Raw genomic sequence first — 108,802 nt, forward strand, 5'->3', positions numbered from 1 at the left:
CCGGATCGAGAATATCCCCGCCAACAGCGACGGGCGCGTCGATCTCGAGGCCTTGAAGGCTCGCCTCGGCCCCGATGTGGCGGGGGTGATGATCACCAACCCCTCGACGCTCGGGCTGTTCGAGCGCGACCTGAAGGCGATCTCCGACGCGGTCCATGCGGCGGGCGGCTATGTCTATTGCGACGGTGCCAACTTCAACGCCATCGTCGGCAAGGTGCGCCCCGGCGACCTCGGCGTCGATGCCATGCACATCAACCTGCACAAGACCTTTTCCACCCCGCATGGCGGGGGCGGGCCGGGCTCGGGGCCGGTGGTGCTGTCGGAGGCGCTTAGCCCCTTCGCGCCGCTGCCCTATACCGCGCGCACCGAGGACGGCACCGTCCATCTCGTCGAGGAAGAGGATGCGCAAAGCTTCGCCGAGGCGCATTTCGGCGGACCGCTCGAGCATTTCGGGCGCATGACCGCCTTCCACGGGCAGATGGGGATGTTCACCCGCGCGCTCGCCTATATCCTCAGCCACGGCGCCGACGGCCTGCGCCAGGTCGCCGAGGATGCGGTCTTGAACGCCAACTACATCCTGCGCAGCCTCGAGGACGTGCTCGACGCGCCCTTCGCCCATTCGGGCCCGTGCATGCACGAGGCATTGTTCAGCGATAAGGGCTTCGGCGAGGGCATCTCGACGCTCGACCTCGCCAAGGCGCTGATCGACGAGGGTTACCACCCGATGACCATGTACTTCCCGCTGGTGGTGCATGGGGCGATGCTGGTCGAGCCGACCGAAGCCGAGAGTAAGGCGACGCTCGACCAGTTCATCACCGCGCTGCGCAGCGTGGCCGACCGCGCCAAGGCGGGCGACGAGGGCATGAAGGCCGCGCCTTATTACGCGCCGCGCCGCCGCCTCGACGAGACGCAGGCCGCGCGCAAGCCCGTGCTCGCCTACAAGGAAGCGGTGCCCGAGGCCTCCTCGACCGGGATGGCGGCCAGGTACGGCGGCGGCTGATGGACTGGGGCACGCTGTTCGCGCTCGCCAGCACCGCGGTGCTCGTCCCGTGGATCGCGCTGGTCGTGGGGCCGCGCGGTCCCAAGACGCACGCGCTGGTGTTCTATCTCGGCATCGGGCTGCTCAGCCTCGCCTATGCGGTCGGGCTGCTCGGCCTGCTGATCGGCAATGGCGGCTTGGGTGAGGGCGATTTCTCCTCGATCGAGGGGGTGCGCGCGCTGTTTGCCAGCGATGCCGGCGTCACCGTCGGCTGGCTCCACTATCTCGCCTTCGACCTGTTCGTCGGCCAGTGGATCGCCAAGGATGCCGATCACAAGATGGTGAGCCGGATCGCGCAGGCGCCGATCCTCGTCCTCACGCTGCTGGCCGGGCCGCTTGGGCTGTTCGTCTGGATGGTCGTGCGCGAGCGCCGCGCGCGGGCGATGGCCGGGCTCAAACTGCGCGGATGAGCGACCCGATCCCCCCCTACACGATGGCCGACCTCGGCCGCGAAGCGCGGCGCGAGGCGCCCGCCGCCGCGCGCAACGTGCGCCATATCATCGCCGTGCTCGAGGACTGGCTTCCCGCCACCGGGCTGGTGCTCGAAACCTCGAGCGGGACCGGCCAGCATGCGCGCGCCTTCGCCGAGCATTTCCCCGCGCTCACGTTCCAGCCGAGCGACCCCGATCCCGCCGCGCTCGTCTCGATCGCGGCCTGGCGCGAGGGGGGGCCCGCCAATTTGCTCCCCCCGCTCGACCTCGATACCGCCGCGCCGGGCTGGGGCATCGAGGCGGCCGATGCGGTCTTGTCGATCAACATGGCGCATATCGCGCCGTGGGCGGCCACGCTCGGGCTGCTCGAGGGGGCAGCGCGGCTGCTCCGGCCGGGGGCGCCGCTGATCTTCTACGGGCCGTGGCTGGCCGCCGATATCGAGACCGCGCCCTCCAACCTGGCGTTCGACGAGAGCCTGCGCGCGCGCGACCCGGCGTGGGGGCTGCGCACGCTCGAGGCGCTGTCCGCCGCCGCCGAGCCGCGCGGGTTCGCGCTGGCCGAGCGCCGCACGATGCCCGCCAACAACCTCATGCTGCGGCTGGTCCGGCGCGGCTGAGCGTTTTTTTTTAACTGGGCTTTTACCGTCCGCGGGCTAACCATGCCGGCATGGACCAGAGTCATTCGCCGCAGAATCGCAAGAGCCCGCGCTCGCACCTGTTCATGAAGGCGACCCTCGAGAGCGGGGGGCGCGAACAGGTCGTGCGGCTGCGCAACCTGTCGGCCGAAGGCGCGCTGGTCGAGGGCGACCAACTCCCCGTCGAAGGCACCGAACTGCTGTTCCGCCGCGACGGGCTGTCGGTCCCCGGGCGGATCGCCTGGACCGCCGAGGGGCGCGCCGGCATCGCCTTCGCGCAGGCGCTCGAGCCCGAGATCGTGCTGCGCCATGTCCCGCAGCCCAAGCCGCGCCCGCCGATGGCCAGCCGCCGTCCCCCGGTGCGCTCGAGCGAACTGAGCGAGGGCGAGCGCCGCTACGCGCAGGAATGGGTGTTTCGCAATCCCGGTGACCCGCCCGCGCGCGGGCGCTGAAGCCTGCCACCGTCTCGCCGGCCGCGCTGATCGCCCGCGGGACCGGCGCGCACGCTAGCTCGCGCGGGAGATCGGCGTGCGCTGCTGGTCGAGCCAGCGCACGAGGTCGTTGAGCGGCATCAGCGTGTTGAAGGTGATCCCCGCGCATTCGTCATCCTGCCAGCAGACCGAGGCGCGGATCGGCGCCAGCCCGGGCAGCCCCACCCCGAGATCCTTGCCGCGCGGCAGGACCTCGCGGACCGCGACCTTGACCCCGCCCTGGCTGATATCCTCGATCCGCGCGGGGATCGGGCGACAGTCGAGATAGAGCGTCGCGGCGCAATCGACCTCGATCCGCGGCATCCGCGGACGCGGACCCTCCATCGAGGTGTGGAGGATGTGGAGCACGTCGATCTTGTGGTCGAACTGCACCCCGACATTGTGCTCCTTGGTCCAGATCGCGCGCCCCGAGATCGGTTCGCCGCTCTTGAGTTCGACCGTCAGCCGGTCGCCCTCGCGGACCTTGCAATAGGCGCGGATCATCATGCCCCCCGCCGAGATGTTCTTGATGAGGCACAATTCGCGACGCTCGCCGAGCGTGATCGCCCCGACCCGGAACAGCGTGAGGTGCCGTTCGCCCGCGCGCTGCTCGGTGCGCTCGGGCGCGGGGGCCTCCTCGGCGAAGGAATAGAGCGTGGTCTGCATCGACTGGTCGCTCAACGCGGCCTCCTCTTGTTGCACCCGGTGCACCGCCCGATCGGCGGCAGCGCCCGGTCAGCGGCATCGCCCGGTCGGCGGCCGTCGCATCCTCCCAGATATGTCGACTGCCTTACCAACTGGTTAGACGCGCCACCGCAATTGTGCTGCCCGGGGCCGCAATCGGTCCGATCCGGTGCGAATTGGCCTCGGGTCGGCGCGCGCGGTTGCGGCTCGTCGCACCCCGCTTGACAGCGCGCGCGATTGACGTTTGGTCGCGAATTGGGCAGAGGGTTCAATGTCTTAGCATCCGGGGGCCGACCCATGACAAGTATCGCCGAGCGCGCCACGCCGCGCGCAGGGCGGCTGGCGCCGTCGCTGGCCACGGCGTTCGTGGCGCTGCTGGCCAGCCTGCCGCTGCTCGCGCTCGCCAGCCCGATCGACCATGACGAGACGCAATATCTCGCCGCGGCCGAGCTGTTCGCGGCCGGGCTCGCGCCCTTTCGCGACTTCCTCTACCTCCAGACCCCCTACCAGATCTACGTCCTCGCGCCGCTGCTCGCGCTCGAGCCGCACGCGCTGCTGGTCGCGCGCCTGGCCTCGGGGCTGGCCGGGGCGGGGGTGATCGGGCTGCTGTTCGCCGCGCTGCGCGAGGCGCGGGTGCCCGTGCGCGAGGCGATGCTCGCCGCCGGGGCGTTGTGGTTCTGCCATGCCTTCCTGTTCGGGGTCACGCTGGTGCGCAACGATGCGCTGCCCGCGCTGCTGCTCGCCGCCGCGCTGTTCCTCGCGATGAGCGCGCTACGACCGGGGCGCCCGGCGCGGCGCTACAAGTGGCTGCTCGTCGGGCTCGCGCTCGGCGCCGCGACGGGCACCAAGCTCAGCTATGCGGTGATGGCGGGCGCGCTGGTCGCCTTTCCCGCCGTCGCCTGGACGCTCGGGGCGATGCGCGCGCGCCGCGCGCTCGCCACGCTGCTGATCACCGGCTCGGGGGTGGTGCTCGCGCTCGTCCCGCTGCTGTGGATCCGCGCCGGCGCGCCCGCCGCCTTCGACTATGGCAATTTCGCCTATCACGCCGAGGCGCCCTTCCTGTGGTACGAGGCCAATGGACGCGGCCATCGCCTGACGTGGGGGATGAAGCTGGTCGACGCGCTGCTCACGCTCGCGCGCGGGCCCGCGCTGGTCGCGCTCCTCCTCTACGCGATCGCGCGGATCCGCCTGCTGCGCGCGCGCCGGCTGCAGCCGCCCGCGCTGATCCTGACCGACCTGTGCGTGCTCGCGGGGCTGGTCGCCACGCTCGCGCCGACGCCGATCCACCGCCAATATGCGATCCCGCTGCTGCCGCCGCTGTTCCTCGGGCTGGGGCTGCTCTGGGTGCGCCAGCGCGACCTCGTGCCCGCGGGGCGATGGGTGCGCGGCGCGCTCGCGCTCTCGCTGCTCGTCGGGCTGGTCCAGCCGCTCTACAACCTGGGCGGCGCGCTGGCCGACCGGCCCACGCCGCTGGTGGTGGCCGAAGAAGGCCGGCTGCTCGCCGAGCTGGTACGCGCCGAGGGGCTCGAGGGGAGCGTCGCCACGCTCAGCCCCGAGACGGTGGTCGGCAGCGGGCTCGCGCTCGACCCCGCCTTCGCCACCGGCCCCTTCGCCTATCGCACCGGCGACATGATCGCCGCGAGCGAGCGCGATGCGCTCGGCCTGCTCTCGCCCTCGACCGTGACCGCCTATCTCGAAGCCACCGCCCCGGCCGCGATCGTGACCGGTTACGAGGCGAGCCACACGCGCGACCGCGTCGGGCTCGAGGCGCCGATCGAGGCGTTCGCGCGCGCACACGGGTACCGCCGTGTCGACAGCCCGGTCGGCGGCGCGGTCTTCTGGTTGCGCCCGTCGCGCTGAGCGGCGCGATGTCGCGAGGCGTCGAGGGAGGGAAGGCTGGTGAGCCGAGCAGGGGTCGAACCGGCCTTTTGCTAACAACCTAGTTGACTACGAGGAATCAACAGGCGTGACAGGTTCGGGTCGGCACATTAGCGTCGGAGCGAAACAACCGGGGGGTATCCGAATGCAGTATGAAGTGATCCGGCCTGTCGTTATTGTGGCCTGCGCCGTCGGCCTTTCGGCCTGCGCGGCAAAACCCGTCAACATGACCGTCGGGCAGGTGGCGACGGTAGAAGCCCACCGGCTCGCGCCGCTTCACCAGACGATCACGCTGGTTGAGGTATCGGGTGGCAAGGAAACCAAACTTTCCTCGCAGGTGTCGGACGAGGCGTTCATGGAAGCGCTGCGCCAATCCCTCGCCAACAACAATCTTCTGGCGGCGGGCATGGGTGACTACGAGCTGGCGGCCGAGCTGGTGCGCATCAAGAAGCCTGCGCTGCTGGTCAGCAGTGGAGTCAGGTCGAAAGTGCGCTACAGGCTCAGTGATCGACAGACCGGCGAACTGCTCATGGATGAGATGGTGCGGACCAAATATGTTGAGCCTTTCGGCACCGCCTGGACGTCGGAGATGCGGATCAGGAAGTCGATCGAGGGATCGCTACGCCAAAATGTCGTCCTTTTCATGCAGCGGCTTGCCGAACAAATGGGCGATGCGCCGCCGCCGCGCCAAGGTGACGGCATCGAGATCAGCATCTTCCCGCCCGCCGAGACGGGCACGTTCGGCTATTGATCGATCGATAGGGCGCGCGGGCGACCGCTCGCGCGCCATCGGTTGCGGTAGTGTGGGGAGAGAAGGCTGGTGAGCCGTGCAGGGGTCGAACCTGCGACCTACTGATTAAAAGTCAGTTGCTCTACCAACTGAGCTAACGGCCCATCCAGCCGGGTGCCGACCTAGCGAGCCCTCGGCGCTTCATCAAGGCATGATTTCAGTTTTTGCGCCGCGCCCGCCGGAGCCGCGCCGCGAGGTGACGCAGCGCGAGCCCGCCGGTGATCCGCCAGTCGGGCGCGATCTGCGCGAGCGGGACGAGCGCGCTCGCACGTTCGCCCAGCGCGGCGTGGGGAATGGTCAGCGCGCGGCCGTGATAGTCGCCCCCGTCCCAGGCGAGGATGTCGAGGTCGAGCACGCGCGGGCCCCAGGCCTTGCCCGGGCGGCGGCCAAATTCGTGCTCGATGAATTTCAAGCTCGCGAGCATCGCCTCGGGCTCGAGGTCGCTCTCGACGATCGCGGCGGCGTTGGCGAAGTCGCGTCCGGCGCCGCCGAAGGCGGGGTTGAGGAGGATGGGGGAGGCGTCGAACAGCTCGTGGTCGCGCGCCAGCCGCGCGATCGCCGCCTCGACCACCGCGGCGGGGCGACCGTGGCGCGGGTGCACGCGATTCGAGCCGATGCCGATGCCGTAGACATGCTTGCTTGCGGTCATTTACGCTCGCTCCTCCAGCCGTGCCGCGCTCGCGCGCGCGCCCCGTCCTTAGAGCGGTCGCATGAAAAGGGAAGAGAGGCCTTTCCCAAGGTCCTCGCGGCGCGGTAGGGATCGGCGCATGTCGCATGTCTCGCCCGCCGATCTGTCCCCGCTCCCCACCGCCGAACCGCCCCGCGACTGCCCGCTATGCCCGCGGCTGGTCGACCTGCGGGTGCGGCTGCGCCGCGAGCATCCCGACTGGTACAACGCCCCGGTGCCCGCGTTCGGCGACCCCGGGGCGGGGGTGGCGATCATCGGGCTCGCGCCGGGCAAGCAGGGCGCGCATCGCACCGGGCGTCCCTTCACGGGCGATTATGCGGGCGACCTGTTGTTCGACACGCTGATGCGGGTCGGGCTGTCGGTCGGCCGGTATGACAGCCGGATCGACGACGGGGTCGAGCTGAAGGGCGCGATCATCCTCAACGCGGTCAAGTGCCTGCCGCCCGAGAACAAGCCGACGGGGCAGGAAATCCAGCACTGCCGCCCCTTCCTCGAGGAGATGCTCGGCCAGCTGCCCGGCGTCCACACGCTGTTCGCGCTCGGCAAGATCGCGCATGACGCGGCTTGCCGCGCGCTCGGCATGACGCTCAATCGCAACAAGTTCGGGCATGGCAACGTGCATCATGCCCCGAACGGGCTGCGGCTGGTCGATAGCTATCATTGCAGTCGCTACAACCAGAATACCGGGCGATTGTCCGACGAGATGTTCCTGATGGCGCTGCGCAAGGCGGTCAGCCCGGGGCTCAAGGGCGAGCCGGCGGAGGAATTGCGCACCGAGCGGCTGGTGCTGCGCCGCGCGCGGCCCGACGACGCCGAAGCGCTGCACCGGCTGTTCACCGACGAGGAGACGATGCGCAGCTGGTCGACCACCGTGCACGACACGATGTTCGAGACGCAGGAATGGCTGCGCGGCATGATCGAGGCGGCGGGGCCCCATTCGGACGATTTCATCGTCGAGAAGGACGGCGAGCTGATCGGCAAGTGCGGGCTGTGGGACGTGCCCGAGATCGGCATGATGATCCGCCGCGAGGACTGGGGGCAGGGGTACGCCACCGAGGCGCTCGCCGCCTATCGCGACTATATCCGCACCCGCGGGCTGCGCTACATGTTCGCCGACGTCGACCCCGCCAATGTCGGCTCGTTGAAGGCGCTCGAGAAGGTCGGGTTCACCCGCTCGGGCTACAAGGAAAAGGCGATGAGGCACGGCGACCGCTGGGTCGACAGCGTGTATTTGCGGATCGACCTCTAGTCGAGCGAGCGCATCGCCGCATAGTCGAGCGTGCGGAACAGCAGCAGCAGCATTGCCAGCGGCGCATCGACCGGCGCCCCGGGGGCGAGCGCGAGCTGGCCGCGCGGTGCCGGACCGCCGCGCAGCGCGGCGCGGATCGGCGCGAGCAACCCGGACAGGCGGCGCGGCGCCGGCTCGGGCCGCCGGGTCGAGCCCAGCACGCGATCGCCGTCGACGAGCAGGAGGTCGCTGTCCATCAGCGCCTCGAGCGCCCGCGCCGCGCCGGCGCGTCGCGACAGGCCGCTTGGTGGCACCAGCTCGAGCCAGGGGCGGCGCGCGCCGTCCTCGAGCACGAAGCCGCGGGTGCGCAGCGCCGAAGTGAGGCGCGGGACGACGATCGCCGCGCGCGGCGTGCCGCCGACGTCGAGCGCGATGCGCGTGCCGCGGCGCTCGATCCGCCCCACGTCGGCTCCGTCGCGATCGACCAGCGTGGCCGCGCGCAGGTAGCGCGCACGCGCCATCCGCGCGACGAGCAGCGGGACCCCCGCGGCGTCCTCGAGCCGGAAGTCGGTGCCCTCGCGCCAGAGGCGGTAGGCAGGATCCATCACAGGTCCTGCGCGAGCCGTCCGTAGAGTTCGGGGCGGCGGTCACGGAAGAAGCCGAATGCGGCGCGGTGCTGGCGCACCCTGGCGATGTCGAAGCTGGCGGTCAGCACGCCCGTCTCGGTCGCGCCGAATTCCTCGACGATGTCGCCGCGCTCGTCGCAGATGAAGCTGTGGCCGTAAAAATGCTGCCCGCATTCCTCGCCGATGCGGTTGGCGGCGACCACGGGAACCACGTTCGAGACCGCATGGCCGATCATCGCGCGGCGCCACATCCGACTGGTGTCGAGCGTGGGGTCGTGCGGCTCCGAACCGATCGCGGTCGGGTAGAAGAGGATCTCTGCCCCCAAGAGCATCATCGCGCGCGCGGTCTCGGGGTACCATTGGTCCCAGCAGATGCCGACCCCCATGTGGCGTTCGCCGGGGCCCTTCCAGACCTTGAAGCCGGTGTTGCCGGGGCGGAAATAGAACTTTTCCTCGTACCCGGGACCGTCGGGGATGTGACTCTTGCGATAGACGCCCGCGATCCGTCCCCCCGGTGCGATCCAGGCGAGCGAATTGTAATGATGCGGCCCGTCGGCCTCGAAGAAACTGGTCGGGATCCAGATCGACAGTTCCTCGGCGAGCGCCTGCATCGCGCGCACGCTCGGGTGATCGGCGGTCGGGCGCGCGCCCGCGAACAGCGCCTCGTCCTCCTCGCGGCAGAAATAGGGGCCCTCGAACAGTTCGGGAGGGAGCACCACCTCGGCGCCCTTGCCCGCCGCCTCGCGCACCAGCTCGGTGACGTTGGCGATATTCTCCTCGACCCCGCCGCCGAGCGCGAGCTGGAGGGCGGAGACGGTGATCTTGTCGGTCATTGCGGCACCTGTTGCGAAATGCAGTGGAACGACCCCCCACCGGTGAGGATGTGGTCGGCACGGATGCCGGTGACGCGATGGTCGGGGAAGAGCCCGCCGATCGCCTCGATCGCGGCGAGGTCGTTGGCAGCGCCGTAGAGCGGCACCACCACCGCGGCATTGCCGATGAGGAAGTTCATGTAGCTGGCGGGCACGAGCCGCTGCTCGCCCGTCTCTGGGTCGGGGCGCATCACCGCGCCGGGCGAGGGGATGGCCGTCACCTCGAGGTCGGCGTCGAGCAGCGCGGCGGCGGCATCGGCATAGGCATCCGCATTGGGATCGGCCTCGCCCGCGGGTTCGGGAATGGCGACCTTCCCGGGCGCGACGAAGCGCGCGAGGTTGTCCACATGCCCGTCGGTATGATCGTTTCGGAGCCCGTTGCCGAGCCAGACGATGCGGGTCGCGCCGAGATCGCGTTTGAGCTGTTCTTCGATCTGCTCGCGGCTGAGGCCCGGGTTGCGGTTGGGGTTGAGGAGGCATTCCTCGGTGGTGATGAAGGTGCCCGACCCGTCGCCGTCTATGGCGCCGCCCTCAAGGATCCAGTCGGCCTTTTGATAGGGCAGGTCGGCGGTGGCGGCGAGGCGCTCGCCCACGCTGTCGTCGCCTTCGAGCTCATATTTGCCGCCCCAGCCGTTGAAGCCGAACCCCTGCGCGCGGCGCGCGTCGCCCGTGCCGAGGATGATCGGCCCGGTATCGCGCAGCCAGATGTCGCCGAAGGGCTCGACGATGACGGTGGCGAAGGGGGCGAGGCGGCGCGCCTCGGCGGCGGCCTCCTCGGTGGCGGCGACAAGGCGGATCTCCTCGCCCTCGCCGCCTGCATGGAGCGCGGCGGCGAGCGCGGCGACCTCGGCCTGCGCGGGCGCCAGATCGTCTTCCCACAGGTCGGGATGGCTGGGAAAGCCGATCCACATCGCGTCGTGCGGGGCCCATTCGGGAGGGGGAGCATTGGTCATGAACGGGCCTTTGGCACGAAAAAGGGCGACCCGGAAGGGCCGCCCTCTTCGTCTGTCGCGATTTCGCTGGAGCTTAGCGCGAGTAGAATTCGACGACCAGGTTGGGTTCCATGCGCACCGGGTAGGGCACCTCGTCGAGCGTGGGCACGCGGGTGAAGGTGACCTGGTGGTCGCTGTCGACCGAGACATAGTCGGGGATGTCGCGTTCGGCGAGGCTCTGCGCCTCGAGGACGAGCGCCATTTCCTTGGCCTTCGGGCCGAGCGAGATTTCATCGCCGACGTCGCAGCGACGCGAGGCGATGTTGCACTTCACGCCGTTGACGCGGATGTGGCCGTGGCTGACGAGCTGGCGCGCGGCCCAGATGGTCGGCGCGAACTTGGCGCGGTAGACGATCATGTCGAGACGGCGCTCGAGCAGGCCGATGAGGTTCTGGCTGGCGTCGCCCTTCATGCGGCTGGCGTCCTGGAAGGTGCGCTTGAACTGCTTTTCGGTGACGTCGCCGTAATAGCCCTTAAGCTTCTGCTTGGCGCGCAGCTGCAGGCCGTAGTCCGACATCTTGCCCTTGCGGCGCTGGCCGTGCTGGCCGGGGCCATATTCGCGGCGATTGACCGGGCTCTTCGGGCGACCGAAGACGTTTTCGCCCATGCGGCGGTCGAGTTTGTACTTGGCGCTGGTGCGCTTCGACATGGTGTTTCTCCAACTAGCTTGTGTTCGTGTCCGGACCGCTCCGCCATCCCTGTCGGGCTGACGCGATCACCACTTCACCGGACCTGTGGGATCAATTGCGAAGGCGCGCCTAGCCGAGGCGGGCTGCAAGGTCAAGCGTTGCAGCCCCTTAGCGAGCCTGCCATGGCGGGCGCATGAACGAGATCCGCGATCCCGATGCCTGCGAGACCATGGCCCATGTGCGCGCCGGGGTCGACGAGGTCGACCGGCAGCTGGTCAAGCTGCTCGAGCGCCGTTTCGGCTACATGCGCGCCGCGGCGCGGATCAAGCCGTCGCGCGAGGCGGTCCGCGACCAGGACCGCAAGGACGATGTCCATGCCAAGGTCGCGGCGGCCGCGCGCGCGGCGGGGCTTCCCGCCGAGCGGCTGTGGCCGGTGTGGGAGGAGCTGATGGAGCAGTCGATCGCCTACGAGTTCGAACGCTTCGACGCGACGCGTAGCTGAGGAATCGGCGGCTAGGCTTTCACCAGTGCGCGGATGACGCCGTGGAGCGCCTTCAATTCGCGCTCCGACCAGCCCGGCTTGGTGAGGATCGAGCGCAGCGTCGCCTGCGTGGCCTCGGTGCGCTCGGGCGGGAAGAAATAGCCCTTTTCATCGAGCGCGCTGTTGAGGTGGCCGATGAGCGCGTCCAGCTCGGCCTTGGTGGCGGGCGGCTCCATGTCCTTGTCGGTCGGCTGGACGAGCGCCTCGCCCGCGCCGCGCGACCATTCGTAGGCGAGCAGGATCACCGCCTGCGCCAGGTTGAGGCTGCCGAACTCGGGGTTGATCGGCACGGTGACGATCTTGTCGGCGCGGCCGATGTCCTCGGTCTCGAGCCCCGAGCGCTCGGGGCCGAACAGGATGGCGGCGCGACTGGCTGGCGCAAGCGCGTGGATGTCCTTCGCCATCTGCTCGGGGCCGACCACCGGCATGACGAGGTCGCGGCGGCGCACGGTCGAGGCGAAGACGAGGCTGCAGTCGGCGAGCGCCTCGGCGGTGGTCTCGAAGACCTGCGCGCCGTCGAGCACCATGTCGGCGCCGCTCGCGGCGGGCCCCGCCTCGGGGTTGGGCCAGCCGTCGCGCGGCGCGACGAGCCGCATCTCGGTGAGCCCGAAGTTGAGCATGGCGCGTGCCGCCTTGCCGATATTCTGCCCCAGCTGGGGGTTCACGAGGACGATGACGGGCTTGTTCATTCGTCGCCCTCGTCCACGCTCTCGGCGAAATCGGCGAAGTCGCCGGCTTCCTTGAAGTCGCGATAGACGCTGGCGAAGCGGATGTAGGCGACGCTGTCGAGCGCCTTCAGTCCGTCCATCACCGCCTCGCCGATGAGGTCGGCGTTCACTTCATCGCCCTGCGTCTCGAGCTGGCGCTGGATCGAATGGGCGAGCCGTTCGATCTGGCCTTCGGAGATGTTGCGCTTCCTGCAGGCGTGGCGGATCGAGGCCTGCAGCTTGGGCTGTTCGAAGGGCTCGCGCTTGCCGTCCTTCTTGACCACGGTGAGGTCGCGCAGCTGCACGCGCTCGAAGGTGGTAAAGCGCGCGCCGCAGCCCTCGCACTGGCGCCGCCGCCGGATCGCCGCGCCGTCCTCGGACGGGCGGCTGTCCTTCACCTGGCTCTGTTCGTGGGTGCAAAAGGGGCAGCGCAACGGATCAGGACCCCTCGTAGATGGGGAAACGGTCGCATAGCGTCTCGACGCGGGCCTTGACGTCGGCCTCGACCGCGGGGTCGCCTTCGCCGCCCGTCCCGGCCACGCCGTGGAGCACGTCGGCGACCATGTCGCCGATGGCCTTGAACTCCTGTTCACCGAAGCCGCGGGTGGTGCCCGCGGGCGAGCCGACGCGGATGCCGCTCGTCTTCATCGGCGGCAGCGGGTCGTTGGGCACCCCGTTCTTGTTGCAGGTGATGCCCGCGCGCTCGAGCGCCTCGTCGGCATCCTTGCCCGAGATGCCGAGGGGCCTGAGGTCGATCAGCCCGACATGCGTGTCGGTACCCCCCGAGACGAGATCGGCGCCGCGACCCTTGAGCGTCTCGCACAGCACCTTGGCATTGGCGATGACCGCCTTCGAATAGGTCTTGAATTCGGGCTGGAGCGCTTCGCCGAAGGCGACCGCCTTGGCGGCGATGACGTGCATCAGCGGGCCGCCCTGGAGTCCCGGGAAGACCGCGCTGTTGAGCTTCTTCCCGAGCTTCTCGTCGTTCGACAGGATCATGCCGCCGCGGGGGCCGCGCAGCGTCTTGTGCGTGGTCGTGGTGACGACATGCGCGTGCGGGAGCGGCGAGGGGTGCTCGCCCGCCGCGACCAGCCCGGCGAAATGCGCCATGTCGACATGGAGATAGGCACCGACCTTGTCGGCGATCTCGCGGAAGCGCTTGAAGTCGATGACGCGCGGATAAGCCGAGCCGCCCGCGATGATGAGCTTGGGCTGATGCTCGACCGCGAGACGCTCGACTTCGTCATAGTCGATGAGGTGGGTGTCTTCGGTGACGCCGTACTGGATCGCGTTGAACCACTTGCCCGACTGCGCCGGACGCGCGCCATGGGTGAGGTGGCCGCCCGCATCCAAGCTCATGCCCAGGATGGTGTCGCCGGGGGTGAGCAGCGCGAGGTTGACCGCGCCATTGGCCTGCGCCCCCGAATGCGGCTGGACGTTGGCATAGGCGCAGTCGAACAGCCTCTTGGCCCGCTCGATCGCGAGGCGCTCGACCGCGTCGGAGGGCTCGCAGCCCTGGTAGTAGCGCTTGCCCGGATAGCCTTCGGCATATTTGTTGGTGAGCACGCTGCCCTGCGCCTCGAGCACCGCCCTGGAGACGATATTCTCGGAGGCGATCAGCTCGATCTGCTTCTGCTCGCGCTCGAGCTCGGCGTCGAGCGCGGCGGCGACCTCGGGGTCGGTGGAGGCAACGCCGTCGGTGAAGAAGCCGTCGGCGCGGATGTGGCTTGCGCTGGCCATCGGGGACTTTCTAGCTGAGCTTGTCGACGCGGCGCTGGTGGCGGCCGCCGTCGAAGGGGGTGGTGAGGAAGGCCTCGACGATCGCCTTGGCCATGTCGCTGCCGACCAGCCGTTCGCCGATGGCGACGACATTGGCGTCATTGTGCTGGCGCGCGAGCGCGGCCGAGAGCGGTTCGCACACGCGCGCGCAGCGGCAGGCGGGGTTGCGGTTGACCGCGATCGAGATGCCCAGCCCCGAGCCGCAGATGGCAATGCCGCGTTCGGCCTTGCCCGCGGCGATATGCTCGGCGAGCTTGCGGCCGAAATCGGGATAGTCGACGCTCTGCTTGTCGTCGGGGCCAAGGTCGGTGACCTCGTGGCCCGCCTCGCTCAGGTGGGAGACGAGCAGGGCCTTGAGGTCGAAGCCCGCATGATCGGAAGCCAGCGCGATTTTCATGCGCTCGTTGATAGCGCCGGCGCGCGGGCGCGTCACCCCGGATTACGGCCTTGCCAGCGTGAAAATCCGACCCCATGCTCGGCCCATGCGACCTTTCGGCCTGCCCCCGCTCGTCCTCATGCTCGGCGCGGCCGGATTGCTGCCCCCGGTCGCGCTGATCGCGCTGGTGCTGGTCGAGAACCCGGCGACCCACGACATCAGCTTCTGGGGGGTGATCTACGGCGCGCTGATCCTGACCTTCCTCGGCGGCTGCTGGTGGGCGTTCGCGAGCAATATGCGGCCAGTATCGAACGTGGTGCTTGTCCTCTCAGTGCTGCCAAGCCTCGGGACCTTCGTGATGCTGGTAGGCCTGTTCAGCTTCGCCGCCATGTCACCGCTGACCGCTGGGCTGGTCGTCGGCGGCGCGCTGTGGCTGTCGCCGCTGATCGATCGCTATCTCTCGCTGAAGCGCGTGACGCCGCGCTGGTGGATGACGCTGCGCGTGCCGCTGTCGGCAGCGCTGGGATTGCTGACCATCGTCAGTGGCTGGCTTGCGACGTGAAGGGGATGAGAGAATGAAGACTTGGCTTACGGTCCTGGCACTAATGGGGGCGCCTGCCACGGCGGCAATCCAAGATTCCGGCCCCGCCCCTGCCGAGCGGCTTATCGAACTTCAAAAAGAGAAGATGGCGGTTTTCGACTGGATGCATGGCGAGTGGCGCGGCAGCGCGGTGCGCTTCGAAGGCGTAGGGCCGCTGGAGCTCGTCTAGACCGAACGGGTGGGCGCGATGCTCGATGGTACCGTGCTCGTAATCGAGGGCCGAGGCTATGAACCTGAGAGCGGAGAACTCGTCTTCAATGCACTGGCCACGGTGCATTATGTGGTCGGCTCGGACGAATATCGCATCCGCACCAACGCGATGGGACGGGGCGGTGACTTCCCCATCGTGCCGGTCGATGGCGGCTTCGACTGGTTCATCGACATGGGCGGGCCGAAGGTGCGCTACGAAATTCGTCTGGTCGAGGGCCAATGGCTCGAAGAGGGCTACTATGTCACCCCGGACGGTGAAGAAATGAAGATCATCGAATTGCGCCTCGATCGGCTCGGCGACACCGACTGGCCGGCTGCAGGGGCCGTCGAGATGGTCGATTAGGCCGCGAGGTCGAGCTCGAGCCGGTTCCAGATTTCCACCAGCCCCCTGACGAGATCGTCCATCATCGCCTCGGTGTGGAAGGGGCCGGGGGTGAAGCGCAGCCGTTCGGTGCCGCGCGGCACGGTGGGGAAATTGATCGGCTGGACGTAGACGCCATATTCGGCGAGCAGGATGTCGCTGATCTGCTTGGCCTTGACCGGGTCGCCGACCATGAGCGGGACGATGTGCGTCACGCTCTCCATCACCGGCAGCCCGGCGCCGCGCATCTTGGCCTTGAGCCGCGCGGCGGCGGCCTGCTGGGCGTCGCGCTCGACGCTCGAGCCCTTGAGATGGCGCACGCTCGCCAGCGCGCCGGCGGCGAGCACGGGGGAGAGCGAGGTGGTGAAGATGAACCCCGGCGCATAGCTGCGGATGCAGTCGATGATGTTCCGGTCGGCGGTGACATAGCCGCCCATCACCCCGAACGCCTTGCCGAGCGTGCCCTCGATCAGCGTGACACGGTGGGCGACGCCGTCGCGTTCGGAGATGCCGCCGCCGCGCGCGCCATACATGCCGACCGCGTGGACCTCGTCGAGATAGGTCAGCGCGCCATATTTGTCGGCAAGGTCGCAGATCGCCGCGATCGGGGCGACGTCGCCGTCCATCGAATAGACGCTTTCGAAGGCGATCAGCTTGGGCGCGTCGGGCTCGACCTCCATCAGCAGCTGCTCGAGATGCTCGAGGTCGTTGTGGCGGAAGATGCGCTTCTCGCAGCCCGAGTTGCGGATCCCCGCGATCATCGAGGCGTGGTTCAACTCGTCGGAGAAGATGACGCAGCCGGGCAGCAACTTGCCGAGCGTCGACAGCGCGGCCTCGTTGGAGACATAGCCCGAGGTGAAGAGCAGCGCGCCTTCCTTGCCGTGCAGGTCGGCGAGCTCGGCCTCGAGGTCGACGTGGAGATGGGTGTTGCCGCCGATGTTGCGGGTGCCGCCCGATCCCGCGCCGACGTCGTGGAGCGCCTCTTCCATCGCGGCGATGACGACATCGTGTTGGCCCATGCCGAGATAGTCGTTCGAGCACCAGACGGTGATCGGGCGCGGGCCGTTGTGCCCGTGGAAGCAGCGCGCATTGGGAAAATTGCCCTTGTTGCGCAGGATGTCGATGAAGACGCGGTAGCGCCCCTCGTCATGCAACCGGTCGATGGCCGCCTGGAAAATGCCGTTATAATCCATGTGTCTCGCTCTTCTCGGGCAGCCCCTTAAGGCTTTTTAACGCAAAGATCAAAGCGACCCAAGCTGGTCGATCCCGAAGCGCCGCAGCGCCGGCGCGATCGCGTCGGGCACCGCGCCGGTGAACAGCGCGCGCCCCGGCGGGGCGGCGGCGGGCCAGCGCTGGCCGCGCGTGAGCTGCGCGATTCGCCGCGCGATCCCCGCGCCGCCGTCGATGAAGGCGACGTGTGGGTGCGCCTGCTCGAGCCAGTCGGCGAGCAGCGGGAAGTGGGTGCAGGCGAGCACCACCGTGTCGAGCCGCTCGCCGCCGGGCCGGTCGAACAGGGGCTGCGCGGCGGCGACGACGGCGGCGGGGTCGACCGGCTCGCCGCGCAGCCGCGCCTCGGCGAGCTCGACGAGCGCGGCCGAGCCGTGCCGCAGCACGGTGCAGTCGGCGGCAAAGCGCGCGGCGAGATCGTCGACATAGGGCTGGCGCACCGTCGCCTGCGTGCCGAGCACGCCGATGACCCGGCTGCGCGAGGTTTCGGCGGCGGGCTTGATCGCGGGCACCGTGCCGACGACAGGGACGTCGAGCGCGGCGCGGACATGGTCGAGCGCGATGGTCGAGGCGGTGTTGCAGGCGATGGTGACCAGCCTTGGCCGGACCCGCTCGACGAGGCGTCCGAGCAGCGCGGGCACCCGCGCCGCGATCTCGGCTTCGGAGCGGGTGCCGTAGGGAAAGGCAGCGGTGTCGGCGGCATAGACGACGGGCGCGTTGGGCAGCAGCGCGGCGGTCGGCTCGAGGATCGACAGCCCGCCGATGCCCGAATCGAAGAAGAGGAGGGGGGCGTCGGGGCTCATCGCCCCTGCTGCTAGCGGCAAGCCGCAAGTCTTCGCAACTCCCGGGGCCTTGCCAGGCCGGGGCGGGCTGCTATCGAGGAGCCGATGATCGAGGCTTTCCAGTTCTGGCCGTTCCTGCTCGGCTACCTCCTCGGGGCGATCCCCTTCGGGCTCGTGCTCGTCCGGGCGCTGGGCAAGGGCGACATCCGCGCCACCGGGTCGGGCAATATCGGCGCCACCAACGCGGTCCGCGCGGCGGGCAAGAAGGTGGGGGCTCTGGTCTTCCTGCTCGATGCGCTCAAGGGCGCCGCGGCGGTCCTGCTGGTGCGGCTGTACATGGGCGAACAGGCCGAATTGTTCGCCGCCGCGGGCGCGCTGATCGGGCATCTCTACCCGGCCTGGCTGCGGTTCCGGGGGGGCAAGGGGGTGGCCACGCTCTTCGGCATCCTGTTCGCGCTCGACCCGGGCTTCGGCGCGATCGCGCTGGGGGTCTGGGTCACTGCCTTCCTCGTCACCCGCATGTCCTCGGCGGGCGGGCTGCTTGCGGCGTTGTCGGCCCCGATCGCGGCGCTGGTCCTCGACCGGCCCGACCTGTTCAACCTCCTGCTCGGTATCACGCTTCTCATCTGGTGGAAGCATCGCGCCAACATCGCCCGGATCGCCAAGGGATCCGAGCCGCGGTTCGGCGCGAAGAAGGATACCGCGCCCGGTGACCAACCCTCCCGATCTTCCTGACCATCTGCGCCTGATCCGCTCACGCGGGGTCGGGCCGGTCAGCTATCGCCAGCTGCTCCAGCGCTTCGCCACCGCGGCCGAGGCGATCGCCGCGGTGCCCGAGCTCGCGCGCCGCGGGCGCGGGCGCCCGCCGCGTCTGGCCGATCCCCGCGCGATCGAGCAGGAGATGCGCGCGGTCGAGGCAATGGGCGCCACCTACCTGCTGATCGGGACCGCGGGCTATCCCGCGCTGCTCGCCCAGATCGACGGTGCTCCGCCGCTGCTCACCGTGAAGGGGCGCGCCGAGCTGCTCGACCGGCCGTGCGTCGCGCTGGTCGGCGCGCGCAACGCCAGCGCGGCCGCCTGCCGCCTCGCGCGCGAGCTTGCGCAGGCGCTCGGCGGCGCGGGGCAGGTGGTGGTCTCGGGGCTGGCGCGCGGGATCGACAGCGCGGCGCACGACGGGGCGCTGCAGACCGGCACCGTCGCGGTGATCGCGGGCGGGCGCGACGTCGCCTATCCGCCCGAAAATGCGGCGCGGCAGGAGGCGATCGCCGAGCAGGGGGTGCTGGTCGCCGAAATGCCGCCGGGCACGCAGCCGACGGCGCGGCATTTCCCGCACCGCAACCGCATCATCTCGGGGCTGAGCGCGGGAACGGTGGTGGTCGAGGCGGCGCCGCGCTCGGGCAGCCTGATCACCGCGCGGCTGGCGGGCGAGCAGGGCCGCGAGGTGATGGCGGTCCCCGGCAGCCCGCTCGACCCGAGGGCGCGCGGGTGCAACGGCCTCATTCGCGACGGCGCCACGCTGGTCGAGACCGCCGAGGACGTGCTCGCCACCCTCGGCCCGATCGACACGCGGATGGAGCGGGTCGCCGACGGTCGCCCCCCGGCGCCGATCGCACACGACCTCGATCCCGCCGCCAGCGCGCGCGTCGAGGCGCTGCTCGGGCCGGTCCCGGTCGCGGTCGACGAGCTCATCCGCCAGTCGGGGCTCACCCCGCCCGAGGTGCAGCTGGCGTTGCTCGAGCTCGACCTTGCCGGACGGCTCGAGCGCCACGCCGGGGGCAGAGCGAGCTTGCGCTGATTTGGCTTGACGCCCAAATGGACGCCGACACCATCGCGCGTACGTGAGGCATTGAGGAATTTCGGGTAGTGAAGCTTGTCATCGTCGAATCGCCGGCCAAGGCGAAAACCATCGAGAAATATCTCGGGCCCGGGCACAAGGTGCTCGCCAGCTACGGCCATGTGCGCGACCTGCCCGCCAAGGACGGGTCGGTCGACCCCGACGACGGCTTCGCCATGAAATGGACCGCGAGCGCGGACAAGTCCAAGCAGCTCAAGGCGATCACCGATGCCGCCAAGGGCGCCGACGCGCTGGTCCTCGCGACCGACCCCGACCGCGAGGGGGAGGCGATCAGCTGGCACGTGCGGCAGGTGCTCGAGAAGAAGAAGGCACTGCCGCGCGAGGTCGAGCGGGTGACCTTCAACCAGATCACCAAGTCGGCGGTGACCGAGGCGATGGCGGCCCCGCGCGATCTCGACCACGACCTCATCGATGCCTATCTGGCGCGCCGCGCGCTCGACTATCTGGTCGGCTTCACGCTGTCGCCGATCCTCTGGCGCAAGCTGCCCGGAGCGCGCTCGGCGGGACGCGTGCAGTCGGTCGCGCTGCGGCTGATCGTCGACCGCGAGCGCGAGATCGAGGTCTTCGAGCCGCGCGAATATTGGCAGGTCGGCGCGCGCTTCGAGCAGGAAGGCACGCCGTTCGAGGCGCGGCTGGCCCGGCTCGACGGCAAGAAGATCGACCGCCTTACCATCGGTTCGCGGGAGGAGGCGGAGACCGCCAAGGCGGTGATCGAGTCGGGCAATTTCACCGTCGAGAGCGTCGAGCACAAGCCGCTGACGCGCAACCCGCCGCCGCCCTTCACCACCTCCACGCTGCAGCAGGAAGCGGCGCGCAAGCTGGGCTATTCGGCGAGCCATACGATGAGCCTCGCGCAGGGGCTCTACGAGGCGGGCGCGATCACCTACATGCGGACCGACGGGGTGACCATGGCGGGCGAGGCGCTGGGCGCGGCCCGGCACGCGATCGCCGAGCGCTACGACGCGGGCTACCTTCCCGACAAGCCGCGCCAGTACAAGTCGAAGGCCAAGAACGCGCAGGAAGCGCACGAGGCGATCCGCCCGACCAATTTCCGCAAGGAGCGCGCGGGCTCGGGCGATGCGGCCAAGCTCTACACGCTGATCTACAACCGCGCGCTGGCGAGCCAGATGGCGGCGGCGCGGCTGGAGCGCACCACCGTCGAGCTGACCGACGGCGCGGGGCGCGCGGTGCTGCGCGCCACCGGGCAGGTGGTCAAGTTCGCGGGCTATCTTGCGCTCTACGAGGAGGGCCGTGACGACGCCGACGGCGAGGATGGCGGCAAGATGCCGCTGCTGCGCGAGGGCGATGCCCCCGCCAAGCGCGCGGTGACCGCTAGCCAGCATTTCACCCAGCCCCCGCCGCGCTATTCGGAGGCCAGCCTCGTCAAGCGGCTCGAGGAACTGGGGATCGGTCGCCCCTCGACCTATGCGGCCACGCTGCAGACGCTGAAGGACCGCGACTATGTCCGGCTCGAGCAGAAGCGGTTCGTGCCCGAGGATTCGGGACGTCTCGTCACCGCCTTCCTCGAGCGCTTCTTCGAGCGCTATGTGAGCTACGACTATACCGCCAGCCTCGAGGAGGAACTCGACGACGTCTCGGGCGGGCGGCTCGCCTGGCAGCGCATGCTCGAGGCCTTCTGGCGCGATTTCAAGCCCAAGGCGGGCGAGGTGATGGAGCAGAAGCCCAGCGACATCACCGCCGCGCTCGACGAATTCCTCGAACCCTATCTCTTCCCCGCCAAGGAGGACGGCAGCGATCCGCGCGCCTGTCCCAAGGACGGCGGGCGGCTGTCGCTGCGCGGGGGCAAGTTCGGCGCCTTCATCGCCTGCGCCAACTATCCCGAGTGCAACTATACCCGCCCCTTCGGGGTGCGCGGCGAGGCGGCGAACGAGGGGCCGCAGGAACTGGGCGAGGGGATCGAGCTCAAGACTGGGCGCTTCGGGCCCTATCTCGAGCAGGAGGTCGACGGCGAGAAGAAGCGCGCTTCGATCCCCAAGGATGTCGATCGCTCGACGCTCGACCTCGTGATGGCCAAGAAGCTCCTCTCGCTGCCGCGCGAGATCGGGGCGCATCCCGAAACCGGGCTGATGATCACGGCCTCGATCGGGCGCTATGGCCCCTACCTGCTGCACGACGGCAATTATGCCCGGCTCAAGAGCACCGAGGAGGTGTTCGAGACGGGCATGAACGCGGCGGTCGCCAAGCTGGCGGAAGCCAAGGCGCAGAAGGGCCAGCGCGGCAGCCGCGGCAACCGCGAGCCGATCGCGGTGCTGGGCAAGCACCCGGCCAACGAGGGCGAGGTCAAGGTGATGGACGGGCGCTACGGCCCCTATGTCACCGACGGCACCACCAACGCGACGCTGCCCAAGGGCACCGAGCCCAAGGAGGTGACGCTCGAGCAGGCGGTGCAGCTGATCGACGAGCGCGCCGCCAAGGGGCCGGCCAAGAAGAAGCGCAAGCCCGCCGCCAAGAAGAAAGCACCCGCCAAGAAGAAGGCGCCGGCCAAGAAGGCGGCGGCGAAGAAATAGCCGCTCAGGGCGCGCAGGCGCGGCACCCCGGGTCGGCGGGGATCGCGATCCTGCGCCAGCCGTTGGCGCGCCCGTCGTAGAGATGGAGCGTGCCCGCCTCCGCCTCCGTATCGCCGCCGATGCCGCACACGAGGCGGATGGCCATCATCGCCGCCATGTTGCCGACCAGCCCCGTGAGCGCGCCGAGGACCCCGGTCTCGGCGCAGGTGTCGCAGTCGTCGCTATCGAAGGCGTCGCCCACGAAGCAGCGATAGCAGGGGCGCCCGCGCCACAGCCCGAGCTGCCCCTGGAGCTGCTGCGCGGCGGCGCTGATGAGCGGGATGCCGAGGCGGACCGCGCTGTCGTTGACCGCGAGGCGCGTGGCGAAATTGTCGGTACCGTCGATGACCAGTTCGTGCCCCGCGAGCATGTTGTCCGCATTGCCCGCATCGAGCCGCGAGCCGTGCGCGTCGAGCTGGACATTGGGATCGCGCGCCTCGGCGAAGCGGCGCACCAGCGGCGCCTTGAGCGCGCCGATGTCTTCTTCGGTGAAGAGCCACTGGCGCTGGAGGTTGGACAATTCGACCGCATCGTCGTCGAACAGCGTGATGCGGCCCACGCCCGCCCCGACCAGCGCCGGCAGGACGCCCGCGCCGATGCCGCCCGCGCCGACCACCGCGATGCGCGCCGCCTTGAGGCGGCGCTGCCCCACCCCGCCGACATCGGGCAGGACGATGTGCCGGGCATAGCGGTCGAGGTCGCTGTCGGAGAAATTCACTTGGTGCCGGTCGACCCGAAGCCGCCCTGTCCGCGCGTCGTCTCGTCGAGGTCGGCGACCTCGAGGAAGGCGGCACGGGTGACCGCGGCCGGGACGATCTGCGCGATCCGCATTCCGCGCTCGATGACGAAGGGGTCGGGGCCGTGGTTGATCAGCAGCACCTTGAGCTCGCCGCGATAGTCGCTGTCGATGGTGCCCGGGGTATTGGGGACGGTCACCCCATGCTTGAAGGCGAGCCCCGAACGCGGGCGGACCTGGATCTCGTAGCCTTCGGGAATGGCGACGCGAAAGCCGGTGGCGACCGCGTGCCGCCCGCCCGGCGGGATGATCACGTCCTCCGCGCTCTGCACGTCCATGCCGGCGGCGCCGGGGGTGGCGTAGGCGGGAAGCGGCAGGTCCTCGCCATGCGGCAGGCGGGCGAGCTGGATCGAGATGGTCATGTCAGTTCCTGTGCGATGCGGTTGACAAGGGTCCGGGCAGCGGCGTCCTTCGACCCCTGCTCCCAATCCTCGACCCCGTCGGCGGTGACGAGGTGGATGCGGTTGTTGTCGCCGCCCATGACGTCGCCCGAGACGTCGTTGGCGAGGATCCAGTCGGCCTGCTTGCGCTCGCGCTTGGCGGTGGCGTTGGCGATCACGTCATCGGTCTCGGCGGCGAAACCGACGAGGAGGCGGGGGCGGTCGGGATGCGCGCCGAGCTCGGCGAGGATGTCGGGGTTGGGGGCGAAGTGGAGCTGGGGCGGCCCCTTGCCCTTCTTGAGCTTGTGCGTGGCCGCGCCCTCGACGCGCCAGTCGGCGACTGCGGCGACCAGCACCGCGGCATCGGCGGGCAGCGCGCTCATCACCGCATCGCGCATCTGGACGGCGGTCTCGACGTCGATGCGCGCGACGCCGGGAGGCGTGGGCAGGCAGCCGGGGCCGGCGACGAGCGTGACGCGCGCGCCGGCGGCGGCGGCGGCGCGCGCGATGGCGAAGCCCTGCTTGCCCGACGAGCGGTTGGCGATGACGCGCACCGGGTCGATCGGCTCGTGCGTCGGGCCGGCGGTAACGAGGACGTGCCTGCCCGACAGCGGGCCTTCAGTCCGGAAGGGCGAGGCGCTTGGCGCGCCGAGCGGGAGCGCGGCGAGGATGGCTTCGGGGTCGGGGAGGCGGCCGGGGCCGAACTCGCCGCAGGCCATCGCGCCTTCGTCGGGATCGAGCACGGTGATGCCGTCGGCGCGCAGCTGGGCGACGTTGCGCTGGGTGGCGGGATGCTCCCACATCCTGACGTTCATCGCGGGCGCGATGGTGACGGGCTTGTCGGTGGCGAGCAGCAGCGTGGTCGCGAGATTGTCGGCGATGCCGGCGGCCATCTTGGCGATCATGTCGGCGGTGGCGGGGCAGACGAGGACATGGTCGGCGGCGCGGGAGAGCTGGATATGGCCCATCTCGGCCTCGTCCTTCAGGTCCCACAGGCTGGTGTAAACCGGGCTTTCGGCAAGCGCGGCGAGGCTCATGGGGGTGACGAAATGCGCGCCGCCCTCGGTCAGGACGGGGGTGACCTCATGCCCCGCCTTGCGGGCGTGGCGGATGAGCTCGGCGGCCTTGTAGGCGGCGATGCCGCCGCCGATGATGAGGAGGAGGCGCGCCATCTACAGCACCGCCACCAGCCCCGCACCCGCCGCGCCCGCGACGAGCGCGGTGAGGAGGTAGCCGCCCCAGCGGGGGCGTTCGATCAGGCGCACCTCGGGCAGGGGGGGCATGGGCGGGGCGCCGCCGGGTTCGGGATAGGTGGCGTCGATCTTGTCGATGAGGTGCGGGAGCTTCTGGAGCGCGCGGCGGACCGCGGTAAGGCGATCGGCGATGAGCGCCTCGGGGCCGAGTTCGCTGCGGATCCACTCGCGCAGGAAGGGCTCGGCGGCCTCCCACATATTGATGTCGGGATCGAGGCTGACGACCACGCCTTCCTCCATCACCATCGTCTTCTGGAGGAGGAGGAGGTGGGGCTGGGTCGCCATGTCGAAATCGCGGGTGATAGAGAACAGCCCCTCGAGCATGCGCCCGATACTGATGTCCTTTACCGGCAGCCCGCGGATGGGTTCGCCCACCGCGCGCAACGCGGTGGCGAATTCATCGACGCTGTGGTGGGCAGGGACATATTGCGCCTCGAAATGGATTTCGGCGACGCGTTTGTAATTGCCGGTGATGAGGCCGTAGAGGATCTCGGCGAGCCACAGCCGCGCCTTGCGGTCGATCCGCCCCATGATGCCGAAATCGACCGCGGCGAGCTGGCCGTTGGGAAGCGCGATCAGGTTGCCCTGGTGGAGGTCGGCGTGGAAGAAGCCGTCGACCACCGCCTGGCGCAGGAAGGCGCGAACGAGGATCTGGCTCAAGGCGTGGAGGTCGTGGCCCTTGGCGACCAGCTCGGCCTTCTTGGTGAGCTTGGTGCCCTCGAGCCATTCCATCGTGAGGACGCGGCGCGCGGTGCGGCGCCAGTCGATCTCGGGGACGTAGAAGCCGGGCTCGGCGACCATGTTCTCCCTGAGTTCGGACGCCGAGGCGGCTTCGCGCTGGAGGTCGAGTTCGCGGTTGGTCCACTGCCTAAAATGGGCGATGACCTGGCGCGGCCTGAGGCGCTCGGCCTCGTCGCCGCCATAGCCCTCGAGCTGGGCGGCGGCCCATTCATAGGTCTCGAGCGCCTCGGCGAACTGCTCCTCGATGCCCGGGCGCAGCACCTTGACCGCGACGGTCTTGCCGTCGGTGGTGACCGCCTTGTGGACCTGCGCGATCGAGGCGGCGCCGACGGGATGCTCGGCAAAGTCGCTGAAGAGGCGGTCGATGGGGGCGCCCAAGGCCTTTTCGACCGCGGGGACGATGACGCTGATCGGGGCGGGCGGGAGATCGTCCTGGAGGGTCAGGAGGTTCTCGGCCGCTTCCTCGCCGACGAGGTCGGGGCGGGTGGCGAGCGCCTGCCCCAGCTTGATCGCGGCGGGGCCGATCTCCTGCAGCGCGGCGGCATAGTCGGGCTGCTCGGGCTGCCGGAGCCCGAAGCGCGCGAGCCGCAGCAGCCGCTTCATGTTGGGCGGCGTCAGCGGGTCGTTCTCGATCCCGCGCAGGGCGCCGTGACGCGCCAGCGTGCGCCCCCAGCGCAGCAGCCGCGCGACATGGGTCAGCGAGGCGGCCACTAGAGTTTCCACCCCCAGTGGATGGCGACGAGCCCGCCGAGGATGGGCCGGTAGCCCGTGCGCTCGAACCCGGCCTCGCCGATCATGGTCTCGAAGGCGGGCATGCGCGGGAAACGGCGGATCGATTCGACCAGATACTGGTAGCTGTCGCGGTCCTGCGCGACGACTTCGCCGATGCGCGGGATGAGATGCTCGGCGTAGGTTTCATAGAGGTTGCCGAAACCGGGCCATTCGCTGGTCGAGAATTCGAGGCAGTAGAAGCGCCCGCCGCGCTTGAGGACGCGGTGCGCCTCGGCGAGGGCGGCGGGGATGTCGGTCACGTTGCGAATGCCGAAGGCGATCGTATAGGCATCGAAGCGGTCGCTCTCGAGGGTCAGCGCCTCGGCATTCTCGACCCGCCACGAGAGCCCCTCGAGCCCGCGCTTCCTGGCCCGCTCGCGCCCGACGTCGAGCATATGCTCGTTGATGTCGGCCACGGTGACGTCGGCGCCGCGGCGCGCCATGCGGAAGGCGATGTCGCCGGTGCCGCCCGCCATGTCGAGCACCTGCTCGCCGCGCCGCGGCGCGACGCGCGCGACGAAACGGTCCTTCCACAGGCGGTGGAGCCCGCCGCTCATGAGGTCGTTCATGAGGTCGTAGCGCGCCGCGACCGAGGCGAAGACGCCGTGGACACGCTGGGTTTTCTCCGCGGGCGCGACCTGCTCGTCGCCGAAATAGACTGGATCCTGCATGGGAAGAGGCCCTAGCAGGGGTTGAGGGCAGGGGAAACGGGTCTTAAGCGCAGGGCTGCCATGCCCGAACTTCCCGAAGTCGAAACCACCGTGCGCGGGCTCGCGCCCGTCCTGCAAGGGGCGCGGATCGCGCGGGTCGAGCTGCGCCGCCCGGACCTGCGCAAGCCCTTTCCCGAAGGGCTCGGGCAGCGATTGACGGGGGCGGTGGTGACGCGCTTGTGGCGGCGCGCCAAATACGGGCTGATCGACACCGATCGCGACGACACGCTGATCTTCCACCTCGGAATGTCGGGGCGCTGGCGGATCGACCCCGACCGGCTCGACCGCCACGACCACCTGCTGATCGAGACCGCGGCGGGGCGGCGGCTCGCGCTCAACGACGCGCGGCGCTTCGGCTTCGTCGACCTCGTGCCGAGCGCCGCGCTGGACGATTATCCCGGGTTCGTCGGCATGGGGCCCGAACCGCTGCCGGCGATCGACCCGGCGGTGCTGCGCGCCCGGCTCGCGGGCAAGGCGAGCGCGATCAAGCTGGCGCTGCTCGACCAGCGGGTGATCGCGGGGCTCGGCAACATCTATGTCTGCGAGGCCCTGTGGCGGGCGCGGATCGCGCCCGGGCGCAAGGCGGGGAGCATCGGCCGCGCGCGGGTCGCCGCGCTCGCCGCCGCCATTCCCGGGGTGCTCGCCGAGGCCGTCGCGGCGGGGGGCTCGAGCCTGCGCGACTATGCCCAGCCCGACGGGCAGCTCGGCTATTTCTCGACGCGCTTCGATGTCTACGGGCGCGAGGGGGCGCCATGCCGTCGCGGCTGCGGGACGATCCGGCGGCGCGTCCAGGGCGGGCGGTCGACCTTCTATTGCCCGACCTGCCAGCGCTGATGCTTGACGACCGCCGGTGCTTTGGGTAAGGGAGCGCCCATGCCGGTGCAGGCCGTTCGCGGTTCGCGCCGATTTTTCTTTTAATCGAACGAGTTGAGGTCCATCCATGGCGAATTCGCCGCAGGCACGTAAGCGTATCCGTCGCAACGACCGTCGCGCCGAGATCAACGGGGCGCGCGTCAGCCGCATCCGCACCTTCATCAAGGCCGTCGAAGCGGCGCTCGAGAACGGCAAGCAGGGCGAGGCGCAGCAGGCGCTTCGCGCCGCGCAGCCCGAAATCGCGCGTGGCGTCGCCAAGGGCGTGATGCACAAGAACACCGCGGCGCGGAAGCTGAGCCGCCTGTCGAAGCGCGTCGCCGCGCTCGGTTGATCCGTTCCGGGACAAGCAGGTCCCGGTTTACTACGGATTTACCATCGGATCGAAACGGACCGTCGGGGTAGCCCGGCGGTCCGTTTCATTTTGGCGCCGGAAAAAGTCCAGTCATTCCAACGATTCGTCGCGGCCGCCCACCGCTATGGGTTAGAAAAGCGCAGGAATCCGCGAGATTTTCGATTTTTCGCGGCTTTGCGCTGTCAATAGCTTTTATTTCAGCAAAATGAAAAAACGGGTCTTGAACGAAGCCCGAAGCGCGCCTTACAACGTCGTCTCCGGGAGCGATTCCGCCCCGGGGGGCAAGGTAGAGCCGGCAGCCACGGGCACGGATCGTTAACCGCGATTCCGGGCAACAGAGCCGCTTTGCCAAATGCATGTCGATCGGGAGGCGCAGGCTAGTGCAAGGCAACGGGGAAGCTATGCGTCCGCAAGATGTCGATGCCGGGCAGGATGCCCCGCTCGCGGCCGCGTGGAAGAGCATCCGGGCCGGCCTGCGCAACGACCTCGGCGCGCGCACCTTCGACGGCTGGATCAAGCCTGCCGCGCTGGGGCGCTTCGAGCCCGAATCCGGCGCGCTCGACATCCTCATGCCTTCGCAATTCATGGCCGACTGGGTGAAGTCGAACTTCGGCGACCGGCTCGCGCTCGCGTGGCGCCACACGCTGCCGATCGTGCGCGAGGTCAACCTCATCCCGGTCGAAGGCGCGCCGCGCCCGAGCCCGATGCTGATCCTCGAGGAGGCGCCCGAAGCGCCCGCACCGCGTGCCGCCAGCGCGCCGAGCGCGCCCGCGCACCCGCGCCCCAATTTCGATGAACGCTACGACTTCGACCATTTCGTCGTCGGCAAGGCCAATGAGGTCGCCGCGACCGCCGCGCGCACGCTGGCCAATAGCGAGACCGTCGCCTTCAACCCGCTGTTCATCCATGGCGGCACCGGGCGCGGCAAGACGCACCTCCTGCACGCCATCGGGCAGGCGTTCCTCGCCAAGCACCCCGACGCGCTCGTGGTCAGCATGTCGGCGGAAAAGTTCATGGTCGAGTTCGTCCGCGCGCTGCGCGAGAACGACACCATCGCCTTCAAGCAGAAGCTGCGCTCGGCCGACCTCTTGCTGGTCGACGACGTCCAGTTCATCGCCGGCAAGGAATCGACGCAGGAAGAATTCTTCCACACGATGAACGAGATCATCACCGCGGGCCGCCGGCTGGTGATCACCTCGGACCGCGCGCCGCAGGACCTCGACGGCATCGAGCCGCGCATCCTGTCGCGGCTGTCGTGGGGCCTCGTCGCCGACATCAACGCCGCCGACTACGAGCTGCGCTACAACATCCTGCGCGCCAAGCTCGACGGGCTGGCCGGGGTCGAGATGCCCGAGGCGGTGGTCGCGTTCCTCGCCCGCCGGATCACCAACTCGATCCGCGAACTCGAAGGCGCGCTCAACCGCATCGCCGCTTATGCGATGATGACCGGGCGGGTGATCGACGTGCCCTTCGTGGAAGAAGTGCTCGCCAACGTGCTGCGCGCCAACCAGCGCCGCATCTCGATCGACGAGATCCAGACCAAGGTCGCCGCGCATTTCTCGATCCGCAAAGCCGAGATGACCTCCGCGCGACGCGCCCGCGAAGTGGCGCGCCCGCGGCAGGTCGCGATGTACCTGTCCAAGCAGCTGACCCCCAAGTCGCTGCCCGATATCGGGCGGCGTTTCGGCGGGCGCGATCACACCACCGTGATCCACGCGGTCAAGCGCATCGAGAGCCTGCGCGCCGCCGATGCCGAACTCGACGCCGACATCCGGCTGCTGCAGCGCCAGCTCGAGAACTAGTCCCCTCGTCGCGTCACGAGAAAGAACGCCCGCCCGGTTTGGTCACCGGGCGGGCGTTTGCGTTGGGGTTGCTGCGGGGTCGCTTGCGGCGGCGGCCTAGCGGCGCGCGTCCTCGTCGCCGCGCACGGTGATCTTCACGGTCTCGCCGTTGCGGCCCGGGAAGTCGGTGAACATCGCCTCGATGAGGTTGGGCACGAGGGTGCCGAGCTCGTCGGTGCGGCTGCGCGCCTTGGCGGTGCCTTCGAACACCGCCTGGTTGTCCTCGGCGCGGCGAATGTCGAGCTCGAGCACCGAGCGATATTCGGTGTAGCTGCGAATCCCGCGACCGTACCAGAAGGGATCGTCCCAGCCCCAGGCGAAGCCGAGCCGCGGCCCGTAATAGCGATGCCGCGCGTAGCGGTAGGGGTAGAAGGGGTGATAGGCGCGCCCGAAGGCGACACCGAAGCGGAAGCGCGGGTCGTAGAGCCCGGGATAGGGGTCGACGATGCGCTCGCGCCCGTCATCGACACGGTAGCCGAGCGAGACGATCATGCTCGCGGCGGCGGGGTCGGCGGCCTGCGTATAGCCCTCCTCGCGCAGCTCGGCGGCGACCATCTCGGCATAGCGCGAGAATTCGAGGCCGCCGGCATCGGCTTCGTTCATCGGCACGACGGCGAAGGTCTCGCCGTTGGGGGCGGGCATGGCCTGGTAGCGGCTGACCTGCGCCGGAAACCCGGTCGCGCAGCCCGCGAGGCCAAGGAGTGCGACGCTCGCGGCGGTCGCCTTCAGAAACTTACGCATGACACATGCTTTCCTCGGATCTTGGAATAACCAGCATGCTTATAGCATATCAGCCGGTGAACCGGCGATGAAGCGTGAACGTCGGCTGTACGACCTCGATTAAGCCTTGCAGATCAACGGCGTAGCCCGAGCGCGGCATAGGCCTTGTCGAGCGTCGGACGGGCCGCCTCGCGGGCGGTCTGCGCGCCCTGATCGAGGATCGCGTCGAGCCGCGCCTCGTCGGCGCGCAGCGCCTCGAGCCGGGTGCGGATCGGGCCGAGCAGCGCGACCAGCGCCTCGCCGAGCGCGGGCTTGAAGGCGCCGAAGCCCTGGCCCGCGAATTCGGCCAGCACCGCTTCCTCGCTGCGGTTCGTCACCGCGGCCATGATGCCGACGAGGTTGCGCGCCTCCGGACGCTCCTCGAGCCCGTCGAGGTTGTCGGGCAGGGGGTCGGGGTCGGTGCGCGCCTTCCTGATCTTGGCGAGGATCGTGTCGTCGTCGTCGGTGAGGTTGATTCGGCTCATGTCCGAGGGATCGGACTTGCTCATCTTGTTGGACGCATCGCGCAGGCTCATCACCCGCGCCGCGCGGCCGCTGCCGATATAGGGCGCGGGGGCGGCGAACACCTCCTCGCCGACGCGGTGGTTGAAGCTGTCGGCGATGTCGCGCGCCAGCTCGATATGCTGCTTCTGGTCCTCGCCCACGGGGACGTGGGTGGCCTGGTAGAGCATGACGTCGGCGGCCTGCAGGACCGGGTAGGTGAACAGCCCCACGCTCGCCTTCTCGCGGTTCTTGCCCGACTTGGCCTTGAACTGGGTCATCCGGCTGAGCCAGCCCATCCGCGCGGTGCACGCCAGCAGCCATTGCAGCTCGGCGTGCGCGGGCACGTCGGACTGGGCGAACAGCACCGAGCGCTCGGGGTCGATCCCCGCGGCGAGCAGCGCGGCGGCCATCTCGCGCACGTTGCGCCGCAGCTGGGCGGGGTCGTGGTCGACGGTGATCGCGTGCAGGTCGGCTAGGAAGAAGAAGCGGCTGGCCTCCGCTTCCTCCTGCATCGCGGTCCAGCGCAGGATCGCGCCGAGCAGGTTGCCGAGGTGGAGATCACCGGTAGGCTGGATGCCGGAGACGACGCGCATGAATTAGGCTTCCTTGAACTTCGATTTGCCGAGGAGGAGGAGGATGTCCTTCTTGTCCATCGCGCCGATGATCCAGGCAAGCGCCAGATAGGCGCCGCCGCCCGCGCCGCAGGTCGCGAGGAGCGCGACCGCGCGGCGACCCGCGCCGGCGGCGAACCAGTCGGCGAAGACCATGTCGGACAGGACGAAGAGGATGGCGGCCATCACGCCCGCGCACAGCAGCTGCTTCAACAGTCGGGTGACGAGCCAGGGCTCTAGGCTGAAATGGCCGCGCGCATGGAGCAGCGTGTAGAGCGTCAAGGCGTTGACCCAGGCAGCGATGGCGGTGCCGATGGGCAAGATGACGATCCCGACCTCGTCGATGAAGGCGAACCAGATGCCGATCGCGAGCGCGAGGGTCGCCATCGTGATGTAGGCGGGGGTTTTCATGTCCTTGCGCGCGAAGAACCCGGGCGCGAGGATCTTGATCATCACATAGGCGGGCAAGCCGAACACCATGTAGGCAAGCACCTGTCCCGAGGTGGCGGCATCTTCCTCGGTGAAGCGGCCGCCTTCGAACAGGACGGTCATGATCGGCTGCGCGATGACGATCAGCGCGATGGTCGCGGGCAGGGTAAGGAGCATGGCGAGCTCGGTCGCGCGGCTCTGGACGTTGCTCGCCTGGCGGTGCTCGGCCTGGCCGATATGGCGGCTGATCGCGGGCAGGATGGCAACGCCGATGGCCGAGCCGATCAGCGCCAGCGGGAGTTGGTTGAGGCGGTCGGCCTGCGACAGATAGACAAGGCTGCCGTCGGGCAGGCGGGTCGCGAACTTCAGGTAGAAGAGCTGGCTGATGTAATAGCCGCCCGCCGCGATGGTGGCGGGGACCATGAGCTTCAGGAGCTCCTTGACCCGGGGCGTCATGCGCGGCGGGAGGAGCTTGAGCTTGAGGCCGGCATGGCGGGTCGCGGCGACGAGGGTGGCGAGTTGGATCACCCCGCCGACGATCACGCCCCAGGCCATGGCGCGCGCGGTGACGAGCCCGCCCTCGTCGAAGATCAGCAGCGCGCCGACCAGCGCGACATTGAGCAACGCGGGTGCGAAGGCGGCGACGGCGAAGCGCGAGAGCGAGTTGAGGATGCCGCTGAACAGCGAGACCAGCGCGATGAAGATGAGATAGGGGAAGGTGATGCGCGTGAGGTCGACCGCCTGACCGAAGAGCGTGGGGTCGGCGCGCCAGCTTTCATCGGCGATGGCGGCGACCACCAGCGGCATGCCGACGACGAAGAGGGCGGTGATGAGGATGAGCGCGGGCAGGAACACCGCCTGCACTTCCTCGGCAAAGCGCTTGGCATCGGCGAGGTCGCCGTCCTTGCCGACGAGCCGCGCGAACAGCGGCACGAAGCCTTGCGAAAAAGCGCCTTCACCGAGCAACCGGCGCAGCTGGTTGGGGATGGTGAAGGCGAAGACGAACAGGTCCGCTGCGGCGGACGCGCCCATGACCCGCGAGAAGACCATCTCGCGCACGAAGCCGAGGATGCGGCTGACGAGCGTCAGTCCGCCGATCGTGCCCCCGGCCTTGACGAGGTTCATGGGCGCCCCAGCGCCTTAGGCGTTGGTGTCGGCGCCGGGCGCGGGCGCGGGCGCGCCGTCACCCTGCTGCTGCGCGCGCGCGGCGGCGAGCCGCTGCATGTAGATCGCGCCGAAGTCGATCGGTTCGAGCAGCAGCGGCTGGAAGCCGGCGTGCGCGGTCGCATCGGCGATCACCTGCCGCGCGAACGGGAAGATCAGCCGCGGCGCCTCGACGAGCAGCAGCGGCTGCAACTGGTCGGCGGGAATGTTGCGGATGCCGAACAGCCCGCCATAGGCAAGGTCGACGACGAACTGGGTGCCTTCCTCGGCCTTGGCCGAAGCCTCGATCTTGAGCACCACCTCGTGGACGTCCTCGCCGATCTGCTGGACATCGATGTTGAAGGCGAGGTCGATCTTGGGCTGGCCCTTGTACTGGAACGACTTGGGCGCGTTGGGATTCTCGACCGACAGGTCCTTCACATATTGCGCGAGGTTGGCGAACTGGGGGGCCTCGCCCGCCGCCTGGCCGGGGGCGCCGGCCGCCGCGTCGGCAGGCTGCGCCTCGGGGTTGCCGGTCGGCGTTTCGGGGGTGTCGGGGGTCGGCGTTTCGTCGGCCATGGTCGTATCTTTCCAAGCTCTTGGGCAGGAGGGCGACCGTCGCGGCCACCCCTTGTCACTGATCGTCTGCGCGCCTAGCAGCCCGACCGATGCGACGCAACGCGCCTTTCGTGCGTTGATCCTGGCGCTTTGTCTTTGAAAGCCGCGGCCAAGGCTCCTATGTTGGAGGCTCGACCATCCGGCCCGGACAAGACATCGGGCCCGAACCAGCATTGGGATAGCATTTTGACCGCACTCGTGATCCTCGCCCTCGTCGCCCTGTTCATCGGGCTTCGCCTGTTCAGCGTGCTGGGCGAGCGCACCGGGCATGAGCAGACCCCGCTCGTCAAGGCCCCCGAGGCCGAACCGCGGGTCGAGCAGCAGCCCGACCCCGCGGCCAGCGCGGGCAGCGCCGCGCTCGACGAGGGCGACATGGCCTATGTCCCGCTCGCCGGGCCGGGCGTGCGCGCGCTGCTGGCGGCGGACCCGGGGTTCGACGTCGCGCGCTTCATCGAGGGCGCGAAGGGCGCCTATCGCATGATCCTCGAGCGCTTCTGGCAGGGCGACCTCGAGGCGGTGCGCGCGTTCCTCGACGACAATGTCCACGACGCCTTCGCCAGCGCGGTCGAGGCGCGCAAGGCGCAGGGGCTCACGCTCGACAACCGCCTCATCCACATCGACCAGGCGATCATCGTCGCCGCCAGCCTCGATCGCTCGATCGCCGAGGTGGCGGTGCGCTTCAAGGCCGATATCGCCGCGGTGACCCGCGACGGCGAGGGCAATGTGGTGGCCGGGTCGATGGACGATGCGGTGCAGACGCGCGATCGCTGGACCTTCCGCCGCGACATCGCCTCGGCCGACCCCAACTGGATCCTCGTCGAGACCGACGAAGAAGCATGAGCGGGACGAGCGTGGCGCGCGTCGCCGGAGCCTGGCTCGCGCTGATGCTCGGCGCCTGCGCGGCGAGCCCGCAGGGCCCGTCCGCATCGGCGTCCGCGCCCGCGCCGACACCCGCGCCCGCGCCCGTGCCCGCCGCCGCCACCGCGCTCGAGGCCGGGGTGCGGCTTGCCGCGGCGATCGCGCCGCGCGGCGAGGAAGCGCGCCGCGCGCTCGAGGCCTTCGTCACCTCATGCCCCAAGCTGCTCGCGCGGACCGACAGCAGCTTGCTCACGCTGCCCGCCGACTGGGCGCCGCTGTGCGCCGAGGCGCGCACGCTCGACCCCGCACGCGCCGCCGACTTCTTCGCCGCGCGCTTTGCGTGGATCGAGGTCGGCGACGGACGCGCCTTCGCGACCGGCTATTTCGAACCCGAGATCGACGCCAGCCCGGTGCCCACCGCGACGCTGTCCGCGCCCGTCTACGCGCTGCCCGACGACCTCACCCAGGGCGTCTTCAGCGACGGTTCGGGCGAGGGGCGCGGGCGCCGCGATGCCAATGGCGACTTCGTGCGCTATTTCGACCGCGCCGCGATCGACGCGGGGGCGCTGGCGGGGCGCGGGCTCGAGCTCGGCTATGCCGACCCGGTCGACCTGTTCTTCCTCCAGATCCAGGGCTCGGGACGGCTGCGGATGCCCGACGGCGAGGTGGTGCGGATCGGCTATGCCGGCCAGAACGGCCATGAATATGTCGCCATCGGCCGGCTGCTGCGCGAGCGCGGGCTGATGGAGAGCGGGACGATCACGCTCGACAGCCTGCAGGAATGGCTGCGCGCCGACCCGGTGCGCGGCACCGCGCTGATGCAGGAAAACCCGTCCTATGTCTTCTTCCGCCGGCTCGAGGGCGAGGGGCCGCTCGGCGCGCTCGAGGTGCCGGTGGTCCCGGTCGGCAGCGTCGCCGCCGACCCCCGCTTCGTCCCGCTCGGCGCGCCCGTGTGGCTCGACCTCGACAATGACGCCGCCGACGGCCTGTGGGTGGCGCAGGATACCGGCGGGGCGATCAAGGGCGCGAACCGGTTCGACACCTTCTGGGGCGCCGGACCTGCGGCCAAGCGGATCGCGGGGGTGATGTCGAGCGAGGGGCGGGCGCTGCTGCTCCTGCCCCGGACGGCGGTCGCGCGTGCGCTCGCTCGGCCCTGAGGAAAAGGCGCTGTGGGCCAAGGTCGTGGCGACCGTCGAGCCCCTCTCGCGCGACCCCGCCGGGCGCCGCGCGCCCGCGCCGCCGCGCCCGGCCGAGGCGGCGCGGCCCCCGCGCGCGCCGCGTCCCAGCGCGGCGCAGCGCGCCAGCGCCGCCGCCGCGGTGCGCGCCGAGCCGCCGCGGATCGTGCCGCCCCCGAGCCGGACCCACCAGGACGCCACGCTCGACGGTGGCTGGGACAAGCGGCTGCGGCAGGGGCGTAGCGCCCCCGACCGGGTGATCGACCTGCACGGCCACAACCTCGACCATGCCTGGCACGCGATCGATCGTGGGATCGAGGCCGCGCTCGGCGCCGGCGAGCGGCTGGTGCTGCTGGTGACCGGGCACGCGCCCAAGGGCGAGCCGCCGATCGCGCGGGGCAAGATCCGCGCCGCGGTCGAAGGCTGGCTGTCGGCCTCGCGCCACGCCGACGCGATCGCCGCGGTGCGCCCCGCCGCGCCGCGCCACGGCGGGCGCGGCGCGCTCTACCTCGTGCTGCGCCGCCAACGCCCGGGCGCGCCGCGCTGACGCCCCGGCGGCGTGACGCTTTATTAACCTTCATGATCTAGATCAATCGGGCTCGGATGACGCGCGGCACGCCCGCCAAGCGGCAGACAGGGAGCTGATTTTGGCGGTGATGGACAAGGCCAAGGCACAGAAATTCGCCAATGCCCTGCTCTCCGGAGCAGCCGGCCTCGCCTCGTTCGTCTTCAGCCTCGCCGCGCTGCTCTACCTCACCGAACTCGACGAGAAGATCCTCGCCAGCATCGTCGCCGGTACCTTCTGCCTCCTGATCTGCTATATCGCCTCGGAACGCCCCAATTCGCAGAGCGCGCGCGCGCTCGCCGCGCTCGGCGACCGGCTGCTCGCGGTCGAGGAGGGCGACCTAACCAGTCCCGCCCCGCCGCTCGTCCAGGAATCGATGCCCGCGGTCGCGCAGGCGGTCGACAAGCTGTTCGCCGAGGTGCGCGCCTCGATCGACAATGCGCATGCGCTGGGCATGTTCGACCCCGTCACCTCGCTGCCCAACCGGCTGCATTTTCGCGGCGAGGCCGACAAGCTGCTCGCGACCTGCGAGCGCGATTGCGCGATGCTGTTCGTCGACCTCGACCGCTTCAAGGGGGTCAATGACAGCCTCGGCCATGCCCGCGGCGACCAGCTGCTGACGATGGTCGCCAACCGGCTGCGCAACGTGGTCAACCTCGAGGCGGGGCCCGAGGACATGCCGCGCCCGCTGGTGGCGCGGCTCGCGGGCGACGAGTTCACCATCTTCCTCGCCGGGGTGAAGCCCGAGGGGGTCGAGGGCATCGCGCGCCGCGTCTGCCGGGCGATCGCCGAACCGTTCGAACTGCACGGCCATTCGATCGACATCGGCGCCTCGGTCGGGGTCGCGCTGGCGCCCTGCCACGGCGACAGCGTGGAAAAGCTGATGCGCGCGGCCGATATCGCGATGTACCAGGCCAAGAGCCTCGGGGGCGGTCGCTACGTCACCTTCTCGAGCGCGCTCGCCAAGCGGCACGAGCACAAGATCGCCACCGAGCGCGCGCTGACCGAAGCGCTCGAACGGGGCGAGTTCACGCTGGCGTTGCAGCCGCAGATGAGCCTGCGCACGGGCGAGGTGACGGGGGCCGAGGCGCTGCTGCGCTGGAACCATCCGCACGGCAATGTCGCTAAGCCCTCCGACTTCATCGAGGTCGCCGAGAGCTGCGGCGCGATCACCGACATCGGCAACTGGGTGCTGGGCGAATGCGCCGAGATCCTCGCCCAGTGGCAGGAGCGCGGACGCGCCCGGCGGGTCGCGGTCAACGTCAGCCCGCGCCAGCTCGAGCGCGGCGATTTCTTCGAGCGCGTGCGCGAGGCCTTCGAGGCGCGATCGATCCCGCTCAGCCTCGTCGAACTCGAATTCACCGAGACCGCGGCGATGCGCTGCACCGAGGAGCAGATCGCGGCGATGGCGGCGCTGCGCGCCGACGGGGCGACGATCGCGATCGACGATTTCGGCACCGGCTATTCGAACATCGCGCGGCTGCGCTCGATGCCGCTCGACCGGGTCAAGCTCGACCCCAGCCTGGTGGTCGACATCGACCGCTCGGAAAAGGCGCGCAACATCGTCCAGTCGGTCATCACGCTGATCCACGCGGTCGGCGCCGACATCGTCGCCGAGGCGATCGAGAATGCCGCGCAGGCCGACCTCCTGCGCACGATGGGCGCGCAGGTGGTGCAGGGCTATGTCTTCGCCCCGCCGATGAACGAGGACGAGTTCTTCACCTGGCTCGACAATGCCGAGAACCGCAAGGGGCCGCGGCTGGTCACGCTGGGCGGCGACAGCGTCGCCTAGCCAGGGCCTAGCCGAACAACTTGTCGAGCACCCGCCCGTAGATCCGCGCCAGCGCGCGAATGTCCTCGACCGCCGCCGCTTCGCCGACCTTGTGCATGGTCGCGTTGGGCAGGCCGAAATCGATCACCGGACACAGTTCGATTAGGAAGCGACCATCGGAGGTGCCGCCCTTGGTCGACAGGTCGGTCTCGATCCCGGTTTCCTCGCGGATCGCCGCGACGACGACGTCGTAGAGCGTCCCCGGGGGGGTGAGGAAGCTCTCGCCCGAGACGCGCGTGCGGACCCGCGCGGTGGGGTCGAGCGCATGGACCCGGTCGGTCAGCGCGTCGGCCAGTTCGCCGCCCTTGTGCAGGCTGGTGAAGCGGATGTTGAGCTGCCCGGTCGCGCTGCCCGGGATCACGTTGGAGGCCTTGGTCGGCGTGTCGAGCGCGACGAACTCGAGGTTCGAGGGCTGGAACGCCTCATTGCCCTCGTCGATCACCCATTCATCGAGCGCGGCGATGATCCGCGCCAGCCGCGGTATGGGATTGTCGGCAAGGTGGGGGTAGGCGACATGGCCCTGGTGGCCGGGCACCTCGATCCACACGTTCAACGACCCGCGGCGGCCGATCTTGACCGTGTCGCCGAGCGTGTCGACGCTGGTGGGCTCGCCGATCAGGCACATGTCGGGACGGATGTCGCGTTCCTTGAGCCAGTCGACGATGCGCGGGGTGCCGTAGGTGGCATAACCCTCCTCGTCCCCGGTGATCAGCAGCGACTGCGTCCCGGTCGCGGGCAGCCGGGCGTGGAGCGCGGCGACATAGGCGGCGATCGCGCTCTTCATGTCGCAGGCGCCGCGCCCGTAGAGGATGCCGTCCTCGATCACCGGGTCGTAGGGATCGTGCGCCCAGCCCTCGCCCGCGGGCACGACGTCGAGATGGCCGGCGAAGGCGAAATGCGGCCCCTCGCGCCCGGTCTCGCGGATCGCCACCATATTCTCGGTCGGGCCATCGGGCGCCTCGCCGAGCACGAAGCGATGGCAGGTGAACCCCAGCGGGGCGAGCGCGGCCTCGAGCCGGTCGAACACCTCGCCGCGCGCGGGGGTGACGGACTTGACCCCGATAAGGGCGGCGGCAAGGTCGACGGGATCGGTCACGATTTCTCCGGTTCGTAGGCGGTGATTTCCCACGGCTCTTCCTGCGCCAGTTCGATCCATTCGACGACATGGGCGTGGTGAAGCACCGCGCTGGCATAGGCCGCGGCGAAGGGGGGCAGGGGGACCCGGTAGGTGATGAAGCGGGTGACCACGGGCGCGAACATCATGTCGACCGCGCTCCACGCGCCGAACAGATAGTCGCCCTCGCCCTCGCGCCGCGCGCGCGCCTGCGCCCACAGGTTGAGGATGCGGTCGACCTCCTCGATCTCGGCGGGCGAGAGGATGTGGTCGTCGACGCGCTTGCGCACGTTCATCGGCATCTCGCGGCGGATCGCGGGGAAGGAAGAATGCATCTCGGCAGCCATCGAGCGGGCCATGCCGCGGCGCGCCGGGTCCTCGGGCCAGAAACGATAGTCGCAGCGTTCGGCGCAGGTCTCGATGATCGCGAGGCTGTCCCAGACGACCGTGTCGCCATCCCACAACAGCGGGACCTTGCCCCCCGAGGCGGCGAATTCATCGCCCGCGCGGGCCTGGTCCCAGGCCGCGTCGAACAGCGGCACGACCAGTTCCTCGAACTCGAGCCCCGCCGCCTTGAGCGCGAGCCAGGCGCGCATCGACCAGGAGGAATAGGCGCGGTTGCCAATGATCAGCTTCATCTCGTCGCCTTCGGTTGCAGCAGGGCCCGGTGGGTTCGCCCCCCCGCGCATCGCGCAGCCGGCGCGCGAACACAAGGGGGACGAGCCGAACGCACGGCAGCGCCGCGCGGTTGCCCGGCTCAGCTCTCGGCGGCGGCGAGGATGGCGGCGCGCAGCCGGGCGATCCCCATGCCCTTCTCGGAGGAGGTGACGTGGATCTCGGGATGCGCGGCGGGATGCTTGCGCGCCTCGGCCGCAACCGCGGCGAGGGTGGCCTCGAGCTCGGACTTCTTGACCTTGTCGGCCTTGGTCAGGACGAGGTTGTAATTGACCGCCGCGCCGTCGAGCATCTTCATCACATCGCGATCGACATCCTTGATGCCGCGCCGCGAATCGATGAGCAGCAGCGCGCGCTTCAAGGTGGTGCGGCCGCGCAGATAGTCGTTGATGAGGTGGCGCCATTGCTGGACCACCTTCACCGGCGCCTTGGCGAAGCCGTAGCCCGGCATGTCGACGAGGCGGATCTCGACCGGCTCGCCCGCCTCGAAATAGTTCAATTCCTGCGTGCGCCCCGGGGTGACCGAGGCGCGCGCCAGCTTCTTGCGCCCGGTAAGCGCGTTGAGCAGGCTCGACTTGCCCACGTTCGAGCGGCCCGCGAAGGCGATCTCGGGGGCGCCGGCCTCGGGCAGGAACTTGAGCGCGGGCGCCGAGAGCAGGAACTCGACCTTGCCGGTCAGCAGCCTGCGCGCGCGTTCCTCGAGGGTCGCGAGATCCTCGCTCATGTGCCCTTCGGGTGGGCGCCTGCCTTCATCCCGTCCTTTTCAAGGTCGTACTTGTGGTAGAGCCACTTCTGCTGGGCGATGGTGAGGATGTTCGAGACTACCCAGTAGAGCTGGAGCCCCGCCGCGAAGGGCGCCATGATGAACATCAGGATCCACGGCATGATCCCGAACACCTGCTTCTGGATATCGTCCATTGGCGCCGGGTTGAGGCGGAACTGGAGCCACATGGTGACGCCGAGCAGGATCGGCAGGATGCCGATGGCGAGGAAGCCCGGGGGGTCGAAGGGCAGCAGCCCGAACAGGTTGACCGGGGTCAGCGGGTCGGGTGCCGACAGGTCCTGGAGCCACAGCGCGAAGGGCTGGTGGCGCATCTCGACCGAGACCAGCAGCACCTTGTAGAGCGCATAGAAGATCGGGATCTGCAGGAAGATCGGCAGGCAGCCCGCGGCGGGGTTGAGCTTTTCCTCCTGGTAGAGCTTGAGCATTTCCTGCTGGAAGCGCGGCTTGTCGTCCTTGTAGCGCTCCTGCAGCGCCTTCATCTTGGGCTGGATGCGGCGCATCCCCGCCATCGAGCGGAACTGCTTGTTGGCGAGCGGGTAGAGCGCGAAGCGCACCAGCACGGTCATGATGATGATCGCCACGCCGAAGTTGCCGGTGAGCTGGAAGAAGAAGCGCAGCAGGTCGAAGATCGGCCGCATGAACCATTCGAACCAGCCCCAGTCGATCGCCTTCGACAGCTTGGGGATGCCGGCATCCTCATAGGCGTCGAGCACGCCCTTTTCCTTGGCGCCGGCGACGAGCCGCGCGGTGAAGGTGCTGGCCTGTCCCGGCTGGAGGAGGACGGGGTTGGCGAGATAGTCGGTCTGGAACGCGCCCGAGGGGGTCTGGCGCATCGTTGCCGTGACCACCTCGCGCTGGTCGGGGACCAGCGCGGTGAGCCAATATTTGTCGGTGAAGCCGAGCCAGCCGCCGGTCGAGGTGAAGCGTTCGCCATTGACGCCCGCGTCCTCGAGGTCGTCGTAGCCGATGTCATAGTTGGCGGCATCGTCGAACACCCCCATGGGGCCGACGTGGACGGTCCAGAAGCTCTCGTCGGTCGAGGCCTCGGCGCGGCTGGCGAGCGCATAGGGGCGGATCGCCACCGCGTTGGCGCTGCGGTTCTCGACGCGCTGCGCGATGGTGAAGAGATAGTCGTCGTCGACCGCGATCTCGAGCAGGAAGGTCTGGCCGCTGCCATTGTCCCAGCGCAGCGTGACCGGCTGTTCGGGGGTGAGCGTGTCGCGGTCGGCCTGCCAGCGGGTGGTCGGCCCGGGCACCTCGACGCCCTCGCCGCTCCAGCCATATTGTGCGAAATAGGCGCCCGCCGCGCCCGCGGGGGAGAGCAGGCGCACATCGTCGATGCCGTCGAGCGCGACATGGTGGCGGGTCATGGTGAGATCATCGAAGCGCGCGCCCGCAAGGTTGATCGAGCCGGTCAGGCTGGGGGTGCGCACGGCGACGCGGTCGGTATCGCCGAGCACCTCGACCATCTCGCGCATCTGCTCGCGCGTGTCGGGCCCCGCCTCGATGCCCACGTCGCTCGGCCCTGGGACATCGACCACCTCGCCGTCCTGCACCGTCACGGTCTCGTCGGCGGCGGTCGGGAAATAGCGTTCGCTCAGGAGCGACCAGCCGATCAGGACGATGGCGCTCAGCACGATGGCGAGCAGCATGTTGCGATTGTCGTTCACGTCGAATTTCCGTTTCGTCTACGGGACCGGATCATGACCCTGTCCCCCCCAGGGATGGCAGCGGCAGATCCGCTTGGTGGCGAGCCAGCTGCCCTTCAGCGCGCCATAGCGCTTCCAGGCGGTGATGGCATAGGCCGAACAGCTCGGCTGGTAACGGCAGGTCGGCGGCAGGATCCGCGAGGGCCCCTTCTGCCAGCCCGCGGCGATCCAGATGAGCAGCTTGGCGATCATCGCGTCGCCGCCCGCGCGAGCGCGGCCTCGAGTTCGGCGCGCAGCGTGGCGAAATCGCGCTCGACCCCGCGCTGGCGCCCGATCAGCACATGGTCCGCCCCCGGGCTACCCAGATGCGGCAACGCCGCCCGAGCGAGTTCGCGCAGGCGGCGTTTCATCCGGTTGCGGGTGACCGCATTGCCGACCTTCTTCGAGACGGTGTAGCCGACGCGCATCGCGTCACTGCCGTCGCGCCGGTCGTGGACCAGCAGCACGAAGCCGGGAGTCGCGACCCGCTTGCCCGCGTTGGCGGCAAGGAAGTCGCGGCGGGCCCGGATCGTCGAAATCAGGCGCTGAGCTTCTTGCGGCCCTTGGCGCGGCGACGCGCCAGGATCTTGCGACCGCTGGCATCGGCCATGCGGGTGCGGAACCCGTGACGACGCTTGCGGACGAGGTTCGAGGGCTGGAAAGTGCGCTTCATCGCTCATATCCCGATGCTGAGAATTCATTCGAATTCGATTGAACAAAAAAGGGCCGCCCCAGTCAGTGAGTGGACGCGGCCTCCCGTTGGGGGCGCCATTACTGCGCTCGGCGGCGTAAGTCAAATGTCCCGCGCCTCGCCCGCGTCGTGCCGGTCGTCGCGCAGCGCCTTGCGCAGCCGTTCGCGGCGCCGCGCCGACTTGCGGCGCAGCCCCCAGTCGGCCCAGCGCCCCGCCTCGGGCTGCCAGCGCTTGAAGCGGACATATTGCCGCCGCGCCCAGCGGCTGGTGCGCAGGCACAGCGCGAGCCCGGCGGCGAACACGAACACCCCCCCGGGGCCGGGCAGGAGGCCAATGATGGGCGAGACGAGAATCGTCAGCGCGCCGATCACGAAAACGATCGTGCGTCCCGGATCCCGATCGATCCATTTCTTTGCCGTCCCACCCATGGATGCCATGTGGCGACTGCGCGCGATTCTCTCAAGACGGCAGCCCGGTTTTTTCGGTGCCGCTTGCCAGCAGCGCGCACCGCGCTAGGGTGGGGCGGCCGAAGCCAGGGGGACGATTGCCGCAAATCCGCCATGCCCGCAGGGCGCCTCACTGATGGTCGCGATCGTCGATACGGTCGCCTATCTCGGGCTTGAGGCGCGCGCCGTCGAATGCCAGGTGCAGCTGAGCGCCGGGATCCCCAATTTCATCATCGTCGGGCTGCCCGACAAGGCGGTGGCCGAGAGCCGCGAACGGGTGCGCAGCGCGCTCTCCGCGATCGGGCTGGCGCTGCCGCCCAAGCGGGTGACGGTCAACCTCTCGCCCGCCGACCTGCCCAAGGAGGGGTCGCATTTCGACCTGCCGATCGCGCTCGGGCTGCTCGCCGCCATGGGGGTGGTCGATGCCGAGATGCTGTCGCATTATGTCGCGGTCGGCGAACTCGGGCTCGACGGGCGGATCGCGGCCTCCCCCGGGGTGCTGCTGGCGGCGATCCATGCGAGCGCGCGCGAGCAGGGGCTGATCTGTCCCCACGCGCAGGGCGCCGAGGCCCGCTGGGCGGGCGAGGTCGAGGTCATCGCGCCGCGCGACCTGCTCGGGCTGCTCGCGCATTTCAAGGGCACCGCCCCACTGGAGATGCCCGCGGCGGGCGAGGCCGAGGAACTTGTCGGGGGCCCGACCTGCGCAGCGTGAAGGGGCAGGAGACGCCCAAGCGCGCACTCGAGATCGCCGCGGCGGGGGGGCACAATCTGCTGATGAGCGGGCCGCCGGGGTCGGGCAAGTCGCTGCTCGCCAGCTGCCTGCCCTCGATCCTGCCGCCGCTCGAACCCTCGGAGGCGCTCGAGGTGTCGATGATCGCCAGCGGGGCGGGCACGCTCGAGGGCGGGAAGCTCAAGCGGCGGCGCCCGTTCCGCGACCCGCACCACAGTGCGAGCATGCCCGCGCTGGTGGGCGGCGGGCTCAAGGTCCGCCCCGGCGAGATCAGCCTCGCGCACCTCGGGGTCCTGTTCCTCGACGAACTGCCCGAATTCCAGCGCGCGACGCTCGATTCGCTGCGCCAGCCGCTCGAGACGGGGACGGTCAGCGTGGCCCGCGCCAACGCGCATCTGAGCTTTCCCGCGCGGGTCCAGCTCGTCGCGGCGATGAACCCGTGCCGCTGCGGCCATCTCGGCGATGCGGCGCGGGCGTGCAGCCGGGCCCCGCGCTGCGCCGCCGATTACCAGGCGCGCATCTCGGGCCCGCTGCTCGACCGCATCGACCTGCACGTCGAGGTGGCGGCGGTGAGCGCGATGGACCTGACGCTGCCCCCGCCCGCCGAAGGCAGCGCCGAGGTCGCCGAGCGCGTCGCGCGCGCGCGCGCCGTGCAGGCGGCGCGCTATGGCGAGGCGGGCGCGCGCACCAACGCCGAGGCGAGCGCGGAGGCGATCGAGGCGCATGCCGCGCCCGACGAAGCGGGGGCGCGGCTGCTGGCCGAGGCGGCGGGAGCGATGCACCTGTCGGCGCGCGCCTATCACCGCGTCCTCAAGGTGGCGCGGACCATCGCCGATCTCGCCGCGGCGGAGACGGTCGGGCGGATCCACATCGCCGAGGCGCTGCCCTACCGCCACCAGCCCCCGCGCGCCTAGGGATAGCAGGCCTCGGCGATCGCGCGGACGTGGCGCAGGTCGGTGCCGCAGCAGCCGCCGAGGACATGTAGGTCGGCGAAGCGCTCGACCAGCCGGGCATGGCTGGCGGCCAGTTCATCGGGGTCGCCCGCGTCGAGCTCGGTCGCGGCCTCGAGCTCGGCATGGCTGCGGCGCGAGGCGTTGCAGCGCAGCCCCCGCAGCCGCCCGATCCATGGCGCTCCCGGGTCGAGCGTGCGCGCGAAATGGTCGGGGTGCGCGCAATTGACCATATAGTAAGCGGGGCCGGCGCGGGTCTGCGCGTCGACCGCGGCGATCGCCTCGCCCAGCGCGGTTCCCTCGGGCAGGCGGCCGTCGGTCTCGACGGTGAAGCTGATCACGCAGGGCAGGCCCGCGGCGCGCGCGGCCTCGGCGATGCCGACCGCCTCGGCGACGGTGGTGATGGTGATGCCGCTGACGAGGTCGACCTGCTCCTCGGCGAAGATGTCGATTTGCCAGCGGTGATAGGCGGCCGCCTCGCGCGCGCTCGTCGGCGCGTCCGCCCGGTAGCCGTCGCCGCGCGGCCCGAGGCATCCCGAGAGCACAATCGGGATCGCGCGGTCCTGCTCGATGCGCAATTCGTCGAGCAGGCGGATCGCGCGATGGTTGCGCTCGGCGAGCGCCTCGAGGCTGAGCCCGAGCGGGGCGGCCCAGTCGGGGCTGGCGCGCCAGGTCGGGCTCTCGAGCAGGAAGCCGACCCCGTGCGTCTCGGCAAGGTCGAGGAAGCCGCGATAATAGTCGAGCAGCGCATTCTCGCGGTGGCCGCCGTCGATCAGCGTGATCGCCGAGAAATGCGGCAGCGCGTAGCCGTGGTTGTAGAGGAAGTCGGTTTCGAGCCCGCCGTCGGTGAGGAAGGGGGCCTCGAGCTGGGGGAGGTACATGGCCGTGCTCCTTCGCGTCGATGATAGCATGGCGCGGCGAGTCGGCCCGCGAGGGGCGGGGGCGGCGGCGAGGCGGGCAATCGACGATTGCGTTGGGGCAGGCCATTCGCTAGGCGTCGCGGCGCTGGTCTCTGCCTCTGTGGCGGAATTGGTAGACGCGATCGACTCAAAATCGATTTCCTTCGGGAGTGCCGGTTCGAGTCCGGCCAGAGGTACCAGCGGCGAAGGGCGCGAGCGGAAATTCCCCCTTCTCGCGCATTCGCGCGCTCGCTACGCTGCCGGAATGGCCGAACCGCGACGATCCGACGAACCCATCGAGCTGCAGGACAGCCACACGCTCGAGGTCAAGCGCGTGCGGCTGCTCGCGGCGATCGCGCTGCTGCTCGGGGCGGGCTTCCTGTTCGCGCTGCCCTTCGCGCTCCAGGCCGGGGCGGCCTTCTTCCTGCCGGTGACCGCGGCGCTGGTGATCGCCATCGCGCTGGTGCCGGTGCTCGAATGGTTCGAGCGGCACGGGCTGTCGAGCGGGCTGGCGGCGATCATCTCGCTGCTGCTGTTCATCGCCTTCGCCAGCTTCGTCATCGCCTCGATCGTGCTGCCCGCGATCGACTATTTCGCGCTCATCCCCGAGCGGATCGACCGGATCCGCGAGACGGTGCTGCCGATCCTGCAATTCTATGCCGAGCTCGAAGCCTTCATCGAGGGCATCCTCGAGGATATCGCGCTGTCGGGGGGCGCCGAGGCGGCGGTCACGCTCGCGGCGCCCGATTCGCTGCTCGACCTGTTCGCCACCTCTGCGCCGGTCGCGATCATCCAGATGTTCTTCGCCATGCTGGTGATCTTCTTCTTCCTGTCGCGCTGGACGCGGATGCGCGAGCGCACCATCACCAGCCGCGGCAGCTTCGAGGGCGCGCTCACCACCGCGCGGGTGATCCAGCAGGTGGTCGATGCGACCTCGACCTATATCGGTACCATCACCTTCATCAACGTGACGCTCGGCACCATCGTCGCGCTCATCCTGTGGGCGATCGGGATGGACAGCCCGATCATGTGGGGCGGGATCGTCGCGGTGACCAACTTCATTCCCTACCTGGGGCCGATCTTCGCCGCGATCCTGCTCGCAATCGGCGGGCTGATGAGCTTCGTCGACGTCTGGGCCGCGCTGCTCCCGCCGCTGATCTTCATCGTGCTGCACAATATCGAGGCCAACGTGCTGACCCCGATGATCGTCGGCAAGCGGGTGCGGCTGTCGCCGCTGCTGATCCTGATCTCGCTCAGCCTGTGGGCGTGGATCTGGGGTTTTCTGGGGGCACTGCTCGCGGTGCCCTTGCTCATCATCATTAAAACGGTTTTCGCCGCAGCGGGCACCCCCGACATCGCCGGATTCCTGTTCGAGCACGGCACGCTGACCCATGTCGGCGAGGAAGAGGAAAAAGATTGAATTTGGTCGTTGACAGGTGGCCGGGGCTGTCATAGTTCGCCGCCACCACAGCGATGCGGGTGTAGCTCAGTTGGTTAGAGCGCCGGCCTGTCACGCCGGAGGTCGCGGGTTCGAGCCCCGTCACTCGCGCCACTTTCCTGCAACGGAAAAGTGGCCCCTTCGCATCGCTTTCCCCACCGTTTGCCATCGCCGCCCGATCGAGGGCGTTGCCGCGCGCGCCGGTGGCGTGCTCGTCCGGGCTCGGCGCCCTTGTCCCAGCGCCAGGGCCCTCAGCGCCGGTGCCCGGTCTCCATCCACGCGAGCAAGGGCTTGAGCGGCGCGATCCACGCCAGCCCCGCGACGAGATAGAAGGGCATCTGCGCGAGCGCGGGCCAGTCGGCCACGAGGTCGAAGGCGAGCACCACCAGCACGACATAGGCGGCAAGCCAGCCGAGCAGCAGCAGCATGCCGATCGCGACCCGCGACTTGGGCTGGTGTACGGGATCGTCCATCAGTCGAATTCCTCGATGCCTCGCGGGCTGGCGAAACAATGCAGCGGCACGTCCCAGTCGTCATGCGGCAGGTCGCGGTCGAGCCGTTGCATCTGCCAGCCGATCCCGACGAACCGCGCCCCCGACAGCGTCGGTAGGACGCGGTCGAAATGGCCCTTGCCCTGGCCGAGGCGATAGCCGCGGTTGCCGACCGCGAGGAGCGGGACGAGGACGAGGTCGGGGGAGGCCTCGGGGCAGGTCGAGCGCGGCTGCTCGATGCGGTGCGGTCCCGGGATGTCGGGTTCGCCGGCGCGGTAGATGAAGCGCGCGAGGTCGTCCTCGAAGGTGGGGTAGGCGATGGTGCGCCCGAGCCGCTTGGCGCGCGCCAGCGCGGGGGCGGGCGAGATCTCGCCGCCGATCGGGGAATAGGCCCCGATCACGCGCGCGGCGGCGAGCATCGGCGCGAGCAGGTCTGCGAGCTTTTCCTCGAGCGCGTGGCGGGTCGAGGATTCGAGGCTGCACACATAGCGGCGCCGCTGCTGGCGCACGATCCGCCGGATCTCGTCCTTGGTGGCATCGGGGGCCAGTTCTTGGGGTGACGGGACCGCCATGGTCGTTTGCCTCTTTATCCTCTGACGCCAGAACGTCAGGTGGGCGCCATATATCCCGGGCCAGGGCCCGGGCAGGGACAGCTCCCTAGGATGTAGAAAGCCTCAGGGATAGTCGTGGCTCGTGCCAGGCAGAACCCGTCGCCCTCCATTTAGGCGCGCTGCGCCACCTTCTCAAGTCGCATCGCCAGCGCCTCGAGCCGGTCGGCGAGCGCTTCGGCGTCCGCCGCGCTCGCCTCGTCGGTCGGCGCGCTCGCCGCCCGGCCCGCGGCGAGGTCGTCGGCGAGCATCAGCGCGGCGTAGAAATAGAGGCTGGTGTCGGACAGCGTGCCCATCGCCGCGCGTGCGGCGTGGCAGCGCTCCTCGACGAGCGCGCCGGCGCGGATCAGCTGTTCCTCCTCGCCGTCGCGGGCGCGGACCCGATAGTCGCGGCCGTTGACGTGGAGGGTGACCTCGCTCACGCCGCATCCTCGCGCGCGGCGATGAGCTGGTCGAGTTCGGCGAGCGCGGCGCGCACCTCGCCGCGCAATGCCTCGTCGCGCGCGGCGCGTGCCTCGATCCGCCCGAGCGCGCGCTCGGCCCGCCCGAGGGCGGAATCGGCGCGCGCCAGCGCGGCTGCGAGACGGGGCGAGGACATGCGCCAAGGCGTAGCGCTCCCGGGGGCGCTTGCCAAGCAATGCGCCAAAAAGGGGCGCGTGAGCGCTCCCACATGGTTGACGCCCGCGCGCCTTGGGGCAATAGCGGCGCATGACAGGGGTGGGCGGCTGCCGCTCGCTCGGGGACCTCTTATCCAAGGAGCCGGCATGCCGACCAAGCGCCGCCTAGCCAATGCCATTCGCGCCCTCTCGATGGATGCCGTCCAGGCCGCCAATTCGGGGCACCCGGGGATGCCGATGGGGATGGCCGATGCCGCCGTCGCGCTCTACGCCGACCACCTCAAGCACGACCCGTCGGACCCGCACTGGCCCGATCGCGACCGCTTCGTGCTGTCGGCGGGGCACGGCTCGATGCTCGCCTATTCGCTGCTCCACCTGTCGGGCTATGCGCATCCCACGATGCAGGAAATCAAGGATTTCCGCCAACTCAAGAGCCCGTGCGCGGGGCATCCCGAGAATTTCCTGCTCGACGGGGTCGAGACCACGACGGGGCCGCTCGGGCAGGGGCTGGCGACCGCGGTCGGCATGGCCATCGCCGAGCGCCACCTCAACGCGATCTACGGCGACGAGCTGGTCGACCATCATACCTATGTGATCGCCGGCGACGGCTGCCTGATGGAGGGCGTCAACCACGAGGCGGCGGGGCTCGCCGGGCACCTCCAGCTGGGCCGCCTGATCGTCCTGTGGGACGACAATGAGATTACCATCGACGGGCCGACCGACCTCAGCCGCACCGAGGACGTGCTGGCGCGCCACGAGGCGATGGGCTGGTCGACCCACGAATGCGACGGCATGAGCGCCGATGCGGTGAGCCGCGCGATCGCCGAGGCGAAGAAGACCCGCAAGCCGAGCCTCATTCGCTGCAAGACGACGATCGGCTATGGCGCGCCGACAAAGCAGGGTACCGCGGCGACGCACGGTGCCCCGCTCGGCCCCGAGGAGATCGAGCGCGCGCGCGCCGAGCTCGGCTGGGATGCCGAGCCCTTCGTCATCCCCGACGACGTGCGCGAGGCGTGGAGCGCCATCGGCCAGCGCGCGCGCGGCGAGAAGAAGGCGTGGGAAGAACGCCTCGCAAGCCATTCGAAAGGCCAGCAGTTCAAGGACCAGCTCGACGGCAAGTTCGACCGTCGCTGGCAGGGCCAGCTGATCGAGAAGCTGGTCGCCAACCCCGAGAAGATGGCGACCCGCAAGGCGAGCGAGATCGTGCTCGAGGCGATCAACACGGCGGTCCCCGCGACGATCGGCGGGTCGGCCGACCTGACCGGTTCGAACAACACCAAGGCGGGCGGAATCGAGCCCCTGACCGCGGCCAATTACGCGGGGCGCTACGTCTATTACGGCATCCGCGAGTTCGGCATGGCGGCGGCGATGAACGGGATGGCGCTGCACGGCGGGGTGCTGCCCTATGGCGGCACCTTCCTCGTCTTCGCCGACTATTCGCGCCCCGCGATCCGGCTGGGGGCACTGATGGGCGCCAAGGTGATCCATGTCATGACGCACGATTCGATCGGGCTTGGCGAGGATGGCCCGACGCACCAGCCGATCGAGCATCTCCAGAGCCTGCGCGCGATGCCGGGGCTGACCGTCTATCGCCCGTGCGACGCGGTCGAGACCGCCGAGGCGTGGGGCGATGCGCTGGCGGGCGAGGGGCCCGCGCTGCTCGCGCTGTCGCGGCAGGGGCTGCCTCAGCTGCGGCGCGAGAAGAGCGAACATAACCTCACCGCGCGCGGCGCCTATCGCCTCAAGAGCGCGGACAAGGAGCGTCGCGTCATCCTCATCGCCACCGGCAGCGAGGTGCACCTGGCGATGGAGGTTGCCGAGCGGCTCGAGAATGACGGGGTGGGCGCCGATGTCGTGTCGATGCCGAGCTGGGAGAAATTCCGCGCGCAGGACGCCGCCTACCAGCAGGACATCCTGCCCGACGCCGACCCGAGCGAGATCCTTCGGGTGTCGATCGAGGCGGGCACCACCTTCGGCTGGTCGGACATGACGATGAAGAACGGTCTCAACATCGGCATCGACCGCTTCGGGGCGAGCGCACCCGCGCCCGACCTGTTCGAGAAATTCGGCTTCACCCCCGAAGCCATCATCCCCCAGATCACGGAGCGTTTGCACAATGACTAAAGTTGCCATCAACGGGTTCGGCCGCATCGGTCGCCTCGTCGCCCGCGCGCTGCTCGAGCGTGACGATCACGACCTCGAGCTGGTCGCGATCAACGACCTGGCCGACGCCAATTCGAACGCGCTGCTGTTCCAGTACGATTCGACCCACGGGCGCTTCCCCGGGTCGGTCGAGGTCGACGGCGACGCGATCGTCGTCAACGGCAAGCGCATCGCGGTGACCAAGGAGCGCGAGCCCGGCAAGCTGCCGCATGGCGACATGGGCGTCGACATCGTGCTCGAGTGCACCGGCTTCTTCCAGTCGGTCGATGCCGCCAGGCCGCACCTCGATGCAGGCGCCAAGCGCGTGCTCATCTCGGCGCCCGCCAAGGGCGACCTCAAGACCATCGTCTATGGTGTCAACCACGACAGCCTGACCGGCGATGACCATATCGTGTCGAACGCCAGCTGCACCACCAACTGCCTCGCGCCGGTCGCCAAGGTGCTCAACGACGCGGTCGGCATCGAGCGCGGCTTCATGACCACCGTGCACAGCTACACCAACGACCAGCGCATGCTCGACCAGATGCATGGCGACATGCGCCGCGCCCGCGGCGGCGCGCAAAACATGATCCCGACGACCACCGGCGCGGCGCGCGCGGTCGGGCTCGTGCTGCCCGAGCTCAACGGCAAGCTCGACGGATCCTCGATCCGCGTGCCGACCCCCAATGTCAGCCTGATCGACCTCGTCTTCACGCCCAAGCGCGACACCAGCAAGGACGAACTCAACGCCGCGCTCAAGGCCGCCGCCGAAGGGCCGATGAAGGGCGTGCTCGACTTCACCGAACAGCCGCTGGTGAGCTCGGACTTCAACCATCACCCGGCTTCCTCGACGGTCGACAGCCTCGAGACCGGCGTGATGGAAGGCAAGCTCGCGCGCGTGGTGAGCTGGTACGACAACGAATGGGGCTTCTCGAACCGCATGATCGATACGGCGGGCGTGATGGCCTCCAAGCTGTAAGCTTCCAGCGCCCCGGCCCGCGTGGTCGGGGCGCTTCTTTGCTTGCGAGGGCCCGGCCTTCGCGAAGGATAATGACATGACCTTCAAAACCCTCGACGACCTGCCCGCCGACCTCAACGGCAAGACGGTGCTGGTGCGTTGCGACCTCAACGTGCCGATGAACGACGGCGACGTCACCGACGACACTCGGATCCGCGCGCATTTGCCGACGATCCGCGAGCTGGCGGGCAAGGGGGCCAAGGTCCTGCTGCTGTCGCACTTCCGCCGTCCCGAGGGGCGGCCGCGGCCCGACATGTCGACCGCGCTGCTGGTCGAGCCGATGCGCGAGATCACCGGGCTGAGCGTGCGCTATGTCGAGGATTGCCAGGGGCCCGAGGCGGCGCGCGCGGTCTCGATCATGCTGCCCGGCGCGATCGGCATCCTCGAGAATACCCGCTTCCACGAAGGCGAGACGACGAACGACCCCGCGCTGGCCGAGGCGATGTCGGGGCTCGGCGACTATTATGTCAACGACGCCTTCTCGGTCGCGCACCGCGCGCATGCCTCGACGGTCGGGATCACCGCGCATCTCGAGAGCTTCGCGGGGCGCGCGATGGAAGCCGAGCTGAAGGCGCTCGAGGCCGCGCTCGGCAAGCCCGAGCAGCCGGTCGCCGCGGTGGTCGGGGGCGCCAAGGTGTCGACCAAGCTCGCGGTGCTCGAGAACCTCGTCGGCAAAGTCGACCACCTGATCATCGGCGGGGGCATGGCCAACACCTTCCTCGCCGCGCGCGGGGTCAAGGTCGGCCAGAGCCTGATGGAGGCCGACCTCGTGCCGCAGGCCAACGACATCTTCGCCGCCGCCGACAAGGCCGATTGCACCATCCACCTGCCCTATGACGTGGTGGTGGCGAAGGAATTCGCGGCCAATCCCGAGAGCCTTCGCACCGTCAACGTGCACGAGGTCGCCGAGGACGAGATGATCCTCGACATCGGCCCCAATGCCGTCGAAGCGCTCGCCGACGCGCTCAAGACCTGCCGCACGCTGGTCTGGAACGGGCCGTTGGGCGCTTTCGAGACCGAGCCCTTCGACCGCGCGACCGTGGCGCTCGCGCAGACCGCGGCGGCGCTGACCAAGGAAGGCAGCCTCGTCAGCGTGGCGGGCGGGGGCGACACCGTCGCGGCATTGAACCAGGCGGGGGTCGCGCGCGACTTCAGCTTCGTCTCCACCGCGGGCGGCGCGTTCCTCGAGTGGATGGAAGGCCGGACCCTGCCCGGCGTGGCGGCGCTGCAGCGCTGATGGCCGATCTTTCCGCCAGCATCGAGACGCTCGAGCACCGCTGGATGCGCGGCTGGATCGAGCGCGACCGCAAGCAGCTCAAGCGGCTCACCGGCCGCGCCTTCCGCTTCGTCGTGGCGGCCTCCAAGCCGGTGCTGCTCGACCGCTCGAGCCTGCTCGACGCCGCGCCCGACCAGTTCAGCTGCAACGGCTATCGCTTCGGCAACGTCTATTGCCGGCGCCATGGCGGTTCGGTGGTGCTGGCCACGCAGGCCGACCTCGAGATGACGCTCGAAGGGCGGCCGTGGACCGGCACCTTTTGGATGCAGGACCTGTGGCGGAAGGGGGCGATGAACCGCAAGTGGCAGTTGGTCGAGCGCGCGCTGAGCCGCACCGAGGACGAGGAGCGCGTTGCGGGCGCGATCCGCTCGCTCCAGCTCTGGCGCTGAGCGCCCGCCGACCCCTGGACGCCCGGCGGCGCTAGTCGTCGAGACGGTGCTCGGGGTTGGGCCAGCCGGGTTTCGAGCCGTCGTCCCACTGGCTGCGCACATTGCCCACCGCGGGCAATCCCCCCGCCTCCTTGAGTAGCCGCGCCATGTGCAGGAGGTTGAAGGCCATGAAGGTGGTGTTACGCTGGGTGAAGACATTGTCGAAGCCGGCGCGGCTGCCGTCGGCGAGTTCGTCGCCATAGGAGGGGCCGGGGCCGGCCGCGCCGATCCAGCCGCAATCGGCCTGCGGCGGGATGGTGTAGCCGACATGCCCCATCGCGTAGAGCACCCCCGCGGCGACATGCTTGATGCCGTCCTCGTTGCCGGTGACGAGGCACCCCCCGACCTTGCCGTAGAAGCGATATTGCCCCTTGTCGTTGGTCTGCCCCGAATGCGCGTAGAGCTTCTCGATGAAGGCCTGCGCGAGCGAGCTCTTCTCGCCCAGCCAGATCGGGGTGCCGAGGACGAGGATGTCGGCGTCGATGACGCGCGCGCTGATCTCGGGCCAGTCGTCGCGGTCCCAGCCGTGCTCGGTCATGTCGGGATAGACACCGGGGGCGAGACGGTACTGCGAGAGGCGGAGCCGGTCGACCGCGACCTCGGCGCGGGTGAAGATCTCGTCGACCACGTCGAGCAGCGTGTCGGTGTGGCTCGCCTCGCCGGGGGGCTTCAAGGTGGCATTGACCAGCACCGCCGCGAGCCCGGGCGCGCGCAGGTCGGCGGCGTCGCACACCGCGCGCTGGCGGGGAGTGAGTTTCGACATGGGCATCCTTTTATCCGAATGCAGTCGATACGCACGAGCGCGGGCAAAAGTCTCTTTTGATGGTGGGAGCGTTCACACGGTTGCACCCGTGCGCGGCGCCGTCTAGCCGCCCCCGCATAACGATCCAACCAACCGGCGGGGAGGCCAATTGACATGACGTTCGATCCCAAGATGATGGCGCAGATGGTAGGCGGCGCGGGCTTCATCGCCGCGCTCGACCAGTCGGGCGGCTCGACCCCCAAGGCGCTCATGGCCTACGGGATCGGCGAGGATGCGTGGTCGAACGAGGAGGAGATGTTCGCGCTCATCCACGAGATGCGCACGCGGATCGTCACCGCGCCGAGCTTCTCGGGCGCCAAGGTGCTCGGCGCGATCCTGTTCGAGAAGACGATGGACGGCGAGGCCGACGGCAAGCCGGTGCCGCAGCTGTTGTGGGAGCGCGGGGTGGTGCCCTTCCTCAAGGTCGACCAGGGGCTCGAGGAGGAGGCCGACGGCGTCCAGAAGATGAAACCGATGACCCGCCTCGACGAGCTGATCGCGAAGGCCAAGGCGCGCGGCGTGTTCGGGACCAAGATGCGCAGCGTCATCAACGACGCGAACGACGCGGGCATCCACGCCATCGTCACCCAGCAGTTCATGGCCGCCAACCAGATCCTCGAGGGCGGGCTGATGCCGATCGTCGAGCCCGAGGTGAACATCAAGTCGCCGACCCGCGGCGAGGCCGAGAAGCTGCTCCTCAAGCACCTCACCGCCGCGCTCGACGGGATGGACCCGGGCCAGCGCGTGATGCTCAAGCTCACCCTGCCCGAAGAGGATGATCTCTATGCCCCGCTGGTGGCGCATCCGGCGGTGGCGCGCGTCGTCGCGCTGTCGGGGGGCTACGAGCGCGAGGAGGCCAATGCCAAGCTGGCGAAGAACCGCGGCATGATCGCGAGCTTCAGCCGCGCGCTGCTGCAGGACCTGCGCGCCGACATGGACGATGCGCAGTTCGATGCGGCGCTGGGGAGCGCGATCGACAGCATCTATGCCGCGAGCGTGTGTAACGGCTGACCCGGGGTCGAGGGCCCGGCACGTCGGTGGTTGGGACGCGGCCGTGTCGCGCCCGATGCTCGGCCTCGCCCTCGCGGCAGGGCGAACGGCGGAGGCTCGAGCTGTTCGGCGAATGATTGGCGCGGCGCGGCGGTTGCGCTAGGGGCGGGGCATGGACGATTTCGATTTCTCGCAGTTCGCGCCGCCCGAACGCACGCATCCGTGCGACCTCTACCTGATCAGCCCGCAGGAGGTGGGCGGGGATTTTCCGGCGCGGTTGCGCGATGCGGTGGCGCATGAGCGGGTGAGCGCCTTCCAGCTGCGCGTGAAGGGGGTCGAAAGCCACGCGCTCGCGCGGCTCGCCGCCCCGCTACAGGAAATCTGCGCCGAGGCCGAGGTCGGCTTCATCGTCAATGACGATGTCGCGCTCGCCAAGCGCCTCAGGGCCGACGGGGTGCATCTGGGACAGGGCGATGGCGACGTGAAGGACGCGCGCGCCGAGCTCGGCCCGGCGGTGCAGATCGGGGTGACCTGCCACGCCAGCCGCCACCTCGCGATGGAAGCGGGAGAGGCGGGGGCCGATTATGTCGCCTTCGGTGCCTTTTACGACAGCCCGACCAAGAAGAGCGAGCATCGCCCCGAGCCGGGCATCTTGTCGTGGTGGTCGAGCCTGTTCGAACTGCCCTGCGTGGCGATCGGCGGGATCACGCCTTATAAGGCCGCGCCGCTGGTGCGCGCGGGCGCCGATTTCCTTGCCGTGTCGAGCGCGGTGTGGGGCGCGGATGATGTCGCCGGCGCGGTCGCCGCCTTCGAGGAGGCGCTGAAGGGGCAATAGCCGCGGGATAAAGACCGGGGTCTGCTGCGTTGGCTGGGAAAGAAACCGGTCAGTGAGGTGATCCCAAATGGCTCGCAAGCCCCGCGTTCGTCTTCCGCGTAACAAGATAATTACTGCTTTTTCGGCCGCCATCGCGCTTGCCGCGGGCGGCGCCTTCCTGTCGTCCGAGGGAGCCGAGGCACAGCCCGCGACCCAGAAGACCAAGGCCTCGCAGGCCACTGCGGCCGAGAAGCCGACCAAGGAGGGCCGCACCTATGGCTCGACCGCGCTCGACGAGGGGAAAAGCGAACAGCGCAAACTGGGCGATATCGACAATGACGTCTTCCACGCCATGGTGCTGCTCGACCGCGCCCATTTCTCGCCGGGCGTGATCGACGGGCGCGAGGGGCGGAATTTCACCATGGCACTGAAGGGCTATCAGGAAGCCCATGGCCTCGAGGTGACGGGCGAACTCGATACGCCGACGCGCAAGAAGCTGCTGCGCGACGGGCGCAAGCCGACCCGCTTCCTTCGCATCGACGAGACCAGCTTCGGCTCGCCCTTCAAGACCATTCCCGACGACCCGACCAAGCAGGCCGACCTCGAGCGCATGCCCTATGAGGATCTGCTCGAGGAAGTCGCCGAGCGCTTCCACACCACCCGCGAGACGCTGATCGCCTTGAATGGCGACAAGGCGCGCAACGTGAAGATCGGCACCGTGCTGCAGCTACCCAACGTGCTGCCCGCCGCGCGTGATTATGGCGATCTCGACGAGGCCGAGCGCGACATGTTCAACGCGCTGAACGTCCAGCCCGACCCGGGCGTGAAGGGCGCCTATGTCACGGTGGACGAAAGCGACAAGGTGCTGCGCGTCTATGACGATGCCGACAAGCTTATCGCGCAATTCCCGGTGACCACGGGTTCGCAAAACGATCCCCTCCCGCTCGGCGACTGGAAGGCGACCACCTATGCCTATCTGCCGCCCTTCGACTACCAACCCGACCTGTTCTGGGATGTCGCCGACAGCGAGGAGGAAGTTACCCTGCCGCCGGGGCCCAACGGGCCGGTCGGGGTCGCCTGGCTCGACCTCACCAAGGAGCATTACGGCATTCACGGTACGCCCGAGCCGCAGACCATCGGCTATGCCGAGAGCCATGGCTGCATCCGCCTGACCAACTGGGACGTGCTAACGCTGACGCGCATGCTCGAGCCCGGTTTCCGCGCCACCTTCAAGGCGTGATCGCCTAGATGAAGTCGCTGCTCGTCGCCGTGGTCACCGCCATCGTCACCTCGATGGGCTGGCTCGTCGCCTTCAATACGGGGGTGGTGACGCCCGCCGGGGAAACGGTCGCCGACGTTCCCGCCGCGCCTGCCGAGCCCCAACCGCGGCCGATGCAGGATGTCGAATTCGAGACGGTGGGCGAGGAAGGGCTCGATCGCGCCGACACGCTGCGGCTCGACCCTGAACTCCGCCGTGCCCGCTCGGTCGAGATCGGGCCGCGCGGCATGGCGGTCCCGGTCGCCGGCGTCGCGCCCGAAGCGCTGGTCGATACCTATACGCAGGCCCGCGCCGGCGGCGCGCGGCGTCATGACGCGATCGACATCATGGCCGACACCGGCACGCCCGTCGTCGCGGCGGCCCCCGGGGTGCTGGAGAAGATCTATTTCTCCGACGGCGGGGGCGGCAAGACGCTCTACGTTCGTTCGCACGACAAGAAGTGGATCTATTATTACGCCCACCTCGAAGACTATGCCCCGGGGCTCGTCGAACGGCAGCGGATCGCGCTCGGCCAGCGGCTCGGCACGGTGGGGAGCAGCGGCAATGCGGCGGCCGATGCCCCGCACCTGCATTTCGCGATCCACCGGATGGAGCCCGAGGAAGGCTGGTGGGAGGGGCGGCCGGTCAACCCCTATCCGCTGCTTGCAGGCGAGGAAGAGGACCGCTAGGGGCGTGAGCCACAGGGATCAACGCGTCCGGTCGGTCGGTGCCTCTAAGGCATTGGCCCGGTTCTTTCAGACTGTCGGTGAAGCGAAGGGCATCCGCGGATGTCCTGCCGGTCGGGCGAAGAAGATAGAGGAATTCGAGTCATGAAGATGAATGCGGTCGATATCCGTCCCGGCAACATCATCGAATATGAAGGCGGCCTGTGGAAGGCGGTCAAGATCCAGCACACGCAGCCCGGCAAGGGTGGCGCCTACATGCAGGTCGAACTCAAGAACATCGAGGACGGGCGCAAGACCAACGTGCGCTTCCGCTCGGCGGAATCGGTCGAGAAGGTGCGCCTCGACACCAAGGACTATCAGTATCTCTTCGCCGACGGCGAGGAGCTGACCTTCATGGACAAGGAGACCTACGAACAGGTCATCGTCCAGAAGGAGCTGCTCGGCGACCAGGCCGCCTTCCTCCAGGACGGGATGGACGTCATCCTCGAGACCTATGAAGAGCGGCCGATCAGCGTCCAGCTGCCGCAGTTCGTCGAGGCCGAGGTGGTCGAGGCCGACGCGGTGGTGAAGGGCCAGACCGCGAGCGCTAGCTACAAGCCCGCGGTGCTCGACAATGGCGTGCGCATCATGGTCCCGCCGCACATCACCGCGGGCACCCGCGTGATCGTCGACACCGGCGATTTCACCTACTCGAAGCGCGCCGACTGATGATCCGCGCCCTGTCCCTCCTTCTGGCCGCCACCGCGCTCGCCGGGTGCGGCCAGCAATGGTCGACCCCGCCCGAGGAAGCGGCGACAGTGGACGGCGCGGGCGAGGCCGGGGTCAAGGCGAGCGGCGAGGAGGTCGCGACCTTCGGCAACGGGGTGAAGACCGTGACGAGCGATGCCGGGGTCGAGGCGACGGTTGCCCGGCTCGAGGCCGCGCTCGAGGCCGGCGGCTTCGGCATCGTCGCCCGGCTCGACCATTCGAGCAATGCGGCGAGCGTCGAGCTCGACATGTCCCCCGCGGTGTCGATCTTCTTCGGCAAGCCCGAGGTGGGGACGCACCTGATGCGCGCGGCGCCCTCGGCCGCGCTCGACCTGCCGCAGCGGATGGCGGTCTACCAGGACGCCGAGGGGCTGACGCAGGTCGCGTACAACAGCCCGCTCTGGCTCGCCTCGCGGCACGGGATCGAGGGGCAGGAGCAGCGGCTCGAGGCGGTCGCGGGGGCGTTGGAACAACTGGCGATGGCCGCGGCGGGCAAGGGCCCCGGGTCGGCGCAGAAGGAAGAATCGGATTCATGGTAAGCCACTCGGGCCTCATCACCGTCATGGAACGCGCCGCGCGCAAGGCCGCGCCGCGACTGCGCCGCGATTTCAACGAAGTCGAGCAGCTCCAGGTCTCCAAGAAGGGCCCCGCCGACTTCGTGTCGATGGCCGACAAGCGCTGCGAGGCGACGATCGTCGACGAACTGCGCCACGCGCGCCCCGACTGGGGCATGCTGCTCGAGGAAGGCGGCGAGATCGAGGGCAATCCCGACAAGCCGCGCTGGATCGTCGATCCCCTCGACGGCACCTCGAACTTCCTCCACGGCATCCCGCATTTCGCGATCACCATCGCGGTCGAGGACAAGAAGCCCAACGGCGATCCCGAGATCACCCATGCGCTGACCTACCAGCCGATGACCGACGAGAGCTTCTGGGCCGAGAAGGGGCGCGGCGCGTGGCTGCAGGACCAGCGGCTGCGCGTGTCGGCGCGGCGGCATCTCGACGAGGCGCTGGTGGGCACCGGCATGCCCCATTTCGGGCGCGGCGACATCGGTCGCTGGACGCGCATCTACGGCGCCATCGGCAGCCAGGTCTCGGCGGTGCGGCGCTTCGGCGCGGCGAGCCTCGATTTCGCCTGGGTCGCGGCGGGGCGGCTCGACGGCTTCTGGGAAGACGATCTTGACCTGTGGGACGTGGCCGCGGGGCTGCTGCTGGTCAAGGAAGCGGGGGGCTTCGTGACCGATTATCGCGGGCAGGACCGGATGCTCAAGAAGCGCGAATATCTGGCCGCCAACGGCGACCTGCATTCCAAGCTCCACAAGCTGCTCGCGGGCGCGCTGCGCTGACACCCGATTGCGAACGGTTCGCAATAGCTAACGCGGGGCTTTAGGCGGTTGCGAAGCGGTCGCTTCCTGTCCTAAAGCCGCGCCGAAACCTCAAGCCGGAGACCGTCCCTTGGCCGACGTTGCCGTCGATTATCTGCCGATCCTCCTGTTCCTGTTCGTCGCGGGCGGGTTGTCGGCGCTGTTCGTGTTCCTGCCGATGGGCGTGTCGCGGCTGACCGGGGCGCACAAACCCGATCCCGCCAAGCTGTCCGAATATGAGTGCGGCTTCCCCGCCTTCGAGGACAGCCGCGACCAGTTCGACGTGCGTTTCTACCTCGTCGCCATCCTGTTCATCGTCTTCGACCTCGAAGCCGCCTTCCTTTTCCCCTGGGCCGTCAGCCTGTGGGGCACCGGCTGGGCGAGCTGGATCGCGATGATGATCTTCCTCACCGAACTGACGCTGGGCCTCGTCTACGCCTGGCAGAAGGGAGCCCTCGAATGGGAGTAACCTACAGCCCCAAGCCGACCGAACAGGACATCGCGCGTGCCGCGGGCCTCGAAGTGGGCTCGCCCGACATGGCCAAGTTCGAGGAGATGCGCAAAGAGCTCGATGAAAAGGGCTTCCTCGTCACCTCGACCGAGGACCTGTTCACCTGGGCGCGCACCGGCAGCCTGTGGTGGATGACCTTCGGGCTCGCCTGCTGCGCGGTCGAGATGATCCACGTCAACATGCCGCGCTACGACCTCGAGCGCTTCGGCGCCGCGCCGCGCGCGAGCCCGCGCCAGAGCGACGTGATGATCGTCGCCGGCACGCTGTGCAACAAGATGGCGCCCGCGCTGCGCAAGGTCTACGACCAGATGAGCGAGCCGCGCTACGTCATCTCGATGGGCAGCTGCGCCAATGGCGGCGGCTATTACCACTATAGCTACAGCGTCGTTCGCGGTTGCGACCGCATCGTGCCGGTCGACGTCTACGTGCCGGGCTGCCCGCCGACCGCCGAGGCGCTGCTCTACGGCATCCTGCAATTGCAGCGGAAGATCCGCCGCGAGGGGACGATTGAAAGGTGATTGGCGAGCGATGAGCCTGGCTTTTCCCAGATATGCCGAGCGATCGGACTTTCTCGACGCGCTGCGCCGCGACCATGGCGACGGCATCGTCGCGCATCGCACCGAGGTGGGCGAACAGACGCTGGTGGTGACGCGCGAGGCGCTGGTGCCGGTGATGAGGGCGCTGCGCGATACCCATGGCTACCAGCAGCTGATGGAGATCGCGGGGGTCGATTTTCCCGACCGCGCCGAGCGTTTCGAGGTCAACTATTGCCTGCTCTCGGTGACGCACAACCACCGCTTGCGGGTGAAGGTGTCGACCGACGCCGACACCCCGGTGCCGAGCGTGACCGGGCTGTGGCCCGTGGCGGGCTGGCTCGAGCGCGAGGTGTTCGATCTCTACGGGGTCGATTTCGCGGGCAACCCCGACCTGCGCCGGATCCTCACCGACTATGGGTTCGAGGGACATCCGCTGCGCAAGGACTTCCCGCAGACGGGCTATGTCGAGATGCGCTATTCGGAAGCCGAGAAGCGCGTCGTCTACGAGCCCGTCAAGCTGCCGCAGGATTTCCGCAACTTCGACTTCCTCAGCCCGTGGGAAGGCCCCGAATATCGCTTGCCGGGCGATGAGAAGGCCGAGCCGCACGAGGCGGGCGGGGCGAGCCCCGCCAAGGCGACCGGCGAGCCGACCCGGGTCAAGGCCAAGGCGGGACCGGGCGATCCCAAGACCACCGAGGGCCCCGAGGACACGGGCGCGGGCGAGCCGACCAACGAGGAAGTGCGCGAGGACGCGCGCGACCCGGTCGCCGAGAAGGCCGATCATGCGGGCGGCAAGGCGACCGACACGCCCTCGCCCGAGACGCGCGAGGACGCCCCCGCCCAGCCGCGCAAGGGAGACAAATGATGGCCAAGGTCGAGATCCAGACCTTCCCCGACGAGCGGGCGGCCGATTTCGAGGCCGCGCGCACGGGCGCGCTCGATCACAACCCCGGTGACGATGCCGTCTCGAACTACACGATTAACTTCGGCCCGCAGCATCCGGCGGCGCACGGGGTGCTGCGTCTGATCATGGAACTCGACGGCGAAATCGTCGAGCGCGTCGACCCGCATGTCGGGTTGCTGCATCGCGGCACCGAGAAGCTGATCGAATATCGCACCTACGCGCAGGCGCTGCCCTATTTCGACCGGCTCGACTACTGCTCGCCGATGTGCATGGAGCACAGCTATGTGCTCGCGGTGGAAAAGCTGCTCGGGCTCGAGGTGCCGATCCGCGCGCAATATATCCGCGTGCTGATGGCCGAGCTGACCCGCATTTCCAACCACATGCTCAACCTTGGCAGCCACGTCATGGACGTGGGCGCGATGACGCCCAACCTGTGGCTGTTCGAGGTGCGCGAGGACACGCTCCAGTTCTACGAGAAGGTGTCGGGCGCGCGCATGCACGCCAATTATTTCCGCGTCGGCGGGGTCCACCAGGACATCCCCGAGAGCGTGCTGGCGGAGATGAGCGACTGGCTCGACAACCGCCTCCAGCTGTTCGAGGACGCGATGAGCCTCGTCGTCGACAACCGCATCTTCAAGCAGCGCAACGTCGATATCGGGGTGGTATCGAAAGATGATGCGCTGGCGTGGGGCTTCTCGGGGCCGATGATCCGCGCGAGCGGCATCCCGTGGGACCTTCGCAAGTCGCAGCCCTACGAGGTCTATGACCGCATGGAATTCGACGTGCCGGTGGGGACCAAGGGCGACTGCTACGATCGCTTCATGGTCCGCGTCGAGGAAGTCCGCCAGTCGGCGCGCATCATGCGCCAGTGCCTCAAGGACATGCCCGACGGGCCGATCGGCAGCTTGGACCGCAAGGTCTTCCCGCCCAAGCGCGCGGAGATGAAGCAGTCGATGGAAGCGCTGATCCACCACTTCAAGCTCTACACCGAGGGCTATCACGTCCCCGAGGGCGAAGTGTATGTCGCGACCGAAAGCCCCAAGGGCGAGTTCGGCGTCTATCTCGTCGCCGACGGGACCAACAAGCCCTATCGCTGCAAGATCCGGCCGACCGCCTTTTCGCACCTGCAGGCGATGGATTTCATGATGAAGGGCCACATGCTCGCCGACACCACCGCGGTGCTCAGCGCGATCGACGTGGTCTTCGGGGAGTGTGACCGCTAATGGCGCTTCGTTATTTCGCTCCGGATACGCCCGAACTCCGCGACAAGTGGGGTGGGTTCGCGTGGGACGAGGTGTCCGCGCCCAAGGCCGAGTTCATCCTCGCCAAATACCCGGAAGGGCGCCAGGCCTCGGCCTGCCTGCCCTTCCTCGACCTTGCCCAGCGGCAGGTCGGGCGGATGACCGACACGCAAGGATGGCTGCCGATCCCGGTGATCGAGTTCGTCGCCAGGAGCCTCGACATGCCCGTGGTCAAGGTGATGGAAGTGGCGAGCTTTTACACAATGTACAACCTCGTGCCGGTCGGCAAATATCACGTGCAGGTGTGCGGCACGACGCCGTGCATGCTGCGCGGGTCGGACGATGTCATGAAGGCCTGCAAGGCCAAGGGCATGAAGAAGGGCCACACCACCGAGGACGGGTTGTTTACGCTGACCGAGGTCGAGTGCATGGGCACCTGCGCCAATGCGCCGATGGTCCAGATCAACGACGACAATTACGAGGACCTCACCGAGGAGAGCATGACCGCGATCCTCGAGGCCCTCGAGCGCGGCGAGCAGCCCAAGGTGGGCAGCCAGGTCGGGCGCACCTCGAGCGAGCCGATCGAGGGGCCGACCACGCTCAAGAAGATGACCGAGCGCAACTACGACTATCGGGGGCAGTGGTAGCGCCATGCTGCACACCCTCATCAAGATCGGCGCGGCGCTGCTGGGGCTGCTGCTCGCCTTCTGGATCCTGAAGAATGTCTTCGGGCTGATCATCGGCGTGGCGCTGGCCGGGCTGCTCTATGTCGGCACGACCAAACTCCTGGAGAAAAAGTGATGAGCGGCATCACCTCGCTCACCGACAAGGATCGGATCTTTACCAACCTCTACGGTTTCCAGAGCCCCGGGCTCAAGGAAGCGCAGGCGCGCGGCGACTGGGACGATACCAAGACGCTGCTCAAGCGCGATCCCGATGCGATCATCGAGGAGGTCAAGGACAGCGGGCTGCGCGGGCGCGGTGGCGCGGGCTTCCCGACGGGGATGAAGTGGGGCTTCATGCCCAAGGAGCCCAAGCCCGGGCGCCCCAATTTCCTCGTCATCAATGCGGACGAATCCGAGCCCGGTTCGTGCAAGGACCGCGAGATCATCCGCCACGATCCGCATAAGCTGATCGAGGGCGCGCTCCTGTCGTCCTTCGCGATGCGCGCGCGCGCCGCCTATATCTACATTCGCGGCGAATATATCGCCGAGGCCGAGGCGATGCAGCGCGCGATCGACGAGGCCTATGCGGCCGGGCTGATCGGCAAGAATGCCTGCGGGTCGGGCTATGATTTCGATCTCTTCCTCCACCGCGGCGCGGGCGCCTATATTTGCGGCGAAGAGACCGCGATGCTGGAGAGCCTCGAGGGCAAGAAGGGGCAGCCGCGCCTCAAGCCCCCGTTCCCCGCGGGCGCGGGGCTCTACGGCTGCCCAACCACCGTCAACAACGTGGAATCGATCGCGGTCGTGCCGACGATCCTTCGCCGCGGCGCGGCGTGGTTCAAGAGCTTCGGGCGCGAGAACAACCACGGCACCAAGCTGTTCCAGATCAGTGGCCATGTGAACCAGCCCTGCGTGGTCGAGGAGGCGATGAGCATTCCCTTCCGCGAGCTGATCGACAAGCATTGCGGCGGCATCACCGGGGGGTGGGACAACCTCCTCGCGGTGATCCCGGGCGGCTCGTCGGTGCCGCTGGTTCCCGCCAAGGACATCATGGACTGTCCGATGGACTTCGACGGGCTCAAGGAGCAGGGCTCGGGGCTCGGCACCGCTGCGGTCATCGTCATGGACAAGAGCACGGACATCGTGAAGGCGATCAGCCGCATCTCCTACTTCTACAAGCATGAGAGCTGCGGCCAGTGCACGCCGTGCCGCGAGGGCACGGGCTGGATGTGGCGCACCATGGAGAAGCTGGTCGAGGGCGATGCCGAGGTCGGCACCATCGACCGGCTGTACGATGTCACCAAGCAGGTCGAGGGCCACACTATTTGCGCGCTCGGCGATGCGGCGGCGTGGCCGATCCAGGGACTGATCCGCCACTTCCGTCCCGAGATCGAACGCCGCATCCACGAGCGTGGCGGCAGCGCGATGGAGGCGGCCGAATGAAGCGGATCATCGCCACCCTCGCGGTCGCGACGCTGTTCGCCACCGCTCCGTCCGCGGCGCAGCGGCGCGGCGCCGAGCTGTCGGTCGCCGACCAGCGCGCGGCGGCAGCGGCATGGTCGCAGTGCATCGCCGACGAGTTCGAGCCCGAAGCGGCGCGGCTGCTGGTGATGGATTTCACCTCCACCAGCTACAAGGTGGGGATGCGGCAGCTGGCCAAGACGCGCGTCTCGCAAGGCTGCTTCGATTCGATCGACCGCGACTATCGGCGGCTGCGGCTGAGCGGGCTGCCCTTCGCGGGCGGGCTGGCCGAACGGCTGCTCGAGAAGGAAGACGCGCCGCTGCTCGAGCGCCTAGCGATGGCGGCGATCGGGGCCGAGGCGCCGACCTTCTCGATCACCGACAAGATGGCGATGTGCACGGTGCGCGGGGCGCCCAACCTGGTCGCCGACCTGTTCGCGACCGAGATCGAGAGCGCGGCCGAACAGGCGGCCTACGAGGCGCTCCTCCCTGTGACCCAGATCTGCTGGACGGGCGATGCGGCGCTGTCGATCAGCCCGTTCGGGCTGCGTTCGATGCTGGCCACGGCGAGCTACCGGCTGCTCGCCGCGCAAGACAATGAAGGAAGAGACGATGCCTAAGGTCCAAGTCGACGGCGTCGAGATCGAGGTCCCGCAGGGCGCGACCGTTCTGCAGGCGTGCGAGCTGGCGGGCAAGGAAATCCCGCGTTTCTGCTATCACGAGCGGCTGTCCATCGCGGGCAATTGCCGGATGTGCCTCGTCGAGGTGAAGCCGGGGCCGCCCAAGCCGCAGGCGTCGTGCGCGCTGCCCGCCGCCGACGGGCAGGAAATCCGCACCGACACGCCGATGGTCAAGAAGGCGCGCGAAGGGGTGATGGAGTTCCTCCTCATCAACCACCCGCTCGACTGCCCGATTTGCGACCAGGGGGGCGAATGCGACCTCCAGGACCAGGCGATGAGCTATGGTCGCGGCACCTCGCGCTATGACGAGAACAAGCGCGCGGTCGAGGACAAGTATATGGGGCCGATCGTCAAGACGGCGATGACCCGCTGCATCCAGTGCACCCGCTGCGTGCGCTTTGCCGAGGAAGTCGCGGGCACCCCCGAGATGGGGATGTATTTCCGCGGCGAGGACAGCCAGATCACGACCTATCTGGAAAAGGCGCTGACCTCGGAGCTGTCGGGCAATCTCCACGACCTGTGCCCGGTGGGCGCGCTGATGAGCAAGCCCTACAGCTACGAAGCGCGTCCGTGGGAGCTGAAGAAGGTCCCGGGGATCGACGTGATGGACGCGGTCGGCTCGAACATCCGTTACGAGGTGCGCGGGCGGCAGGTGATGCGGGTGCTGCCGCGCATCAACGACGACGTCAACGAGGAGTGGCTGACCGACAAGGGCCGTCACCATGTCGACGCGCTGGTGCGCGGGCGCCTGGACCGTCCGTGGATCCGCGAGAACGGCAAGCTGCGCGCCGCCGACTGGGGCGAGGCGCTGCAGCTGTTCGCCGACCAGCTGGGCGAGGCCAAGACCAAGGTCGCGGCGATCGCCGGCGATCTTCTCGATGCCGAGACGATGTATGCTGCCAAGGCGCTGCTCAAGACGCAGAAGGCCAAGCTCATGGAAGGGCGGCAGACGGGGATGGACTATGATGTCTCCGACCTCGGCAGCGTGCGCTTCAACACGCCGATCGGCGCGGTGGAGAATGCCGACGCGATTTTCCTCGCGGGCACCAACCTTCGCTGGGAAGCGCCGCTCATCAACACTCGCGTGCGCAAGGCCGTGCGCCGCGGCGCCAAGGTGTTTGCGCTCGGGCCACAGGTCGACCTCGGCTATCCGGTCGAGTGGATCGGCGAGGACCTGACGGCGCTCGCGAAGCTGCCCAAGGCGGTCAAGGATGCCTTCAACGCGGCGCAGAAGCCGGTCTTCATCACCGGCCCCGCGGTGCTCGCCGCGGGCGGGCAGGGCGATGCGCATGCCGCCGCGCATGCGCTCGAGGTGATCAAGGGCGATTGGAACGGCTACAACGTCCTCCACACCGCCGCTTCGCGGATGGCGGGGCTGATGCTCGGCTATGCGCACGAGAAAGGCATGGCGGGGATCATCGCCGCCAAGCCCAAGATGGTCCTCCTCCTTGGGGCCGACGAAGTCAGCGCCGACGCCTTCCCCAAGGCCTTCAAGGTCTATGTCGGCCATCATGGCGACAAGGGGGCGCGGCTTGCCGACCTCGTGCTGCCGGGCGCGGCGCCGGCGGAAAAGCATGGCACCTATGTCAATGTCGAGGGTCGCGTGCAGCGCTCGGAGAAGGCCTGTTTCGCGCCGGGCGACGCGCGCGAGGACTGGTCGATCTTCCGCGCGGTCAGCGACCTGACCGGCAAGACGCTGCCGTTCGACAACCTCGCGCAGCTGCGCGCGGCGATGATCAAGGACACGCCCGCGCTGGGGCTGGATGACGGCACCATCGTCGAGCTGCCCTTCAACCCGCCGTCGCTCGCGGCGAAGGGCGAGGGGGCGCTGCGCTACCCGATCAGCGACTATTACCTCACCAACGCCATCTGCCGTCACAGCCCGACGATGCAGCGCTGCTCGGCCGAGCTGGTGCATGGTGAAAGCTTCGCGGAGGCCGCCGAATGACCGCCTGGTTCGAAAGTCTGGGCATGAGCCATGGCTGGGCCTGGTTCATCGCCAACATGATCGGCATCCTTGCCATCGCGCTGCCGCTGATGCTGGCGGTGGCGATGATCATCTATGCCGAGCGCAAGATCTGGGCGGCGATCGCGCTGCGGCGCGGGCCTAACGTGGTCGGCCCCTTCGGGCTGCTGCAGAGCTTCGCCGACGGGTTGAAGGTCTTCCTCAAGGAAACGATCATCCCGGCGAGCGCCAACAAGGCGCTGTTCCTGATCGCGCCGATTATCACCTTCACCGTCGCGCTGCTCGTCTGGGCGGTGGTGCCCTTCGATGTGGGCGTGGTGCTCGCCGACCTCAACATCGGGCTGCTCTACATCCTCGCGATCGGGTCGATCGGGGTCTATGGGGTGATCATCGCGGGCTGGGCGTCCAACTCGAAGTATCCTTTCTTCTCGGCGCTGCGCGCGGCCGCGCAGATGGTCAGCTACGAGGTCAGCCTCGGCTTCGTGATCATCTGCGTCGTGCTGTGGGCCAACAGCTTCAACATGACCGAGATCGTGCTGGCGCAGAAGGCGCACGTGTTCGGCTTCCTCAACGGCTTCGGGTTCAACCCGCTGCTGTTCCCGATGGCGGTGGTGTTCCTCATCTCCTCGATGGCCGAGACGTTCCGCACGCCCTTTGACCTCGTCGAGGCCGAGAGCGAGCTCGTCGCCGGGCACCAGACCGAATATAGCTCGATGAGCTTCGCGCTCTTCTGGCTCGGCGAATATGCCAACGTGCTGCTGATGTGCGCGTTGAACGCGATCCTCTTCTGGGGCGGGTTCCTGCCGCCGGTCGAGGTCGAGTTCCTCTACTGGGTGCCGGGGATCGTCTGGCTGTTCGCCAAGATCCTGCTGTTCTTCTTCATCTTCGGGTGGGTGAAGGCGACGGTGCCGCGCTATCGCTACGACCAGCTGATGCGGTTGGGGTGGAAGATCTTCCTGCCGCTGTCGATCCTCTTCGTCATGCTCGTTTCGGGCTACCTCATGCTGACGCGTTATTCGGGAGGTGCGCTGTGATTGCCCACGCGCTCAAGTCTTTCACGCTCTGGGAATTTTTGAAGGCGCACGTCCTGACCTTGAAGTATTTCTTCAAGCCCAAGGCGACCATCAACTATCCCTATGAGAAGACCCCGCAGTCGCCCCGTTTCCGCGGCGAGCATGCGCTGCGGCGCTATCCCAACGGCGAGGAGCGCTGCATCGCCTGCAAGCTGTGCGAGGCGATCTGCCCGGCGCAGGCGATCACCATCGAGGCCGAGCCGCGCGAGGACGGGTCGCGCCGCACCACGCGCTACGACATCGACATGGTCAAGTGCATCTATTGCGGGCTGTGCCAGGAGGCCTGTCCGGTCGATGCCATCGTCGAGGGGCCCAACCTCGAATTCGCGACCGAGACGCGCGAGGAACTCTATTACGACAAGGCCAAGCTTCTCGAGAACGGCGACAAGTGGGAACAGGCGATTGCCGCCAATCTTGCCGCCGACGCCGCCTATCGCTAACGCCCGCGAGCAGAACCCATGACCCTAGCAACCCTCGTCTTCACGCTGTTCGCCAGCCTCGCCATCATCTCGGCGTTGCTCGTGGTGTTCGCGCGCAATCCCGTGCACAGCGTCCTGTGGCTGATCGTCACCTTCTTCAACGCCGCGGGACTGATGATCCTGCTCGGCGCCGAATTCATCGCGATCCTCGTGATCCTCGTCTATGTCGGCGCGGTCGCGGTGCTGTTCCTGTTCATCGTGATGATGCTCGACGTCGATTTCGCGCAGCTGCGCAGCGGATTCACCAAGAACCTGCCGTTCGGCATCCTCATCGCGCTGGTGCTGCTCGCCGAAATGGGGATCGCGGTGATCGCGGGGCAGGCGGGGCCGGTCATCGCCGATGCGCCGCCGCCGCTCGAGCAGTCGAACATCGTGGCGCTGGGCGAGCTCATGTACGGGCGCTACCTCGTGCCGTTCGAACTGTCGGGGCTGATCCTGCTGGTGGCGATGATCGGCGCGATCGTGCTCACCCACCGGACCCGCGGCGACGTGCGCCCGCAGGACGTGTCCAAGCAGGTCCAGCGGCGTCCCGAGGACGCGGTGGTGCTCAAGCAGCCGGAAAGCGGCAAGGGGGTCGAACTGTGATCGGACAGGCTGTGAAAGGACGCCAATCATGATTGGCCTCGGGCATTATCTCGCCGTCGCCGCGGTGCTCTTCACCATCGGCGTGCTCGGCATCTTCCTCAATCGCCGCAACATCATCCTGATGCTGATGGCGATCGAGCTCATCCTCCTGTCGGTGAACATCAACCTCGTCGCCTTCTCGGCCTATCTCGGGGACCTCACTGGGCAGGTGTTCGCCATGTTCGTGCTGACCGTCGCCGCCGCCGAGGCCGCGATCGGGCTCGCGATCCTCGTGATCTTCTTCCGTCGCCGTGGCTCGATCGCGGTCGATGACGTCAATCGGATGAAGGGCTAAGCCTCCCATGCAGTCGATCATCCTCATCGTCTTCCTGCCGCTCGTGGCAGCGATCATCGCCGGGCTCGGCGGGCGCGCGATCGGCAAGGTGCCGGCCAAGCTCGTCACCACCGGCGCGCTGTTCCTCGCCTGCGCGCTGTCGTGGCCGATCTTCATCGGCTTCCTGACGGGCGCCAACGAAGCGACCGTCGTGCCGGTGCTCGACTTCATCAACTCGGGCGACCTCAGCGTCGACTGGGCGCTGCGCGTCGACACGCTGACCGCGGTGATGCTGGTCGTGGTGACCACCGTGTCGAGCCTCGTCCACCTCTATAGCTGGGGCTATATGGAGGAGGACCCCTCGCAGCCGCGCTTCTTCGCCTACCTGTCGCTCTTCACCTTCGCGATGCTGATGCTGGTGACCGCCGACAGCCTCGTGCAGATGTTCTTCGGCTGGGAAGGGGTCGGGCTCGCCTCCTACCTCCTGATCGGCTTCTGGTACCACAAGCCCTCGGCCAATGCCGCCGCGATCAAGGCCTTCGTCGTCAACCGCGTCGGCGATTTCGGTTTCAGCCTCGGCATCTTCGCGGCGTTCCTCGTGTTCGGCACGGTGAGCATCCCCGCGATCCTCGAGGCCGCGCCGGCGATGGTCGGCTCGACCATCGGCTTTGCGGGCTACGGGGTCGACACGCTGACGCTGATCTGCATCCTCCTGTTCATCGGCGCGATGGGCAAGTCGGCGCAGCTCGGGCTGCACACCTGGCTGCCCGACGCGATGGAGGGCCCGACCCCGGTGTCGGCGCTGATCCACGCCGCCACGATGGTCACCGCAGGCGTGTTCATGGTCTGCCGCCTGTCGCCCCTGTTCGAAGTCGCGCCCTACGCGATGGACGTGGTCACCTATGTCGGCGCGGCGACCGCGATCTTCGCGGCCACCGTCGGGCTGGTGCAGACCGACATCAAGCGCGTCATCGCCTATTCGACCTGCTCGCAGCTCGGCTACATGTTCTTCGCGGCCGGGGTCGGCGCCTATGGCGCGGCGATGTTCCACCTGTTCACCCACGCCTTCTTCAAGGCGCTGCTGTTCCTCGGCGCGGGCTCGGTCATCCATGCCATGCACCACGAGCAGGACATGCGCTATTATGGCGCGCTGCGGAAGAAGATCCCGCTGACCTTCATCGCGATGATGCTCGGCACGCTGGCGATCACCGGCGTGGGCATCCCCGGCACCTATTTCGGCTTCGCGGGCTTCTTCTCGAAGGACGCGATCATCGAGAGCGCCTATGCCGCCGCGCAGTTCGGCAACACCGCGGGCGGGTTCGCTTTCTTCATCGGCGTGCTCGCCGCGCTGCTGACGAGCTTCTACTCGTGGCGCCTCATCTTCCTCACCTTCTACGGCAAGCCGCGCTGGGCCGCCTCGGAGCATATCCAGCACGCGGTGCACGGCGAACACGAGCTGCCCGAGGAGGAGACCGACCACGAGCATGCGGCCAAGCCGGTCGAGGGCACGGCGGGCTACCACCCGCACGAGAGCCCGTGGACGATGCTCGTCCCGCTCGGCGTGCTGTCGCTGGGGGCGGTGGCGGCGGGCTTTGCCTTCTACTACCCCTTCTTCGGGACCGAGGAAGGCGCGGTCTTCTGGGCCGGCAGCCTCGTGCACAATGCCACGCTGGTGGACGCCGCGCATCATGTGCCGCTGTGGGTGAAATGGTCGCCCTTCGCGGTGATGGCGCTGGGGCTGCTGCTCGCCTGGAACAATTATATCCGCAACCCGGGCGCCCCGGCGAAGATCGTCGCCGCGACGGGGGGGCTCTACGCTTTCTTGAAGAACAAGTGGTATTTCGACGAGCTCTACCACCATCTGTTCGTGAAGCCCTCGCTGGCGATCGGTCGCTTCTTCTGGAAGCGCGGCGACGAGAAGACGATCGACCGTTTCGGCCCGCACGGCGCGGCCAAGCTCGTCGACTGGGGCAACGGGCTCTCGGCCCGGCTGCAGTCGGGGTACCTCTATAGTTATGCGCTGGTCATGCTGCTCGGCCTCATTGCCGCGGCGACCTGGGCCTTCTGGTGGGCGAACTGATGGACTTTCCCATTCTTTCCGCGATGATCGCGGTCCCGCTTGTCGCGGGGATCATCGTCTTGTTCCTCAACGACAATGGCGCGCGCTGGACGGCGCTGCTCGCCACGCTGGCGAACTTCGCGCTCGGGGTCGTGCTGTGGCAGGCCTATGAGATCGGCGGCGATCGCTGGCAGTTCACCGAATATGTCGGCCTTGGCGAGGGTACGCTGGTGCCGGCCTGGGCGCTCGGCATCGACGGCATCGCGCTGATGCTGATCATGCTGTCGGTGTTCCTGATGCCGATCTGCATCGGCGCCTCGTGGCGCGCGATCACCCGCCGCGTGCCCGAATATATGGGGGCCTTCCTCCTCATGGAGGCGCTGATGGTCGGCGTCTTCGCGGCGCAGGACCTGCTGCTCTTCTACATCTTCTTCGAGGGCGGCCTCATCCCGATGTACCTGATCATCGGTATCTGGGGCGGCGCCGAGAAGATCAAGGCGGCCTACAAGTTCTTCCTCTACACGCTGTTCGGCTCGGTGCTGATGCTGGTGGCGATGCTCTACATGATCCTCGATGCGGGGACGACGAGCATCCCCGCGCTGATGGCTTATGATTTCCCCGCCGGGGTGCAGTGGTGGCTGTGGCTTGCCTTCTTCGCCAGCTTCGCGGTCAAGATGCCGATGTGGCCGGTTCACACCTGGCTGCCCGACGCGCACGTCCAGGCGCCGACCGCGGGTTCGGTGATCCTCGCCGGCGTGCTCCTCAAGATGGGGGGCTACGGGTTCATCCGCTTCTCGCTGCCGATGTTCCCCGAGGCGAGCGCCGACTTCGTCCCGCTGGTGTTCATCCTGTCGGGGATCGCGGTGGTCTACACCAGCCTCGTCGCGCTGGTGCAGCGCGACATGAAGAAGCTGATCGCCTACAGCTCGGTCGCGCACATGGCCTTCGTCACCTTCGGGCTGTTCGCCTTCAACCGGCAGGGGATCGAGGGCGGGCTGATCGTGATGCTCAGCCACGGCCTCGTCTCGGGCGCGCTCTTCCTGTGCGTCGGGGTGGTCTACGACCGCCTCCATACCCGCGAGATCGCGCGCTATGGCGGGCTGGCCGACAACATGCCGGGCTATGCGGTGCTGTTCTTGCTGTTCACCATGGCCTCGATCGGGCTGCCGGGCACGTCGGGCTTCGTCGGCGAGTTCCTCGCGCTCGTGGGCACCTACGAGATGTCGAGCTGGGCGGCGATCGTGGCCACCACCGGGATCATCCTCGGCGCGGGCTACATGCTCTGGCTCTACTGGCGCATGTGCTACGGCACCCAGAAGAACGCCGACGCGGCCGCCATGCCCGACCTGTCGATGCGCGAATGGTGGCTGCTCGTCCCGATTGCCGCGGTGGTGATGTGGATGGGGATCTATCCCGAAAGCTTCATGGCGCCGATGCGCGATGACGTCGGCCACCTGCTCGAGCGGATCGAGCCCGCGCAAGTCCATTTCGACGCGCGTCCCACCGAGGGGACGGGTGTCGCGGCGGCGTCCGTCACGGACACCGCGACCGATCATAAGGGTGGGGCCCACTGATGACCTACAATTTCGCTGCCATCCTGCCGGAACTGATCCTCGTCTTCGGGGAACCGGTGCTGATGCTGACCGCCTCGACGATGGGGGCGCGCGCCACCCGGCTGACGACCTGGGGCACGGTCGCGCTGCTCCTCGCCGCCACGCTGGCGGCGCTGTTCACCACCGAGCCCGGCACCGCCGGGCCGTTGTTCGGCGGGCTGATGTCGGCCGACCCCTTCGCGGTCTATGGCAAGGTGCTGATCTACCTGTCGGGCGCGGTGGCGATCATCGCCGCCGACCGCTGGTTCGGCGACGACGTGCTGCACGGCCCCGAATATCCGGTGCTGATCCTGCTCGCCACGGTGGGGATGAGCGTCATGGTCTCGGCGACCAATCTCGTCACCCTCTATGTCGGGCTCGAGCTCAACAGCCTGGCCGCCTACATCCTCGCCTCCTATCGCCGCACCGATGCGCGCTCGGCCGAGGCGGGGCTCAAATATTTCGTCCTCGGCGGGCTTGCCAGCGGCATCCTCCTCTACGGGATCAGCCTCGTCTACGGCTTTACCGCGACCACCGATTTCAGCGGCATCGCGGTCGCCTTCGGGCGCGACGAGCCGCTCGGCATCGGGCTCCTGTTCGGGCTGGTCTTCACGATGGCGGGGCTGGCCTTCAAGATCTCGGCGGTGCCGTTCCACATGTGGACCCCCGACGTCTACGAGGGCGCGCCGACCCCGGTCACCACCTTCTTCGCCTCGGCCCCCAAGATCGCCGCCGTGCTGCTCGCCGCGCGCGTCTGTTTCGAGGCGATGGGCCCCGCGGTCGATGCCTGGCGGCAGATCGTGGTGTTCGCCGCGCTCGCCTCGATCTTCCTCGGCGCGATCGCGGCCTACGGCCAGACCAACATCAAGCGGCTGCTGGCCTATTCGTCGATCAACAACATCGGCTTCGTGCTGATCGGGCTGGCCGCGGGCACCCCGGCCGGGGCGAGCGCGATGCTCTTCTACATGGCGATCTACACGGTGATGACGCTGGGCGCCTTCCTCGTCGTGCTGTCGCTGAAGAACGCGCAGGGCGAACCGCTCGAGGCGATCGCCGACCTAAAGGGCCTGTCGCAGACGCGCCCGGGCATGGCGGCCGCGCTCGCGATCTTCATGTTCAGCCTCGCCGGCATCCCGCCGCTGTTCGGCTTCTGGCCCAAGCTGCTCGTCTTCAACGCCGCGGTCGAGGCGGGGCTCGTCGCGCTGGCGGTGGCGGGCATCGTCGGCACGGTGGTCGGGGCCTTCTATTATCTCAAGGTCATCAAGATCATGTATTTCGACGAGCGCGAGCAGGAACTGGCGACCAGCTGCGGCCCGCTCGAGCCGATCTTCATCGCGATCTTCGCGCTGATCGTCAGCCCGCTCGGCTATTTGCTGATCGGCCCGCTCGGTGACTGGTCGGCGACCGCCGCGGGGGCGCTGTTCTGAGCCGGATCCGCGTCATCGACGTAACCGGGTCGACCAACAGCGACCTCGGCGGCGATCCTGCCGCGGTGGAAGGCGACTGGCTGGTCGCGCGGCGACAGGAAGCCGGGCGCGGGCGCCAGGGGCGCGAATGGCAGAGCCTCGACGGCAATTTCTTCGGCTCCACGCTGGTCGAGCTGAAGCCGGGCGACCCCGAGACGGCGACGCTCTCGCTGGTCGCCGGGCTGGCGCTGGTCGACGCGATCGACCTGGCCGCGCCGCAGGCCGGACCGATGCTCAAATGGCCCAACGACCTGATGCTCGACGGCGCCAAGCTGGCGGGGATCCTGCTCGAGCGCTCGGGCGACCGGGTCGTCGCCGGCTTCGGGGTCAATCTTGCGGTCGCGCCCGCCATCGAGGGGCGCGAGACCATCGCGCTGGCCGAGCATGTGCAGATGGCCCCGCAGGCCTTCGCACCGCTGCTCGCGGGCGCCTTCTCGCGGATGCTCGCGGCGTGGCGCCAGACCGCCCCCTCCGCGCTGTCGATGGCGTGGCTGCAGCGCGGCCACCCGGTCGGCACGCCGCTCACCGTCCATGACGGCGAGGGGCGCGCCATCGCCGGGCGGTTCGCGGGGCTCGAGGAGGATGGCGCGATGCGGCTCGACACCGGCGAGGCGATCGAGGTCATCCGCGCCGGCGACGTCATGCTCGCCCCCGTTCCCGACGCCTGAGGAGAGGCCGCGATGCTGCTTGCTGTCGACGTTGGCAACACCAACATGGTCTTTGCGCTGGTCGAGCAGGGGCAGGTGCGCGCGCGCTGGCGCATCGCCACCGAGGCGCGGCGCACCGCCGATGAATATGCGGTCTGGCTCAAGCAGCTGCTCGAACTCGAGGGGCTCGGCTTCGAGGCGATCGGCGCGGTCATCGTCGGCACGGTGGTGCCGCGCGCGATCCACAACCTCTCGCTGCTCGCGAGCCAATATTGCAAGGCCGAGATGGTCGTCGCGGGGCAGGGGCGGGCGAGCTGGCCGCTCGCGCTCGATGTCGACGAGCCGCAGAGCGTGGGGGCCGACCGGGCGCTCAACGCGATCGCCGCGCATGCGGCCCACGAGGGCGACCTCGTCATCGTCGACTTCGGCACCGCGACGACCTTCGACGTGGTCGACTATAGCGGCGCCTACAAGGGCGGCATCATCGCGCCGGGGATCAATCTCAGTCTCGATGCGCTGACCGGGAAGACCGCGCAATTGCCGCGCATCGCGATCGAGGAACCAGGGGATGACAGTGTGATCGGGACGACCACCGCGAGCCAGATGCAAATCGGCGTCTACTGGGGCTATGTCGCCATGATCGAGGGGCTGCTCGCGCGGCTTAAGGCCGAGATCGGGCGCCCGGCCAAGGTGATCGCCACCGGCGGGCTCGCCGCGCTGTTCGACGAGATCGACGGGCTGTTCGACGAGGTCGACTTCGAGCTCACGTTACGAGGATTGGTGTTGATGCACGAACAGGCGGTGCGCGCATGAGCCCGCAGGACGAACTGCTGTTCCTCGCGCTCGGCGGGTCGGGCGAGATCGGGATGAACGTCAACCTCTACGGCTGTCGCGGCAAATGGCTGATGGTCGACCTCGGGCTGACCTTCGCCGATCCCTATTATCCGGGGGTCGACCTCATCCTGCCCGACCTCGAATTCATCGAGGAACGGCAGGAGGAACTGGTCGGCATCGTCCTGACCCACGGTCACGAGGACCATATCGGCGCGATCCCCTATCTTGCCGACGAGCTCAAGGTGCCGCTCTACGCCACCCCCTTCACCGCGGGGCTGATCCGCGAGAAGCTCGAGGCCGAGGGGCTGATCGGCCAGCTCGACCTGCGCGTGATCGAGCGCGACGGCGAGATCGAGCTCGACCCTTTCAAGGTGCGTTTCGTGGCGCTGTCGCACTCGATCCCCGAGGGCAATGGCGTGCTGATCGACAGCCCCTATGGCAAGGTCTTCCATACCGGCGACTGGAAGATCGACGAGACCCCCGTGCTCGGCACCCCGACGGGCGACGCGGCTATGCATGCGATCGGCGACGAGGGCGTGCTCGCGCTGGTGTGCGACAGCACCAATGTCTTCGACGACAAGCCCTCGGGGTCCGAACAGGGGGTTCACGACGGGCTGCTCGAGGCGGTCCGCGCAGCCAGCGGACGGGTGCTCGTCACCACCTTCGCGTCGAACGCGGCACGGCTCGAGACGCTCGGCCGGATCGCGCGCGAGACGGGGCGCGAAATCTGCGTCGCCGGCCGCAGCCTCGATCGCATCATCCGCGTCGCCCAGTCGACCGGCTATCTCGAGGACTTCCCGACACCGGTGCGCTTCGACGAGGCGATGCGGCTGCCCCGGGAAAAGCTGCTCATCATCGCCACCGGCGGGCAGGGCGAACCGCGCGCCGCGCTGGCCCGCATCGCGACCGGCAACCACGACCTCAAGCTGACCCGCGGCGATACGGTGGTCTTCTCGTCCAAGCAGATCCCCGGCAACGAGATCGCGATCGGGCGGATCATGAACGCGTTGTCCGATCTCGACATCAGCATCGTCACCGAGAAGCAGGCGCACGTCCACGTCTCGGGCCATCCGGGGCGTCCCGAACTCAAGCAGATGTACGAGTGGATCCGTCCCCATGTCCTCGTGCCGGTGCACGGTGAGAACCGGCACATGCGCGAACAGGCCAAGCTGGGGCGCGAGTGCGGCATTCCGCACGCGGTGTTCCAGGTCAACGGCGAGGTCGTCAGGCTCGCTCCGGGCAAGCCCGAGACGGTCGACCATGTGCGCACCGGCAGGCTGGTTCTCGATGGCGACGTCATCCTGCCCGCCGACGGCGAGACCATGAACAAGCGTCGCAAGCTCGCCTTCAACGGGGTGATCGCGGTCGCGCTCGGGCTCGATGCCAAGGGCGGCTTGCGCGGGACCCCCGAGGTGCGCGCGCTGGGCGTGCCGGTCGAAGCCGATGCCGAGGATTTCCTCGCCGACCTGGCCGACAGCGCGATGAAGGCGTTTGCCCCCGGGCGCGACATGGACAAGGCGCTCGAGAAGGTGCGCATCGCGGTGCGCCGTTGCGCCTTCGCCTGGACCGGCAAGAAGCCGATCGTCGAGGTGATGGCGGTGGACGCCTAGGCGCGATGCAAGTCGGCTCGGTCCTCGCGATCTATTTCCTCTTCTTCGTCGGGATCGCCTTCCTGACGCTGCCCTTCGGGGTGCGCACCGACGAGGAGGTGGGGGCCGAGATGGTCCCGGGGCAGGCCGAGAGCGCGCCGCATCGCTTCTCGCTGTGGCGCCACCTTTGGCGCGCGGCCGCGATCGCGGTGCCGGTCACCGCGCTCTATGTCGCCAACTACGTCTACGGATGGGTCGGCGTGGAGTGGCTCGACTTCTACCATTAGACGTCCGCCGCCGCCGCGCGCCCGGCGCGGCCCGGAGACGGCCCCCGGGGCGAGCCCCCGGCGGGTCCCGCCTAGCGCCCGACCTTGCGTTCGATCGCCTGGCCCAGCGCGGCGTAGAGCTTGCCCATGTCGCTGCTCATCAGCGTGACCCCGATCATGCCCCCGTCGCGTTCGGCCAGCACGCGGCGCAGCATCGATTCGAAGTCGTGGATGAAGCGGTTGACCGCGCCGCGGAACTCGGGGTCGCTGTCGTAGATGTCGCCGATCTCGCGCGCCTCGCCCTGTGAGAGGAGCCGCACCGCCTTGCGGGTGAAGACCCCGCGCTCGCCCTTGAGATAGGCCGCCCAGCTCTTGTCGTCGACATCGTCGGACAGGATCTTTTCGACGTCGATCGCGGCCGAATTGAGCGATTCCATCAGCAGCGAGACCTGGTGGGTGAAGCGTTCGGACTGCGCCTCGCGGCCCTCTTCCTCGACGGTGGACAGATGTTCCTCGAGCGCCGCCGCGGTCTGCCCGATCGAGAGCATCTGCGCCGACAAGCGGTCGCTGGCGCCGCGGGCGGCATCGACCGCGCGCGCCGACAGCGCGTCGAGCTGCTTCATCTGCGACAGGACCACGTCCTCAACCGCATCCTCGAGCGCCTTGCGCGCCTCGGCGGACAGGTTGCTCGCGGCCTCGGGTATCGCCTTGGCGATGGCCTCGCGCGCGGCCTCGCGGGCGCGCGCGGAGGCCTCCTGCACCTGGACCAGCGCCTCGACCAGCGCGGGGCCGGTCTCGGCGGTCAGGCTCTGGGCATCGTTCTGCAGGATGGAGATGGACTGCTGCAGCTCGGCGAGCCGCGCCTGCGCCTCGTTGGTGCCGGTGTCGAGCCCCTCGACCAGCGCCGCGAGCGCCTCGCGATTGTCATCGATGCGCGCGGCGGTGCGGTCGACCGCCTCGCCCGCTTCCTCGGCGTTGCTGCGGATCTCGGCGAGCCGGGGGGCGAGCCCGTCGCCGGTGCCCGACAGGCGATCCATCGCATCCTGCGCCCCGCCGATGTCGCCCGCGAGCTGCTGGTTGAGGAAGTTGGACAGCTGCGTCAGCGTGTCGCGGATCCCTTCGGAGCGGGTCGCGAGCGTATCGAGCATGCCGTCCTGCTCGCGCGCCTCGTTCGAGGTCTGGGCGAGGTGGTCACGCACCTGCGCCAGCGTGGCGCTGATCGCCTCGGCGCGCTGGTCGCCCTCGGCGCCGAGCGCGGCGAACCGCTCGCCCAGCGCACCGAGCCCCGTGTCGAGCCCGGCGATCATCGCGCGCGCCTGTTCGTCGCGCTCGCGCACCTGCTCGCCGATGCGCCCGAGCGCTCCCTCGGTCTTCTCGATCTGCTCGTAGAGCGCGCCGACCGCGTCGGTGCCGAGCCCTTCCATCCCGCCCTGCGCGCGGCTGACGAGCGCGTCGACCGCCTGCCCCTGGGCGTCGATCCCGCTGCGGATCTCCTCGATCGTGGCGCGCGAACGGGCGAGTAGCTCGTCGACCATCGCGGCGGTCTCCTCGCGCGCGGCCTCGAGCCTGGCGACGCTGTCGCCGCCGACCTGCTGGAGCGCGGAAAACTGTTCGGCGAGCCCGCTGCCCGCCTCGCGCAGCCGCGATTCGGCCGCATCGGCCCCCTCGGCGAGGCGCGCGATCGCGGCCTCGAGCGCCTGCGAATCCTCGACCGCCGAGCGGGTCGCGCCCTGCAGCCGGTCGGTCATCCGCCCGACCTTTTCCTCGGCATCGGGCAACGCGGCGATAAGCGCGCTCATGTCGGCGCGCGCGGCGCTGGCGCTGCGATCGAGCGAGGAGCCGTGCTGCGCCAGCCGCCCGACCTCGCGTTCGAGGTCGGCGCCGATCGCGCTGAGCCGCGCGGCGGCCTGTTCGGCGCGGTTCTCCACCTCGCCCGCGAGCGAGCCGAGGCGGTGGCGGTTGGCGCCGAGATTGTGGCTCATCGAGGTCAGCCGGCGATCGAGCGCGTCGGCCTCGGCGCGCATCAGCGCGACCTGGTAGGTGAACGCCTCAGCCTCGCGGCGACGGGTCCGCCCGAACATCAGCCACAGCAGCGCGAGCAGGATCAGCGGCACCATCGCGGCCGAGACCCACAGCGCCATCTCGGGGGCGAGGATGGCCTCGCTGGCGAGGGCGCGCCCGGCGGACCAGCCGACGAAGCCGAGCCAGCCGATCCCCGCGAGCAGCAGCAGCGCGGCGAGGAGCTTGCGACCCGCGGGCGTGGCGGGCACGTCCTCGACCGTCTCGACATAGGCGGCGGGATCAATGTCCCAGTCGATCGGTTCGGGTTCGGCATAGGGCTCTGCATAGGCAGGTTCGGGGGCCGGTTTGGGCTCGGCGTAGGCCTCGGCATAGCCCGGTTCGGGGGACGCCGCTTCAGCCATAGGCTCGTCGGCCCCGTCGGTCGAAGCGCTCGCCTCCGGCGCGTCTCGCGCGTCACCGGGGAGGGGGGCGCCCCAGTCGGGGGCGTGCGTGGCGGTCATGGCGTCGGCCCCGGGCTCGGACTGCGCGTGGGATCCGGGCTCGGGCTCGGGCTCGCTGGGGGCGGGAGCGTCGAAGCTCACCTCGGGGGCGAGCGGTTCGGGATGCGCCGCGATCGCCGGCTCGTCGCCGGGTGCCGCATAGTCGGGCGCCTGCTCGCTGCCGAGGTCGTCGGGGAGCAGGTCGACCGGGTCGGCACCATGCTCGATCTCCTCGCTCGCGGTGAGGTCGAGCGCGGGGGTGTCGGGATCGGGCGGCAGGGTGACTGTGGGCTTCTTGAAGACGCGCAGGGTCGGGGCGAGCGGGTCGGGCATCGCATCCTCACCCGGCGCGGGGTCGGTCCCCGCGGCCGGATCGAGCGCGACGTCGATCGTCTCGCGCTCAGGGGCGGTTGTCTCGGGGGTCCGCTCGGGGCGGTCCTCGGCGCGCGCCTCGTCGCCGTCTTCGGGGGGTTCGGGCGGGCGACCGCCACCCATCTTGCCACGCAGGGGATGTCCACTCATGGCGGCCTGTTTACCATGGATCGGGCGCGGGGAAAGGCTTCATTGCATCGCCGTCGGAGGGCTGGCATCGCTGGGCGCGCGGGGGCTAGGGTAGGCAACGGGATTCGGGGAGGGACGGACATGGCGCTGGGCGCGCTGATCGGAGCCAATGGAGAGAGCGAGGAGGGACGCCATGCGCTGGTCGCGCTGGGCGGGCGTCCGCTGATCGATCTCCAGGTGCGCGCGCTGGCCGCGCAAGGGGTCGCCCCGATCGTCATCTATCCCGAAGCGATCGAGGCCGACCTCGAGGCGGCGGTGCTGCGGCTCAAGGGCGAGGGGCTGCCGGTGGTGCTGGTCGGCGATGCGCTCGAGGCCGCGGCGCGCTTCTCGCCCGAGGACCGGCTGATCGTGCTGGGCGACGGCATCGTGCCCGCCCCTGAACATCTCGCCGGGCTGGCCGATCTCGACCGCGCCGCGGTGGTGGCGATCCCCGATTCCGGCGACAGCGAGGCGTTCGAGCGGATCGACCTCGAGTGGCGCTGGGCAGGGCTGGCGCTGACCAGCGGCGAGGGGCTGCGCTCGACCGCCAAGATGGTGGGCGACTGGGACCTCGTCTCGACGCTGCTCCGACGCATGGTGCAGGCGCGCGTCGCGCTGCTGCCGGTCGACCAGCTCGCGGCCGAGCCGCCGCTCCGGGTCGCGACCGCGGCCGATGCCCGACCCTACGAGGACCGGCTGCGCACGGCGGCGCGCGGCGACCGGCGCGACTGGGTCGCGCGTTACCTGTTGGTGCCGGTCGAACAATGGCTGGCCGACCGCGCGGCGCGATTGAGCATCCGCCCCGCGCTCTGGCAGGCGAGCGGGCTGGTGGCGCTGCTCCTCGTGCTGCTCGCGATCGCGATCGGGCCGTGGTGGAGCGTCGGGCTCGCCGGGCTCGTCGCTTTCTTTCCCGACCTGGTGGCGCGGCAGGTGGCGAGGCGGCGGTTGCAGGCCGAACCCGCGCGCTGGCGCCGCCTGCGCCGGCTCGCGGGGCATGGTCTCGTCCTCGCGCTCGCCTATCGCGCCTGGCCCGAGCTGGGGTGGGGCGCGGTGGGGCTCGCGGCGGTCACCCTCCTGCTCGCCGTCTCGGGCGACCTCGAGCGCCAGCGTCGCCCGGTCGGCGAGCGCGTCGGGCTGTGGCTGTGGCACTGGCGGCCGATGCTGCTGGTGATGATGATCGGGATCGCGGCGGGGCAGGCAGGAGGCACGCTCATCCTCCTCGCTTTGCTCGCCGCCGCCAGTTTCCTTTTCGTTCACCGCCGCGAGGGTTGATGGATCGTTAACCCGATGCCGCTACCGACGTGAGCATGAGCGAATCCATTCGCCACGACCCCGCCGGCCTGCCCTGTCACGGGCGGACCGATGCCGAGGGGCGGCTGGTTGCCGCCGATGCCCCGCTCTACGCCTTGCAGGCGGCGGCGGGCGCGCGGCTCGGCCAGCCGCTCGCGGTGCCGCAGCTGCGCGCGGTCGTGAGCGAGGCGCTCCGGCTGCAGCGCGACCTGCGCCGCGCCATCGTCGCCGCCGACGAGACGCAGGATTATGAGCTGCGCGTTCGGGTCACCCCGCGCGATGCCGGCGCGCGCATCACGATCGAGGCGATGCGCCCGCGCCCGCGCGGCGAGGCGCGTTTCACGGCCGAGCCCGACAATGACGAGGCCCCCGACTTCACCGTCGACGTGCGGATGCGCCTGACCGACGTCCGCCCCGCGATCGCGCGGCGCTTCGGGGTCGATCTCGACACGCTGCCCTGTCCCTTCACCGAGCTTGCCACGCTGCTGCCCGACAAGGACGGGAGCCTGCCCTTCCTCGACGCGCTGGCGCGCGGGAGCGGGTTCGAACGCCAGCGCGCCATGGTGCGCGCGCGCGATTTCCATTTCGCCTTCGCGGGGCGTCCGCTGGTCGAGGCGGGCGAGGTCACCGGGTTCGCGATGACCGTGCTCGGCGCGGGCGTGCCCGAGCAGCCGCCCGAGGAGCATTTCGACGACACGCTGCGCACCCCGCTCACGCGGATCATCGCGGCGGCCGACCAGATCGTCGACCGCTCCGACGGGCCGCTGCGGTCGGACTATGCCAATTACGCCGGCGATATCGCCACCGCGGGACGCCATCTCCTCTCGGTCATCCGCTCGATCGGCAAGGCCGCGGGCGACACGCGCGAGGATGTCGACCTCGTCGAGCTCGCGCGCGAGGCGGCGGCGATGGCCAGCGCCGAGGCGCGCGCGAAGGCGGTCGAGATCGAGCTCGAGGAGCATGATGGCGCGCTGGTCGCGGCGGGCGAACCGCGCGGGGTTCTCCAGATCCTCGTCAACGTCATCGGCAACGCGGTCGAGCACAGCCCCGAGGGGGGCACCGTCGCGGTGGTGTTCGATGAGGACAATCGCGACGTCTCGGTCACCGTCGCCGACCAGGGGCCGGGGATCGCGCGTGCCGACCAGGGGCGGATCTTCGAGGCCTACGAACGGCTCGGCCCGCGCGGCGACAAGCATGCCGGGCTCGGGCTGGCGATCTCGCGGCGGCTCGCCCGCTCGATGCGCGGCGACCTCGGGCTCGAGAGCGCGCTGGGCGAGGGCGCGCGCTTCACGCTGAAGCTGCCGCGCCCCTGACCCTTCTGTTCCGGGCCTAGCGTTCGCCGACGGGGACGTAGTCGCGCTGCGTCGCGCCGACATAGAGCTGGCGCGGGCGGCCGATCTTCTGCTCGGGATCCGAGATCATCTCGTTCCACTGCGCGACCCAGCCGGTGGTGCGCGCCAGCGCGAAGAGCGCGGTGAACATCTCGGTCGGGAAGCCGATCGCGTTGAGGATGATGCCCGAGTAGAAGTCGACGTTCGGGTAGAGCTTCTTCTCGATGAAATAGTCGTCGTTGAGCGCGATCTGCTCGAGCTGGCGGGCAACGTCGAGGACCGGGTCGGAGATGTTCAGTTCCTTGAGCACTTCCTCGGCGGTCTGCTGCATGACCTTCGCGCGCGGGTCGTAATTCTTGTAGACGCGGTGCCCGAAGCCCATCAGGCGGAACGGGTCGTTCTTGTCCTTGGCGCGGTCGACATAGGCCTTAACGTTCTTCTCGTCGCCGATCTCGCGCAGCATGTTCAAGGCCGCTTCGTTGGCGCCGCCATGCGCGGGGCCCCACAGGCAGGCGATCCCCGCCGCGATGCAGGCGAAGGGATTGGCGCCCGAGGAACCGGCAAGCCGCACGGTCGAGGTCGAGGCATTCTGCTCGTGATCGGCGTGGAGGATGAAGATCCGGTCCATCGCCCGTTCGATCACGGGATTGACCTCATAGGGCTCGGCCGGGACCGAGAAGGTCATGCGCAGGAAATTGCCCGTGTAGCTGAGGTCGTTCTGCGGATAGACGAAGGGCTGGCCGACCGAATATTTGTAGGCCATCGCGGCGATCGTCGGCATCTTGGCGATGAGCCGGTGCGAGGCGATCAGGCGCTGCTGCGGATCGGTGATGTCGGTGCTGTCGTGATAGAAGGCGCTCAATGCGCCGACGACGCCGGTCATCACCGCCATCGGGTGCGCGTCGCGGCGGAAACCGCGGAAGAACTGCGCCAACTGCTCGTGCACCATCGTGTGGTAGGTGATCGTCTGGGTGAACTCGTCGAGCTCTTCCTGCTTGGGCAGGTCGCCGTGGAGGAGCAGGTAGGCGACCTCGAGGAAGTTCGCTTTCTCGGCGAGCTGGTCGATCGGGTAGCCGCGGTGGAGGAGGATGCCCTCGCCGCCGTCGATATAGGTGATCGCGCTCTGGCACGAGGCGGTCGAGGTGAAGCCGGGATCGTAGGTGAACTTGCCCGTCTGGCCGTACATCTTGCGGATGTCGACGACTTCCGGGCCGACCGAACCGGGCAGAACGGGCAGCTCGAGGCTGGATCCATCAACGTTCAGGGTGGCGGTCTTGTCACTCATCTATTCGACTCCGTAATCTCTATTCAGCGTTGCGCATCTGGTCGGCGATGCGTGCAAGGCTCTCTTCGCGGCCCAGCAGGACCAGCACGTCGAAGATGCCCGGCGATGTATTGCTACCCGTCAGGGCCGCGCGCAGCGGTTGGGCGAGCTTCCCTAGCTTCAATTCCGCCTTCTCCGCAACCTCGCGAACGGCAGTTTCCACCGTCTCCATTTCCCAACGCGGCAGATCGGCCAAGGCTGCATGCGCCAGCGCCAGATTCTCGCGCGCCTCGTCATCGAGCAGCTGCTCGGCCTTGTCGGTCATGGCGAGCGGGCGCTGCTTGAACAGGAAGGTCGCGCCCGCGGCGAGCTCGTGCAGGTCGCGCGCGCGCGCCTTGAGCTCGGGCATGGCGCGGGTGAGGAGCGCCTTGTCGCCCTCGCTCGTGGCCCCCGCTTCCTCGGCGACCAGATCGGCGAGGCGGGCATTGTCGGCCTCGCGGATATAGTGGCCGTTGAGGTTGAGGAGCTTCTTGGTGTCGAAGCGCGAGGGGCTCTTGCCGATCCCGCTCGCGTCGAACAGCTCGATCGCGCGCTCCCGGTCGATAATCTCCTCGTCGCCATGCCCCCAGCCGAGGCGGAGGAGGTAGTTGAAGACGGCTTCGGGGAGCAGCCCCATCTCTTCGCGATAGGCATCGACCCCCAGGGCGCCGTGGCGCTTCGACAGCTTGGCGCCGTCCGACCCGTGGATCAGCGGCACATGGCCGTAGGTCGGCTCGCGCCAGCCCATCGCCTTGATCAGCGGCAGCTGGCGGAAGGCGTTGTTGAGATGGTCGTCGCCGCGCAGGATGTGGGTGACCCCCATGTCGTGATCGTCGACCACCACCGCGAGCATGTAGGTCGGGGTGCCGTCCGAGCGCAGCAGGATGAAATCGTCGATTTCCTCGTTCTTCACGCTGATGCGGCCCTGGACCATGTCCTCGATCACCGTTTCGCCCTCGTTGGGGGCCTTGAGGCGGACGACGAAGGGCTGGCCCTCCTGCTCGGGGCCGGGCTCGCAATCGCGCCATTCCGAATTGAGGCGGAAGGGCTTCTTGGCGGCCTGCGCGGCCTCGCGGCGCGCGGTCAACTCGTCGCTGGTGAGATAGCATTTGTAGGCCGCGCCCTTGTCGAGCAGCGCCTGCGCGACTTCGGCGTGGCGCTCTGCGCGCTGCGACTGGAAGACGGGCTCCTCGTCGCCGAGCAGCCCAAGCCAGTCGAGCCCGTCATGGATCGCCGCGATCGCCTCGGGGGTCGAGCGCTTCTTGTCGGTATCCTCGATGCGGACGAGATACTTGCCGCCGTGGTGGCGGGCGAAAAGATAGTTGAACAGCGCGGTGCGCGCCCCCCCGATATGGAGGAAACCGGTAGGGCTGGGGGCAAAGCGGGTGACCACCTGATTGTCAGTTTCGCTTGCGCACACGCGGCAAATCCTTTGTTGTTACGGCCATGGAAGGTTTGCAGACTCCGCCGCGGCGGGGGTCCATGCAACCGGGTCGGCTCGGCGGCCTCGTATCGGCGTGGGCCCTTGTGCGCAAGGGGCTCGAACGGCTGCTCGAGGCCGAACGGCCCAGCTGCCGCTGTGGATCGTGGTCGCCTTCGGGGCCGGGGTCGCGCTGTGGTTCGTCGCGCCGGGCACGCCGGTGCGCGCCGGCATCATGCTGCTCGGGTTCGGGCTGGCGGGGCTGGCGGCGCGCGGGCAGGGGCGCATGCGCGAGGCGCTGCTGGTCGGATCGCTGGCGATCGCGCTGGGGTGCGGGTGGATCTGGCTTCGCGCGGAGGCGGTGGCGCACCAGGTGCTGGACCGGATCCAGATCGCCACTATCGAGCGCACGGTCGAGCGGGTCGAGCCGCTCGTCGCCAAGGACCGCTGGCGGCTGACGCTGGCGCTCGAGGACGCGCGCTTGCCGCGCCGGGTGCGGGTGAGCTTGCGCGCGGCGCAATATGACCCGGCGATGGGCGCAGGGGCGCGGGTGGCGCTGCGCGCACGGCTCACCCCGCCGCCGACGATAGCGGTACCGGGGGGCTATGATTTCGCGCGCACCGCCTGGTTTGCCCAGATCGGCGCGGTGGGCACCGCGCTGGGCGACGTCGAGATCCTCGCGCCGAGCGCCCCCTCGGGGCTGTCGGGCTGGCGCATGGCGCTGGGCGAGCGGGTGCGCGATCGCCTGCCGGGACGCGGTGACGGCATCGCCACCGCGCTCGCGACGGGCGACAAGAATGCGGTCGACAAGGCGGATGCCGAGGCGATGCGCCGCTCGGGGCTGGCGCACCTGCTCGCCGTATCGGGGCTGCATATCGCCGCGGTAGTGGGCGGGGCGATGCTGCTGTCGCTCAAGCTGCTCGCGTTGTCGCCGCGGCTCGCGGCGCGGTACAACCTGATCATCGTCTCGGCGGCGATGGGGGCCTTGGCGGGGGTGGGCTACACCCTGCTGACGGGCATGCAGGTGCCCACGGTGCGCGCCTGCATCGCCGCGCTGCTCGTGCTCGCGGGGATGGCGCTGGGGCGCGAGGCGCTGTCGCTGCGGCTTGTCGCGGCGGGGGCGGCGCTGATCCTGCTGGTTCGTCCCGAGGCGATCGCGGGCGCGAGCTTCCAGCTCAGTTTCGCGGCGGTGACCGCGATCATCGCGCTCCACGCGCACCCGCGCGTGCGCGGCTGGCTGGCGCCGCGCGACGACGGCATCGGCGGCCGCCTCGCGCGCGGCTTCCTCGCGCTCCTCCTCACCGGGCTGGCGGTCGAACTCGCGCTCATCCCCTTCGCGCTGTTCCATTTCCACAAGTCGGGGCTCTACGGGGTCGCGGCCAACCTCATCGCGATCCCGCTCACCACCTTCCTGATCATGCCCGCGCTCGCGCTCGGGCTGGTGCTCGACCTCGTCGGGCTCGGCGCGCCCGCCTGGTGGGTGGCGGGGCTCACGCTCGATGCGCTGACCGCGCTCGCGCACGGGGTCTCGGCCAGCCCCGGCGCGGTGGCGATGGTGCCGAGCATGCCGGGCCCCGCCTTTGCCGCCTGCATCGTCGGCTTCCTCTGGCTGTGCCTGTGGCAGCGAGGCTGGCGCTGGGCGGGGGTGCCGCTCTGGCTCGGCGGGCGGTCGCCTTCGCCGCGCCGCGCCCGCCGCTGCTCGTCACCGGCGATGGGCGGCATCTCGCGCTGCTCGACGAGGCGGGGGTGCCGCACCTGTTGCGCGCCCGCGCGGGGGATTTCGTGCGCGACATGCTGGCCGAAGGGGCGGGGCAGGACGGCGCGCTACCCGCGCTCGAGCAATCCACACTGGCGCGCTGCAACCGCGATGCCTGCCTCGCGGTGATCGAGCGCGACGGGCGCCAGTGGCGCATCCTGGCGACCCGCTCGCGCGACTTCATTGCCTGGCGCGAGCTGGTCGCGGCCTGCGCGCGCGCCGATATCGTCGTCAGCGAACGCTGGTTGCCGAAGGCCTGCACGCCGCGCTGGCTCAAGCTCGACCGCGAGACGCTGGCGCAAAGCGGCGGGGTGGCCGTGCACCTGAGCGCAGAGCCGCGGGTCGAGACGGTGGCGGCGCGAGGCCGCCACCTTCCCTGGTCGCCCTATTCGGCGACCGCGTCGCCGCCGCCTTCGGGGGCGTCGGGTTCGTAGACGGCGACGCGGTTGCCCGAGGGGTCGACCGCCTCGAACCGGCGTCCCCCCGGAAAGGCGAAGATCGGGCGCACCAGCCGCCCGCCTGCCGCGACCACGCGCTCGAGCGCGGCTTCGAGGTCGTCGGTGCGGATCGCCGGCAGCGGCGCGGCGGGCGCGTCGCTGCCCGGCCCCGCGAGCCCGATGTCGGTATCGTTGGTGACGGTGGCGGCATAGTCGGGGCCGAAATCGGTCAGCGACCAGCCGAACGCGGCCTCGTAAAAGGCCTTGGTGGCGGGCAGGTCGGTGGCGGGCAGTTCGACATAGTCGAAACGGGCGCTGGGCACGGCAGGCTCCTCGGGCGACAGGCTAGGCGCGGCGCAGGCGAGGCACGCCAGCGCCGGGACAAGGGCGGCGGGCGCGCGCATCAGTAGCGGCGGATGATCCCGGCGAGCCGGCCCTGCACCGCGACTCGGCCTTCCTCGTAGCGTTGCGCGGCATAGGCGGCGTTGGCAGGATCGAGCCGCACCATCTGCCCCTCGCGGCGGTAGGTCTTCAGCGTGGCTTCCTCGCCGTCGACCAGCGCCACCACGATCTCGCCGTCGCGTGCGTTCTCGACCTTGCGGATGAGCGCGAAATCGCCGTCGAGGATGCCTTCCTCGACCATCGAATCGCCCGCCACCTCGAGCGCATAATGTTCGCCCGGACCGAGCAGCGCGGCGGGGACCGCAAAGCCTTCGTTGCCCTGCAGCGCCTCGATCGGCGTACCCGCGGCGATGCGGCCGTGGAGCGGGATCTCGACCACGTCATTGGCGGGGGCGGGGACGACATCGACGGTGCGCGGGCGAGCCGCGTGGGCCGGGGTGTCCGGCGCCTCGGCCAGCCCCTCGGGCAGCTTGAGGACCTCGAGCGCGCGGGCGCGGTTGGGCAGGCGGCGAATGAATTCGCGTTCCTCGAGCGCGCCGATCAGCCGGTGCACCCCCGACTTGGACTTGAGGTCGAGCGCCTCACGCATCTCGTCGAAGCTGGGGCTGATCCCCGTCTCCGTCAGGCGCTGGTTGATGAAGGCAAGCAGTTCGTGTTGCTTCGGCGTCAGCATCGGGTCCCCCTCGGCCTAGGATGGTTCACGGCATTTGTTCCCATGGAGAACGAACATGGAACATCTAGGCAACCGTCGCGGCGGCTGTCAAGCCGTTTCGCCCGCGCAAAGAGCCACGAAGGCGGAGATCAGCTCGCGCCCGGCCTCGCTGGCGATGCTCTCAGGGTGGAACTGGACGCCATGCGCGGGGGCCTCGGCGTGGCGCAGCCCCATGCACAGCCCGTCGGCGCTCCACGCGTTGGCGAGCAGCGGGGGGCGCGGGGCGGGCACCGCGAGCGAATGGTAGCGGGTCATGGCGAGCGGCGAGGGCAGGCCCGCGAACAGCCCGCTGCCGTCGTGGCGCACCTGCGCGATCTTGCCGTGCATCGGCGCGACCCGCCGCACCTCGCTGCCGCAGGCGAGCGCGAGCGCCTGGTGCCCGAGGCAGACGCCGAGGAAGGGGCGGCGCGCCGCCACGCAGGCGGCGGCGAGCGCGACCGAGAGGCCCGCGTCCTCGGGCGCGCCGGGGCCGGGCGAGACCATGATCCCGTCGGCGCCGGCGGCCAGCGCCGCGTCAAGGTCGAGTGCATCGCTGCGCGCGACCGCGACCTCGGCGCCCGCCTGTCGCAGATAGTCGACGAGCGTGAAGGTGAAGCTGTCGCGGTTGTCGAGCGCGAGCAGGCGGGGGATCAGTTGCCCCCGTCGATGATGCGCGCGCGCGCCGCCTCGATCGCGGCCGCGTTGCGCGTCACCCCGAGATCATCCTTCACCGCGAGCATGAACTGCTGCTGCAATTCGCCCTCGAGCGTCTGGCGGAAGGCCTGGCTCGTCTGGCTGATGAGGTCGGTCTGCGTCAGCGCGTTGCCGCGTTCGATCTCGGCCAGTTCGACCACAAACACGCCGCGCGCCTGCGGATCGCCCACGGTGCGCACCCCGCCTTCGGCGAGGCGGAACAGCATGGCGAGCGGGGCCGGGGCGTTGGCGCCGAACTGGAGCAGGTCGAGGCGGCGCAGTTCGGGGCTTTCGGGCGCGGGCAGGTCGAACCCGCTCTCGGCCGCGACCGCCGCGACCGCCTCGGCCAAGGGCGTGCCGTCCTTGACGCGGGCGACGATCTGGTTGGCGAGCGCGCCGGCGCGCTGTTCGGCGGTGGTGCGGATATAGTCCGCGCGCACCCGGTCGCGGATGCTGGCGAGCGGCGCGGGCGCGGGCTCGATCACCTCGGCCACGTCGACGATCACGAAGCCGGTGCCGTCCTCGACAAGGACGATCTCGGGGTCGTCGCTGGCGAACATCGCGAAGCCCGCGTCGAGCCCGGGGCGCAGCGCCTCGGGGAAGCGATAGTCGGCATCGTCGCGCGCGTTGCCCGCGGCGGTGACCGCGGGGGTCTCGATGCGCTGCAACCCGAACCGCTGGGCGACCTCGGCGAAGCTCTCGCCCTCGCGCAGCGCATCCTCGACATCGGCGACCACGTCGAGCAGCGCGTTGCGGCGCTTGCCCGTGGTGATCTCCTCGCGTGCCGCGGCGCGCGCCTCGGCCTCGTCCTGCCCGGTCTCGACGGTGACCTCGCCGACCCGCACGACGTGCCAGCCGAAGGGCGAGCGGACCGGCCCGACGAGGCTGCGCGGCGCGGCCTCGAACGCCGCCTCGGCGACGGCATCGCCCGCCAGCTGGCGGAATTGGGCGAGCGTCTGCGGGCCGACCGAGATGTCGGCGGCGCTGTAGCCCGCGGGGGCGACCGCCTCGGCGAAGCTCATGGTGCCGGCGCGCGCGACGATCTCGTTGGCGGTCTCGAGGTCGGGCAGCACGACCTGGCTGATCACGCGCCTCTCGCGGGTCCCGATCTCGTCGGCGCGCGCGGCGATCGCGGCATCGACTTCCTCATCGGTGGCGGCGATCCGGGCCAGCGCGGCGCCGTCGTAGCGGGCGAAGCGCAGGACGCGCTGTTCGGGCACGGTGTAGCGCGCCTCGTTCTGCGCATAGTAAGTGGCGATGTCCTCCTCGCTCGGCTCGATCGTGGCGGCGATCGGCGCGGTCGGGACCAGCGCGACGCGGCCCGAGCGCTTCTCGAGCAGCACCGAGGCGTAGACCTGCGCCATGCCCGAGGGCACGCGCGGGTTGGCGCCGACCGGGGCGACGAGCAGCCGCTGGCGCAGGTCGGCGGCGATCAGCATGCGGACCTGCGCATCGGACAGGTTGTTGCGCGCGAGGAAGGCGGCGTAGCTGGCGTCGGTGACCTGCCCGTCGAGCCCGGCCACCCCGGGCAGCCGCGCGATCTCGGCATCGACCAGCCGCTTCGAGATGTGGAACCCGTGCGCCTTGCCGAAGGCGACCAGCGCGCGCTCGTCGATCAGCGCCTCGAGGATGGGGTCGAACTCGTCGGCCAAGTCGCCGTAGACCGCTTCGGGGTTCTGCTGGCGCACGAGCCCGAGCTGGCGCTGGAGCGCCTCGCTCAGCATCGCGTCGGAAACCTCCTCGTCGCCGACCTCGGCGAGGGTGTCGCCACCGCCCCCCGCGCCGCCGATATTGAAATTCGACAGGTCGGCGAGCGCGAAGCTGCCGACGATCAGGAGCAGGAAGCCGAACAGGAAGATCGTCCCGACTGCCGATTTCGACAGGTTGCGGATTTTCGACAGCATGGATGGGTCTCTTGGATGCGAGCGGATAAGGTTCGCCTGCGGCTTTAGGGCTACTGCGACCCGGTTTCAATAAGCGAGGTGCCCGCGGCGCCCGCGCCCACCTTGTCAGCCGCGCCCGCGGCCTGCTAGGGGCGCTTGCGTTCACGTTAGGGTGGGGATCTGATCATGGCGAAACGGCCGTTTGTCGCGGGCAACTGGAAAATGCACGGCACCCGGGCCGAGCTCGGGAACATCACCCATGTGTCGATCGAGACCGAAACGATCGACGAGGTGCTGGTGGCGCTGTGCGTCCCGGCCACGCTGATCACGCGCGCGGTCGCGGCGAGCCCCGGCTTCCTCATCGGCGCGCAGGACATCCACCACGAGCCCAAGGGCGCCTTCACCGGCTCTGTCTCGGCGCAGATGGTCAAGGATGCCGGCGCCAAGCTCACCATCGTCGGCCATTCGGAGCGGCGCGAGCTGCTCGGCGAGACCAACGCGCAGGTGCGCGCCAAGGCCGAGCTGGCGATCGACGCCGGGCTCAAGACGATCCTGTGCGTGGGCGAGAGCCTCGCGGTGCGCGAGACCGGGCAGGCGCTCAACTTCGTGGGCGACCAGCTCGACGCCTCGCTCCCCGACATGGTCACCGCGCCCATCCACCTGTCGATCGCCTACGAGCCGATCTGGGCGATCGGGACTGGCAAGGTGCCCTCGGCGGGCGACATCGAGGCGATGCACGCGCGCATTCGCGAGGTGCTCGAGCGGCGCTACGGCGAGGGCGCCGCGTCGATCCGGATTCTCTACGGCGGCTCGGTCAAGGGATCGAATGCTGCCGACATCTTCGCCATCGACGGGGTCGATGGCGCACTGGTCGGGGGCGCCAGCCTTGCCCCCGATGATTTCATGCCGATCGTGCATGCCGCGGCCGCCGCAGCGAAAGATTAACGTTCGCCCGGCCATCCATTCAGCCTGACGTCAGGCGGGTTTTGATAGAAAACCCAAACTAATTCAAAGGGAAAGGTTTCCATGAAGTTTCTCAGCACTGCTCTTGCCGCCACTGCTCTTGTTGCGATGACCCCTATGGCGCCGGCGTTTGCCGCGCAGCCCGCCGGCGTGACTGCCGGGATGGAAGTCGTCGACACCAACGGCAACGCCGTCGGCACCGTGGTGTCGGCCGGTAACGACCTGATCACCATTCGCACCGATCGTCACGACGTGCCGGTCCCCGTCGCCAGCTTCACCCCGCACGAGGGCAAGCTGCTGTTCGCGATGAGCGCCGCCGATCTCAACGCCGCGGTCGATGCCAACCTGGCGGCCGCCGAAGCCTCGGTCACGCTCGGCAAGCCGGTCAAGGACGTCGCCGGCGTCGAGTTCGGCACGATCGACGAGATCACCGACGAATATATCCAGCTCGCGCTGGCGGATGACAAGATCGTCCGCATCCCGGTCGACGGCCTGCAGAAGGACGCCGGTGGCGCGATCGCGCTGTACAACGCCGCCGACCTGATCGCCGATGCCAGCGACCGCCCGGTCGAGGCCATGGCCGAGGCCGAGGGCGAAGCGGCGGTCGAAGCCGGTGCCGAAGCGGCGGTCGAGGCCGCTGCCGAGGTCGACGCGCATGCCGGTCACGACATGGGCGCTGAGGGCGCCAACTAAGAACCGGGCGAGAGCCCAGGGGCTAGCAAGGGGTCGGCACCCGGGGAGGGTTGCCGGCCCCTTTTTGCTGCCGGCGGCGCGGGCGTGTTGAAATCGGCTGCGGATGACGCTAGGTCGCGGTCCGCATCGCGAGCGCGCGCCGTGCCGTGCGCGCTTCGCCCCACGAGACGTTTCAGAAAGATCCTGCGGCCATGTACACCTTCCTTCTCGTCGTCCAGACCCTGATCGCCGCCGCGCTCGTCGGCGCGATCCTGATGCAGCGGTCGGAAGGTGGCGGGCTCGGGGTCGGCGGGTCGAGCGCGGGGCTGATGACCGCGCGCGGCAAGGCCGACTTCCTGTCGCGCTCGACCGCGGTCCTCGCCACGTTGTTCGTCGGCATGTCGATCGTGCTCGCCGCGGTGGCCGCGACGCGCGGCGATGAAGGCGGGCTCGACACCAGCCTCGCGGGCGAGACCGCCCCGGTGGCGGGCGAGACCGCCCCCGCCGCGCCGGCCGAGCCGGCAGCGCCCGCCCCGGCCGAGGACGGCGTCCCGCTCGCCCAGTAAGGCGGTTCGAGGCGGGGCCGTCCCGCTTTTCGACAATTTTTTAGCCGTGGCGGCGATTCGAGTGCTTGCCACATCGCCCCACTCATGCCTAAGGCAACACCCCCATGGCGCGGTTTATTTTTGTTACCGGCGGCGTGGTCTCCTCGCTCGGCAAAGGTCTGTTGGCAGCCTCCTTGGGTGCCCTCCTCCAGGCGCGTGGCTACAAGGTCCGCAATCGTAAGTTCGACCCCTATCTCAACGTCGATCCGGGGACGATGAGCCCCTACCAGCATGGCGAGGTGTTCGTCACCGACGACGGCGCCGAGACCGATCTCGACCTTGGTCACTACGAGCGCTTCACCGGCGTGTCGGCGCACCAGAGCGACAATGTGACCTCGGGGCGGATCTACCAGACGATCATCGCCAAGGAGCGGCGCGGCGACTATCTCGGCGCGACCGTGCAGGTGGTCCCCCACGTCACCGACGCGATCAAGCAGTTCGCGCTCAACGACATCGAGGGGCTCGACTTCGTGATCTGCGAGATCGGCGGCACCATCGGCGATATCGAGAGCCTGCCCTTCATCGAGGCGCTGCGCCAGCTGTCGAACGATCTGGGGCGCGCCAACGTGTGCTTCGTCCACACCACGCTGGTGCCCTATATCGCGGCGGCGGGCGAGCTGAAGACCAAGCCGACCCAGCACAGCGTGCGCGAGATGACCGGCTACGGGATCCAGCCCGACGTGCTGCTGTGCCGCTCCGAACATCCGCTGCCCGACAACGAGCGGCGCAAGATCGCGCTGTTCTGCAATGTGCGCGAGAGCGCGGTGATCCAGGCGCTCGACGCGCGCTCGATCTACGACGTGCCGCTGCAATATCACCACGAGGGGCTCGACGCCGAGGTGCTCCACGCCTTCGGCATCGACGACGCGCCCGCGCCCGAATTGTCGACCTGGCACGACATCATGGACCGCATCTCCAACCCCGAGGGCGAGGTGACGATCGGGGTCGTCGGCAAATATGTCGCGCTGCCCGACGCCTACAAGTCGCTGCGCGAGGCGCTCGTCCACGGCGGGTTCGCCAACCGCTGCAAGGTCAACATCCAGTGGATCGATGCTGAACTGTTCGAGGGCGACGAGGAGCATCTGGTCGCCGAACTCGAGCCGCTGCACGGCATCCTCGTGCCCGGCGGCTTCGGCGAGCGCGGCTCGGAAGGCAAGATCGCCGCGATCAGCTTTGCCAAGAAGCGCAACATTCCCTTCTTCGGCATCTGCCTCGGCCTGCAGATGGCGTGCATCGAGGCGGCGCGCAGCGAAGCGGGGATCGAGCAGGCGACGACCTCCGAGTTCGGCGAAGAGGGCGAGCCGATCATCGGCCTCATCACCGAATGGATGAGCGAGGAGGGGCTCCAGCAGCGCAGCGCCGAGGGCGATCTTGGCGGCACCATGCGGCTCGGCGCCTATCCCGCCACGCTCGCGCCCGGCTCGAAGGTTGCCGAGATCTACGGCACCACCGACATCTCGGAGCGCCACCGCCACCGCTACGAGGTCAACGCCAATTACATGGACCGGCTTTCCAAGGGCGGGCTCGTGTTCAGCGGGATGAGCCCCGACGGACGGCTCCCCGAGATCGTCGAGCGGCCCGACCTCAACTGGTTCGTGGGCGTCCAGTATCACCCCGAACTCAAGAGCCGCCCGTTCGACCCGCACCCGCTCTTCTCGAGCTTCATCGCCGCCGCGCTCGAACAGAGCCGATTGGTCTAGTTGAAAGCGGCCCCGCCCGCGCATAGGTTTCCCGCATCATGACCGATACCAAACATTCCAAGATGCTCGTCCTTGGGTCGGGCCCCGCCGGCTGGACCGCCGCGATCTACGCCGCGCGCGCGGGCATGAAGCCGATCGTCGTCGAGGGCATCCAGCCCGGCGGCCAGCTCACCACCACCACCGAGGTGGAGAATTATCCCGGCTTCCGCGACGTCATCCAAGGTCCCTGGCTGATGGAGGAAATGAAGGCGCAGGCGGTCAATGTCGGCGCGCAGCCCGTGTGGGACCACATCATGGAAGTGGACGTGTCCAAGCGTCCCTTCACGCTCAAGGGGGACAGCGGCACGATCTACACCTGCGACACGCTGGTCATCGCGACGGGCGCGCAGGCCAAGTGGCTCGGGCTGCCGAGCGAGGAACATGCCAAGGGCAAGGGCGCGAGCGCCTGCGCGACCTGCGACGGCTTCTTCTATCGCGGCAAGAAGGTCGCGGTCATCGGCGGTGGCAACACGGCCGTGGAGGAAGCGCTCTACCTCACCAACCATAGCGACGACGTCACGCTGATCCACCGCCGCGATTCCTTACGCGCCGAAAAGATCCTGCAGGACCGCCTCTTCGCCAACGAGAAGATCACGGTGCTGTGGGATCACACGGTCGAGGAGTTCGTCCTCGGCGGCGATCCGCAGGCGCTCGTCGGGCTCGATGTCAAATCGACCAAGACAGGCGAGGTCAGCCGCGTCGACTGCGAGGGCGCCTTCGTCGCCATCGGCCACGCGCCCGCGACCGAGCTGTTCGAGGGCAAGCTCGAGATCGACAGCGACGGCTACCTCGTCGTCGAACCGGGCACCCCGCGCACCAACGTACCGGGCGTCTATGCCTGCGGCGACGTGATGGACAAGCATTACCGCCAGGCGGTCACCGCCGCGGGCACCGGCTGCATGGCCGCATTGGACGCCGAGCGCTATCTCGCCGAGCTGGAATTCGCCGAGAAGGCGGCGGCCGAATAAGCGCGCCGCAAATCACCGATGGTGGAAAGGCCCTCGCTTTGGCGGGGGCTTTTTCGTCTAGCCCAGCGCCAGTCGCCGCGCGAAGGCGATGAGGCGGCCGTAGGTGAGGAAATCCTCGGCGTCGACGTCGTCGTCCTCGATCAGCACGCCGAGCCGCTCTTCGAGCGCGGTCAGGAACTGCGCCACCGCCATCGAATCGAACTCGGGCAGCGCGCCGAACAATTCGCTGGCTTCGTCGAAGCCGCGCACCTCGACCGGGTCGAGGCCGACGGTCTCGACGAGAAGCTCGGCGACGGTCGCATCGACCGTGGCGGCATCGCTTTGCGCGTCCTGCGGATGCTGAAGGGCAGTCATGGTGGGCAGCGCGATAGGCAAAGCGTGGGCTTTTCGCAAGCATGACGCTAGGGACAGGGCGATGAACGCGACGCCGCTCGATCATCTGACCCGCCATGGCGCGCTCGGCGCCCCCGCGCTGATCCTCGGCGCGGCATCCTACGACTATGCCACGCTCGAGGCGATGGTGGGGCGGCTGGCGGGCTGGCTTCTCGAACAGGGTCTCGAACCCGGCGATCGGGTGGCGAGCTGGGACCGCAAGAGCCTCGTCACCTGTCTGATGCCGCTCGCGGCGGCGCGCGCGGGGCTGGTGCACGTGCCGGTGAACCCGGTGCTCAAGGCTCGCCAGGTCGCGCATATCCTCGCCGACAGCGGGGCCAGCCTGCTGCTGGCGCCCGAAGCGCGCGGACGGTTGGTCGAGGCGGAGGCGCGGTGGGTCGACCCCGCCGCGCTCGGCGGCGCGCCGCTGCCGCCCTCGGACCACGATCCCGACCGGCTCGCCGCGTTGCTCTATACCTCGGGCTCGACCGGCGCGCCCAAGGGGGTGATGCTGAGCCACGCCAACCTTGGCTTTGGCGCCGAAGCCGTCGCCGACTATACCGGCATCACCCCCGACACGCGCAACCTCGCGGTGATGCCGCTCGCCTTCGATTATGGGCAGAACCAGCTGCTCGCGACGTGGCGCGGCGGCGGCTGTGTCATCCCTTTCGACTATCTGCTGCCCAACGACGTGAAGAAGGCGGTCGACAAGCACGCCGCCACCTATCTCGCGGGCATCCCGCCCCTGTGGCACCAGTTGATGACGCTCGACTGGGAGGGGGCGAGGGAGAGCCTCGAGACTCTGACCAACACCGGCGGGCATATGAGCGAACCGCTTTTCCGCCAGCTGCGCGCTGCTTTCCCGCGCGCGCGCCTCCATCTCATGTACGGCCTCACCGAGGCGTTTCGCGCCGCCAGCCTCGACCCCGAGCTGGCCGATGCGCATCCGGGAAGCGTCGGCACCGCCATCCCGCATGCCGAACTGATGGTGGTGCGCGAGGATGGCAGTCCCTGCGCGGCCGGCGAGGAAGGCGAGCTGGTGCAGGCGGGGCCGCTTGTCGCGCAGGGCTATTGGCAGGCGCCCGAACAGACCGCGCGGCGTTTTCGCCCGGCGCCGGCGCACAGCCGCTATGGGGGGAACGCGGTCTGGTCGGGGGACCGCTTCGTGCGCGACGCCGACGGGCTGCTCCATTTCCGCGCCCGCGCCGATGCGATGATCAAGGTATCGGGCAATCGGCTCAGCCCGACCGAGGTGGAGGAGGTCGCGCTCGCCGCTCCCGGGGTGCGCGAGGCGGTGATCACCGCGCGGCCCGACCCCGCGCTCGGCGCGGCGATCGTGCTTCACGCGGTCGGAGACGGCGATGATGGCGCGGTGCTCGCGCATTTCCGGCGCACCGCGCCATCGCACTTCGCACCCCGGCGTATCCTGTGGCATGAGGCGCTACCCAAGGGCGCGACCGGGAAGGTCGATCGCAGGGCGTTGGAGGGCATGACCGAGTGAAGGCGATGGGGAGCATTCCGGCGGGTTTCGGACCCGCGCCCAATGGCGCGCTCGAGATCGAGCGGCACCCGGTGGGCTATTGGATCGAGAAAGCGGGCGGGACCCCGCTGTTCCTCTACGATGTCGAGCGGGTCGAGGCACAGGTCGCCGCCTTCCGGCGGGTCATGCCGAGCCGCCTCAAGCTGCACTATGCGGTCAAGGCCAATCCCTTTGGCCCGCTGCTCGACCGCATGGCCGCGCTGGTCGACGGCTTCGACCTCGCCTCGCGCGGCGAGATCGCCCGGGTCGCGCATCATGACCTGCCCAAGTCGATCGCGGGACCGGGCAAGAGCATCGCCGACCATGAGGCCGCGCTGCGTGCGGGCGTGGTGGTGCATGTCGAGAGCGAGGGCGAGGCGCAGCGTCTGTGTGATGTCGCCACGCAGGTGGGCATCCGTCCCAAGGTCGCCATCCGCGTCAACCCGCCCTTCCTCCTCAAGGGCGCGGGGATGAAGATGGGGGGGCTGGCGAGCGCCTTCGGGGTCGATGCCGAGCGGGTACCCAACCTCGTCGCTTACCTCCTCGACCAGGACTGCGACCTGCGCGGCTACCACGTCTATGCCGGCTCGCAGAGCCTGTCGGCCGAGGCGATCGTGGCCGCCCAGGCCGCGACGCTCGACCTCGTCGTCGCGCTGACCGCGCAGACGGGGATGGTGCCCGCCGAGGTCAACCTCGGGGGCGGGTTCGGCATTCCCTATTATGCGGGCGAGACGCCCTTGGCGCTCGACGCGGTGGGCGAGGGGCTCGCGCAGGCGCTCTCGCGGCTCCCGCCCGATTTCGCCGAGACCCGGCTGATCGTCGAGCTCGGTCGCTGGCTGGTCGGCGAGGCGGGGGTCTATCTCACCCGGATCCTCGATCTCAAGGAGAGCGGCGGGCAGACCTTCGCGGTCACCGACGGCGGGCTCCAGCACATGCTCGCCGCGAGCGGCAATTTCGGGCAGTTCCTGCGCCGCAACTATCCGATCGCCAACGCATCGCGGATGGGGGAGGAGGCGACCGTGCCGATGAATATCGTCGGGCGGTTGTGCACCCCGCTCGACCTCCTCGGCGACCAGGTGTCGATGCCCGAGGATACGGCGGTGGGCGATGTCGTCGCGATCTTCTGCGCGGGCGCCTACGGGCTGACCGCCAGCCCGCACGATTTCCTCTCGCAGCCCAAGGCGCTCGAGATGCTCGCCCAGAGCCAGGGCTAGTCGGCCGGGTAGAGCGCCCGCACGAAATAGAGGCCGTCGGGGGGCGCGTTGAGCCCGAGTTGCTGGCGATCCTTCGCCTCGAGCACGCGTTTCACGTCATCGGGATGCCACTGGCCGCGCCCGACGAGGCTCAAGGTGCCGACCATCGAGCGGACCTGGTGATGGAGGAAGCTGCGCGCCGCGACGCGGAACTGCACTTCCTCGCCGACGCGTACGACGGTGAGGCTGTCGAGCGTCTTGTCGGGGCTCCGGCTCTGGCAATGGACCGACCGGAAGGTGGTGAAGTCGTGGCGCCCTTCGAGATACTTCGCGCCCGCCGCCATCGCCTCGACATCGAGTTCCTGCGGGACGTGCCAGACCTTGCCCCTGAGCAGCGTCGGCGGGGCGCGGCGGTTGAGGATGCGATAGAGGTAGCGCCGCCCGATGCAGCTGAAACGCGCATGCCAGTCGTCGTCGACCGGCTCGGCGGCAAGGATGGCGATGGGCGCGGGGCGAAGCAACGCGTTCAATCCCTCGCATAGGCGGAACCCGGTCAGTTGTTTGTCGAGGTCGACATGCGCGCTCATGGCGAGGCCGTGGACGCCCGCATCGGTGCGCCCGGCGCAGTGGAGTCGCGCCTCCTCGCCGGTCATGCGGACAATTGCTTCCTCGATGGCCTGCTGCACCGAGGGGCCGTGATCCTGCCGCTGCCAGCCCATGAAGGGCTCGCCGTCGAATTCGACCGTGAGCCGCCAACGGGTCACGACAGCATGTCGCCCTTGGAAATGGCATAGCCGCGCAGCAGCACGTCGGCGTCCTGCGCCCCCTTGCCCGCCCGCTGCGCGCGCATGATCCGCACCGCGCCGTCACCGCAGGCGATGGTCAGCGCATCGTCGAGCACGGTGCCGGGGGCGCCGCTGCCGTCCGCCGGCGCGGCGGCGAGCAGCTTGATCCGGGTTCCCCCATGCTCGGTCCACGCCCCGGGGAAGGGGGAGAGGCCCTGGATGTGGCGCTGCACTTCGACCGCGGGGCGCGACCAGTCGGTGCGCGCCTCGGCCTTGTCGATCTTGGCGGCATAAGTGACGCCCTCCGCGGGCTGCGGCGCGGCGGGGTAGGCGGCAGGGTCGGCGAGCCAGTCGGCGACCATGGCGGCGCCCATGTGCGCCAATTCCTCGGTAAGCGCGGCGGCGTCCTTGTCGGCGATGGGGGTCTCGCGCTTCATCAGCATCGGGCCGGTGTCGAGCCCGGCTTCCATCTGCATCAGCGTGACGCCGGTCGTCTCGTCGCCCGCCATGATCGCGCGCTGCACCGGCGCCGCCCCGCGCCAGCGCGGCAGGAGCGAGGCATGGACGTTGACGCAGCCGAGCCGCGGCATGTCGAGCACCGGCTGCGGCAGGATCAGCCCATAGGCCGCCACGATCGCCACGTCGGCCTCGTGTGCGGCGAATTGCGCCTGCGCCTCGGGCTTCCTGAGCGACCTGGGGATGAAGACCGGGATGCCCAGTTGCTCGGCGCGGCGGTGGATGGCGGTGGGTTGGTCCTTCTTGCCGCGACCGGCAGGGCGGGGCGGCTGGCTGTAAGCGGCCACAACCTCATGGCCCGCCGCGACGATGGCGTCGAGGCTCGGCACGGCGAAATCGGGGCTTCCCATCATGATGACACGCATGAGCGCAGCCTATGGCGCATTGCCGAAGCTTTTCCTATGTCCTTTTGCCATGGCATCGCCCGAACTCGACGCGCTCACGCAGGCGCTGGCCCGGCTTCCGGGGCTCGGACCGCGCTCGGCGCGGCGCGCGGTGCTGCACCTCATCAAGAAGCGCGAGACCAGCCTCGTGCCGCTTTTGAAGGCGCTCGAGACGGTCGCCGACACGCTCGAGACCTGCGACATCTGCGGCAATGTCGACACGCACAATCCGTGCGGCATCTGTACCGACCCGCGCCGCGACGAGAAGTCGCTCTGCGTGGTCGAGGACGTCGCCGACCTGTGGGCGCTCGACCGCTCCAAGCTCTTTGCCGGCCGGTTCCACGTCCTTGGCGGGCGCCTCTCGGCGCTCGACGGGGTGCGCCCCGAGGACCTCGCCATCGACGCGCTGGTGGCGCGGATCGAGGCCGGGGCGGTCGAGGAAGTGGTGCTGGCGATGAACGCCACGCTCGAGGGGCAGACGACGGCGCATTATCTCGCCGAGCGGCTCGAGGGGCTTCGCGTCCGGGTGACCCAGCTCGCGAGCGGCATGCCGGTCGGCGGCGAGCTCGATTATCTCGACGAGGGCACGCTCGCGCAGGCGTTGCGACTGCGCCGCCCGGTGGCCTAGTCAATCGCTTGAAAACAGCCGCTTTCGCGCCTAGATAGCCGGCATGGCCATTCTACCGATCTACGAGACCCCGGACCCCTTGCTCCGGCAGATTTCAAAGCCCGTCGCGGAAGTCACCGACGAGCATCGCAAGCTCATCGCCGACATGTTCGAGACGATGTACGACGCCCCCGGCATCGGGTTGGCGGCGGTGCAGGTCGGGCATCCCATCCGCATCCTCGTGATCGACCTCCAGGAACCCGAGGAAGAGGGCGGCGAGCCGGTCAAGGACCCCCGCGTCTTCATCAACCCCGAAATCCTCGAGACCTCGGAGAATGACATTCCCTATACCGAGGGCTGTCTCTCGGTGCCCGAGCAATTTGCCGACGTGATGCGCCCCGACCGCGTCAAGGCGCGCTGGCTCGACGAGCATGGCGAGCGCCACGAGGAGGAGATCGACGGGCTGCTCGCGGTCTGCCTCCAGCACGAGATGGACCACCTCGAAGGCGTGCTGTTCATCGACCATCTGTCCAAATTGAAGCGCGACATGGTGCTCAAGAAGCTGGCCAAGATGCGCAAGCAGGGCCGCGTCGCCGCCTAGCGCGGGGCGCGAGGGGGGCAGCAATCGAATTCCTGCTGATCGCGCTGGTGCCGATGCTGGTCGCGCTCGGCCTGTTGCCGAAGGCCCATCGCGGCGCGCCCGGCCCCGCCTACCTCGCCGCCGCCACGGCCGCGATCGCGAGCCTCGCGCTGCTGCTCGCGATCGGCTTCTTCCCGCGCCGATATTGGGGGGAATATGGCCATGGCGACGTCTTCGGCATGGTCTTTCTGATGCTATGCGCGACGGCGATGCTCGCCGCCTCGGTGGGGACGAGCCTGCTCGTGGCCGTCGTCGCCTGGGCGGGCCGGCACCGGCGCCGCAACGGGCTCTAGGCGCTGATCGTCATCGCCGCCTTGCGGCAGTCCTCGGCGCATTCGCGGCAGATCTGCGCGCACAAGGTGCAGTGCGGATTGTCATGGCCTTCGCATTCGCGCGCGCAGGCATCGCAGACCCGCGCGCACAACTCGAGCATCTCCTTGAGCACCGCCTCGTTGGAGCCTGCGCGCCGGGCGCCGAGGCGGGCCGTGGCGGTGCAGACGTCGGAGCAGTCCGAGCAGGAGCGCACGCACTGCGTCATGTCCATTTCCTCGGCCGAGCAGGCATCGGCGCAGCTCATGCACATCATCGCGCAATACATGGCGTGATGCACCGCATCGCCCAGCGGCTCGTTGTTGTGGCCCTGCACGTCGGGGTGCAGCGAGATCATCTTGCGGATCGACATCGGTTTCCTTCCTCCTGTTCGAGGCCACCGACGATGCAACCGGGGCGCTGGTTCCCTCGGCGCGGCATGAGGCAAGGGGACCATGGCGCGCGCGCGGTTATCGTCGCGGCGGTTTACCCGAAATGGGTTTTGGATATGGCGGCAAAGACGCTAGGTCTGGGACCTGGCTTGTACCGGGGTAAGGGGATTTCACCATGGATGCGCTGATCGTCGCGCTCGTCGCCGTCATCTGTCTCGGGCTCGGACTGGCCGCCGGCTGGCATTTCTCGCAGCGCGGGCTGCAGGCGCTGCGCGACCAGAATGACTTCCTCAACCAGCGGGTCGCCAAGGCCGAGCAGGACAGCGCGGTCTATCTCGAGGAAAACAAGCGCATGAACGAGGTCAGGACGCTGCTCGAGGCGGTGACCGCCGAGCGCGACGAGGCGATGCAGAAGAATGCCGCCTACGAAGCCGACAAGCGCCACGTCGATGAACGCATCCGCGACCTCGAGGCGACCAAGGACAAGCTCGTCACCCAGTTTCGCGAGATCGGCGACATGATGCTCGACAAGGCGCAGAAGGACTTCCTCGAGAAGGCGCAACACCGCTTCAAGGAAGCCGACCAGCAGTCGGAGGCCAAGCTGACGCAGCTGGTGGGGCCGTTGAAAGAATTGCTCAAGGCGCAGGCCGAGAAGATCGACAGCGTCGAGAAACAGCGCCTCGGCCAATATGAGGGGCTCAAGGCGGTGGTTGAGGAGGTCAAGCAGGGGCAGGGGCTGGTGCGCGACGAGGCGCGAAACCTCGTCAATGCGCTGCGCGCGCAGCCCAAGGCGCGCGGACGCTGGGGCGAGAAGACGCTCGAGAACGTGCTCGAGCAGGCGGGGCTGAGCGAGCATATCGACTATCGCACCGAGGTGTCGGTCGACGGCGAGGACGGCAAGCTGCGCCCCGACGCGGTGGTCAACCTGCCCGGTGGGCGCCAGCTCATCATCGACGCAAAATGCTCGTTGAACGCCTATCTCGATGCCGCCGAGGAAGCCGACGAGGACAAGCGGCAGGGGCACCTGCAGCAGCATCTGTCGAGCCTCAAGAACCACGCGCAACAGCTTGGTTCCAAAGCCTATTGGTCGCAGTTCGAGGACAGCGCCGACTATGTCATCATGTTCGTGCCGGGCGAGCATTTCCTGTCCGCCGCGCTCGAACAGGACAACGGCCTGTGGGACTGGGCGTTCGAGCGCAAGGTGCTGCTCGCGACCCCGACCAACCTCGTCGCCATCGCGCGCACGGTCGCGAGCGTGTGGCGGCAGGAGAAGATGGCCAAGGAAGCCGGGCAGGTCGCCGCGCTCGGCAAGGAACTGCACAGCCGCATCGCCACGCTGGCCGAGCATATCGTCTCGATGCAGACCAACCTGACGCGCACCAACAATGCCTTCAACAAGATGGTCGGATCGTTCGAGAGCCAGGTGCTCACGCAGGCCAAGCGGTTCGAGGACCTCGGCGCGGGCTCGGCCAAGACGCTGCCCGGCACGGGACAGGTCGAGGTCGCGCCGCGCGGGCTCACCAAGCTCGTCGGCGGGCTCAATGAGGCGCAGGCGAAGAATTCGGCCTGAGCGGCTAGCCGCTGCGCCCGCTCGGGGGCACGATGCTGCGCTGGCCGCAGCCGCGCAGGACCTGGTCGCCGAAGGTGACCGTCACGCGGTGCGGGTAGGTCGCGCCTTGCTCGCCGATGGTGCAGCGGCCGTGCATCGCGACGAGGGTCATGCGCTCGCCCTGGTAGGTGTCGCCGTCGGTATGGCCGGGGGTGAAGCGGAGCAGCCGGTCGGTGGCGCGCAAGCCGCCATCGGTGACGAGGCTCATCGCCTGCCCCTCGATCGTGAGCCGCCAGTTGGGCCCTGCCGCGGCGTAGCGCACGTCGACCATCGGGCCGGCCTCAATCGGCCCCGCATAGGGCGCCTGCCCCGCATGGGGATCGCGCGAGGGGGTGCCGCAGGCGGTGAGCAGGAGCGCGGCGAGGGCGGGCGGGGCAAGGCGGATCATGGCAGCTTCTCCTAGCGGGCGCGCACGGCGTCGATCCGCCCGCGCTCGTTCGACAAGGTCAGGCGGTCGCGCTCGAGCGCGACGCGCACCGGGCGCGACAGGATGTTGGTGGCGCGGGTTTCCATCGTCATGTCGGCGCACCCCATTCGCGTCATCGCCAGCCCGTCGCCCAGGTCGAGCCGGTCGCCGACGAGCCGGTAGCGCCCGCGCATCTCGTTGCACCCGAACTTGGCGACGAGCGAGGCGTCGGGCAGAAAGTTGAGGTAATGATCGCGCGCGGGCACGGCGACGCCGTTGACCCGCGTCACCTGCCAGTTGGTGCGCGCGAGCGGCACGGCGGGGGCATCGCGCTCGGTGTCATATCGCTGCTGCTCCCAGCCGGACTGGAAGAAGCGCTCGGGCGCGCCGCAGCCGCGATAGCCGCGCCCGTCGACCCACACCTGCACCTCGTTGGGATAGACCCGATCGCTCATGCCGTCCGAACATTCGCGGTGGACGATGTTCACCTCGAGCCGGCGGCCGCGATAGAGATCGCCGGCGACCCCGCGCTGGAGGCGCGGGGTGGGTTCGGCGACGCGCATCCCGTCGGCATTTTCGAAGCGCATCCCCTCGGGGGTGAGCGTCAGGCTCCAGAAGGGCTCGGTCCCGACCGCGCGATAGGGATCGACCGCGGGCGCGCCGTAGCGGTCATCGTCCGGCGGATAGGGCCCGCGCGGCGGCGGCGGATAGCCATAGGGGTCGGCGCCCGCGTAGGGGTCGTAGCGATCGCAGGGCGGGTAGGGATCGCGCGGCCCGTAGGGCATCGTGCAGGCGGCGAGCGCGGCCGCGGCGGTGGCGAGCAAGACGATACGGGGGGCAGCCATCATGGCTCCGAAACGATTCCCCCGAGCTAGCGGTTCCTCCACGAGGAGCGCACCTCGAAGGCGGTGACCGCCGCCGCGATCGCGGCGTTGAGGCTGTCGGCGCGCCCGTGCATCGGGATCTTCACGAGCAGGTCGCAGGCGGCCTCATAGTCGGCGGGGAGCCCCTGGCTCTCGTTGCCGATCAGCAGGAAGCAGGGCGCCGCGTAGGGGGCGTCGCGATAGTCGTGGCGGGTCTGGAGGCTGGTGCCGACGAGCTGCCCCGGCCCGCTGCGCAGCCAGCCGAGGAACTCGTCCCAGCGCGCCTGCGCGATCGCCTGCGTGAAGATCGCCC

117 protein-coding genes, 3 tRNA genes and 2 pseudogenes (2 of these 122 cut by a window edge) are annotated in these 108,802 nt (G+C 69.0%); 72 read left to right on the forward strand and 50 right to left on the reverse strand.

Translation table 11 applies throughout. The features are described 5' to 3' along the window. The 4 genes in view from gcvPB to L8951_RS09730 are tightly spaced (at most 50 nt apart) and all read left to right on the forward strand, a layout consistent with a single transcriptional unit that may run on beyond the window. A protein-coding gene (gene gcvPB, locus L8951_RS09715; protein ID WP_244382842.1) for an aminomethyl-transferring glycine dehydrogenase subunit GcvPB crosses the window boundary here: on the forward strand, positions 1-1,000 show its 3' portion. It extends 680 nt beyond the left edge of the window; 1,000 of the gene's 1,680 nt are visible here — the last part of the coding sequence; its start codon lies beyond the left edge, outside the window; it ends in the stop codon at positions 998-1,000. Continuing rightward, a complete protein-coding gene (locus L8951_RS09720) occupies positions 1,000-1,449 on the forward strand; it encodes an ABA4-like family protein (protein WP_244382843.1) in 450 nt (149 codons plus the stop codon). Before gcvPB ends, L8951_RS09720 begins: the two co-directional genes overlap by 1 nt. Further along, positions 1,446-2,087 carry a DUF938 domain-containing protein gene (locus L8951_RS09725; protein ID WP_244382844.1) on the forward strand — a complete coding sequence of 214 codons (642 nt, stop codon included), beginning with the start codon at positions 1,446-1,448 and terminating at the stop codon, positions 2,085-2,087. Before L8951_RS09720 ends, L8951_RS09725 begins: the two co-directional genes overlap by 4 nt. A gap of 50 nt (positions 2,088-2,137) precedes the next feature. Continuing rightward, positions 2,138-2,557 (forward strand): PilZ domain-containing protein, encoded by a 420-nt coding sequence (locus L8951_RS09730; RefSeq protein ID WP_244382845.1) that lies wholly within the window; start codon positions 2,138-2,140, stop codon positions 2,555-2,557. 54 nt (positions 2,558-2,611) lie between these two features. Here the strand turns inward: L8951_RS09730 and L8951_RS09735 are convergent, their stop codons facing one another. Beyond that, positions 2,612-3,256: a PilZ domain-containing protein gene (locus tag L8951_RS09735; protein WP_244382846.1), complete on the reverse strand. Its 645-nt coding sequence runs from the start codon at positions 3,254-3,256 to the stop codon at positions 2,612-2,614. A gap of 300 nt (positions 3,257-3,556) precedes the next feature. Here L8951_RS09735 and L8951_RS09740 point away from each other — a divergent pair, with 300 nt between their 5' ends. Together L8951_RS09740 and L8951_RS09745 are read left to right on the forward strand one after the other, a co-directional pair. Further along, a complete protein-coding gene (locus L8951_RS09740) occupies positions 3,557-5,119 on the forward strand; it encodes a hypothetical protein (RefSeq protein WP_244382847.1) in 1,563 nt (520 codons plus the stop codon). A gap of 163 nt (positions 5,120-5,282) precedes the next feature. After that, a complete protein-coding gene (locus L8951_RS09745) occupies positions 5,283-5,888 on the forward strand; it encodes a hypothetical protein (protein ID WP_244382848.1) in 606 nt (201 codons plus the stop codon). Between the two features lie 67 nt (positions 5,889-5,955). Here the strand turns inward: L8951_RS09745 and L8951_RS09750 are convergent. Both L8951_RS09750 and folK read right to left on the reverse strand, forming a co-directional pair. Further along, positions 5,956-6,031 (reverse strand) — tRNA-Lys (locus tag L8951_RS09750). 53 nt (positions 6,032-6,084) lie between these two features. Continuing rightward, positions 6,085-6,576, reverse strand: coding sequence for a 2-amino-4-hydroxy-6-hydroxymethyldihydropteridine diphosphokinase (folK, locus tag L8951_RS09755; protein WP_244382849.1), 492 nt, complete (start codon positions 6,574-6,576; stop codon positions 6,085-6,087). A 118-nt stretch (positions 6,577-6,694) separates the two neighbouring features. On the opposite strand from folK, the pseudogene L8951_RS09760 reads away from it, so the two are divergent. Further along, positions 6,695-7,348, forward strand: a pseudogene (locus tag L8951_RS09760) (uracil-DNA glycosylase); the annotation flags it as partial. Then, on the forward strand, positions 7,328-7,864 hold the full coding sequence (locus tag L8951_RS09765) for a GNAT family N-acetyltransferase (protein WP_244383232.1): 537 nt from the start codon (positions 7,328-7,330) through the stop codon (positions 7,862-7,864). The pseudogene L8951_RS09760 and the gene L8951_RS09765, both read left to right, overlap by 21 nt. On the opposite strand, the gene L8951_RS09770 is transcribed toward L8951_RS09765, so the two are convergent. The 4 genes from L8951_RS09770 to rpsD form a co-directional block, all read right to left on the reverse strand. Beyond that, positions 7,861-8,448, reverse strand: a complete 588-nt coding sequence (locus tag L8951_RS09770; protein WP_244382850.1) for a hypothetical protein — start codon at positions 8,446-8,448, stop codon at positions 7,861-7,863. The two genes, L8951_RS09765 and L8951_RS09770, sit on opposite strands and share 4 nt — an antisense overlap. Further along, positions 8,448-9,302: an N-carbamoylputrescine amidase gene (gene aguB / locus L8951_RS09775; RefSeq protein WP_244382851.1), complete on the reverse strand. Its 855-nt coding sequence runs from the start codon at positions 9,300-9,302 to the stop codon at positions 8,448-8,450. Before aguB ends, L8951_RS09770 begins: the two co-directional genes overlap by 1 nt. Further along, positions 9,299-10,294 carry an agmatine deiminase family protein gene (locus L8951_RS09780; protein WP_244382852.1) on the reverse strand — a complete coding sequence of 332 codons (996 nt, stop codon included), beginning with the start codon at positions 10,292-10,294 and terminating at the stop codon, positions 9,299-9,301. The genes aguB and L8951_RS09780 overlap by 4 nt, the downstream gene beginning before the upstream one ends. A 73-nt stretch (positions 10,295-10,367) precedes the next feature. Continuing rightward, the gene (rpsD, locus tag L8951_RS09785; protein ID WP_244382853.1) at positions 10,368-10,982 is read right to left on the reverse strand and encodes a 30S ribosomal protein S4; all 615 of its coding nucleotides are present in this window, start codon (positions 10,980-10,982) and stop codon (positions 10,368-10,370) included. 173 nt (positions 10,983-11,155) lie between these two features. On the opposite strand from rpsD, the gene L8951_RS09790 reads away from it, so the two are divergent. Continuing rightward, positions 11,156-11,464 carry a chorismate mutase gene (locus L8951_RS09790; protein ID WP_244382855.1) on the forward strand — a complete coding sequence of 103 codons (309 nt, stop codon included), beginning with the start codon at positions 11,156-11,158 and terminating at the stop codon, positions 11,462-11,464. Positions 11,465-11,475: 11 nt separating this feature from the next. On the opposite strand, the gene L8951_RS09795 is transcribed toward L8951_RS09790, so the two are convergent. Genes L8951_RS09795 through rpiB form a run of 4 tightly spaced genes read right to left on the reverse strand, consistent with a single transcriptional unit; the run spans position 11,476 to position 14,386 of the window. Continuing rightward, positions 11,476-12,192, reverse strand: a complete 717-nt coding sequence (locus tag L8951_RS09795; protein ID WP_244382856.1) for an RNA methyltransferase — start codon at positions 12,190-12,192, stop codon at positions 11,476-11,478. Then, positions 12,189-12,644, reverse strand: coding sequence for a transcriptional regulator NrdR (gene nrdR / locus L8951_RS09800; RefSeq protein WP_244382859.1), 456 nt, complete (start codon positions 12,642-12,644; stop codon positions 12,189-12,191). The genes L8951_RS09795 and nrdR overlap by 4 nt, the downstream gene beginning before the upstream one ends. A gap of 4 nt (positions 12,645-12,648) precedes the next feature. Continuing rightward, entirely contained in the window at positions 12,649-13,950 is a 1,302-nt protein-coding gene (gene glyA / locus L8951_RS09805) for a serine hydroxymethyltransferase (RefSeq protein WP_244382861.1), read from the reverse strand. A gap of 10 nt (positions 13,951-13,960) precedes the next feature. Continuing rightward, entirely contained in the window at positions 13,961-14,386 is a 426-nt protein-coding gene (gene rpiB, locus L8951_RS09810) for a ribose 5-phosphate isomerase B (protein ID WP_244382863.1), read from the reverse strand. A gap of 85 nt (positions 14,387-14,471) precedes the next feature. Between rpiB and L8951_RS09815 the strand changes: the two genes are divergently transcribed. The 3 genes from L8951_RS09815 to L8951_RS09825 are packed head-to-tail and all read left to right on the forward strand — an operon-like array spanning position 14,472 to position 15,519. Continuing rightward, positions 14,472-14,927 (forward strand): DUF3429 domain-containing protein, encoded by a 456-nt coding sequence (locus L8951_RS09815; protein WP_244382865.1) that lies wholly within the window; start codon positions 14,472-14,474, stop codon positions 14,925-14,927. 13 nt (positions 14,928-14,940) lie between these two features. Then, complete coding sequence (locus tag L8951_RS09820; RefSeq protein ID WP_244382866.1) at positions 14,941-15,135, forward strand: hypothetical protein; 195 nt, start codon at positions 14,941-14,943, stop codon at positions 15,133-15,135. Positions 15,136-15,153: 18 nt separating this feature from the next. Beyond that, a complete protein-coding gene (locus L8951_RS09825) occupies positions 15,154-15,519 on the forward strand; it encodes a hypothetical protein (protein WP_244382867.1) in 366 nt (121 codons plus the stop codon). On the opposite strand, the gene hemA is transcribed toward L8951_RS09825, so the two are convergent. Beyond that, positions 15,516-16,730 (reverse strand): 5-aminolevulinate synthase, encoded by a 1,215-nt coding sequence (hemA, locus tag L8951_RS09830; protein WP_244382868.1) that lies wholly within the window; start codon positions 16,728-16,730, stop codon positions 15,516-15,518. The genes L8951_RS09825 and hemA overlap by 4 nt on opposite strands. Positions 16,731-16,778: 48 nt before the next feature. Continuing rightward, the gene (gene murI / locus L8951_RS09835) at positions 16,779-17,567 is read right to left on the reverse strand and encodes a glutamate racemase (RefSeq protein WP_244382869.1); all 789 of its coding nucleotides are present in this window, start codon (positions 17,565-17,567) and stop codon (positions 16,779-16,781) included. A gap of 84 nt (positions 17,568-17,651) precedes the next feature. Between murI and plsY the strand changes: the two genes are divergently transcribed. From plsY to topA, 3 genes are all read left to right on the forward strand, one after another. After that, the gene (gene plsY / locus L8951_RS09840; RefSeq protein ID WP_244382870.1) at positions 17,652-18,281 is read left to right on the forward strand and encodes a glycerol-3-phosphate 1-O-acyltransferase PlsY; all 630 of its coding nucleotides are present in this window, start codon (positions 17,652-17,654) and stop codon (positions 18,279-18,281) included. After that, positions 18,256-19,341, forward strand: a complete 1,086-nt coding sequence (gene dprA / locus L8951_RS09845) for a DNA-processing protein DprA (RefSeq protein WP_244382871.1) — start codon at positions 18,256-18,258, stop codon at positions 19,339-19,341. Before plsY ends, dprA begins: the two co-directional genes overlap by 26 nt. Positions 19,342-19,409: 68 nt before the next feature. After that, positions 19,410-21,929: a type I DNA topoisomerase gene (gene topA, locus L8951_RS09850; protein WP_244382872.1), complete on the forward strand. Its 2,520-nt coding sequence runs from the start codon at positions 19,410-19,412 to the stop codon at positions 21,927-21,929. A 4-nt stretch (positions 21,930-21,933) separates the two neighbouring features. Here the strand turns inward: topA and L8951_RS09855 are convergent, their stop codons facing one another. From L8951_RS09855 to L8951_RS09875, 5 genes are read right to left on the reverse strand one after another with little or no spacing between them, the layout of a single operon-like run. Beyond that, on the reverse strand, positions 21,934-22,686 hold the full coding sequence (locus L8951_RS09855) for a HesA/MoeB/ThiF family protein (protein ID WP_244382873.1): 753 nt from the start codon (positions 22,684-22,686) through the stop codon (positions 21,934-21,936). Continuing rightward, entirely contained in the window at positions 22,683-23,126 is a 444-nt protein-coding gene (gene dut / locus L8951_RS09860) for a dUTP diphosphatase (protein ID WP_244382875.1), read from the reverse strand. Before dut ends, L8951_RS09855 begins: the two co-directional genes overlap by 4 nt. Further along, positions 23,123-24,316: a bifunctional phosphopantothenoylcysteine decarboxylase/phosphopantothenate--cysteine ligase CoaBC gene (gene coaBC / locus L8951_RS09865; RefSeq protein ID WP_244382876.1), complete on the reverse strand. Its 1,194-nt coding sequence runs from the start codon at positions 24,314-24,316 to the stop codon at positions 23,123-23,125. Before coaBC ends, dut begins: the two co-directional genes overlap by 4 nt. After that, positions 24,317-25,849, reverse strand: a complete 1,533-nt coding sequence (gene ubiB, locus L8951_RS09870; protein WP_244382877.1) for a 2-polyprenylphenol 6-hydroxylase — start codon at positions 25,847-25,849, stop codon at positions 24,317-24,319. It lies immediately after the preceding gene. Further along, entirely contained in the window at positions 25,849-26,580 is a 732-nt protein-coding gene (locus L8951_RS09875; protein WP_244382878.1) for a class I SAM-dependent methyltransferase, read from the reverse strand. The genes ubiB and L8951_RS09875 overlap by 1 nt, the downstream gene beginning before the upstream one ends. A gap of 60 nt (positions 26,581-26,640) precedes the next feature. Between L8951_RS09875 and mutM the strand changes: the two genes are divergently transcribed. The 3 genes from mutM to dnaA all read left to right on the forward strand — a co-directional run bounded on the left by mutM (position 26,641) and on the right by dnaA (position 29,646). Further along, entirely contained in the window at positions 26,641-27,453 is an 813-nt protein-coding gene (gene mutM / locus L8951_RS09880; RefSeq protein ID WP_244382880.1) for a bifunctional DNA-formamidopyrimidine glycosylase/DNA-(apurinic or apyrimidinic site) lyase, read from the forward strand. 106 nt (positions 27,454-27,559) lie between these two features. Beyond that, on the forward strand, positions 27,560-27,823 hold the full coding sequence (gene rpsT / locus L8951_RS09885; protein WP_244382882.1) for a 30S ribosomal protein S20: 264 nt from the start codon (positions 27,560-27,562) through the stop codon (positions 27,821-27,823). A gap of 422 nt (positions 27,824-28,245) precedes the next feature. Further along, the gene (dnaA, locus tag L8951_RS09890) at positions 28,246-29,646 is read left to right on the forward strand and encodes a chromosomal replication initiator protein DnaA (protein ID WP_244382884.1); all 1,401 of its coding nucleotides are present in this window, start codon (positions 28,246-28,248) and stop codon (positions 29,644-29,646) included. A 96-nt stretch (positions 29,647-29,742) separates the two neighbouring features. Here the strand turns inward: dnaA and L8951_RS09895 are convergent, their stop codons facing one another. From L8951_RS09895 to secB, 4 genes are all read right to left on the reverse strand, one after another. After that, complete coding sequence (locus L8951_RS09895; protein ID WP_244382886.1) at positions 29,743-30,426, reverse strand: DUF4136 domain-containing protein; 684 nt, start codon at positions 30,424-30,426, stop codon at positions 29,743-29,745. A 113-nt stretch (positions 30,427-30,539) separates the two neighbouring features. After that, positions 30,540-31,541: a tryptophan--tRNA ligase gene (gene trpS, locus L8951_RS09900; protein ID WP_244382888.1), complete on the reverse strand. Its 1,002-nt coding sequence runs from the start codon at positions 31,539-31,541 to the stop codon at positions 30,540-30,542. Between the two features lie 3 nt (positions 31,542-31,544). Then, positions 31,545-33,113 carry a murein biosynthesis integral membrane protein MurJ gene (gene murJ / locus L8951_RS09905; RefSeq protein WP_244382890.1) on the reverse strand — a complete coding sequence of 523 codons (1,569 nt, stop codon included), beginning with the start codon at positions 33,111-33,113 and terminating at the stop codon, positions 31,545-31,547. 15 nt (positions 33,114-33,128) lie between these two features. Next, positions 33,129-33,710: a protein-export chaperone SecB gene (gene secB, locus L8951_RS09910; RefSeq protein WP_244382892.1), complete on the reverse strand. Its 582-nt coding sequence runs from the start codon at positions 33,708-33,710 to the stop codon at positions 33,129-33,131. A 225-nt stretch (positions 33,711-33,935) separates the two neighbouring features. Between secB and L8951_RS09915 the strand changes: the two genes are divergently transcribed. From L8951_RS09915 to L8951_RS09930, 4 genes are all read left to right on the forward strand, one after another. Next, positions 33,936-34,589 carry a Tim44/TimA family putative adaptor protein gene (locus L8951_RS09915; RefSeq protein WP_244382894.1) on the forward strand — a complete coding sequence of 218 codons (654 nt, stop codon included), beginning with the start codon at positions 33,936-33,938 and terminating at the stop codon, positions 34,587-34,589. Then, the gene (gene mltA, locus L8951_RS09920) at positions 34,586-35,764 is read left to right on the forward strand and encodes a murein transglycosylase A (RefSeq protein ID WP_244382895.1); all 1,179 of its coding nucleotides are present in this window, start codon (positions 34,586-34,588) and stop codon (positions 35,762-35,764) included. Before L8951_RS09915 ends, mltA begins: the two co-directional genes overlap by 4 nt. Next, positions 35,745-36,329, forward strand: coding sequence for a Smr/MutS family protein (locus L8951_RS09925; protein ID WP_244382897.1), 585 nt, complete (start codon positions 35,745-35,747; stop codon positions 36,327-36,329). The genes mltA and L8951_RS09925 overlap by 20 nt, the downstream gene beginning before the upstream one ends. Before the next feature lie 109 nt (positions 36,330-36,438). Continuing rightward, positions 36,439-38,139 (forward strand): putative bifunctional diguanylate cyclase/phosphodiesterase, encoded by a 1,701-nt coding sequence (locus L8951_RS09930; RefSeq protein WP_244382898.1) that lies wholly within the window; start codon positions 36,439-36,441, stop codon positions 38,137-38,139. A 7-nt stretch (positions 38,140-38,146) separates the two neighbouring features. Here the strand turns inward: L8951_RS09930 and dapE are convergent, their stop codons facing one another. From dapE to L8951_RS09970, 8 genes are all read right to left on the reverse strand, one after another. Beyond that, positions 38,147-39,274 (reverse strand): succinyl-diaminopimelate desuccinylase, encoded by a 1,128-nt coding sequence (gene dapE / locus L8951_RS09935; RefSeq protein ID WP_244382899.1) that lies wholly within the window; start codon positions 39,272-39,274, stop codon positions 38,147-38,149. Next, positions 39,271-39,930 (reverse strand): glutathione S-transferase family protein, encoded by a 660-nt coding sequence (locus L8951_RS09940; RefSeq protein WP_244382900.1) that lies wholly within the window; start codon positions 39,928-39,930, stop codon positions 39,271-39,273. Before L8951_RS09940 ends, dapE begins: the two co-directional genes overlap by 4 nt. 119 nt (positions 39,931-40,049) lie before the next feature. Next, a complete protein-coding gene (yihA, locus tag L8951_RS09945; RefSeq protein ID WP_244382901.1) occupies positions 40,050-40,691 on the reverse strand; it encodes a ribosome biogenesis GTP-binding protein YihA/YsxC in 642 nt (213 codons plus the stop codon). Continuing rightward, positions 40,688-42,421 (reverse strand): membrane protein insertase YidC, encoded by a 1,734-nt coding sequence (gene yidC, locus L8951_RS09950; protein ID WP_244382902.1) that lies wholly within the window; start codon positions 42,419-42,421, stop codon positions 40,688-40,690. Before yidC ends, yihA begins: the two co-directional genes overlap by 4 nt. Positions 42,422-42,439: 18 nt before the next feature. After that, positions 42,440-42,652 carry a membrane protein insertion efficiency factor YidD gene (yidD, locus tag L8951_RS09955; RefSeq protein WP_244382903.1) on the reverse strand — a complete coding sequence of 71 codons (213 nt, stop codon included), beginning with the start codon at positions 42,650-42,652 and terminating at the stop codon, positions 42,440-42,442. Then, positions 42,649-42,981 (reverse strand): ribonuclease P protein component, encoded by a 333-nt coding sequence (gene rnpA, locus L8951_RS09960; protein WP_279614845.1) that lies wholly within the window; start codon positions 42,979-42,981, stop codon positions 42,649-42,651. The genes yidD and rnpA overlap by 4 nt, the downstream gene beginning before the upstream one ends. Further along, the gene (gene rpmH, locus L8951_RS09965; protein ID WP_244383234.1) at positions 42,978-43,112 is read right to left on the reverse strand and encodes a 50S ribosomal protein L34; all 135 of its coding nucleotides are present in this window, start codon (positions 43,110-43,112) and stop codon (positions 42,978-42,980) included. The genes rnpA and rpmH overlap by 4 nt, the downstream gene beginning before the upstream one ends. A gap of 120 nt (positions 43,113-43,232) precedes the next feature. Beyond that, positions 43,233-43,559, reverse strand: coding sequence for a hypothetical protein (locus L8951_RS09970; RefSeq protein WP_244382904.1), 327 nt, complete (start codon positions 43,557-43,559; stop codon positions 43,233-43,235). 154 nt (positions 43,560-43,713) lie between these two features. Between L8951_RS09970 and L8951_RS09975 the strand changes: the two are divergent. Further along, positions 43,714-45,221, forward strand: a pseudogene (locus L8951_RS09975) (YifB family Mg chelatase-like AAA ATPase). Here L8951_RS09975 and L8951_RS09980 read toward each other — a convergent pair. Beyond that, positions 45,218-46,138, reverse strand: a complete 921-nt coding sequence (locus L8951_RS09980; protein WP_244382905.1) for a homocysteine S-methyltransferase family protein — start codon at positions 46,136-46,138, stop codon at positions 45,218-45,220. The pseudogene L8951_RS09975 and the gene L8951_RS09980 overlap by 4 nt on opposite strands. 133 nt (positions 46,139-46,271) lie before the next feature. Between L8951_RS09980 and L8951_RS09985 the strand changes: the two genes are divergently transcribed. The 3 genes from L8951_RS09985 (at position 46,272) to L8951_RS09995 (ending at position 47,708) form a co-directional block, all read left to right on the forward strand. Further along, positions 46,272-46,356, forward strand: a tRNA-Leu gene (locus tag L8951_RS09985). A gap of 65 nt (positions 46,357-46,421) precedes the next feature. After that, a complete protein-coding gene (locus tag L8951_RS09990) occupies positions 46,422-47,576 on the forward strand; it encodes an AI-2E family transporter (RefSeq protein WP_244382906.1) in 1,155 nt (384 codons plus the stop codon). 55 nt (positions 47,577-47,631) lie between these two features. Beyond that, positions 47,632-47,708: transfer RNA gene (locus L8951_RS09995), tRNA-Asp, on the forward strand. A 137-nt stretch (positions 47,709-47,845) separates the two neighbouring features. Here the strand turns inward: L8951_RS09995 and L8951_RS10000 are convergent. From L8951_RS10000 to L8951_RS10015, 4 genes are all read right to left on the reverse strand, one after another. Next, a complete protein-coding gene (locus L8951_RS10000; RefSeq protein WP_244382908.1) occupies positions 47,846-48,067 on the reverse strand; it encodes a DUF2842 domain-containing protein in 222 nt (73 codons plus the stop codon). Beyond that, positions 48,067-48,657, reverse strand: a complete 591-nt coding sequence (locus L8951_RS10005) for a 5-formyltetrahydrofolate cyclo-ligase (RefSeq protein WP_244382909.1) — start codon at positions 48,655-48,657, stop codon at positions 48,067-48,069. The genes L8951_RS10000 and L8951_RS10005 overlap by 1 nt, the downstream gene beginning before the upstream one ends. A gap of 149 nt (positions 48,658-48,806) precedes the next feature. After that, complete coding sequence (locus L8951_RS10010) at positions 48,807-49,115, reverse strand: cell division protein ZapA (RefSeq protein ID WP_244382910.1); 309 nt, start codon at positions 49,113-49,115, stop codon at positions 48,807-48,809. Next, positions 49,112-49,291: a hypothetical protein gene (locus L8951_RS10015; protein WP_244382911.1), complete on the reverse strand. Its 180-nt coding sequence runs from the start codon at positions 49,289-49,291 to the stop codon at positions 49,112-49,114. The genes L8951_RS10010 and L8951_RS10015 overlap by 4 nt, the downstream gene beginning before the upstream one ends. Positions 49,292-49,457: 166 nt before the next feature. On the opposite strand from L8951_RS10015, the gene tkt reads away from it, so the two are divergent. The 4 genes from tkt to L8951_RS10035 all read left to right on the forward strand — a co-directional run bounded on the left by tkt (position 49,458) and on the right by L8951_RS10035 (position 54,135). Then, complete coding sequence (gene tkt, locus L8951_RS10020) at positions 49,458-51,434, forward strand: transketolase (RefSeq protein ID WP_244382913.1); 1,977 nt, start codon at positions 49,458-49,460, stop codon at positions 51,432-51,434. Next, on the forward strand, positions 51,427-52,431 hold the full coding sequence (gene gap / locus L8951_RS10025; RefSeq protein ID WP_244382914.1) for a type I glyceraldehyde-3-phosphate dehydrogenase: 1,005 nt from the start codon (positions 51,427-51,429) through the stop codon (positions 52,429-52,431). The genes tkt and gap overlap by 8 nt, the downstream gene beginning before the upstream one ends. A gap of 76 nt (positions 52,432-52,507) precedes the next feature. Further along, complete coding sequence (locus L8951_RS10030) at positions 52,508-53,707, forward strand: phosphoglycerate kinase (RefSeq protein WP_244382915.1); 1,200 nt, start codon at positions 52,508-52,510, stop codon at positions 53,705-53,707. After that, on the forward strand, positions 53,707-54,135 hold the full coding sequence (locus tag L8951_RS10035) for a nuclear transport factor 2 family protein (protein WP_244382917.1): 429 nt from the start codon (positions 53,707-53,709) through the stop codon (positions 54,133-54,135). The genes L8951_RS10030 and L8951_RS10035 overlap by 1 nt, the downstream gene beginning before the upstream one ends. Before the next feature lie 31 nt (positions 54,136-54,166). On the opposite strand, the gene L8951_RS10040 is transcribed toward L8951_RS10035, so the two are convergent. Beyond that, on the reverse strand, positions 54,167-54,937 hold the full coding sequence (locus tag L8951_RS10040; protein WP_244382919.1) for a flavodoxin family protein: 771 nt from the start codon (positions 54,935-54,937) through the stop codon (positions 54,167-54,169). A gap of 153 nt (positions 54,938-55,090) precedes the next feature. Here L8951_RS10040 and L8951_RS10045 point away from each other — a divergent pair, with 153 nt between their 5' ends. The 27 genes from L8951_RS10045 (at position 55,091) to L8951_RS10175 (ending at position 79,722) form a co-directional block, all read left to right on the forward strand. Continuing rightward, a complete protein-coding gene (locus L8951_RS10045; protein WP_244382921.1) occupies positions 55,091-55,987 on the forward strand; it encodes a fructose bisphosphate aldolase in 897 nt (298 codons plus the stop codon). A gap of 151 nt (positions 55,988-56,138) precedes the next feature. After that, positions 56,139-56,801, forward strand: coding sequence for a thiamine phosphate synthase (thiE, locus tag L8951_RS10050; protein WP_244382922.1), 663 nt, complete (start codon positions 56,139-56,141; stop codon positions 56,799-56,801). A 67-nt stretch (positions 56,802-56,868) separates the two neighbouring features. Further along, positions 56,869-58,020: a L,D-transpeptidase family protein gene (locus L8951_RS10055; protein WP_244382923.1), complete on the forward strand. Its 1,152-nt coding sequence runs from the start codon at positions 56,869-56,871 to the stop codon at positions 58,018-58,020. Between the two features lie 8 nt (positions 58,021-58,028). Further along, positions 58,029-58,727, forward strand: coding sequence for a M23 family metallopeptidase (locus L8951_RS10060; RefSeq protein WP_244382924.1), 699 nt, complete (start codon positions 58,029-58,031; stop codon positions 58,725-58,727). 141 nt (positions 58,728-58,868) lie between these two features. Continuing rightward, entirely contained in the window at positions 58,869-59,432 is a 564-nt protein-coding gene (gene efp, locus L8951_RS10065; protein WP_244382925.1) for an elongation factor P, read from the forward strand. Next, entirely contained in the window at positions 59,432-60,010 is a 579-nt protein-coding gene (locus L8951_RS10070; protein ID WP_244382926.1) for a DUF302 domain-containing protein, read from the forward strand. Before efp ends, L8951_RS10070 begins: the two co-directional genes overlap by 1 nt. Further along, positions 60,004-60,816 carry an inositol monophosphatase family protein gene (locus L8951_RS10075; protein ID WP_244382927.1) on the forward strand — a complete coding sequence of 271 codons (813 nt, stop codon included), beginning with the start codon at positions 60,004-60,006 and terminating at the stop codon, positions 60,814-60,816. The genes L8951_RS10070 and L8951_RS10075 overlap by 7 nt, the downstream gene beginning before the upstream one ends. Before the next feature lie 109 nt (positions 60,817-60,925). Beyond that, positions 60,926-61,303: an NADH-quinone oxidoreductase subunit A gene (ndhC, locus tag L8951_RS10080; protein ID WP_244382928.1), complete on the forward strand. Its 378-nt coding sequence runs from the start codon at positions 60,926-60,928 to the stop codon at positions 61,301-61,303. A 68-nt stretch (positions 61,304-61,371) separates the two neighbouring features. Then, the gene (locus L8951_RS10085) at positions 61,372-61,863 is read left to right on the forward strand and encodes a NuoB/complex I 20 kDa subunit family protein (RefSeq protein ID WP_244383235.1); all 492 of its coding nucleotides are present in this window, start codon (positions 61,372-61,374) and stop codon (positions 61,861-61,863) included. 10 nt (positions 61,864-61,873) lie between these two features. Further along, a complete protein-coding gene (locus L8951_RS10090; RefSeq protein WP_244382929.1) occupies positions 61,874-62,746 on the forward strand; it encodes an NADH-quinone oxidoreductase subunit C in 873 nt (290 codons plus the stop codon). Then, positions 62,743-64,008, forward strand: coding sequence for an NADH-quinone oxidoreductase subunit D (locus L8951_RS10095; protein ID WP_244382930.1), 1,266 nt, complete (start codon positions 62,743-62,745; stop codon positions 64,006-64,008). The genes L8951_RS10090 and L8951_RS10095 overlap by 4 nt, the downstream gene beginning before the upstream one ends. Beyond that, the gene (locus L8951_RS10100) at positions 64,008-64,673 is read left to right on the forward strand and encodes a complex I 24 kDa subunit family protein (protein WP_244382931.1); all 666 of its coding nucleotides are present in this window, start codon (positions 64,008-64,010) and stop codon (positions 64,671-64,673) included. Before L8951_RS10095 ends, L8951_RS10100 begins: the two co-directional genes overlap by 1 nt. Positions 64,674-64,677: 4 nt before the next feature. Continuing rightward, positions 64,678-64,827 carry a hypothetical protein gene (locus L8951_RS10105; protein ID WP_244382932.1) on the forward strand — a complete coding sequence of 50 codons (150 nt, stop codon included), beginning with the start codon at positions 64,678-64,680 and terminating at the stop codon, positions 64,825-64,827. After that, positions 64,827-66,134 (forward strand): NADH-quinone oxidoreductase subunit NuoF, encoded by a 1,308-nt coding sequence (nuoF, locus tag L8951_RS10110; RefSeq protein ID WP_244382933.1) that lies wholly within the window; start codon positions 64,827-64,829, stop codon positions 66,132-66,134. Before L8951_RS10105 ends, nuoF begins: the two co-directional genes overlap by 1 nt. Further along, positions 66,131-66,772 (forward strand): hypothetical protein, encoded by a 642-nt coding sequence (locus L8951_RS10115; RefSeq protein ID WP_244382934.1) that lies wholly within the window; start codon positions 66,131-66,133, stop codon positions 66,770-66,772. Before nuoF ends, L8951_RS10115 begins: the two co-directional genes overlap by 4 nt. After that, positions 66,765-68,780, forward strand: a complete 2,016-nt coding sequence (gene nuoG, locus L8951_RS10120; protein ID WP_244382935.1) for an NADH-quinone oxidoreductase subunit NuoG — start codon at positions 66,765-66,767, stop codon at positions 68,778-68,780. The genes L8951_RS10115 and nuoG overlap by 8 nt, the downstream gene beginning before the upstream one ends. Next, a complete protein-coding gene (nuoH, locus tag L8951_RS10125; protein ID WP_244382936.1) occupies positions 68,777-69,832 on the forward strand; it encodes an NADH-quinone oxidoreductase subunit NuoH in 1,056 nt (351 codons plus the stop codon). The genes nuoG and nuoH overlap by 4 nt, the downstream gene beginning before the upstream one ends. Further along, complete coding sequence (gene nuoI / locus L8951_RS10130) at positions 69,829-70,311, forward strand: NADH-quinone oxidoreductase subunit NuoI (protein ID WP_244382937.1); 483 nt, start codon at positions 69,829-69,831, stop codon at positions 70,309-70,311. The genes nuoH and nuoI overlap by 4 nt, the downstream gene beginning before the upstream one ends. 18 nt (positions 70,312-70,329) lie before the next feature. Further along, on the forward strand, positions 70,330-70,935 hold the full coding sequence (locus L8951_RS10135) for an NADH-quinone oxidoreductase subunit J (RefSeq protein WP_244382938.1): 606 nt from the start codon (positions 70,330-70,332) through the stop codon (positions 70,933-70,935). A 28-nt stretch (positions 70,936-70,963) separates the two neighbouring features. Then, positions 70,964-71,269, forward strand: coding sequence for an NADH-quinone oxidoreductase subunit NuoK (nuoK, locus tag L8951_RS10140; protein WP_244382939.1), 306 nt, complete (start codon positions 70,964-70,966; stop codon positions 71,267-71,269). A 7-nt stretch (positions 71,270-71,276) separates the two neighbouring features. Beyond that, a complete protein-coding gene (gene nuoL, locus L8951_RS10145) occupies positions 71,277-73,328 on the forward strand; it encodes an NADH-quinone oxidoreductase subunit L (protein ID WP_244382940.1) in 2,052 nt (683 codons plus the stop codon). Continuing rightward, a complete protein-coding gene (locus L8951_RS10150; RefSeq protein WP_244382941.1) occupies positions 73,328-74,881 on the forward strand; it encodes an NADH-quinone oxidoreductase subunit M in 1,554 nt (517 codons plus the stop codon). The genes nuoL and L8951_RS10150 overlap by 1 nt, the downstream gene beginning before the upstream one ends. Next, positions 74,881-76,326: an NADH-quinone oxidoreductase subunit NuoN gene (gene nuoN / locus L8951_RS10155; RefSeq protein ID WP_244382942.1), complete on the forward strand. Its 1,446-nt coding sequence runs from the start codon at positions 74,881-74,883 to the stop codon at positions 76,324-76,326. The genes L8951_RS10150 and nuoN overlap by 1 nt, the downstream gene beginning before the upstream one ends. A gap of 14 nt (positions 76,327-76,340) precedes the next feature. After that, positions 76,341-77,033, forward strand: a complete 693-nt coding sequence (locus tag L8951_RS10160; protein ID WP_322597148.1) for a biotin--[acetyl-CoA-carboxylase] ligase — start codon at positions 76,341-76,343, stop codon at positions 77,031-77,033. A 12-nt stretch (positions 77,034-77,045) separates the two neighbouring features. Next, on the forward strand, positions 77,046-77,825 hold the full coding sequence (locus L8951_RS10165; RefSeq protein WP_244382944.1) for a type III pantothenate kinase: 780 nt from the start codon (positions 77,046-77,048) through the stop codon (positions 77,823-77,825). After that, complete coding sequence (locus L8951_RS10170; RefSeq protein WP_244382945.1) at positions 77,822-79,456, forward strand: ribonuclease J; 1,635 nt, start codon at positions 77,822-77,824, stop codon at positions 79,454-79,456. The genes L8951_RS10165 and L8951_RS10170 overlap by 4 nt, the downstream gene beginning before the upstream one ends. Before the next feature lie 5 nt (positions 79,457-79,461). After that, positions 79,462-79,722, forward strand: coding sequence for a DUF1467 family protein (locus L8951_RS10175; protein WP_244382946.1), 261 nt, complete (start codon positions 79,462-79,464; stop codon positions 79,720-79,722). A 71-nt stretch (positions 79,723-79,793) separates the two neighbouring features. Here L8951_RS10175 and L8951_RS10180 read toward each other — a convergent pair whose 3' ends face one another. Then, positions 79,794-82,724, reverse strand: coding sequence for a hypothetical protein (locus tag L8951_RS10180; protein ID WP_244382947.1), 2,931 nt, complete (start codon positions 82,722-82,724; stop codon positions 79,794-79,796). Positions 82,725-82,844: 120 nt separating this feature from the next. Between L8951_RS10180 and L8951_RS10185 the strand changes: the two genes are divergently transcribed. Further along, positions 82,845-84,014, forward strand: coding sequence for a nucleotidyltransferase family protein (locus L8951_RS10185; RefSeq protein ID WP_244382948.1), 1,170 nt, complete (start codon positions 82,845-82,847; stop codon positions 84,012-84,014). Between the two features lie 35 nt (positions 84,015-84,049). After that, on the forward strand, positions 84,050-85,345 hold the full coding sequence (locus tag L8951_RS10190; protein ID WP_244382949.1) for a sensor histidine kinase: 1,296 nt from the start codon (positions 84,050-84,052) through the stop codon (positions 85,343-85,345). A gap of 16 nt (positions 85,346-85,361) precedes the next feature. Here L8951_RS10190 and L8951_RS10195 read toward each other — a convergent pair whose 3' ends face one another. After that, complete coding sequence (locus tag L8951_RS10195; RefSeq protein WP_244382950.1) at positions 85,362-86,648, reverse strand: citrate synthase; 1,287 nt, start codon at positions 86,646-86,648, stop codon at positions 85,362-85,364. Between the two features lie 19 nt (positions 86,649-86,667). After that, positions 86,668-88,086 carry a glutamate--tRNA ligase gene (gene gltX, locus L8951_RS10200; RefSeq protein WP_244382951.1) on the reverse strand — a complete coding sequence of 473 codons (1,419 nt, stop codon included), beginning with the start codon at positions 88,084-88,086 and terminating at the stop codon, positions 86,668-86,670. A 166-nt stretch (positions 88,087-88,252) separates the two neighbouring features. Here gltX and L8951_RS10205 point away from each other — a divergent pair, with 166 nt between their 5' ends. Both L8951_RS10205 and L8951_RS10210 read left to right on the forward strand, forming a co-directional pair. Next, positions 88,253-89,971 carry a ComEC/Rec2 family competence protein gene (locus L8951_RS10205; protein ID WP_244382952.1) on the forward strand — a complete coding sequence of 573 codons (1,719 nt, stop codon included), beginning with the start codon at positions 88,253-88,255 and terminating at the stop codon, positions 89,969-89,971. After that, positions 89,878-90,276 carry a hypothetical protein gene (locus L8951_RS10210; RefSeq protein WP_244382953.1) on the forward strand — a complete coding sequence of 133 codons (399 nt, stop codon included), beginning with the start codon at positions 89,878-89,880 and terminating at the stop codon, positions 90,274-90,276. Before L8951_RS10205 ends, L8951_RS10210 begins: the two co-directional genes overlap by 94 nt. Here the strand turns inward: L8951_RS10210 and L8951_RS10215 are convergent. The 4 genes from L8951_RS10215 to L8951_RS10230 form a co-directional block, all read right to left on the reverse strand. Continuing rightward, positions 90,228-90,602 (reverse strand): VOC family protein, encoded by a 375-nt coding sequence (locus tag L8951_RS10215; protein WP_244382954.1) that lies wholly within the window; start codon positions 90,600-90,602, stop codon positions 90,228-90,230. The genes L8951_RS10210 and L8951_RS10215 overlap by 49 nt on opposite strands. 80 nt (positions 90,603-90,682) lie before the next feature. Then, on the reverse strand, positions 90,683-91,354 hold the full coding sequence (lexA, locus tag L8951_RS10220) for a transcriptional repressor LexA (RefSeq protein WP_244382955.1): 672 nt from the start codon (positions 91,352-91,354) through the stop codon (positions 90,683-90,685). A gap of 87 nt (positions 91,355-91,441) precedes the next feature. Then, the gene (locus L8951_RS10225) at positions 91,442-92,023 is read right to left on the reverse strand and encodes an anthranilate synthase component II (RefSeq protein ID WP_244383236.1); all 582 of its coding nucleotides are present in this window, start codon (positions 92,021-92,023) and stop codon (positions 91,442-91,444) included. Next, positions 92,023-93,969, reverse strand: coding sequence for a peptidylprolyl isomerase (locus L8951_RS10230; RefSeq protein WP_244382956.1), 1,947 nt, complete (start codon positions 93,967-93,969; stop codon positions 92,023-92,025). The genes L8951_RS10225 and L8951_RS10230 overlap by 1 nt, the downstream gene beginning before the upstream one ends. A gap of 165 nt (positions 93,970-94,134) precedes the next feature. On the opposite strand from L8951_RS10230, the gene tpiA reads away from it, so the two are divergent. From tpiA to trxB, 5 genes are all read left to right on the forward strand, one after another. Then, the gene (gene tpiA, locus L8951_RS10235; RefSeq protein ID WP_244382957.1) at positions 94,135-94,893 is read left to right on the forward strand and encodes a triose-phosphate isomerase; all 759 of its coding nucleotides are present in this window, start codon (positions 94,135-94,137) and stop codon (positions 94,891-94,893) included. Positions 94,894-94,974: 81 nt separating this feature from the next. Beyond that, complete coding sequence (locus L8951_RS10240) at positions 94,975-95,604, forward strand: hypothetical protein (RefSeq protein ID WP_244382958.1); 630 nt, start codon at positions 94,975-94,977, stop codon at positions 95,602-95,604. A 191-nt stretch (positions 95,605-95,795) separates the two neighbouring features. Next, positions 95,796-96,149 carry a preprotein translocase subunit SecG gene (secG, locus tag L8951_RS10245; RefSeq protein ID WP_244382959.1) on the forward strand — a complete coding sequence of 118 codons (354 nt, stop codon included), beginning with the start codon at positions 95,796-95,798 and terminating at the stop codon, positions 96,147-96,149. 104 nt (positions 96,150-96,253) lie between these two features. Continuing rightward, entirely contained in the window at positions 96,254-97,888 is a 1,635-nt protein-coding gene (locus L8951_RS10250) for a CTP synthase (RefSeq protein WP_244382960.1), read from the forward strand. A gap of 38 nt (positions 97,889-97,926) precedes the next feature. Beyond that, positions 97,927-98,895 (forward strand): thioredoxin-disulfide reductase, encoded by a 969-nt coding sequence (gene trxB / locus L8951_RS10255; RefSeq protein WP_244382961.1) that lies wholly within the window; start codon positions 97,927-97,929, stop codon positions 98,893-98,895. A gap of 57 nt (positions 98,896-98,952) precedes the next feature. Here the strand turns inward: trxB and L8951_RS10260 are convergent, their stop codons facing one another. Continuing rightward, positions 98,953-99,249: an acyl carrier protein gene (locus tag L8951_RS10260; RefSeq protein WP_244382962.1), complete on the reverse strand. Its 297-nt coding sequence runs from the start codon at positions 99,247-99,249 to the stop codon at positions 98,953-98,955. Positions 99,250-99,310: 61 nt separating this feature from the next. On the opposite strand from L8951_RS10260, the gene L8951_RS10265 reads away from it, so the two are divergent. Further along, entirely contained in the window at positions 99,311-100,768 is a 1,458-nt protein-coding gene (locus tag L8951_RS10265; protein WP_244382963.1) for an AMP-binding protein, read from the forward strand. Next, positions 100,765-102,000 (forward strand): pyridoxal-dependent decarboxylase, exosortase A system-associated, encoded by a 1,236-nt coding sequence (locus L8951_RS10270; RefSeq protein ID WP_244382964.1) that lies wholly within the window; start codon positions 100,765-100,767, stop codon positions 101,998-102,000. The genes L8951_RS10265 and L8951_RS10270 overlap by 4 nt, the downstream gene beginning before the upstream one ends. On the opposite strand, the gene truA is transcribed toward L8951_RS10270, so the two are convergent. Together truA and fmt are read right to left on the reverse strand one after the other, a co-directional pair. After that, on the reverse strand, positions 101,997-102,743 hold the full coding sequence (gene truA / locus L8951_RS10275; protein ID WP_244382965.1) for a tRNA pseudouridine(38-40) synthase TruA: 747 nt from the start codon (positions 102,741-102,743) through the stop codon (positions 101,997-101,999). The two genes, L8951_RS10270 and truA, sit on opposite strands and share 4 nt — an antisense overlap. Next, on the reverse strand, positions 102,740-103,645 hold the full coding sequence (fmt, locus tag L8951_RS10280; protein WP_244382966.1) for a methionyl-tRNA formyltransferase: 906 nt from the start codon (positions 103,643-103,645) through the stop codon (positions 102,740-102,742). Before fmt ends, truA begins: the two co-directional genes overlap by 4 nt. Positions 103,646-103,694: 49 nt before the next feature. On the opposite strand from fmt, the gene recR reads away from it, so the two are divergent. From recR to L8951_RS10295, 3 genes are read left to right on the forward strand one after another with little or no spacing between them, the layout of a single operon-like run. After that, positions 103,695-104,291 (forward strand): recombination mediator RecR, encoded by a 597-nt coding sequence (gene recR / locus L8951_RS10285; protein WP_244382967.1) that lies wholly within the window; start codon positions 103,695-103,697, stop codon positions 104,289-104,291. A 43-nt stretch (positions 104,292-104,334) separates the two neighbouring features. Beyond that, positions 104,335-104,871 (forward strand): peptide deformylase, encoded by a 537-nt coding sequence (gene def, locus L8951_RS10290; RefSeq protein WP_244382968.1) that lies wholly within the window; start codon positions 104,335-104,337, stop codon positions 104,869-104,871. A gap of 53 nt (positions 104,872-104,924) precedes the next feature. Continuing rightward, entirely contained in the window at positions 104,925-105,203 is a 279-nt protein-coding gene (locus tag L8951_RS10295; protein ID WP_244382969.1) for a hypothetical protein, read from the forward strand. Here L8951_RS10295 and L8951_RS10300 read toward each other — a convergent pair. After that, on the reverse strand, positions 105,200-105,592 hold the full coding sequence (locus L8951_RS10300) for a four-helix bundle copper-binding protein (RefSeq protein WP_244382970.1): 393 nt from the start codon (positions 105,590-105,592) through the stop codon (positions 105,200-105,202). The two genes, L8951_RS10295 and L8951_RS10300, sit on opposite strands and share 4 nt — an antisense overlap. A 194-nt stretch (positions 105,593-105,786) precedes the next feature. Between L8951_RS10300 and L8951_RS10305 the strand changes: the two genes are divergently transcribed. Then, entirely contained in the window at positions 105,787-107,181 is a 1,395-nt protein-coding gene (locus L8951_RS10305) for a DNA recombination protein RmuC (RefSeq protein WP_244382971.1), read from the forward strand. A 4-nt stretch (positions 107,182-107,185) separates the two neighbouring features. Here L8951_RS10305 and L8951_RS10310 read toward each other — a convergent pair whose 3' ends face one another. The 3 genes in view from L8951_RS10310 to L8951_RS10320 are tightly spaced (at most 23 nt apart) and all read right to left on the reverse strand, a layout consistent with a single transcriptional unit that may run on beyond the window. Continuing rightward, on the reverse strand, positions 107,186-107,608 hold the full coding sequence (locus L8951_RS10310) for a hypothetical protein (protein ID WP_244382972.1): 423 nt from the start codon (positions 107,606-107,608) through the stop codon (positions 107,186-107,188). 11 nt (positions 107,609-107,619) lie between these two features. Next, positions 107,620-108,474 carry an META domain-containing protein gene (locus L8951_RS10315; protein WP_244382973.1) on the reverse strand — a complete coding sequence of 285 codons (855 nt, stop codon included), beginning with the start codon at positions 108,472-108,474 and terminating at the stop codon, positions 107,620-107,622. A 23-nt stretch (positions 108,475-108,497) separates the two neighbouring features. After that, positions 108,498-108,802: the 3' portion of a TrmH family RNA methyltransferase gene (locus tag L8951_RS10320; RefSeq protein ID WP_244382974.1), read on the reverse strand. The gene runs 499 nt beyond the window's last position; only the last 305 of its 804 coding nucleotides appear in the window; the start codon falls outside the window, past its right edge — the gene reads right to left on this strand; the stop codon is at positions 108,498-108,500.

It is taken from the genome of Sphingomicrobium astaxanthinifaciens, from assembly GCF_022865105.1.
Classification (GTDB): domain Bacteria; phylum Pseudomonadota; class Alphaproteobacteria; order Sphingomonadales; family Sphingomonadaceae; genus Sphingomicrobium; species Sphingomicrobium astaxanthinifaciens.

Bases quoted from the DNA above. Each gene is read 5' to 3' on its own strand.
- L8951_RS09970 (WP_244382904.1), bottom strand. From the start codon at position 43,559: ATGGGTGGGACGGCAAAGAAATGGATCGATCGGGATCCGGGACGCACG.
- L8951_RS09765 (WP_244383232.1), top strand. From the start codon at position 7,328: ATGGCGCTGCGCAAGGCGGTCAGCCCGGGGCTCAAGGGCGAGCCGGCG.
- L8951_RS09990 (WP_244382906.1), top strand. From the start codon at position 46,422: ATGGCCGAACCGCGACGATCCGACGAACCCATCGAGCTGCAGGACAGC.
- L8951_RS09895 (WP_244382886.1), bottom strand. From the start codon at position 30,426: ATGCGTAAGTTTCTGAAGGCGACCGCCGCGAGCGTCGCACTCCTTGGC.
- L8951_RS10250 (WP_244382960.1), top strand. From the start codon at position 96,254: ATGGCGCGGTTTATTTTTGTTACCGGCGGCGTGGTCTCCTCGCTCGGC.
- L8951_RS10170 (WP_244382945.1), top strand. From the start codon at position 77,822: ATGAGCCCGCAGGACGAACTGCTGTTCCTCGCGCTCGGCGGGTCGGGC.
- L8951_RS10260 (WP_244382962.1), bottom strand. From the start codon at position 99,249: ATGACTGCCCTTCAGCATCCGCAGGACGCGCAAAGCGATGCCGCCACG.
- rpsD (WP_244382853.1), bottom strand. From the start codon at position 10,982: ATGTCGAAGCGCACCAGCGCCAAGTACAAACTCGACCGCCGCATGGGC.
- L8951_RS10300 (WP_244382970.1), bottom strand. From the start codon at position 105,592: ATGTCGATCCGCAAGATGATCTCGCTGCACCCCGACGTGCAGGGCCAC.
- hemA (WP_244382868.1), bottom strand. From the start codon at position 16,730: ATGGATTATAACGGCATTTTCCAGGCGGCCATCGACCGGTTGCATGAC.
- L8951_RS10090 (WP_244382929.1), top strand. From the start codon at position 61,874: ATGAGCCTGGCTTTTCCCAGATATGCCGAGCGATCGGACTTTCTCGAC.
- L8951_RS10190 (WP_244382949.1), top strand. From the start codon at position 84,050: ATGAGCGAATCCATTCGCCACGACCCCGCCGGCCTGCCCTGTCACGGG.
- L8951_RS10035 (WP_244382917.1), top strand. From the start codon at position 53,707: ATGGCCGATCTTTCCGCCAGCATCGAGACGCTCGAGCACCGCTGGATG.
- thiE (WP_244382922.1), top strand. From the start codon at position 56,139: ATGGACGATTTCGATTTCTCGCAGTTCGCGCCGCCCGAACGCACGCAT.
- nuoL (WP_244382940.1), top strand. From the start codon at position 71,277: ATGCAGTCGATCATCCTCATCGTCTTCCTGCCGCTCGTGGCAGCGATC.
- rpmH (WP_244383234.1), bottom strand. From the start codon at position 43,112: ATGAAGCGCACTTTCCAGCCCTCGAACCTCGTCCGCAAGCGTCGTCAC.
- L8951_RS10075 (WP_244382927.1), top strand. From the start codon at position 60,004: ATGGTAAGCCACTCGGGCCTCATCACCGTCATGGAACGCGCCGCGCGC.
- L8951_RS09790 (WP_244382855.1), top strand. From the start codon at position 11,156: ATGAACGAGATCCGCGATCCCGATGCCTGCGAGACCATGGCCCATGTG.
- nuoF (WP_244382933.1), top strand. From the start codon at position 64,827: ATGAGCGGCATCACCTCGCTCACCGACAAGGATCGGATCTTTACCAAC.
- L8951_RS10095 (WP_244382930.1), top strand. From the start codon at position 62,743: ATGATGGCCAAGGTCGAGATCCAGACCTTCCCCGACGAGCGGGCGGCC.
- L8951_RS10185 (WP_244382948.1), top strand. From the start codon at position 82,845: ATGGCGCTGGGCGCGCTGATCGGAGCCAATGGAGAGAGCGAGGAGGGA.
- secB (WP_244382892.1), bottom strand. From the start codon at position 33,710: ATGGCCGACGAAACGCCGACCCCCGACACCCCCGAAACGCCGACCGGC.
- L8951_RS10105 (WP_244382932.1), top strand. From the start codon at position 64,678: ATGCTGCACACCCTCATCAAGATCGGCGCGGCGCTGCTGGGGCTGCTG.
- L8951_RS10180 (WP_244382947.1), bottom strand. From the start codon at position 82,724: ATGAGTGGACATCCCCTGCGTGGCAAGATGGGTGGCGGTCGCCCGCCC.
- L8951_RS10210 (WP_244382953.1), top strand. From the start codon at position 89,878: ATGCTGGCCGAAGGGGCGGGGCAGGACGGCGCGCTACCCGCGCTCGAG.
- L8951_RS09770 (WP_244382850.1), bottom strand. From the start codon at position 8,448: ATGGATCCTGCCTACCGCCTCTGGCGCGAGGGCACCGACTTCCGGCTC.
- recR (WP_244382967.1), top strand. From the start codon at position 103,695: ATGGCATCGCCCGAACTCGACGCGCTCACGCAGGCGCTGGCCCGGCTT.
- L8951_RS10230 (WP_244382956.1), bottom strand. From the start codon at position 93,969: ATGCTGTCGAAAATCCGCAACCTGTCGAAATCGGCAGTCGGGACGATC.
- nuoN (WP_244382942.1), top strand. From the start codon at position 74,881: ATGACCTACAATTTCGCTGCCATCCTGCCGGAACTGATCCTCGTCTTC.
- L8951_RS09745 (WP_244382848.1), top strand. From the start codon at position 5,283: ATGCAGTATGAAGTGATCCGGCCTGTCGTTATTGTGGCCTGCGCCGTC.
- tpiA (WP_244382957.1), top strand. From the start codon at position 94,135: ATGGCGAAACGGCCGTTTGTCGCGGGCAACTGGAAAATGCACGGCACC.
- L8951_RS09730 (WP_244382845.1), top strand. From the start codon at position 2,138: ATGGACCAGAGTCATTCGCCGCAGAATCGCAAGAGCCCGCGCTCGCAC.
- rpsT (WP_244382882.1), top strand. From the start codon at position 27,560: ATGGCGAATTCGCCGCAGGCACGTAAGCGTATCCGTCGCAACGACCGT.
- L8951_RS10085 (WP_244383235.1), top strand. From the start codon at position 61,372: ATGGCCAAGTTCGAGGAGATGCGCAAAGAGCTCGATGAAAAGGGCTTC.
- L8951_RS10005 (WP_244382909.1), bottom strand. From the start codon at position 48,657: ATGGCGGTCCCGTCACCCCAAGAACTGGCCCCCGATGCCACCAAGGAC.
- mutM (WP_244382880.1), top strand. From the start codon at position 26,641: ATGCCCGAACTTCCCGAAGTCGAAACCACCGTGCGCGGGCTCGCGCCC.
- tkt (WP_244382913.1), top strand. From the start codon at position 49,458: ATGCCGACCAAGCGCCGCCTAGCCAATGCCATTCGCGCCCTCTCGATG.
- trpS (WP_244382888.1), bottom strand. From the start codon at position 31,541: ATGCGCGTCGTCTCCGGCATCCAGCCTACCGGTGATCTCCACCTCGGC.
- L8951_RS10135 (WP_244382938.1), top strand. From the start codon at position 70,330: ATGACCCTAGCAACCCTCGTCTTCACGCTGTTCGCCAGCCTCGCCATC.
- lexA (WP_244382955.1), bottom strand. From the start codon at position 91,354: ATGCTGACGCCGAAGCAACACGAACTGCTTGCCTTCATCAACCAGCGC.
- yidD (WP_244382903.1), bottom strand. From the start codon at position 42,652: ATGATCGCCAAGCTGCTCATCTGGATCGCCGCGGGCTGGCAGAAGGGG.
- fmt (WP_244382966.1), bottom strand. From the start codon at position 103,645: ATGCGTGTCATCATGATGGGAAGCCCCGATTTCGCCGTGCCGAGCCTC.
- coaBC (WP_244382876.1), bottom strand. From the start codon at position 24,316: ATGGCGCGCCTCCTCCTCATCATCGGCGGCGGCATCGCCGCCTACAAG.
- L8951_RS10055 (WP_244382923.1), top strand. From the start codon at position 56,869: ATGGCTCGCAAGCCCCGCGTTCGTCTTCCGCGTAACAAGATAATTACT.
- L8951_RS10195 (WP_244382950.1), bottom strand. From the start codon at position 86,648: ATGAGTGACAAGACCGCCACCCTGAACGTTGATGGATCCAGCCTCGAG.
- L8951_RS09815 (WP_244382865.1), top strand. From the start codon at position 14,472: ATGCGACCTTTCGGCCTGCCCCCGCTCGTCCTCATGCTCGGCGCGGCC.
- L8951_RS10150 (WP_244382941.1), top strand. From the start codon at position 73,328: ATGGACTTTCCCATTCTTTCCGCGATGATCGCGGTCCCGCTTGTCGCG.
- L8951_RS09740 (WP_244382847.1), top strand. From the start codon at position 3,557: ATGACAAGTATCGCCGAGCGCGCCACGCCGCGCGCAGGGCGGCTGGCG.
- gap (WP_244382914.1), top strand. From the start codon at position 51,427: ATGACTAAAGTTGCCATCAACGGGTTCGGCCGCATCGGTCGCCTCGTC.
- secG (WP_244382959.1), top strand. From the start codon at position 95,796: ATGTACACCTTCCTTCTCGTCGTCCAGACCCTGATCGCCGCCGCGCTC.
- glyA (WP_244382861.1), bottom strand. From the start codon at position 13,950: ATGGCCAGCGCAAGCCACATCCGCGCCGACGGCTTCTTCACCGACGGC.
- L8951_RS10060 (WP_244382924.1), top strand. From the start codon at position 58,029: ATGAAGTCGCTGCTCGTCGCCGTGGTCACCGCCATCGTCACCTCGATG.
- def (WP_244382968.1), top strand. From the start codon at position 104,335: ATGGCCATTCTACCGATCTACGAGACCCCGGACCCCTTGCTCCGGCAG.
- L8951_RS10240 (WP_244382958.1), top strand. From the start codon at position 94,975: ATGAAGTTTCTCAGCACTGCTCTTGCCGCCACTGCTCTTGTTGCGATG.
- nuoH (WP_244382936.1), top strand. From the start codon at position 68,777: ATGACCGCCTGGTTCGAAAGTCTGGGCATGAGCCATGGCTGGGCCTGG.
- dnaA (WP_244382884.1), top strand. From the start codon at position 28,246: ATGCGTCCGCAAGATGTCGATGCCGGGCAGGATGCCCCGCTCGCGGCC.
- L8951_RS10165 (WP_244382944.1), top strand. From the start codon at position 77,046: ATGCTGCTTGCTGTCGACGTTGGCAACACCAACATGGTCTTTGCGCTG.
- L8951_RS09795 (WP_244382856.1), bottom strand. From the start codon at position 12,192: ATGAACAAGCCCGTCATCGTCCTCGTGAACCCCCAGCTGGGGCAGAAT.
- rpiB (WP_244382863.1), bottom strand. From the start codon at position 14,386: ATGAAAATCGCGCTGGCTTCCGATCATGCGGGCTTCGACCTCAAGGCC.
- L8951_RS09930 (WP_244382898.1), top strand. From the start codon at position 36,439: ATGGACAAGGCCAAGGCACAGAAATTCGCCAATGCCCTGCTCTCCGGA.
- L8951_RS09825 (WP_244382867.1), top strand. From the start codon at position 15,154: ATGCTCGATGGTACCGTGCTCGTAATCGAGGGCCGAGGCTATGAACCT.
- L8951_RS09980 (WP_244382905.1), bottom strand. From the start codon at position 46,138: ATGTACCTCCCCCAGCTCGAGGCCCCCTTCCTCACCGACGGCGGGCTC.
- dut (WP_244382875.1), bottom strand. From the start codon at position 23,126: ATGACCATCTCGATCCAGCTCGCCCGCCTGCCGCATGGCGAGGACCTG.
- L8951_RS10000 (WP_244382908.1), bottom strand. From the start codon at position 48,067: ATGGACGATCCCGTACACCAGCCCAAGTCGCGGGTCGCGATCGGCATG.
- L8951_RS10030 (WP_244382915.1), top strand. From the start codon at position 52,508: ATGACCTTCAAAACCCTCGACGACCTGCCCGCCGACCTCAACGGCAAG.
- L8951_RS09780 (WP_244382852.1), bottom strand. From the start codon at position 10,294: ATGACCAATGCTCCCCCTCCCGAATGGGCCCCGCACGACGCGATGTGG.
- murJ (WP_244382890.1), bottom strand. From the start codon at position 33,113: ATGAACCTCGTCAAGGCCGGGGGCACGATCGGCGGACTGACGCTCGTC.
- murI (WP_244382869.1), bottom strand. From the start codon at position 17,567: ATGAGCCCCGACGCCCCCCTCCTCTTCTTCGATTCGGGCATCGGCGGG.
- L8951_RS10305 (WP_244382971.1), top strand. From the start codon at position 105,787: ATGGATGCGCTGATCGTCGCGCTCGTCGCCGTCATCTGTCTCGGGCTC.
- L8951_RS10115 (WP_244382934.1), top strand. From the start codon at position 66,131: ATGAAGCGGATCATCGCCACCCTCGCGGTCGCGACGCTGTTCGCCACC.
- aguB (WP_244382851.1), bottom strand. From the start codon at position 9,302: ATGACCGACAAGATCACCGTCTCCGCCCTCCAGCTCGCGCTCGGCGGC.
- L8951_RS09725 (WP_244382844.1), top strand. From the start codon at position 1,446: ATGAGCGACCCGATCCCCCCCTACACGATGGCCGACCTCGGCCGCGAA.
- L8951_RS09720 (WP_244382843.1), top strand. From the start codon at position 1,000: ATGGACTGGGGCACGCTGTTCGCGCTCGCCAGCACCGCGGTGCTCGTC.
- L8951_RS10100 (WP_244382931.1), top strand. From the start codon at position 64,008: ATGGCGCTTCGTTATTTCGCTCCGGATACGCCCGAACTCCGCGACAAG.
- folK (WP_244382849.1), bottom strand. From the start codon at position 6,576: ATGACCGCAAGCAAGCATGTCTACGGCATCGGCATCGGCTCGAATCGC.
- efp (WP_244382925.1), top strand. From the start codon at position 58,869: ATGAAGATGAATGCGGTCGATATCCGTCCCGGCAACATCATCGAATAT.
- nuoK (WP_244382939.1), top strand. From the start codon at position 70,964: ATGATTGGCCTCGGGCATTATCTCGCCGTCGCCGCGGTGCTCTTCACC.
- L8951_RS09820 (WP_244382866.1), top strand. From the start codon at position 14,941: ATGAAGACTTGGCTTACGGTCCTGGCACTAATGGGGGCGCCTGCCACG.
- L8951_RS10315 (WP_244382973.1), bottom strand. From the start codon at position 108,474: ATGATGGCTGCCCCCCGTATCGTCTTGCTCGCCACCGCCGCGGCCGCG.
- L8951_RS10045 (WP_244382921.1), top strand. From the start codon at position 55,091: ATGACGTTCGATCCCAAGATGATGGCGCAGATGGTAGGCGGCGCGGGC.
- L8951_RS10015 (WP_244382911.1), bottom strand. From the start codon at position 49,291: ATGTCCTCGCCCCGTCTCGCAGCCGCGCTGGCGCGCGCCGATTCCGCC.
- L8951_RS09940 (WP_244382900.1), bottom strand. From the start codon at position 39,930: ATGAAGCTGATCATTGGCAACCGCGCCTATTCCTCCTGGTCGATGCGC.
- plsY (WP_244382870.1), top strand. From the start codon at position 17,652: ATGATCGAGGCTTTCCAGTTCTGGCCGTTCCTGCTCGGCTACCTCCTC.
- nuoG (WP_244382935.1), top strand. From the start codon at position 66,765: ATGCCTAAGGTCCAAGTCGACGGCGTCGAGATCGAGGTCCCGCAGGGC.
- L8951_RS10175 (WP_244382946.1), top strand. From the start codon at position 79,462: ATGCAAGTCGGCTCGGTCCTCGCGATCTATTTCCTCTTCTTCGTCGGG.
- L8951_RS10265 (WP_244382963.1), top strand. From the start codon at position 99,311: ATGAACGCGACGCCGCTCGATCATCTGACCCGCCATGGCGCGCTCGGC.
- L8951_RS09875 (WP_244382878.1), bottom strand. From the start codon at position 26,580: ATGCAGGATCCAGTCTATTTCGGCGACGAGCAGGTCGCGCCCGCGGAG.
- trxB (WP_244382961.1), top strand. From the start codon at position 97,927: ATGACCGATACCAAACATTCCAAGATGCTCGTCCTTGGGTCGGGCCCC.
- mltA (WP_244382895.1), top strand. From the start codon at position 34,586: ATGAGCGGGACGAGCGTGGCGCGCGTCGCCGGAGCCTGGCTCGCGCTG.
- L8951_RS10040 (WP_244382919.1), bottom strand. From the start codon at position 54,937: ATGTCGAAACTCACTCCCCGCCAGCGCGCGGTGTGCGACGCCGCCGAC.
- L8951_RS10295 (WP_244382969.1), top strand. From the start codon at position 104,925: ATGCTGGTCGCGCTCGGCCTGTTGCCGAAGGCCCATCGCGGCGCGCCC.
- L8951_RS10310 (WP_244382972.1), bottom strand. From the start codon at position 107,608: ATGATCCGCCTTGCCCCGCCCGCCCTCGCCGCGCTCCTGCTCACCGCC.
- L8951_RS10070 (WP_244382926.1), top strand. From the start codon at position 59,432: ATGATCCGCGCCCTGTCCCTCCTTCTGGCCGCCACCGCGCTCGCCGGG.
- yihA (WP_244382901.1), bottom strand. From the start codon at position 40,691: ATGAGCGAGGATCTCGCGACCCTCGAGGAACGCGCGCGCAGGCTGCTG.